74 protein-coding genes (1 of these 74 running past the window's edge) are annotated in these 81,559 nt (G+C 40.2%); 25 read left to right on the top strand and 49 right to left on the bottom strand.

Annotated features, from left to right (window positions below):
* Positions 1-164: 164 nt before the first annotated feature.
* Positions 165-653 carry a DUF6702 family protein gene (locus IE080_RS11180; RefSeq protein WP_189582213.1) on the bottom strand — a complete coding sequence of 163 codons (489 nt, stop codon included), beginning with the start codon at positions 651-653 and terminating at the stop codon, positions 165-167.
* A 78-nt stretch (positions 654-731) separates the two neighbouring features.
* Between IE080_RS11180 and IE080_RS11175 the strand changes: the two genes are divergently transcribed.
* Together IE080_RS11175 and IE080_RS11170 are read left to right on the top strand one after the other, a co-directional pair.
* Positions 732-1,313 (top strand): HupE/UreJ family protein, encoded by a 582-nt coding sequence (locus tag IE080_RS11175; RefSeq protein ID WP_189582210.1) that lies wholly within the window; start codon positions 732-734, stop codon positions 1,311-1,313.
* A 93-nt stretch (positions 1,314-1,406) separates the two neighbouring features.
* Entirely contained in the window at positions 1,407-3,740 is a 2,334-nt protein-coding gene (locus tag IE080_RS11170; RefSeq protein WP_189582207.1) for a M1 family metallopeptidase, read from the top strand.
* Between the two features lie 12 nt (positions 3,741-3,752).
* Here IE080_RS11170 and IE080_RS11165 read toward each other — a convergent pair whose 3' ends face one another.
* From IE080_RS11165 to IE080_RS11150, 4 genes are all read right to left on the bottom strand, one after another.
* Complete coding sequence (locus IE080_RS11165; protein WP_229800594.1) at positions 3,753-4,862, bottom strand: carboxypeptidase-like regulatory domain-containing protein; 1,110 nt, start codon at positions 4,860-4,862, stop codon at positions 3,753-3,755.
* A gap of 29 nt (positions 4,863-4,891) precedes the next feature.
* Positions 4,892-7,078: a TonB-dependent receptor gene (locus tag IE080_RS11160; protein ID WP_189582201.1), complete on the bottom strand. Its 2,187-nt coding sequence runs from the start codon at positions 7,076-7,078 to the stop codon at positions 4,892-4,894.
* Positions 7,079-7,183: 105 nt separating this feature from the next.
* Complete coding sequence (locus tag IE080_RS11155) at positions 7,184-7,501, bottom strand: nucleotidyltransferase domain-containing protein (protein ID WP_189582198.1); 318 nt, start codon at positions 7,499-7,501, stop codon at positions 7,184-7,186.
* A gap of 11 nt (positions 7,502-7,512) precedes the next feature.
* Complete coding sequence (locus IE080_RS11150; protein WP_189582195.1) at positions 7,513-7,689, bottom strand: hypothetical protein; 177 nt, start codon at positions 7,687-7,689, stop codon at positions 7,513-7,515.
* A 103-nt stretch (positions 7,690-7,792) separates the two neighbouring features.
* On the opposite strand from IE080_RS11150, the gene IE080_RS11145 reads away from it, so the two are divergent.
* The gene (locus IE080_RS11145; RefSeq protein WP_189582192.1) at positions 7,793-8,929 is read left to right on the top strand and encodes an amidohydrolase; all 1,137 of its coding nucleotides are present in this window, start codon (positions 7,793-7,795) and stop codon (positions 8,927-8,929) included.
* Positions 8,930-9,152: 223 nt separating this feature from the next.
* Here the strand turns inward: IE080_RS11145 and IE080_RS19640 are convergent, their stop codons facing one another.
* Positions 9,153-9,275: a hypothetical protein gene (locus IE080_RS19640; RefSeq protein WP_262893057.1), complete on the bottom strand. Its 123-nt coding sequence runs from the start codon at positions 9,273-9,275 to the stop codon at positions 9,153-9,155.
* Positions 9,276-9,404: 129 nt separating this feature from the next.
* Between IE080_RS19640 and IE080_RS11140 the strand changes: the two genes are divergently transcribed.
* Positions 9,405-11,579 carry a TonB-dependent receptor gene (locus IE080_RS11140; protein WP_189582190.1) on the top strand — a complete coding sequence of 725 codons (2,175 nt, stop codon included), beginning with the start codon at positions 9,405-9,407 and terminating at the stop codon, positions 11,577-11,579.
* A 54-nt stretch (positions 11,580-11,633) separates the two neighbouring features.
* Here the strand turns inward: IE080_RS11140 and IE080_RS11135 are convergent, their stop codons facing one another.
* Positions 11,634-13,142, bottom strand: coding sequence for a M14 family metallopeptidase (locus IE080_RS11135; protein WP_229800593.1), 1,509 nt, complete (start codon positions 13,140-13,142; stop codon positions 11,634-11,636).
* Positions 13,143-13,185: 43 nt separating this feature from the next.
* On the opposite strand from IE080_RS11135, the gene IE080_RS11130 reads away from it, so the two are divergent.
* Together IE080_RS11130 and IE080_RS11125 are read left to right on the top strand one after the other, a co-directional pair.
* Positions 13,186-14,199, top strand: a complete 1,014-nt coding sequence (locus IE080_RS11130) for a dipeptide epimerase (RefSeq protein ID WP_189582188.1) — start codon at positions 13,186-13,188, stop codon at positions 14,197-14,199.
* A gap of 13 nt (positions 14,200-14,212) precedes the next feature.
* Positions 14,213-14,482: a GxxExxY protein gene (locus IE080_RS11125; protein WP_189582185.1), complete on the top strand. Its 270-nt coding sequence runs from the start codon at positions 14,213-14,215 to the stop codon at positions 14,480-14,482.
* An 11-nt stretch (positions 14,483-14,493) separates the two neighbouring features.
* On the opposite strand, the gene IE080_RS11120 is transcribed toward IE080_RS11125, so the two are convergent.
* The 3 genes from IE080_RS11120 to IE080_RS11110 are packed head-to-tail and all read right to left on the bottom strand — an operon-like array spanning position 14,494 to position 16,798.
* Positions 14,494-14,664, bottom strand: a complete 171-nt coding sequence (locus tag IE080_RS11120) for a hypothetical protein (protein ID WP_189582182.1) — start codon at positions 14,662-14,664, stop codon at positions 14,494-14,496.
* A complete protein-coding gene (locus IE080_RS11115) occupies positions 14,661-15,650 on the bottom strand; it encodes a DUF4221 family protein (RefSeq protein WP_189582179.1) in 990 nt (329 codons plus the stop codon). The genes IE080_RS11120 and IE080_RS11115 overlap by 4 nt, the downstream gene beginning before the upstream one ends.
* 8 nt (positions 15,651-15,658) lie before the next feature.
* Positions 15,659-16,798, bottom strand: coding sequence for a DUF4221 family protein (locus tag IE080_RS11110; protein WP_189582177.1), 1,140 nt, complete (start codon positions 16,796-16,798; stop codon positions 15,659-15,661).
* A 374-nt stretch (positions 16,799-17,172) separates the two neighbouring features.
* On the opposite strand from IE080_RS11110, the gene IE080_RS11105 reads away from it, so the two are divergent.
* The 4 genes from IE080_RS11105 to IE080_RS11090 all read left to right on the top strand — a co-directional run bounded on the left by IE080_RS11105 (position 17,173) and on the right by IE080_RS11090 (position 24,330).
* A complete protein-coding gene (locus IE080_RS11105; RefSeq protein ID WP_189582174.1) occupies positions 17,173-17,883 on the top strand; it encodes a LytR/AlgR family response regulator transcription factor in 711 nt (236 codons plus the stop codon).
* Positions 17,876-20,911 (top strand): sensor histidine kinase, encoded by a 3,036-nt coding sequence (locus IE080_RS11100; protein WP_189582172.1) that lies wholly within the window; start codon positions 17,876-17,878, stop codon positions 20,909-20,911. Before IE080_RS11105 ends, IE080_RS11100 begins: the two co-directional genes overlap by 8 nt.
* A gap of 229 nt (positions 20,912-21,140) precedes the next feature.
* On the top strand, positions 21,141-22,313 hold the full coding sequence (solA, locus tag IE080_RS11095; protein WP_189582169.1) for an N-methyl-L-tryptophan oxidase: 1,173 nt from the start codon (positions 21,141-21,143) through the stop codon (positions 22,311-22,313).
* 193 nt (positions 22,314-22,506) lie between these two features.
* Positions 22,507-24,330, top strand: a complete 1,824-nt coding sequence (locus tag IE080_RS11090) for a phosphoenolpyruvate carboxykinase (GTP) (RefSeq protein ID WP_189582166.1) — start codon at positions 22,507-22,509, stop codon at positions 24,328-24,330.
* A gap of 83 nt (positions 24,331-24,413) precedes the next feature.
* Here IE080_RS11090 and IE080_RS11085 read toward each other — a convergent pair whose 3' ends face one another.
* The 5 genes from IE080_RS11085 to IE080_RS11065 form a co-directional block, all read right to left on the bottom strand.
* The gene (locus IE080_RS11085) at positions 24,414-25,931 is read right to left on the bottom strand and encodes a GH3 auxin-responsive promoter family protein (RefSeq protein WP_189582163.1); all 1,518 of its coding nucleotides are present in this window, start codon (positions 25,929-25,931) and stop codon (positions 24,414-24,416) included.
* A complete protein-coding gene (gene lptB, locus IE080_RS11080; protein ID WP_189582160.1) occupies positions 25,931-26,668 on the bottom strand; it encodes an LPS export ABC transporter ATP-binding protein in 738 nt (245 codons plus the stop codon). Before lptB ends, IE080_RS11085 begins: the two co-directional genes overlap by 1 nt.
* Position 26,669: 1 nt before the next feature.
* Positions 26,670-28,394, bottom strand: a complete 1,725-nt coding sequence (gene recJ, locus IE080_RS11075) for a single-stranded-DNA-specific exonuclease RecJ (RefSeq protein ID WP_189582157.1) — start codon at positions 28,392-28,394, stop codon at positions 26,670-26,672.
* Between the two features lie 136 nt (positions 28,395-28,530).
* Complete coding sequence (locus tag IE080_RS11070; RefSeq protein WP_189582154.1) at positions 28,531-29,121, bottom strand: YceI family protein; 591 nt, start codon at positions 29,119-29,121, stop codon at positions 28,531-28,533.
* 83 nt (positions 29,122-29,204) lie between these two features.
* On the bottom strand, positions 29,205-29,873 hold the full coding sequence (locus tag IE080_RS11065) for a class I SAM-dependent methyltransferase (protein WP_189582151.1): 669 nt from the start codon (positions 29,871-29,873) through the stop codon (positions 29,205-29,207).
* A 171-nt stretch (positions 29,874-30,044) separates the two neighbouring features.
* Between IE080_RS11065 and IE080_RS11060 the strand changes: the two genes are divergently transcribed.
* Positions 30,045-31,430, top strand: coding sequence for an exopolysaccharide biosynthesis polyprenyl glycosylphosphotransferase (locus IE080_RS11060; RefSeq protein ID WP_229800592.1), 1,386 nt, complete (start codon positions 30,045-30,047; stop codon positions 31,428-31,430).
* A gap of 67 nt (positions 31,431-31,497) precedes the next feature.
* On the opposite strand, the gene IE080_RS11055 is transcribed toward IE080_RS11060, so the two are convergent.
* A complete protein-coding gene (locus tag IE080_RS11055; RefSeq protein WP_189582148.1) occupies positions 31,498-32,409 on the bottom strand; it encodes a universal stress protein in 912 nt (303 codons plus the stop codon).
* Between the two features lie 129 nt (positions 32,410-32,538).
* On the opposite strand from IE080_RS11055, the gene IE080_RS11050 reads away from it, so the two are divergent.
* From IE080_RS11050 to IE080_RS11040, 3 genes are read left to right on the top strand one after another with little or no spacing between them, the layout of a single operon-like run.
* Complete coding sequence (locus IE080_RS11050; protein WP_189582145.1) at positions 32,539-33,108, top strand: 2'-5' RNA ligase family protein; 570 nt, start codon at positions 32,539-32,541, stop codon at positions 33,106-33,108.
* The gene (locus IE080_RS11045; RefSeq protein WP_189582142.1) at positions 33,105-34,262 is read left to right on the top strand and encodes a glycosyltransferase family 4 protein; all 1,158 of its coding nucleotides are present in this window, start codon (positions 33,105-33,107) and stop codon (positions 34,260-34,262) included. Before IE080_RS11050 ends, IE080_RS11045 begins: the two co-directional genes overlap by 4 nt.
* Before the next feature lie 5 nt (positions 34,263-34,267).
* The gene (locus IE080_RS11040) at positions 34,268-35,056 is read left to right on the top strand and encodes an FkbM family methyltransferase (protein WP_189582139.1); all 789 of its coding nucleotides are present in this window, start codon (positions 34,268-34,270) and stop codon (positions 35,054-35,056) included.
* Here IE080_RS11040 and IE080_RS11035 read toward each other — a convergent pair.
* The 11 genes from IE080_RS11035 to IE080_RS10985 all read right to left on the bottom strand — a co-directional run bounded on the left by IE080_RS11035 (position 35,053) and on the right by IE080_RS10985 (position 49,175).
* Positions 35,053-36,177, bottom strand: a complete 1,125-nt coding sequence (locus IE080_RS11035; RefSeq protein ID WP_189582136.1) for a DUF1972 domain-containing protein — start codon at positions 36,175-36,177, stop codon at positions 35,053-35,055. The genes IE080_RS11040 and IE080_RS11035 overlap by 4 nt on opposite strands.
* Positions 36,159-37,235 carry a glycosyltransferase family 4 protein gene (locus IE080_RS11030; protein WP_229800591.1) on the bottom strand — a complete coding sequence of 359 codons (1,077 nt, stop codon included), beginning with the start codon at positions 37,233-37,235 and terminating at the stop codon, positions 36,159-36,161. The genes IE080_RS11035 and IE080_RS11030 overlap by 19 nt, the downstream gene beginning before the upstream one ends.
* Positions 37,236-37,305: 70 nt before the next feature.
* Entirely contained in the window at positions 37,306-38,211 is a 906-nt protein-coding gene (locus IE080_RS11025; RefSeq protein ID WP_189582130.1) for a class I SAM-dependent methyltransferase, read from the bottom strand.
* 4 nt (positions 38,212-38,215) lie between these two features.
* Positions 38,216-39,337 carry a glycosyltransferase family 4 protein gene (locus tag IE080_RS11020; protein ID WP_189582127.1) on the bottom strand — a complete coding sequence of 374 codons (1,122 nt, stop codon included), beginning with the start codon at positions 39,335-39,337 and terminating at the stop codon, positions 38,216-38,218.
* Positions 39,334-40,731, bottom strand: a complete 1,398-nt coding sequence (locus tag IE080_RS11015; RefSeq protein WP_189582124.1) for an O-antigen ligase family protein — start codon at positions 40,729-40,731, stop codon at positions 39,334-39,336. Before IE080_RS11015 ends, IE080_RS11020 begins: the two co-directional genes overlap by 4 nt.
* Positions 40,722-41,660 carry a glycosyltransferase family 2 protein gene (locus IE080_RS11010; protein WP_189582121.1) on the bottom strand — a complete coding sequence of 313 codons (939 nt, stop codon included), beginning with the start codon at positions 41,658-41,660 and terminating at the stop codon, positions 40,722-40,724. Before IE080_RS11010 ends, IE080_RS11015 begins: the two co-directional genes overlap by 10 nt.
* Entirely contained in the window at positions 41,617-42,933 is a 1,317-nt protein-coding gene (locus tag IE080_RS11005) for an oligosaccharide flippase family protein (protein ID WP_189582118.1), read from the bottom strand. The genes IE080_RS11010 and IE080_RS11005 overlap by 44 nt, the downstream gene beginning before the upstream one ends.
* Before the next feature lie 18 nt (positions 42,934-42,951).
* The gene (locus IE080_RS11000; protein WP_189582115.1) at positions 42,952-44,019 is read right to left on the bottom strand and encodes a GumC domain-containing protein; all 1,068 of its coding nucleotides are present in this window, start codon (positions 44,017-44,019) and stop codon (positions 42,952-42,954) included.
* Between the two features lies 1 nt (position 44,020).
* The gene (locus IE080_RS10995) at positions 44,021-46,621 is read right to left on the bottom strand and encodes an SLBB domain-containing protein (protein ID WP_308428170.1); all 2,601 of its coding nucleotides are present in this window, start codon (positions 46,619-46,621) and stop codon (positions 44,021-44,023) included.
* A 192-nt stretch (positions 46,622-46,813) separates the two neighbouring features.
* Positions 46,814-47,824: a radical SAM/SPASM domain-containing protein gene (locus tag IE080_RS10990; protein ID WP_189582112.1), complete on the bottom strand. Its 1,011-nt coding sequence runs from the start codon at positions 47,822-47,824 to the stop codon at positions 46,814-46,816.
* 1 nt (position 47,825) lies between these two features.
* Entirely contained in the window at positions 47,826-49,175 is a 1,350-nt protein-coding gene (locus IE080_RS10985) for a fasciclin domain-containing protein (RefSeq protein ID WP_189582109.1), read from the bottom strand.
* 122 nt (positions 49,176-49,297) lie between these two features.
* Here IE080_RS10985 and gldB point away from each other — a divergent pair, with 122 nt between their 5' ends.
* On the top strand, positions 49,298-50,293 hold the full coding sequence (gene gldB, locus IE080_RS10980; protein WP_189582106.1) for a gliding motility lipoprotein GldB: 996 nt from the start codon (positions 49,298-49,300) through the stop codon (positions 50,291-50,293).
* Here the strand turns inward: gldB and IE080_RS10975 are convergent.
* From IE080_RS10975 to nth, 4 genes are read right to left on the bottom strand one after another with little or no spacing between them, the layout of a single operon-like run.
* Complete coding sequence (locus IE080_RS10975; RefSeq protein ID WP_189582103.1) at positions 50,262-51,470, bottom strand: glycosyltransferase family 4 protein; 1,209 nt, start codon at positions 51,468-51,470, stop codon at positions 50,262-50,264. The two genes, gldB and IE080_RS10975, sit on opposite strands and share 32 nt — an antisense overlap.
* Positions 51,471-51,472: 2 nt before the next feature.
* Entirely contained in the window at positions 51,473-52,495 is a 1,023-nt protein-coding gene (locus IE080_RS19480; protein ID WP_229800598.1) for an asparagine synthase-related protein, read from the bottom strand.
* A 44-nt stretch (positions 52,496-52,539) separates the two neighbouring features.
* Entirely contained in the window at positions 52,540-53,253 is a 714-nt protein-coding gene (locus IE080_RS19475) for an asparagine synthetase B family protein (protein ID WP_229800590.1), read from the bottom strand.
* 1 nt (position 53,254) lies between these two features.
* Positions 53,255-53,932 (bottom strand): endonuclease III, encoded by a 678-nt coding sequence (gene nth, locus IE080_RS10965; RefSeq protein WP_189582100.1) that lies wholly within the window; start codon positions 53,930-53,932, stop codon positions 53,255-53,257.
* A 94-nt stretch (positions 53,933-54,026) separates the two neighbouring features.
* On the opposite strand from nth, the gene IE080_RS10960 reads away from it, so the two are divergent.
* Positions 54,027-54,887 (top strand): alpha/beta hydrolase, encoded by an 861-nt coding sequence (locus IE080_RS10960; RefSeq protein WP_189582097.1) that lies wholly within the window; start codon positions 54,027-54,029, stop codon positions 54,885-54,887.
* Positions 54,888-55,206: 319 nt separating this feature from the next.
* On the opposite strand, the gene IE080_RS10955 is transcribed toward IE080_RS10960, so the two are convergent.
* A complete protein-coding gene (locus tag IE080_RS10955) occupies positions 55,207-55,440 on the bottom strand; it encodes a hypothetical protein (RefSeq protein WP_189582094.1) in 234 nt (77 codons plus the stop codon).
* A complete protein-coding gene (locus tag IE080_RS10950) occupies positions 55,415-56,017 on the bottom strand; it encodes an RNA polymerase sigma factor (RefSeq protein WP_189582091.1) in 603 nt (200 codons plus the stop codon). Before IE080_RS10950 ends, IE080_RS10955 begins: the two co-directional genes overlap by 26 nt.
* Before the next feature lie 154 nt (positions 56,018-56,171).
* Between IE080_RS10950 and IE080_RS10945 the strand changes: the two genes are divergently transcribed.
* Positions 56,172-56,528, top strand: coding sequence for a DUF3127 domain-containing protein (locus tag IE080_RS10945; RefSeq protein ID WP_189582088.1), 357 nt, complete (start codon positions 56,172-56,174; stop codon positions 56,526-56,528).
* Between the two features lie 348 nt (positions 56,529-56,876).
* Here IE080_RS10945 and purE read toward each other — a convergent pair whose 3' ends face one another.
* The 4 genes from purE to IE080_RS10925 all read right to left on the bottom strand — a co-directional run bounded on the left by purE (position 56,877) and on the right by IE080_RS10925 (position 60,731).
* Positions 56,877-57,392 carry a 5-(carboxyamino)imidazole ribonucleotide mutase gene (gene purE, locus IE080_RS10940; protein WP_189582085.1) on the bottom strand — a complete coding sequence of 172 codons (516 nt, stop codon included), beginning with the start codon at positions 57,390-57,392 and terminating at the stop codon, positions 56,877-56,879.
* On the bottom strand, positions 57,389-58,540 hold the full coding sequence (locus IE080_RS10935; protein WP_189582081.1) for a 5-(carboxyamino)imidazole ribonucleotide synthase: 1,152 nt from the start codon (positions 58,538-58,540) through the stop codon (positions 57,389-57,391). The genes purE and IE080_RS10935 overlap by 4 nt, the downstream gene beginning before the upstream one ends.
* Positions 58,541-58,600: 60 nt before the next feature.
* Complete coding sequence (locus IE080_RS10930; protein ID WP_189582078.1) at positions 58,601-58,753, bottom strand: lmo0937 family membrane protein; 153 nt, start codon at positions 58,751-58,753, stop codon at positions 58,601-58,603.
* Between the two features lie 148 nt (positions 58,754-58,901).
* Positions 58,902-60,731 (bottom strand): MutS-related protein, encoded by a 1,830-nt coding sequence (locus IE080_RS10925; RefSeq protein WP_229800589.1) that lies wholly within the window; start codon positions 60,729-60,731, stop codon positions 58,902-58,904.
* A 131-nt stretch (positions 60,732-60,862) separates the two neighbouring features.
* On the opposite strand from IE080_RS10925, the gene IE080_RS10920 reads away from it, so the two are divergent.
* Both IE080_RS10920 and IE080_RS10915 read left to right on the top strand, forming a co-directional pair.
* Positions 60,863-61,306 (top strand): hypothetical protein, encoded by a 444-nt coding sequence (locus IE080_RS10920; RefSeq protein ID WP_189582075.1) that lies wholly within the window; start codon positions 60,863-60,865, stop codon positions 61,304-61,306.
* Position 61,307: 1 nt separating this feature from the next.
* Entirely contained in the window at positions 61,308-61,484 is a 177-nt protein-coding gene (locus IE080_RS10915; RefSeq protein ID WP_189582072.1) for a hypothetical protein, read from the top strand.
* A gap of 27 nt (positions 61,485-61,511) precedes the next feature.
* Here the strand turns inward: IE080_RS10915 and IE080_RS10910 are convergent, their stop codons facing one another.
* From IE080_RS10910 to IE080_RS10900, 3 genes are read right to left on the bottom strand one after another with little or no spacing between them, the layout of a single operon-like run.
* Positions 61,512-62,357 (bottom strand): mechanosensitive ion channel family protein, encoded by an 846-nt coding sequence (locus IE080_RS10910; RefSeq protein WP_189582069.1) that lies wholly within the window; start codon positions 62,355-62,357, stop codon positions 61,512-61,514.
* Positions 62,358-62,388: 31 nt separating this feature from the next.
* Positions 62,389-63,102 carry a methyltransferase domain-containing protein gene (locus tag IE080_RS10905; RefSeq protein ID WP_189582066.1) on the bottom strand — a complete coding sequence of 238 codons (714 nt, stop codon included), beginning with the start codon at positions 63,100-63,102 and terminating at the stop codon, positions 62,389-62,391.
* The gene (locus IE080_RS10900; RefSeq protein ID WP_189582063.1) at positions 63,099-64,175 is read right to left on the bottom strand and encodes a type III polyketide synthase; all 1,077 of its coding nucleotides are present in this window, start codon (positions 64,173-64,175) and stop codon (positions 63,099-63,101) included. Before IE080_RS10900 ends, IE080_RS10905 begins: the two co-directional genes overlap by 4 nt.
* Before the next feature lie 82 nt (positions 64,176-64,257).
* Between IE080_RS10900 and IE080_RS10895 the strand changes: the two genes are divergently transcribed.
* Complete coding sequence (locus IE080_RS10895) at positions 64,258-65,151, top strand: UbiA family prenyltransferase (protein ID WP_189582060.1); 894 nt, start codon at positions 64,258-64,260, stop codon at positions 65,149-65,151.
* Here IE080_RS10895 and IE080_RS10890 read toward each other — a convergent pair whose 3' ends face one another.
* Complete coding sequence (locus IE080_RS10890) at positions 65,152-66,309, bottom strand: NAD(P)/FAD-dependent oxidoreductase (protein ID WP_373295128.1); 1,158 nt, start codon at positions 66,307-66,309, stop codon at positions 65,152-65,154.
* 76 nt (positions 66,310-66,385) lie between these two features.
* On the opposite strand from IE080_RS10890, the gene IE080_RS10885 reads away from it, so the two are divergent.
* Positions 66,386-68,917, top strand: a complete 2,532-nt coding sequence (locus tag IE080_RS10885; protein WP_189582054.1) for a zinc-dependent metalloprotease — start codon at positions 66,386-66,388, stop codon at positions 68,915-68,917.
* Positions 68,918-69,007: 90 nt separating this feature from the next.
* The gene (locus IE080_RS10880) at positions 69,008-69,427 is read left to right on the top strand and encodes a Fur family transcriptional regulator (RefSeq protein WP_189582051.1); all 420 of its coding nucleotides are present in this window, start codon (positions 69,008-69,010) and stop codon (positions 69,425-69,427) included.
* Between the two features lie 7 nt (positions 69,428-69,434).
* On the opposite strand, the gene IE080_RS10875 is transcribed toward IE080_RS10880, so the two are convergent.
* Positions 69,435-69,662, bottom strand: coding sequence for a hypothetical protein (locus tag IE080_RS10875; protein WP_189582047.1), 228 nt, complete (start codon positions 69,660-69,662; stop codon positions 69,435-69,437).
* Between the two features lie 154 nt (positions 69,663-69,816).
* Between IE080_RS10875 and IE080_RS10870 the strand changes: the two genes are divergently transcribed.
* Positions 69,817-70,290: a YcxB family protein gene (locus tag IE080_RS10870; RefSeq protein ID WP_189582044.1), complete on the top strand. Its 474-nt coding sequence runs from the start codon at positions 69,817-69,819 to the stop codon at positions 70,288-70,290.
* Positions 70,291-70,583: 293 nt separating this feature from the next.
* On the opposite strand, the gene IE080_RS10865 is transcribed toward IE080_RS10870, so the two are convergent.
* Positions 70,584-71,084: a fasciclin domain-containing protein gene (locus IE080_RS10865; RefSeq protein ID WP_189582041.1), complete on the bottom strand. Its 501-nt coding sequence runs from the start codon at positions 71,082-71,084 to the stop codon at positions 70,584-70,586.
* A gap of 186 nt (positions 71,085-71,270) precedes the next feature.
* On the opposite strand from IE080_RS10865, the gene rlmH reads away from it, so the two are divergent.
* Positions 71,271-71,744, top strand: a complete 474-nt coding sequence (gene rlmH / locus IE080_RS10860) for a 23S rRNA (pseudouridine(1915)-N(3))-methyltransferase RlmH (RefSeq protein WP_189582228.1) — start codon at positions 71,271-71,273, stop codon at positions 71,742-71,744.
* 159 nt (positions 71,745-71,903) lie between these two features.
* On the opposite strand, the gene IE080_RS10855 is transcribed toward rlmH, so the two are convergent.
* The 3 genes from IE080_RS10855 to IE080_RS10845 all read right to left on the bottom strand — a co-directional run bounded on the left by IE080_RS10855 (position 71,904) and on the right by IE080_RS10845 (position 74,834).
* Entirely contained in the window at positions 71,904-74,237 is a 2,334-nt protein-coding gene (locus IE080_RS10855; RefSeq protein WP_189582038.1) for an acyl-CoA dehydrogenase family protein, read from the bottom strand.
* A gap of 67 nt (positions 74,238-74,304) precedes the next feature.
* Positions 74,305-74,622, bottom strand: a complete 318-nt coding sequence (locus IE080_RS10850; RefSeq protein ID WP_189582035.1) for a hypothetical protein — start codon at positions 74,620-74,622, stop codon at positions 74,305-74,307.
* A 44-nt stretch (positions 74,623-74,666) separates the two neighbouring features.
* A complete protein-coding gene (locus IE080_RS10845; RefSeq protein ID WP_189582032.1) occupies positions 74,667-74,834 on the bottom strand; it encodes an ATP-binding domain-containing protein in 168 nt (55 codons plus the stop codon).
* 259 nt (positions 74,835-75,093) lie between these two features.
* On the opposite strand from IE080_RS10845, the gene IE080_RS10840 reads away from it, so the two are divergent.
* Positions 75,094-76,029, top strand: a complete 936-nt coding sequence (locus tag IE080_RS10840; protein ID WP_229800588.1) for an SMP-30/gluconolactonase/LRE family protein — start codon at positions 75,094-75,096, stop codon at positions 76,027-76,029.
* Between the two features lie 222 nt (positions 76,030-76,251).
* On the opposite strand, the gene IE080_RS10835 is transcribed toward IE080_RS10840, so the two are convergent.
* The 3 genes from IE080_RS10835 to IE080_RS10825 form a co-directional block, all read right to left on the bottom strand.
* Positions 76,252-79,908 carry an ABC transporter permease/M1 family aminopeptidase gene (locus tag IE080_RS10835; RefSeq protein ID WP_189582026.1) on the bottom strand — a complete coding sequence of 1,219 codons (3,657 nt, stop codon included), beginning with the start codon at positions 79,906-79,908 and terminating at the stop codon, positions 76,252-76,254.
* 3 nt (positions 79,909-79,911) lie between these two features.
* Positions 79,912-80,799, bottom strand: coding sequence for an ABC transporter ATP-binding protein (locus tag IE080_RS10830; RefSeq protein WP_189582023.1), 888 nt, complete (start codon positions 80,797-80,799; stop codon positions 79,912-79,914).
* Positions 80,800-81,271: 472 nt separating this feature from the next.
* A protein-coding gene (locus IE080_RS10825) for a S9 family peptidase (protein WP_189582020.1) crosses the window boundary here: on the bottom strand, positions 81,272-81,559 show its end. 2,136 nt of this gene lie beyond the right edge of the window; only the last 288 of its 2,424 coding nucleotides appear in the window; its start codon lies off the right edge, out of view; its stop codon occupies positions 81,272-81,274.

Below are 81,559 nucleotides of genomic sequence, written 5' to 3'. Positions count from 1 at the left end.
CGAGCGTTGCGATAAGTCTTGGCGCTCCTTGCGTGAAAAAATCCATCTGTGCTAATCTGAGAAATCTGTGGACCTTTTTAATTTTAGAGGGTAGATTTTAGATTTTATGACGAACAAAAACTTTGCGGTTTTGCGCCTTTGCATGAACCCTCCCAAAGTTGGATTTAAAAACTAAGCGTCCCCCGCTCTTTCCCTTTTTGGAGGATCAAGCTTTTTGGACGGCTTCCGACAAAGAAGTTGATGATATTTTGCTGTCCCGGGAATTGTTCAATGAGGATATCGGATTGGATTACCACCTTTTTTGGTGCAGAGACCCGCTGAGCTTCCATGTAAAACCAAGCCGCATCTTCCTCCACCTCATAACCCAGGTACGCCAATTTCACCTGCTGATTGTTGACGATAATCTGATTATGCTTCAGCAAATAGCCCTCAATCATCTGCTCCAATTGTTCCTGACTTTCAGGTTTTAGAAAATTTACTTTGGTCTGATGTAATTCACCTAAAGCTACTTCTAAGTCATCCCAAAAAATCTTCTGCGCAATCTCCAAGGACTTCTGTCGCTCATTGTAGCGGATTTCCGTTAAGCTGATGTAAAAGGGGTGTGAAAGCAGCTGAAAGGAAAATAACAGAACGAAAATGAAATTTAGTGGCATTGGATTGGCTTTATTTATTTTCTTTGCAAGTTAATTAATATTCGGAAGCCACAGCTTCCTTATTCTACAAAACAGCACATGAATCAGTTTCAGTTATACTTTCAATTAGGTATTCAGCATATTTTGGATTTGGATGGTTTTGACCACATCCTGTTTGTCATTGCCTTATGCGCCATTTATCTGGGCCGGGATTGGAAAAAGATCATCATTTTAGTGACAGCCTTTACCCTAGGCCACTCCATTACCTTGGCCCTTGCCACCTTGAATGTGATCAAAGTAAATGCTGACTTAATTGAATTCTTAATCCCTGTAACGATTGCAATTACCGCAATCAGCAATATCCTTAAACCCAAACCTAGCAATGGTAGAGGAGTACAGATCAATTATTTCTTTGCCTTATTTTTTGGTTTGATCCATGGCTTAGGGTTCAGTAATTATCTGCGATCCTTATTGGGTAAAGAAGCCTCTATTTTTCAGCCATTATTGGCCTTCAACCTAGGCTTGGAAGTGGGACAATTGGTAATTGTTGGGATATTTTTGGTAGCCGCAATGCTTTTGGTGGGAGTCATCGGTATCAACCGCAAGGATTGGACATTGGTGATTTCTTCCGTCGTATTGGGGATGGCCATCATGATGATACTGGATACTAAATTCTGGTAATCAAAAAAATCAGCCTTTTCTGTAAAAAACTACTCGATTCCAACATCTTGTAGTAACTTGCTGTTTCCATCAACGAAGCATTTACTAACCTATATGAAAAAACATGTACTCCTTGGAGCATTGGCAGCAATCATTTTTTCTCTGCCTACACAAGCCCAACGAACAGAACAAAATCATGCAGAGCGGTTTGAACAATTAGGGACAGAATTACGCTCTCCCAATGTATACAGAACTGCATCTGGTGCACCTGGCCACATGTACTGGCAGCAACAAGCCAACCATGAGATTGAAGTAGAGTTGAATGACGATAATCAATCCATCAAAGGCTGGCAAAAAATTACCTATATCAACAATTCCCCTGATGAACTGAAGTACCTCTGGATTCAGTTGGACCAAAATGAGCGGGATAAAGATTCCAATACCCCAAAAATTGCCGAAAGCCGTATCAATCCACGCATGAATTTGCGCCAATTAGAAAGCATCTTATGGCATGACATGGATTTAGGGCTCAAAATCAATAACGTCAAAAATCTTGCTGGCGAAGACATCCCCGTAACAATCGTCAAAACAATGATGCGCGTGGACCTACCACAGCCATTGAGACCAGGAGAAACTACAGAATTCACCATGGATTGGAGTTTTAATATCCATGATCGAATGAGTTTCATCGGTGGACGTCCAGGCTATGAGTTTTTCCCAAAAGATGGAAACTACCTGTACACCATGGCAGAGTGGTTCCCTCGTATGGCTGTTTACTCTGATTTTGAAGGTTGGCAGCATAAGGAATTTGTAGGAAGAGGTGAGTTTGCCTTGGTTTTCGGTGACTATAAAGTGAAAATCACTGTACCTGCTGACCACATGGTAGGTGCTACCGGTGTACTACAAAACCCAGAACAAGTATTGAGCAGTACTGAACTTCAGCGATGGGAGCAAGCGAAAAAGACTTATGACAAACCAATTGTCATCCGTACGCAAGCAGAAGCCGAACGTCTGGAAAAGCAAAAAGCGAGAGATAAGAAAACATGGGTTTTCCATGCTGAAAACGTAAGAGACTTTGCTTGGACTTCTTCCAGAAAGTTTATTTGGGATGCGATGGCAGTAAAGCAAGGCGGCAAAGATGTGATGGCCATGTCTTACTACGGTAAAGAAGGAAATCCACTTTGGGAGCAATATTCCACACGAGTGGTAGCGCACACCCTTCATTCTTATTCTGCACGCACTTTTGATTACCCCTATCCTGTGGCAATTTCTGTGGAAGGTTCCAATGGTATGGAGTACCCGATGATTTGCTTCAATTATGGTAGACCTGATGAAGATGGTACTTACACGGACGCTGTTAAATACGGAATGATTTCCGTAATCATCCACGAAGTAGGCCACAATTACTTCCCTATGATCGTGAATTCGGATGAGAGACAATGGTCTTGGATGGATGAAGGCTTGAACACCTTCTTGCAATATTTAGCAGAGCAGGAGTGGGATAGAAATTATCCTTCCAGAAGAGGTCCTGCGCACAAAATCGCTCCTTACATGGCTTCTGAAAAAAGATTATTAGAGCCTATCATGACCAACTCTGAAAATATCATCCAGTTTGGTCCAAATGCCTATGCCAAGCCAGCTACTGCTCTTAATATCCTCCGTGAAACCATCATGGGAAGAGAGCTGTTTGACTTTGCTTTCAAAGAGTACGCTCAGCGTTGGATGTTTAAGCACCCGACCCCAGAAGATTTCTTCCGCACCATGGAAGATGCCTCCGGAATTGATTTGGATTGGTTTTGGAGAGGCTGGTTTTTTGGAACAGAGCCTGTGGATATCTCTATAGAGCAAGTTCGTTGGTTTAAATTAGACAATCGCACACCGGCTCAAAAGAAGGCAGATGAGCAAAAAGTTGCCGAGCGCGAAGCCTATCATGTGGGTGTGGAGCGTAATGTGAAAGATATTCCTCAAACAGTGGTGGAAAGAGATCCTGCTACACGGGATTTCTACAATAGCTATAATCCATTTACCGTCACTCCTGATGATGAGAAAGCCTACAAAGAATTTATAGACCGTCTAAGTCCTAAAGAAAAAGAGCTACTTAATTCTGGTTTGAATTTCTACGAGATGACCTTTAGAAATGAAGGAGGATTAGTGATGCCATTGATTATTCAATTCAACTATACAGATGGAACTTCAGAAATTGAACGCATTCCTGCACAAATTTGGAGGCTAAATGAAACTGAAGTGACTAAAGTTTTTGCCAAGAAAAAAGAAGTGAGCCATATCGTATTGGATCCTTTGCGTGAGACTGCCGATATTGATGAGAGCAACAATTACTGGCCGAGACAGTTTGTGCCGAGCAGATTTGAAATGTTTAGAGGAGGAGGCGGTGCCCGAGGTGTATCGAGTGGAGATAATCCAATGCGACGCGCTCGAAGTAGGAGATAAGATGCAACAAATTCAAAAGCCCTGAAAATTAATGTTTTCAGGGCTTTTAATTTGTAGAGTAGTTTCACCCATTGGAACATACCCAAACGGCATCAAATCAGCCACACGCTCCCACGCCATATATCCTTCGGTGTAAATGCCTGAGGCAGGAAAGTATCTTCCATCTTGTTCTAATCGAATTCTCTGTACCAATAAGATAAATTTGGTGATTTGAAAAGGAGATCGAGCTTCACTGTATCTCATGCTAAAGGCTGTTTCTTCTGTTTCACGGTTGTATCGGATAAAAATTGGCTTTCTATAATGAAAGTAGGCTTTCCCCTTTTCGTCCCGAAGGAACATGTCTGAAGTAATTACTTTTACATCTGAAACGACTTCTCTGTAAAGCTGATCTTCTCCTCTCACCCTATTGACCAAAAATACTTCAAAGCCTTCTGCTTCTAGTTTATCCTGGTATACCGCTTGCAAAAAATGTGTCATGCTGCCAAAGTATGCCCTATCCCGATTTTTGGATACCCGGCTTACTCTTCGGGCTGGCACCTCCATTTCTTCAAAATAAGGAAATCCAAAATAGCTCCATCGCTCTTCTTTTGGATTACACTCAAAGGATTGTAATACAAAACTAATCTGATACCCAAGATTGGGGTTTTCTATGATGATGGGTTCCTTAGCGGAGACCAATAAATAACCGGGTTTAGTCTGATCATCCATAATCAGGACTTCAGAATTGAGGATTTTACTATTCTTAGAATTGATACTAGAACCTAAAAAATAGTTTTCAAAGATCTTCAGATTAGCATACCAGGATTTATCCCGTTTATCCTCCACTAGATTTTCTTTTAAATCAATTAGCTCAGGTGTCATGATAAGTTCCAACTGCAAAAGCTTTCCTTTCTCAATCAGCACCTGTCGCTGAACGGTCTGATATCCCAAAAAACTCACAACAAGTTCATATTCACCTGTAGGAATATTGGTAAGATTAAAAACTCCTTTCAAATCGGTAACCGAACCAAAAGTAGTGTTGGACAGAAAAACTGTTGCAAAAGGTAGCGGATCCTTTGTCTCTGCATCTATCAACACACCTTTGATATGTCCTTGTGCCTGCGCAATCGGTGAGGCGAGCATGAAAAGAACTAAGCAGCAGCAAAACCGAATCATTCTTCTACTCGGATTGTATGAATTCCAAAAATCGGCTGCCCTGTTTTGCTCATCCCTTCCACGATAATTTTGAGTTCAGACTGTAAATCGTTTAGGACGAATTCAAAATTACCCCTGCCTTCGAAATCTGTTCCCATATAAGGATTCCAATAAACTGTCGCATTCCAATTAGCTTTGAATACATCTTTTTGAAGTTCCCCTTCCTTAATGTTTGGGAACCTGAGAGCTTCCTGATATCCACTAGCAATTACCACATTTTCTTCGGAGAAGTCTGTTGTTTGATTGACTCTTCTTGTCAGGATATTGATCACTCCAGCTCCCTTTGTTTGAATCCCTACAGCAGATTGGCTGGCAACAGAATTTAAAATATCTACCTGCTCTATATCTCTCATCATTATAGGAGCTACCATAAATCTGTTGGCTACAACTCCATCAATTAAAAAAAGTACTCCTGGATTATTAGACTCATTTCTCATGGTAAACTGTGAACCTCTCAAGAAAATCAAGGGAGGGTTCCCAATATCCATTGGATCTCCTACCATGCTCATACCCGGGATTCTTCCCCTGATGTATTGAAAAAAATTAAGGTTTTCAAAGCCTCTTTCGGGAATATCCAGTCGAATATCCGGCTGATTGAAATAAAGAGAGGTCCGGTCGGTAAAACCAAAAGTCCATGCTTGTCTTTCTATGGTCAACGTATCCAAATCAATCACGCGCTCGTCCATTCTTGAATTTCGAAGCAATGTATATCTTCGGATATCATCTAAATTGTTGGATTCTTCGACGCCTATAAACTTTGCAGAAAGTGTAGGGGCAGCTAACGTGATCGGTTCAAAAACAATTTGTGAAGCCAACAACATTTCTGAATTTGATTTTTTGCCAACCATTCCTGTACGGCTAGTTACTACAGCAGCCAATCCCTGAAACATCAGCCCTTCTAAGGAAAACCGTCCATTTTCTCCTACGGAAGCAGAAGCCATTAAGGGACTTCCTTGTCGTGGATAGATCAGAAATTCCAATGTTGTTCCCTTCTCGAGATACTTCCCATCTTTTTCTTTGGCAACTCCGCTTAACCTTATGCCCGGGTTTTCATTCTGAACTCCATCCGTTTGGGCAGAAAATCTGGATATTGCCGTCAAACTTTGACCGGAAGCAATCAGGTCATTCACAGCCTTAGCAGAACGCTCAGAATCCTCTTCAAATAGCTGCTGAGAAAAGAAATAAGGCTCATTCAACACTGACCCAATTTCCATTTCTGTCACTATGGTACTCATATCCTCCGGCCAACTCACTTGCTTGGAATCCACTACAGAAACTGAAAAATCAGCTTCCAGGCCTTCACCGAATTCATCCAAAATATTCAGCAATACCTGCACTCGTTCACGTGGGCGATAGGTTTCTTTGTCCGTGGAAATCTTCAAGGTTGGAATCGCTTGGGGATGGAAATATACCGGTCTTTCGGCAATCACCGCTCCCAATTCATTGACTAGAGCAAAATCTGCTAAGCCCGGTAAAAATGCTTCTGAGTCCAAGTTATACACATTCTTTCCTTCCTGTAGGGATAGGATCTGCTCGTAGATGGGTTTCCCATGCTGCAAACCAATCAGTTGAAACACACTGTCAGCTTGTTCCTTGGCTCTGTCAATGATTAATTGATAGTCCCCATCAGAAGTATTCAGTCCTATCCGTAGCCCGTTTTGATAGGGGATTGGAAAAGATTTCTTATCAGTAGTTGACGTGCGAACTAAGTTTACAGCACCTACCTCAGACACTTTAATGGGACGCTGAAACGTGTAACCTGTTTTCCATGTAATCATAGACTCACTTTGTGCGAGCAATACATAATCCCCCAAGGGAATTTCTCCCAAAACTATCTGTGCAGAGCCCATCCCCTCGTCCAATAATACTGCTGACTGAAATACTGACTCACCGGTCTGTTGATTCTTGAGTGCTAGGTACAATGTTTGACTAGATGAAGGTCTCAACCCTTCGCCAGTAACCGCCGACCAAGCATAGGCCTTAATCCAAATAGTATCTTTTAAAAAGTAGTGGGACCTGTCGGTATGAAGATAAACCTTATCAAAAGCAATCGCTACATCCTTGGATAATTCTTCATCATCTTGACCAAATGTTAACAAGGGAAAAAGAAATGAAGTAATAAAGAAAATTAACAAATGCCTCATAGTCTATGGATTAGTGGTGCAATTATAGTTCACGAAAAAATTGAGTGGGGGGTTTTAGTATGGAGTACTTGGCAAGTTTCTTTGGAAAAAAATTTGTCAGGTTAATCACGTTTCTACCTCCAATTTCTCATAAAATTTTGTCCCAAATCTTTGAATATGGTCAATTAATGCTTCACTGCTTAGTTTGCTGAATAAAGAAAGGTCGATTTTATAAGGTAGCAACAAGTCATCTAACGCAACTTCTATTTTCAACAACAATGAAAAGTCAAGCTTCTCCCCAACCAATGTTAAATCGATATCAGAATTGGGACGGTAATTGCCTTTAGCTCTACTTCCGTACAGAATAGCTTCTTCTACTTCTGGAAACTGTTTCAGAATAGATTTAATTTGCTTGATAGTGTTTGGTGATAAGCCAAAATCCATAATTATCTACTTTAACTTCCACAACCGATACAATCAATAGAACTGTCCATAGGCTTGATGCCTTTGACGACCATCTCCAAGTTGTGAATTTTGTCACGGATATCCATATCTGCAAACATGTCACCTGTAAGACTTGCTTTCAATTGCTCAATTTCTTGTTCTAGGCTGATTTTTTGTTCTTCTGTCATTTTTATTGCTATTTTAAGGTATCAAGGACATTCGAATTTAAAAAGTTCTCACAACTTTCAATACCCTTGAGCTAGAAGATTTTAATTTTATCCCAAGCAAATCATGAACACCCCAACCATACAATCGCTCATTCAACTCCGTAGATACCTGCACCAATATCCAGAAATCTCCGGTGAGGAATCCAAAACAGCTCAAAAAATCCACGAATTGTTTCAAGAGCTCGATGTGGATAAGTTTTATACTGGCTTAGGAAAAACAGGTTTGGCCTATGTATTTGAAGGCTCTGAGCCTGGACCTACCAGTCTTTTTCGTTGCGAATTGGATGGCTTGCCTATTCAAGAAAATAACCCCGACATCTCACACAGCAGTAAAATATCCGGCACTTCCCATGTCTGTGGACATGATGGACATATGGCAATCATAACAGGGCTAGGCACACTTTTATCAGAACAAAAACCCAGTAAAGGGCGAGTAGTACTCTTATTTCAACCGGCCGAAGAAACAGGAGAAGGTGCCGAAGCGGTCATTGCTGATCCGAGATTTACCGAAATTCATCCGGATTATGCGTTTGCTTTACACAATCTCCCGGGATACGAAATGCATCAAATTGTCCTGAAAGAAGGGGCCTTTGCCGCAGCTTCTGTAGGAATCAGCATTCATCTAAAAGGATGGAATTCCCACTCTGCGCATCCAGAAGCGGGGAAATCCCCTGCGAAAGCCATGTCCGCGCTGGTTTTGGGTCTGGAAAAGCTTCCAGAATCCATAGAAGAATTCAGTTTGGTAACGGTCATTCATGCCAAATTGGGAGAAATAGCTTTTGGTACCACACCAGGAGAAGCCGTGGTGATGGCAACCTTGCGTGGATTTACGAATGAGGTAAGGGATTTATTGGTAGAGCGAGCCAGAGGTTTAGCCGAAGCGCTTGCAGCGCAGCATAGTCTCGGCTTAGAGATTACCCTCACAGAAAGTTTTGCTGCCACTCACAATGACCCAGAGGCTACAGCTATTGGAAGAAAAGCTGCAGATGACCTAACCATGAATACCTTCGAAGCCAAGCAACCCTTCCGATGGTCGGAAGATTTCGGGCTTTTCTCTACCCATACCAAAACCTTATTATTCGGGTTAGGGTCAGGACTACAACAGCCTCAACTCCACGAACCAAGCTTTGATTTTCCAGATGAAATCATTGAAACTGGGGTTTCCATGTTCAAAAAAATCATTGATTTGATTCATGAGTAAAATTCAGGTGGACAATTCGTTATTCTTTACGTAACTTTCACTTGTGAAAAATCTAAGTGTATTCTTTCTATGTTACATCCTAACCCTTATGGTTTTCCCTCCACATGGAATGGACCACTGTGAGCACGAGGACACGACTATCGAACTGAGTACCCACGAACACGACGCTCACGATCATCCTGAAGGCAATTGCTGCCCACCTTTTTCTAATTGTAAGCATTGTTCAACCTTTGCTCCCCTTACTATACACCCGACCTGGGCCATTGAAACGAGCATATTCTTGATAGAAAATCACCCGATTATACCCTCGCTTAGAATTATAGACCCAGTTCATAATTTTTGGCATCCACCGAAGTTTGCTTGATTTTTCCTCACACAGACTCATTCTATGACATCACAACTGATTAATTAATCAGCAGAGTGCTGCATGTCTGTGTGTGAGCTCAACTATTTTCCAGCATATATTTTAACAAGCATGAAAAAACTACTATTCAGCTTGTGCCTTGCCATGCTTTGCTCCCTAGTATCGGGTCAAACGGCAAGTCTTAAGCTTCAAATTATTGATGAACACGATGAAACTCCTATACCAGGTGTTATCGTCAAAATTATAGGAACCAATACCGGAGGGGTAACTGATATAGACGGGATGGTTTCATTCGAAAATTTAACTGTAGGCAGCTATCAACTTCAGCTATCCCTGATCGGATATGAACGAAAACGGGTTTCCGTCACGATACCTACTGAAACCCCAGTAACTATTATCCATTTGCATGAAGAGCATGGAAACTTGGAAGAAGTAGTGGTCCAATCTACCCGCTCTTCTCGGACAATTGCTGACACTCCAACCAGAATCGAGTTGATTGCAGGTGAAGAGTTGGAAGAAAAAGCCAATATGAAACCAGGAGACATACGCTTGCTTTTGAGTGAAAGTACTGGCATCATGGTGCAAGTTACTTCACCTACTTCTGCAAATGCATCCATCCGGATACAGGGCTTGGATGGTCGATACACCCAGTTATTAAAAGATGGCTTCCCTTTGTATTCAGGGGCAGCTTCTGGCCTTTCCTTACTACAAATTCCTCCGTTGGATTTACAACAGGTGGAAGTACTGAAAGGCTCTGCTTCTACCCTTTACGGCGGAGGAGCAATTGCGGGCTTGGTTAATTTAATCTCAAAACGCCCTTCAGAAGAAGGTGAAACCTCCTTTTTATTGAATAGCACCAATGCAGGCGGGTTTGATATTTCAGGATTTCATGGAAAAAGAAATGGTAAATGGGGCAGCACCATCTTTGCTGCCTATAATACCAATAGCCCTTTTGACCCAGCGGATATTGGGCTTTCAGCTATTCCAAAATTTCAGCGCTACACCTTTAATCCCCGTCTATTCTACTACCCAAGGAAGGATACTCATGTTGAATTTGGAATCAATATGAACCAAGAGGATAGAAAAGGAGGCAATATGGCCCTTTTGCGCAATCAAGAAGCCCCTGTAAATGCATTCTTTGAGGAGAATAACAGCTTTCGGATCAATTCCCAATTTCAGTTGAATCATGAGCTAGCTGAAAACAAGCGTTTGCAAGTAAAAAATGCCGTGAATTTCTTTGATAGAAGCCTGACCACCAACAATTACCTCTTTCAGGGACAGCAATGGTCAAGCTTTAGTGAAGTAAATTACCAAGTTGATAAAACCAAAAGTGATTGGGTGATGGGTGCCAACGTGTACACCGAACAATTCATCGATCAGGACCAAGTGCTGGATAGAAGCTATCATTTACAAACCTATGGGCTTTTCGCACAAAACACTTGGACCATACAGCCACAGTGGATTTTGGAAAGTGGGTTACGTACGGATTATGTACCGGATTATGGTTGGGCCGTATTGCCTAGAGTAGCCATGCTATGGAAAGCCAATGCTAATTTCAGTAGTCGATTTGGTGGGGGCTTGGGGTACAAAGCACCAACCATTTTCACGGAGGAAACCGAACGGTTGCAGTACCAAAACGTCCTTCCAATTCAACCTGCTAGCAATGTCCTGGAACGCTCCTATGGACTTAATTGGGATGTAAATTACAAAACGGGACTATTGGATGATGCCCTTTTTGTAAGTATCAACCATTTGTTTTTCTACACCTATTTGAACCGTCCTTTGTTTTTGGAACCAGTTGAAAATAATCTTGGCTTATTTCAATTGCAAAATATTGACGGACATGTGGATACCCGAGGTATGGAAACCAATGTGAAATGGGAGTGGAGAGATTTCAAATGGTTGATGGGCTATTCATTTACAGATGCACGTATCATTCGCCAAGGAAATAGCAATACTTATCCATTGACTCCCAAACACAGAATTAACTCTGTACTGTTCTATGAAGTCCACGATGAAATTCGCATAGGCTGGGAGTCTTATTACTTCAGCCCACAACAATTATCCGATGGTTCGGTTGGACAATCCTATTGGATTATGGGTTTTATGGCGGAAAAAATGTGGGAACGTTTTTCGGTGTATATCAACTTTGAAAACTTCCTAGATGCCAGACAGACCCGTTTTGATACCATCTTTACGGGCAGTATCAATAATCCTATATTTCGGGAGATTTATGCTCCTTTGGATGGGTTTGTGGTCAATGGAGGGGTAAAAATCAGATTGTAATCAAGAAATGTATGCAGATGTGGTTAATAAACCTTATCTGCATACTTTTTCACATTAAAGTACCCTCATTTTATACAAACCATCAACAGAAGTTTCTAGATCAATCAAGTATCCATTGACAATTGCGTATCGAAGCTTTCCAGACTGCTCCAGGTAAAAATTGGAATTAGCCCCGGTTTTAAACGCATTGCTAAAACTTCCATTTTTCAACACTTGTATCGGTAATTGGTGCAACTCCCTATCCAATGCATTTTGTACACGTACCGCTAGATAACCTTCTTTTAAAAGTTCAAATGCCTTCTCTTTGGAAATTTCCGAAAGTTCTTTGAAAGGGGTCTCAAAAGTTTTCCCTTCCACAACATGCATACCTGTAGCATCCAATTCATCGTATCCATAAAATATGGACAGGTCTCCTAAATCATCCACCACGGCATTTACAAAATAGTCTCCGTGTGCATCGGCTTCTCTTCTACGAATACCCAAATCCACTGTGTACGATTGCTCATCTAAGGTTAAGGGTAGATTTCGAATCACCAAATCCATGAGGCGAAGTGTATTATCAGGTATGGCATAATAGTCATCCAAGGAGTACGCTTCATAGGTTTTGTCTGCAATTTGCTCCAACGCATGCAGCATAATCATAAAATTGTATTTGCGGATTATTTGTTTTTCAGGATCGTTGGGATAGCCTCCTGACTCGATCAAAATCGTACTCGTGCCCCATTTTTGGATATTATCCCCAAAAGCACGGGGTTCAAATGCATCATCATATTTACCCACATGTCCTGGTTCGATTTGTTCCATTAAAGCATTCATCCCTACAATGACCTGCATGGCTCTTTTGCGGACATCATTCACTTCTGTGGCATAATTATATGCAGGTGCCAATACAGAAATGGTGGCAGGTTTACCTGTCTGTCCTACAGTATAGTAGGTTTGCTGATCGTGCAAATTAAAACCAAACATGGGCTCAAAGCTATCACGTGCATTTTTCAGTATCACTGCCTCTGGAGAGGTCAATGCCAGTGCATCTCTATTCAGATCAATATCGTAGGCATTTCTCCGAATCCACATATCCATCCCATCGGGATTCAACATGGGAATAAATCGCAAGGTCAGCCGAGACTTGAGTTTGGTCCTCAACTCATCAAAATCATCATCAGAACCCTCCAAAAAATTGAATAGATCAAATAGGGCCATGGTTGCCGTTGCTTCATTTCCGTGCATTTGGGACCACAACAGCACTTTGGTAGGCCCATTACCCATGCTCATTTGGTAGATAGACTTGCCCAAAATAGACTTACCTACTTCCTCCACTTCAAATGCGTCGCTTCTTCCTGTTACCAAATGGATCACATCCGCATATTTGAATCGACGGAAGTCTACACTTGGCTCTTGGTATTGATCATAAGCTTGCTCATACGTAGATGCATCTATGGATGGTTGGGTTTTTTGGGGCTCACAGGCAAGAAAAGTCAGGCATGCAACAAGGAAAAGGAGATACGATTGAAGATTGATTTTCATAGCGGCAATAAGATTTTGTACCAAGGTAGAAACTTTCATAAAAAAATAAATTTACTTTTGTCTAAAACCCAAAAAATTCTCCATGAAACTCGAATTCTTTGTACGCGACCTGCCTTTGAAGCATACCTTTACCATTGCCCATCAGAGTAGAGATGTGCAGGACACCATTATCGTGCGCATTACGGATGGAGCTTTTGTCGGCCTTGGGGAGACCACGACCAATCCATTTTATGGAATGACTGCGGAAAATATCTGTGAGCGATTAGAGGCCGCTCGTGCACTTGTGGAAGAAGGGAATTGGAACAGTCCAGAACATCTCTGGGAATTGGGGAAAGATATTTTCAAAGATAATCCATTTGCACAATGCGCCTTGGATATGGCTGCTTGGGATATTTTTACCAAAAAACAGGGAAAGAAATTGTATGAGTATTTGGGCTTAAATCCTGCAAATATTCCATTGACCAACTTTACCATTGGGATAGATACGGTAGAGAAAATGGTCTCTAAAATGAAGGAGGTGGATTGGCCACTTTATAAAATTAAGCTAGGTACCGATCAGGATTTGGAGATCACCCGTGAGTTGCGGAAGCATACTAATGCTGCTTTTCGTATAGATGCTAACTGCGCTTGGACTGCTGATCAAGCCATCCAATATTCGGAGGAGTTGGCGAAGCTAGGTGTAGAATTTATGGAACAACCGCTTGGAAAAGATGACTTGGAGGGAATGGCAGAAGTATTCAAACACTCGAAGTTGCCTGTCATGGCTGATGAAAGTTGCATAGTAGAAGCGGATGTGAAAAAATGCCATGGACTCTTTCACGGGATCAATGTCAAGTTGGTCAAGGCGGGAGGGATAACTCCCGGATTACGGATGATACATGAGGCAAAAAGCCTAGGCATGAAAACCATGGTAGGATGTATGACGGAATCTTCCGTAGGGATAACAGCCATTGCGCACATAGCTCCACTTTTGGATTACGTGGATATGGATGGAGCCATGCTTCTAGCTGAAGATATTGCCAAAGGAGTTCAGATTACACCTACATCCATCGCCTTCCCTGAAGGTGCCGGGATAGGGGCTGAGTTATTAACATAAAGGTCATGCAATCATGATTGAAAACGAACTAGCAAAAAAAATTATTGGAATTTCGATTGAAGTTCATTCAGCATTAGGCCCGGGATTATTGGAAAGTGCTTATCAACAATGCCTATATTACAAAATAGCCAAATCAGGATTTAACGTAGAAAAGGAAAAATCAATGCCTCTTATTTTTGAAGAAGTAAAACTTGATTGCGGTTATAGGATTGATTTGTTAGTGGAGAATAAACTATCCCTCTCTGCGAACTCCGCGAGAAAACTTAACGACCTCTGCGGTTAAAAAAATAGGTACTACAAGCTTACTTTCAACCTCACAAACCCCAACTCATCCTCCATATTTTGGTATATCCAGATTTTGCCGTCTTTGACAAATGCCTTGCTTAATCTTGCTAAGGAGATTGGAACAATGGACTCTCCCAGCAGTTGCAAATCTTTATCAAATACACTCAGGTATAGTTTCATCCCGTAGCTTTATAGAACCCCCATTCCTCCTTTTCTTCCCCGAAGGTTTTCTTATAAGCAAACCGATAGTATCGCTCATGTTGGGCGTCCCAGAGGAAACTCATAAAAGTGAAGTCTTCTTCTACTTTCCTCATCTCGTCATATTGCTGTGGGCTTTCGCCCTCCACACTTTTGGGGCCCATGTAGGTCCGTTGTTTACCCACCAAAGGTCCATCCCATGATTTTTCCGCTAGTGTACGGGAAGCTGGATCATATATATACAGTTCATTGAAAACAGAATTGCTTATGAGCAATTTATCACCATGCACCGAAGAACTCACTCCTGAACCAAAACTTCCTGCCCATTGTCCATCATAAAGGATATCTGTAGAAGCCTCTTTCAATTTTTCGAAGGCTGGTAGCTCAATCACTTCGGATTTGTCCCCATCCAAATCCACCAAAAAGTACCGCCGAGTACTCCATTCTATAAACAAAGCAATTACTCTATCCTCCTGCCCACTCACCTTATACAATCTTGATGGATACACCGAACTATCATCCTTGGGAAGACCAATGGATTGAAGTACAGGAAAATCCTTCAATTTGGTGGCGTCATTCGAAAACTCTGAGGTCAATCCATAACTCCACATCACTAAAGTATTATTCACGGTCGTAGCAAAACCACTTAGAAAATTTCCTATACTATTGGGGCCTTCCTTTTCAAACGTAGTTTTCTCTAGCAATTGAAGCTTTTCCAAATCAATCGTCTCCATAATATTTTCTCGACGGTTGAAATTGAATAACAGCTTTTCATCTACAGAGATATCCGACATAAATAAATTATCATTCAAATATATCAGTTCATCACCCGCATCGACCATGACTGTATCTATGCTGAATTGAACTTCGGTATACATTAGCTCGGATTGTTGCTCACCTTTGTTACAAGCAAAGAATAGTAAAGAAGCCAAAATAAACAAGCAAGATGGTTGATAAATATTCTTCATAGGTCAAATTAATTTACAGAAATTCGAATAAAAGCTAATTCATCGTCTAGGTTGAGGAAAAGATGCAGCTTCCCGTCCTTAACAAATTTTGGAAAAGGGTTTTTATCAAAGGTAAGTTCTGTCAGCTCTTTTTCACCAAGTAGTTCAAAATCAGCATTTAGGACACTTAAAAAGACACGTTTTTTGATAGGTTCATCACCCACCCTGGGAAGGTCCATGTAAGCCATGCGATAGAATACCTGTTTTTGTTCATCCCAAAGTGGCGGGGTAAAAGTGATTTCCTGATATATTTTCGCAGATTCAGCTCTCATTTCCTCTATACTTGAAACTTCATTTTTGTAACTACCGGTTTTACTACTTGCTGTCAATTGATTGGTATAGGTCAATAAACTCAATGAATCTGAAGGAAGGCTGTATTTGTAAATACTGTTCTTTGCATTGGTATAAAATAGGTAGGAGTCTTTCCAAGGTATAAAATCAAAAGATGGGTGCATCATGGACATGCCTCTTCCATCTTCGGAGGTCCACTTAACCTTATACTTGTCCATCAATTCAAACTCCGGCATAGAAATTACATTACTTGTCTCGTTGATTAGATCCAGTACCAATACATCGGGTTTGATGGTATCAAAATTTAAAAAGCCACAGAAAATAGTTTTTCCATCTGAGGAGAATCCTAAAAATGAAAGTGACTCTTTCTCTCCCTTATTTTCCAACATCCACGGTTTATCCAAGCTAAGTCTTTCTAGGACTTTCCCCTCTTGGTTGGTAATGGCAATTTTATCATCCCAACCTACAAATGCAAAGCGCCCACCGGATAGTAGTTCCAATTGATACGCATTTTGTCCCACACCATCCGGCCCTTCTTTTTCGATGGCTATTTTTCGGACAAGTTCCATGTTATCAAGGTCCACAATTTCAAGTTCAGATGCATCAAAAGACCAATTGATAAGCGTCTTCGCATCATCTGAGTACACTTGGGAAAAGGAATTGACTGCTGCCATCAAAATTTCATTGCGAGAGTCCACCATGACAGTGTCTACAGAAATTTCAAAAGAAGAAAAATCATTATTCCCAGCACCTTTGTCAGAGGACTGACAAGCGAGGAACAAAAACAGGGAACCAATCAGTGCAGATAAATTTTTCATAACATCTGGTAATTTTCATAAAACTAAACAATTTTTACTTTTGAACATCAATAAACCTAAACAAAAAGTTGAAGGAATTAGATTTTTACAAATAAATACTTGCTCAAGAGTTTTTTACCTAAATGGCCCGCGCTCGAAAGCAAATGTTCTATACAAATATTCTTTTGGAAAGAATTAAGGTTATCTTGGATAATAAAATTTATATGATTTTTTCAATTCAAATTTTTTCACGACTTAGTTTTGTTATAAAAAACCTCTTTCAATCTAATTAATTAGTCAAAAAACCTTAAAAAATACCCTAAACAGGGTATTTTTTTAACTTTTCGCTTATTGTACTTTTATCGAGTTAAAGTCACCCAACCTTCACCCATACTATGGTCAAAGCCATCATTGTCGATGATGAGTTCCACGCACAAGAGAACTTAGAAATGTTTATCAACAAACATTTCGGAAATATTGTGAAAGTAGTTGCCAAATGCTTCAATGTAGAAGAAGGACTAACTGCTATTCATAAAGAAGAGCCTGATTTGGTTTTTTTAGATGTACAAATGCCTGACCAAACCGGTATGGAATTACTCGATATCGTTGGTGAGCGGAGTTTTGAGGTGATTTTTACAACCGCACATGAAGACTATGCTATAGAGGCTATCAAAAAGGATGCTTTTGATTATTTATTAAAACCTTTGGATGCACTTGAGTTTCAAAAAACTATCTTCAAATTCCTCAACAGACAAAGTTCCGAGAAAAAAATATCCAAACAATCGGAAACGCTTAACGTAAGCGCATTTGCTACTATTTACGGATTAGAATTCATCAAGCATGATGAAATCTCGTACTGTGAGGCAAAGAAAAATTATACCATTGTATATAAGCTTAGCGGAGAATATATCACCTTGACCAAAACACTGGGAGCTGTAGAAGATATCTTGCCAAAAGAACAGTTTGCACGTGTGCATCAGTCTTACTTAGTTAACCTAAAGGAAATCCAGCGATATATTCGAACTGAAAATAAAATTGTGCTACGGTCAGGTAAAGAATTAAATGTATCTATCCGAAAAAAAAGCCTCCTATTTAATTTTGAGTAAAGCATCCTTAAATCCACATCTTTTAAGTAAGGCCTTTATAGGTATTCTGATATGGATTTGCTCCATTTCCTTCGTTCAGGCTCAGCAACAAATCACAAAAAAATATTCGATTGCAGACGGCCTACCTAATAATTCCATCCGCTCTTTATTTGTAGATAGTAGGGAGATGTTATGGATTGGAACAGAGAATGGAGTTTCTGTCAAACGCAACCAAGAGTTCTTAAACTTTTTTATGGAGGACGGACTGGCATTTAACTCCTGTTGGGCTATTACAGAAGACAAAGATCGAAAGATGTGGTTTGGAAGTTACGGAGGGGGTGTCAGCATGTTTGATGGCAAACACTTCCACAAAATCCAAGATGGATTGTACACCCAATTTATCCGAACCTTGCACACGTTTGAAGATTACATTTTAGTTGGCACTACAAATGGACTTAACCTTATAGATTATAAAAATCTTTCGGTGACAAAAGTCCAGGGTAGCCAAGGGAATGAAGACCACAATTTCATCTCAGGTTTCTTCGTGTATCAAGATCGCTTGTTCTACACCACCTACAGAAACGGAGTTTTTGAAGTCTTGCTATCAGATGGAACATTTACTGCTGAAAAAATCAATGATTTTGAATACATCTATGGGCTTCATCAGCAAGAAGAGATGATTGTTTTATCGGGCAAAGAGGAATTACTGCATTTTAATGCCGATAACCTCATTTCTAAGAACCCTAGACCTGAGAGAGTAGAGCCAAGTTCTAATTTTTACAATTTTCAAAAGACTGCTTTTGGACTGCTTGGTACTGCTACCGGCCTTTACAGTCCCAATGGTGGTGTTTTTGAGATTTCTCCCAATCAAGTAACGCCCTTCAATGATCGACTCCAAATAGATAGCAGAAATTTATGGTCAATGGCTTATCATACTGCCTCCTCTACCTTGTATCTCGGTAGTTTGGATAAGGGCCTTTATGAGGTCAACTTATCAAAAAGAATACTGTTATTTGATACAAAAGGGGTAGAAATCTTAGGCTTTGCTGGTGACGATCAGTTGGAAGCTTTACTCAGAAGCGATGGCTTACACTTTCCTTTACTTTCTAAAAAGCTCTCGTTAACTGATTTTAAAACTGTCCAACAACGCTATTTTGCTAACCCAAAAGCTTGGATTCCAAAACTGGAAGATGATTTTTATGAACTCAACCCACGGTTAACCGCTGAAGAAATTATTTTTTATGGAATCAGGAAACACGACAATAGCTTTTGGATAAATAGCAATATTGGAATTTATCAAGTTTCAACTACTGGCAATTTCATCCGTTACCTTCCACTACATAGTCTTGTCATAGGTTTTTCCCCAGATGGCCACCTGATTGAAAGCAATCCTTATGGTGGACTTCGGATTTATACTGATATTTCTAACCCAAAGAACTACCAATATTATAGAGCCGATTTGCCTGAAACACCCGATATGTTATCGCAAATTGTCCAAAAAAACTCTAAGACCTACTTTTCTTCCGTTTTCGCAGGCTTATTTCGATTAGATGAAAATAGATTTTTTTCATTCAAAGAATCAGGAATCTGGGATGTCGAAAAAATCAAAAGCATATATCCCACTAGCGGTAACCAGTTGATTGTGGGTGCAGAGTTTGGAGATGTATTTTTAATAACGGATGAGGAGGACTTTAAGGAAGTCTTGAAAATAGCTAAAAGCACTATTTATGGCAACTCAATCATTGGTGTAAAAGCTTTTCGAGATGCTATTCTCATCATGACAGAACAAGGTATCAACATTTACCAAAATGGAAATATTAAACTCATTGATGCGGAGCAGGGCCTCAGAAAAACAATCATCAAAAGCTATAAAATAATCGGAGAGGACCTATACTTAGGTTATGAAGATGCTTACCTTAAAGTCCATCTTCCTTCTATATTAAGTGACTCTTATCGCTCCTATCAATTGAAAATCACCAAGCTATTGGTAGATTTTAACCCTTTTAGCACAGATAAAATAGAGTGGTTTAGCTATAGCCTGGAAAGAATTATTCTCAAAAACTTCCCCTCATCCCTGCTCATACAATTGCAACCCCATCGGCTTCTGTATCCAGAAAAATTGCAATACAGGTATAGATTGAGCCCCGACCAAGAATGGACCCCTTTTAGTACCAGTAATGAAATCTTTCTGACCTATCTCAATTATGGTGACTATTCTTTAGAAGTTGAGGTCTTTGACTTGCATTCCGGAAAAACTGAATACTTCAACCTCTTGGAGATAAAAGCACTTCCTCCATTCTATTTACAGACATGGTTTATCATCTTAAGTTTATTCTTGGCAATTATCACCATCTTAATCATTTTCAGAATACGGATTAGTCAAATCAAAGAGACCGAAGCGGTGGAGCGCAAAATCGCAGAGACAAAACTGGAAGCACTAAGAAGTCAAATGAATCCTCATTTCATATTCAATGCGATCAACTCTATCCAATATTTCATTTTGAAAAACGATACGGACAGAGCAGTACAGTTTTTATCAAAGTTTTCAAAATTGATTCGCAAAACACTGGATAATTCAAAAAGCAACCGAATAAAACTCTCACAAGAGGCAGATTACTTGCGGGCTTACATGGCCGTAGAAAATGAGCGCATGGCAAACCGCGTTCAGTGGGATGTAAGCTTAGATTCAAATTTAGATCCTGAGTTTATTGAAATTCCCCCGATGTTACTTCAACCCTTTATTGAGAATGCATTTGTACATGCATTCCCTGCATCCATCGAGAAACCAAAAATTACTGTACTATTTGAAGGAATAGATCAAGGAAATATGAGCTGTTTAATTTCCGATAACGGAATTGGTATAAGTGAAAAGACTAATAAATCACATAGAAGCCGTGGGCTAGAACTTGTGTCTGAACGGATTTCACTATTACCCAATGCACTTCCTGATGCGATTTCTATCCAAAGTCAGGAGCGTATAGGGACTACGATCCGAGTGAAAATTCCGGTCATTACTCATGGTCCCATGCAGAAATATGTCCAAAAATAGGGGTGTTGCTCAACGCTTGTTTACAAAAATCGACACTTTTGTGCTAATTTTCTACACTTACTCAATTTGCCATTTTCTTATTTTTTTGTTTTTATCTTTGGAAAGAAATAAGGTTATTCTTTGTTTCCTTTATTTTTTAAAAACCGGCTGGGTTCAGGGTGAAGACGAGGCCGGTTTTTTTTATGCCCAAATCGTAATACTGAAAAGTAATTTTTCTAACTTTTGATCCATGAATCGTACAACCGTAGACATCGCCGTAATCGGCCTCGGTGCAGTAGGTGCTGCTACCTTGTATCACTTAAGTAAGCAAGGAAAGAAGGTACTTGGCATCGACCAGTTTGCTCCCCCTCACGAACTAGGATCAACTCATGGAGAAACCCGTATCAGTAGATTAGCTGTAGGGGAAGGCTTTGACTTTATTCCATTCGTGAAGCGATCACACGAGATTTGGGATGAAATCTACCAAGCTACTGGAGAAAAACTTTTTTACCAAGTCGGGGGCATCTTGATGGACTCTGGAAGTCAGGCCTGGGCAAAGCATGGATCCGAAGGTTTTTTTGAACGTACTGTAAATTTTGCTATCGCGTCTGATGTACCCCATGAAGTTTTTGATGCTAAAGAATTAAAAAAGCGGTTCAAAGAATTCAATCTTGAACCAACCGGTAAAGTTTACTTTGAGCCATCAGCGGGATATGTTCTACCCGAGCTCGCTGTTGCTACCCAATTGGCCTTAGCAGCTAAGCAAGGGGCTGCCATCAAAACACACACAAAAGTATTGGGGTTGAAGCCAATCCAAGGCGGAGGAGTAGTCATCGATACCAATCACGGTATCATTGAAGCAGGGCAGGTAAGTATCAGTGCAGGAGCTTGGGTAAAAGATTTTATCCCCAGATTTTATAAACCTCACTTCAAAGTTTGTAGACAAATCCTTCATTGGCTACCAATTGATTCCGGTTTTTACAACCATGATTCCTGCCCTGTCTACATGTGGGGCTTTGGACCTAATCCGGAAGATTTTATCTATGGTTTCCCTTCCTTGGATGGCTCGTCTGTCAAAATGGCCTCCGAATCCTTTATTGCAAGCCACCATGCGGATACTGTCAACAGGATAATTTCTCAAGAAGAGCAAGATGCTTTTATGAATAACAAACTACAAGGAAAATTCAATGGGTTAAAACTTGAAGTCTTGCGATCCAAAACTTGTCTCTACACGGTAACCCCGGATTCATATTTTGTAGTGGATCGATTGCCAGACTTTTCAGAGGTTTTAGTAGCCTCTGCATGCAGTGGGCACGGTTTTAAGCACTCCACAGCATTAGGAGAAGCAATTGCACTAGAGCTACTTACTCAAGAATCTACCACCTTATTGAAACCATTTAATTGGCCAGCTATAGGTTTTTAACAACCTTTTTGCGAAAATCCTATGAGAATAATCATCTTTTAATCAAATTTATATCATCAAGCCTAAGCCTATTTTATTCTATTAAAGAGTTAATTTTGATATTGATAAGGAGATAAACAAGTGGTTTATCGAGCCTTATCCTTGTTCAAACAAACTACTGAACTAACTTTTGTTTCATTATAAACTGATAGCCATGATAGCTGAAGTAAAAACCGAATTAAAGGCCTGGGTTGATTCAATGGCCGCTCACTTCCAACCAAACGCAGTACACTGGTGTGATGGCACACAAGAAGAGTACGACCGCATGTGTCAAATGCTAGTAGACAAAGGCACATTTATCAAGTTAAATCCTGAAAAAAGACCCAACAGCTTTGCTTGCTTCTCTGACCCATCCGATGTAGCGAGGGTAGAAGATAGAACATACATCTGTAGCAGAAGAAAAGAAGATGCCGGACCTACCAATAATTGGATGGCTCCCGCAGAAATGAAGGAAATCTTGGATGGTTTGACAGCAGGAAGCATGAAAGGACGTACAATGTACGTGATTCCATTCTGTATGGGCCCTGTTGGCTCACCTTTATCCAGATACGGTATAGAAATCACCGATTCAGAATACGTGGTTGTTAATATGAAAATCATGACCCGTATCGGCAATCAGGTACTTCCCTATTTAGACGATAACACTGTTAAGTGTATACATACCTTGGGCGCTCCATTGGAAGAAGGTCAAGAAGATGTCAAATGGCCATGTAATCCAACTGTGAAATATATTTCTCACTTCCCAGAAGACAAACTGATTATTTCTTATGGTTCTGGATATGGTGGTAATGCCTTATTGGGTAAAAAGTGTTTTGCACTTAGAATTGCTTCTTCCATGGCCCGTGAAGAAGGCTGGTTAGCAGAACACATGCTAATCATGGGAGTAGAAAGTCCAGAAGGGGATAAAAATTATGTGGCAGCTGCTTTTCCTAGTGCTTGCGGTAAGACTAACTTTGCCATGATGCTGCCTCCTAAAGAATTGGATGGATGGAAAATTACTACCATCGGCGATGATATTGCCTGGATTCATAAGGGTAAAGATGGAAAATTACATGCCATCAACCCAGAAGCAGGATACTTTGGTGTTGCTCCTGGAACAAACTACCACACAAACCCATCAGCGATGGAAAGTGTGAAAGCAAACACGATCTTCACCAACGTAGCTATCACTCCTGATGGTGATGTTTGGTGGGAAGGCATGAGCAAAGAGGTTCCAGAAGGATTGATTGACTGGCATGGTAAGCCTTATGACAAAAACTCTGGCAAACCTGCTGCGCATCCAAACTCAAGATTTACTGCACCTGCTGAGCAAAACCCGGTTATTGATTCCGAATGGGAAAATCCAGAAGGCGTTCCGATCCTAGCATTCATCTTTGGAGGTAGAAGAAGTACAGCCGTTCCTTTGGTGTATCAAGCCTTCAACTGGAACTTTGGTGTATATATGGCAGCTACCATGGGTTCAGAAATGACCGCAGCCGCATTTGGTGAAGTTGGAAAGGTGAGAAGAGACCCATTTGCTATGCTTCCATTTATGGGCTACCATATGGGTGATTACTTCAATCATTGGTTACAGTTTGGTAGAGACCTTCAAAATGCTCCTAGGATATTCGGTGTCAACTGGTTTAGAAAAGATAAAGACGGTAATTTCATTTGGCCAGGTTTTGGGGACAATATGAGAGTATTGAAATGGATCATAGGCCGTTGTAAAGGAAAAATCTCAGCTGTGGAATGCCCAATCGGTTGGAGACCTCGCTATAAAGATATGGATTGGTCTGGATTGGACTTCCCGAAAGAGGACTTCGACAGCATCATGGTAATTGAACGTGAGCCTTGGAAAAAAGAGCTGCTAGGACACAGTGAGCTATTCGAACAGTCCTATGACAAGATTCCAAAAGAATTCTTATTTATGAGAGAGTTATTGCTTTCTGCGCTGTGGAGGTCTCCCGAGCGCGTTGGCTTAGCACCAGAGGTTGGTTAATCCCCATTTGAGTTAAGTAAAATCAGTCCTTGGAAATACATTCACTCGATAGCAATCAGTGAGATTTTCCAAGGACTTTTTGTTTACATCAGTTGAAGTAGTTCATCCAAATGCTCACGGGTATTGGATAGGCGAGGAACCTTGTTTTGACCGCCGAGCTTGCCTTTAGACTTTAGCCATTTTTCGAAAAGCCCTTCTTCCACAAAATGAATCTTAGGGCTAACCAAAGCTAAATCTTTGTATCGCTTAGCATCGTAATCTGAGTTGATTTCACGTAAGGTTTGGTCCAAAATTTCAGCAAATCGAGCTTTAGAATCTGGCATTTGCTCAAATTCTATGATCCACTCATGAGCTGCCTGATCTTGAGACGCTCCAAAATATACCGGTGCTGCTGAAAAATTCTTGATAATCGCATCTGTCAAATCTGCAGCCTTAGCAATAGCTTGTTCTGCATTTTCTACAATCACCTCTTCCCCAAAAGCATTGATGTAATGCTTTGTTCGCCCAGATATTTTCAAGCGATAAGGCGCAATACTGGTAAATTTAACTGTATCACCGATTTTGTAACGCCACAATCCTGCATTAGTGGTTATGACTACTGCATAGTTTTTCCCGATTTCCACGCCTTCCAAAGGAATCAAGGTAGGGTTCTCCTTTTCCCATTCTTCCACGGGTATAAACTCATAAAAAATCCCATAATCCAACATTAACAGAAGTTCATCGGAGTCTTTTTGATCCTGAATAGCAAAAAAGCCTTCTGAAGCATTGTAAGTTTCCATGTACCGCATCTTGGGAGAAGGAATCAAGGATTCAAAAAGTTTACGATACGGTCCAAAGGCCACGGCTCCGTGAAAGAAAACCTCCAAGTTTGGCCAAACTTCTAAAATATTGGATTTTCCGGAAAGCTCCAGAATCTTTTTGATCAATACAATCGTCCATGTAGGGACGCCGGCGATGCTAGTTACATTTTCCTGCATACACTCCTTTGCCATAGCCTCTATTTTGGCCTCCCATTCAGACATCAATGCCACTTCCAAGCTCGGCGTACGAGCAAATTGCACCCAAAGCGGTAAATTTTCCATAATAACCGCCGAAATATCACCTACCTGAATATCACTTGAAGGGTCAATGGGATTTTTACTAAGACTTCCCCCAATGCTTAAACTCTTTCCAGTAAATAATTTGGTGTCAGGATAATTGTTGATATACAGGGACAGCATGTCCTTTCCAGCCTTGAAATGGCACTCTTCCAATGCTTCTTGCGATACCGGTATGTATTTACTTCTGCTTGATGTGGTACCGGAGGACTTAGAAAACCATTCGATCTCCGTAGGCCATAAAAGTTCCTGCTCCCCTTTCAAAATACGCTCAAAGGTTGGCTGATACTTTTCATAATCCGCCACAGGAACCCGTCGAGCAAAATCCTGATACGATTCAATTTCAGCAAATCCATATTGTTTACCAAAACTGGTTCGTTTGGCTAAATCCAAAAGCTCTTCCAATAAGGCTTGCTGTATAGCAATTGGGTTTTCCTTAAAATTTTCTATCTGACCTATCCTATTCTTGAGTATCCAGGTCATAAAGGAGTTGATAACTTCCATTAGCTAAAAGTTTTTCGTTTGAGTTCAAAATGTTGTCCAAGGTACACTCTTCGAACTTGCTCATCTGCTGCTAATTCCTCCGCTGTCCCAGCTTTCAACAATTTTCCTTCAAACATCAAATAAGCCCGATCGGTAATCGATAATGTTTCATTTACATTGTGGTCGGTAATCAATATGCCAATATTCTTATTTTTCAACTTGGCCACGATAGTCTGTATTTCTTCTACGGCAATAGGGTCTACACCTGCAAAAGGCTCATCGAGCAACACAAACTTAGGATCCACTGCTAAGGCGCGGGCAATCTCTGTCCTTCTTCGCTCTCCTCCTGAAAGCACCATTCCCAAATTTTTGCGCACATGGGTCAAGCTAAACTCTTCCAATAAGCTCTCCACTTTTTCCTTTCGCTCAGCCTTATTTTTATTGGTCATTTCCAATACGGCCATGATATTTTCTTCTACCGATAGCTTTCTGAAAACTGAGGCTTCCTGTGCCAAATAGCCTAAGCCCAATTTGGCCCGCTTATACATGGGAAGTTTGGTAATGTTTTGATCTTCTAGGTAGATTTCACCTTCATTGGGCTGAATCAAGCCAACAATCATATAAAATGATGTAGTCTTTCCTGCCCCATTGGGGCCTAGCAAACCTACAATTTCACCTTGCTCCACCTCCACTGAGATGTCATTGACCACTCGTCTTCCTTTGTATATTTTGACCAAATGTTCGGCGCGTAATTTCATCTTAATCAAATTTGATGTCTTTTACATATAGCTGCAAGCTACTGTTGTTTCTAAAAGTATTTTCTCTGATCTCAAAAGCCAGATCAAATCTCATTTTTCTATTGAGCATTTTGTAAATAATTTCATCAGGATATACTGACTTATCCGCCATCCCAAAAGCTATACATACAGGCTTGGTGACCTGACCGTCCTGGACCACGTTGAACCGCAAATGCTTGTCTTTCAAAATCCGTACTTCTTCGGCATACACTTGAGAGACGGTGAAAATAGGCTCAGGGTTGCCCGGACCAAAAGGCGCCATCTGCTTTAAAATATTGTAAAACTTATAATTGATCTGATCCAACAAGATTTCATCGTCTATTTCCAATACAGGTTTCATGTGAATATCGGTAATCCTACTGGAAACTACCTCTTCAAACTTTGCTTGGAAAGCCATGACTTTATCCACAGACATGGTCAGACCAGCGGCATATTTATGCCCACCAAACTGCTCCAATAAATCACTACATTCAGCAATAGCTTCATAAATATCAAAGTCGTACACCGAGCGTGCTGATCCAGTAGCCTTGTTATTGGACTCTGTCAATATGATGGTAGGGCGGTAGTACTTTTCTATACAGCGGGAAGCAACAATTCCGATCACGCCCTTATGCCAATCCTCTTTGAAAAGGACCGTGGATTTCATTTCTCTCACCATTTCCATTTCTTCAATCATGGAAATAGCCTCTTTGGTGATGTTTTCATCAAAATTCTTCCGAGCTGCATTAACCGTATCCACAAGTTCGGCTCGTTGCATGGCATCATCCAAATTTTTGGAGAGTAGCAACTCTACGGAGGCTTTGGCATGTTCCAAACGACCCGAAGCATTGATTCGAGGACCAATTTTAAATACGATATCACCGATGCCCATCTCTTTTTCGATGTTACTCTTGATCATCAGAGCCTTGATTCCAGGGCGAGGATTATTGTTGAGACGCTCAAGTCCATAATAGGCTAAAATCCTGTTTTCCCCAGTGATTGGTACAATATCGGCAGCTATGCTGATGGCCAACAAATCCAAATAGCTCATAACTTCGGCCATTTCCAGATTATTGACCATACTAAATGCCTGAATCAACTTGAAGCCAACACCACAACCGCTTAGTTCTTTGTATGGATACGCACAATCTTTTCGCTTAGGATCTAGGATGGCAGCAGCAGCAGGGAGTTCATCTCCAGGCGTATGGTGGTCACAGATGATGAAATCTACCCCCAGTTCTTTGCCTAGGGCAACTTTTTGAATGGCTTTGATGCCACAGTCCAAGGAAACAATCAAGGTAAATCCATTCTCAGCTGCGTAGCGGACACCTCGCTCACTGATTCCATAGCCCTCTTTGTATCGATCAGGAATATAAAACTCCAATCTAGAGTAAAAGCGATTTAAGAAACCGTACATCAATGCCACCGAGGTCGTCCCATCTACATCGTAATCTCCATATACCAAAATCTTTTCCCTATTGGTAATAGCTTGCTGAAGCCTCTCTACAGCCCGATCCATGTCTTTCATCAAAAATGGATCATGGAGTTTATCTAGGTCAGGTCTAAAAAATTCTTTCGCCAATTGAAAATTATGCACTCCTCTATTGGCCAACATATTGGCCAAGGTCGGGTTGACATTGATATCTTTACTCAAGGCTTGAACGACCGACTCATCGGCTTTCTCTCGAATCATCCACTTATACTCCATAAGGCTAAATTACTAAACAATGGGGCTTTTTGATGTTTCGTTAACAATATTTTAAAAAAAAGAGTCCCCTTCGTTCCTAGTATAACGAAGGGGACTTACTTAAATGATTGATTTGGTACGAAAAGAATTTGTCCTATTAAGAAGCAGTTGCCACCAATCGTACTTCCAATTCAACATCATCATAAATCAATCGATCCGCCAAGTTTTCAAAATAATTTCCAGAGCGGTATTTAATGTCATACTTGGTACGATCGAAGAGAATGTTTGAGGTAGCAACCATTTTATTGCCTTGCATTTCTGCTTTGGCATTGAATGTAACAGGTTGTGTAATCCCTTTGATAGTCAAGTCAGCAGTCATTTGATAATCTTTACCATTGTTGGTTTTGGCATCTTTGATAACCATACTTGCTTTGTTGAACTTATCCACAGAAAAGAAATCATCTGATTTCAAATGGTCAGTAAGGCGTTTGTTGGAATTGGCATCCTTGATATCTTCTACCGTGATGCTCGTCATATCCATTTCAAATGAACCGCCTGTGATGCGGTTGTTCACAACCTGTAAATCAGCTTTGGAGATAGTTACTTTTCCAAAATGCTCACCAGTTACTTTCCTGCCCTTCCAAGTAACTGTGCTTTCAGATTTGGAAACAGTCATAGTTTCTACAGTTGGTCCTCCTGCAAAAAAAGCAGCCAAAAGCATGAGTACGGATGTCAATAGTGTTTTCATATGTAGGTTAGGTTTATGCTATCTTTAGACCATTAAACATCTCAAAACGTTTAAATTTCGAGTCTATATTTTTAAAATGGCCATCAGAGATTATGGGCGGTAAGGGACTTGTTTAGACCAAAAAATTTCTCCAGATAAATATTACTTCCGGGAAATAAATTCTTCATTTCAGCAAAAGAGAGCAGCCGTATTTCATCCAAGTATTGCTGTGCGTCAATTGAAGACCACCGCATCCCTCTACTTAATTTTGTTTTGGTCAATACCGCAAAGGTCCATGATTTTGGTATGTACTGAACGAATGGCAGCACATAGTGGGCCTCGATTGGAAAATGCTTGTTGGGAGTTTGGATAAAGTAGTACTTTCCCACCCGCATGCATTCCTTAGCCATCTTTAACTGATTTTCCCAAGTGTATAAATGCTCTATGACAGAATTCGAAAAAACTAAGTCAAAACTATCTGTATCAAATTCTGGCATTTGCGTAGCATCACCTGCAACACTCCTCATTCCTTTGGGTAAATTACTTTCTACTGTAATATTTAAAAGAGTGATTTCAATTCTACCGGATTGAAAGATATTTTTGTCTTCCCAAAAATAGGCTGTACCACCGACATCTAGAATGCTAATTTTTTTATTTTTGGCAAAATTTTTGTTCAAGAGATTTTCGAAATCAATAAACCTTTTGTTTCGAAGTTTATAACCCAAGGATTCTGGTTGATCTGAGGAAGCAAATAATGATTTAAAATAGTTCATATTATACAGCTAAGATAGCAATTACCTTAGTTCGTTATCAAATTTATTCCGACAAAATTAATAGAGCATTGGGATTCTTTCTTAATTTTACACACAATTTAAAATTTAGCTGTTTGATCGAAAAAAAGTATGAAAAATTAAATCCAATAATGGCTAATTTTTCGTATTTGCATGAATGATATTTTTATGGAAAAAAAGTTTGAAAAATACTTTCCTTGGTTTTTTGTAGTAGGCGACGTACTAGTAGTTATACTATCATTTTTCTTAACGGGCTATTTGCTTAAAGATTATGGGGCAGTTTCTCACCCAGAATTCTCTACATTTTCAATCTTTATAATGGTTTGGTTAGTAATTACCATTCTACGAAAAGATTATAGATTTGGAAGAACAAGCGAAGCTCAGCGCACGCTTAATAAGTTATTAGGTTCTTTAGTATGGTTTCTAGCAATAGTTGCTATAGTTTGGATGCCTGTATATTCAGATGCATTGCGTTTGGTATATTTCATAACTTTAGCCAGCTCGTTATTTTTACTTATCGGAGTTTACAGAACTGGAATTCATCTCATCTTAAGAAAAACCAGAGCATTTGGATTTAATCATAGAAAAGCTATCATCATAGGAAAGGGCAGTAGCAGTGCCAAACTTGAAAATGTGTTTAACCTTCGTAGGGATTTTGGAATTCAGTTTCTAGGTTATTATGATGACATATCCACTTGTGAACAGACAAAAGGCACAATTGCGGATTTTTTCGAGAATGCAAATAATTTGGATTTAGATGTAATTTACATTAATGAGAGTTTGAAAGAGAGTTTGGTTAGAAAAATCATCAATTTTGCTGATGATCATTACATTAAGGTAAAAATAATACCTGGGGGTAGCTTACAATTAGAAAAAAACCTTTCCTTTTCAAAATATGGTGATTTTTTTGTCATCAATGTCAATGAAATACCATTAGATAGTCTATTGAATCGTTTTTTCAAACGAAGCTTTGATATTGTTTTTTCACTTTTTGTAATGGTTTTCATTCTTAGTTGGTTGATTCCCTTAGTAGGGTTATTGATCAAACTTGAGTCGAAAGGGCCCGTATTTTTTATCCAAGAAAGAAATGGGGTGAACAATAAAGTATTCAAGTGTTTGAAGTTTCGTTCCATGACTCCAAACGATTATGCTGACACGCACCAAGCTACCAAAAATGATCCTAGAGTAACAAAAATAGGTGCTTTCCTTAGAAATACATCTTTAGATGAAATGCCTCAGTTTTTAAATGTTTTAGTAGGGGATATGTCAATTGTTGGACCAAGACCACATACTATCCCTATGAACAATGTTTTTAAGACCCAAATCGAAAAATATAATAGTCGACATAAGATCAAACCTGGAATTACAGGTCTAGCTCAAGTAAAAGGCTTTAGGGGGGAAATTGAAAATCCTTATCAAATCCGTTCACGCGTGAAACTTGATTATTTTTATATTCAAAATTGGTCTATTTGGATGGATTTAAGCATTTGTTTACGAACAATCTATGAACTTCTCCAAAATCGTGAAAATGCCTATTAAAAATTACTGATAACAAAAAGAAGCCCTTCAAATTATACATACTCGAAGGGCTTTTTAATTGAAACTTTTAGATTCTTGATAAAGCCTCTAAAAAGCCCATTGTTTCTCCTTTTTTCTTGACTATCAGCATAGGAACTTGATTGTTTTTTTGAACCAAGGTCTCTGCTACACTACCTAATAATACGGCTGCCGAACCTGTTCTTCCCCTACTTCCCATAATCACCAAATCAACTCCATGTTTTTTGCCCGTCTCGATGATCATTTCTGCTCTTCCCTTATTGGTTTTCAATTCAAATAAACATTCAATTGGTGCATGATTATTTTTCTTCAAAAAGTTTTGAAAATCCGCTTCCGCATGCTTTCTCATCAAGGTTGCGAATTCTTCAAAGGATTTACCGGTCTTGTAATAGCCAATAGGAACCTCATAAATATGCATGCCAACTACTTCTGCTCCCAACTCTTGTGAAACCCGTTCAGCAAATTGAAGTGTTAGAATAGAATGGGAGGAAAAATCCATTGGAATCAAAATCTTCTTAGGAACTGCCACATTGGTATCTTCTGTCAAAAACAGCACCGAGCATGGTGCCTTTTGAGCCATCGTTTTTGCCAAAGAGCCAGAGCCTTCCAAACGCTCTTTTCGACCCATGATTATCAGGTCAACATCCTTATTACTAGCTGTTTTCAAGACATTCATCATTGGTTTGCCTTCCATGATTATAATCTCGTATTCCAACTCAGCAGGGATGGGATACTTCTTTAAAGCCTGCTCAATCTCTTTATTTAAAGTTTCATCGACAGGAACTGCTAGATCTGGATAATTAGCTTTTATTTCATCGGGAATTATAAAATCCTTGGCTATATGAATGAAGTACAACTTCTTCAAGCCAAGCAAATCGGAAAGCGCAAAAACTTTTGGAAGGATAATTTCATCCATCTCTGATAAATCAAGGCCTATCATGGCCCTTTCAAAATTCTTCATATGCGGTTATTTCTGAATTCAGTCTCAAGTTACAAATTAAAAAAACATCCAAAAAAAGGAGATGCCTTTTTGTTTACTCCTCACTAAGAAAAACATTTCATCCTACAAAAACCAATATATTTGTGTCAAATGGCAAAATCATTCGCTAAGTACTTTATCGCATTAGTTCCTGAGGGTGTCATTCAGGAAAAAGCTACTGATTTAAAGGAGTTATTGAAGGAAAATTTTAATATCAAATATGCACTAAAATCTCCCGCACATATTACCATCAAAATGCCATTTCATTGGAATGAATTAAAAGAAGAGAAGCTCACCCGTTTACTTCAGGGCTTTTTTAAAGACAAAAGAGCTTTTCATCTTAAACTTTCTGGCTTCAATAAATTTGGCAGAAGAGTGATTTTCATTGATGTAGTCCCTACACCTGAACTATTGGAAATGCAACGATCGCTTGGGGAGTTTGCAAAAACTGAACTGAAACAACCAATTGAGCTTTCGGATAAATCTTTTCACCCGCACATGACAGTAGCATTTAAAGATATCAAAGTAGCTAAATTTGATGAGTATTGGCAATTCATCAAAAAGCAAGCTTTTGACCATGTATATCCAGTAAATTCCGTTGCTTTGCTCAAACGCATCGAGGGAAGATGGGTACTTATTCAAAGCTTTCCTTTACTGTCATTAGAAAATAATCCCACATGAGTAAATCCAAGATACGCGTAGGTTTTTTGACAGCTTTGGACCCTAATAACAAACGGTCATGGTCAGGCATTTATTTTCGAATGTTTCAAGCCCTACAAGAGGAATTTAACACCGTCATTGCGATTGGTCCGGTAAAGCTTGGGTTTGGACAGAAACTTTATCTAAAATTTAGGTATTTTTTCTTAAAGGTATTTCACAGGTTACGCTATGGAAAAAAGTACAACTTAGCTCATAACCAATTTCTTAGCAAGGTTCATGGAGACTATTTCACCAAAAAACTCCAAAATCTAAAAATAGATGTAGTTTTTGCACCAACTGGGTCCGTAGAAATCGCCTATCTTCAAACACTAGTACCCATTTGTTACTTCTCAGATGCGACTTTTGATTTGATTTGCCACTATTACGATGCTTTCAAAAATCTATCTCAAAAGTCAATAGAGGAGAGTAATGAGATTGAAAGGATAGCAATTCAAAAATCAAAAACTCAAGTTTTTTCTTCCCAATGGGCTATAGGTTCAGCTATCGAAAAATATCAAGCCAAAGATACCTATTTGGTAAAAATGGGGGCAAATATTGACCACAAACCAATCCTTCAGTCGAAAGAAAAAAACAATTCTGATCAATTCTCACTCTTATTTATCGGAATAGATTGGACTAGAAAAGGCGGACCTATCGTGATAGAAAGTTTAGATATCTTAGAAAAACGAGGCATTGAGTTTCAATTAACTGTAATTGGATGTACCCCCGATGTAAAGCGATCTTACATGAAAGTCATATCCTATTTGAACAAGAACAAAATAGAGGATGCCCAAGTACTGGAGAGGCACCTAAGTAAAGCAGATGTTTTATTTATGCCTACACGTGCTGATTGCACCCCAGTCGCATTTTGTGAAGCTAATGCTTATGGAGTCCCTGTAATTAGTACTTTCACAGGAGGGGTAGCGGATGTAATAGAAAATAAGGTTAATGGGATTTTATTGGAATATGATGCGTCTGCCGTAGCTTATGCTGATGAACTTGAACGCTTGATAAAGAACCCAGAAGAACTCAAAAAATTATCGACTTTTTCGAGAAAGAAATATGAAGAAGAGCTCAATTGGACAACATGGGCTAAACAAATGAAAAGAATACTTATCCACACTATAAACCATTAATTATCATGCCTTTTTTATCAGAGATAGTTGACAAATTTGTTTTCACATTTGGCGCACCACAACAGATTTTTTTGCGTAGGGTTAAAACATCAAAATTGATCCATTCATTTCAAAAAGAAGAAGGTGTCTATCTTATTCAAACTACCACCAACCCCCATCCAGTTTTTCTACGAGGTGGAAGTTCAAGCGATATTGAAGTATTTGAACAAATTTTTAATTTTCAGGAATACGCATCTATTTGTGTTCTTTTGAATGAAAACAATATAGCTGGTGCAATCTTGGATTTAGGTGCTAACATCGGACTTTCCTCTATATATTTTTCAAAACATGTGGATAACTCAACTGTTTTGGCTGTAGAACCTGATCCAAAAAACTTTGTGGTTTTAAGTAAAAACATAGCTAGTTATCCACAAATAAATGCACTCAAGTACTCCATTTCCCATAAAGAAAACTTACGATTTGCAATCAGCGATGATTTTCGAGATGGAAAAGATTGGTCAAAAACGGTAAAAGCTAACACACAAGGGGAGATTAAAGGAATCACCATTCCACAACTGATTGAGAAATACCGATTGACTGAGATAGCGTTGCTAAAAATGGACATTGAGGGTTATGAAAAGTATATCTTTGAAGAAGGTGACCTAGGGTTTTTATCTATTGTGAAAGTAATTGCTGTAGAAGTACATGAAGAGTTTATTAGCAAATCTTATATCTATGACAAATTAAAGTCCTTTGGGTTCATTGTTTGGGAATCTGGTGAGTTAGTTATAGGTCTAAAAGCTACTTTGGATTAACACTTATCCTGCTTTAACTCTAAAAAGACCTGTAAATACTGCTCCGTCACATAGTCCCAATTATATCGCTGCGTGAGTCCCAATCTGGCGGTTTCTCTTAGATGCTGCATCTCTTCCACGCTTTGCTCAGCTCTCGCTACAAGTTCCGCCACAGATTCTAGGTTTTTCTCAAAATACCATCCATGCTTTCCTTGCTGAAGCATTTCTTGATTAAATGGGGTATCCAATGCCAAAATTGCACAGCCATAACCCATGGCCTTCAACATCGCGGGGTTAGTCCCTCCATATTCGTGCCCGTGAAAGTATGCAAAGCAGTGATGGTACAAGGACTTCAATTCTTCCGGGTCTGTCACATATCCCGTAAATAACAGACGAGGGTCCTTCAGATTTTTCAAGCCCTCAGCGTAAGCATCTTGGAAAGGAACATCTCCCACAACGACCAATCTCCTTTGGGAGTTGGACTTCAAAAAACCTGAAATAATTAAGTCAGCATTATTGTCAGGCACTAATCTACCCACAATCAAAAAATAAGACTCAGGGGCTAAACTCCACTTTTTTAAAAGAGAGACATCAGCACCTTTGGATGGGTTTGCTCCATAGGCTATCACGGTGGAATCTGTTTGAAATTCTTCCAAGTACACTCTCCTCATTTCATCCGAATCATTGATGATGCGGTCATACCAACGAGTAGCCATGCGAGAGGACCATTTGAAATACTTCGAACCAAAACCTTTCCACTTGGGACGCAGCCATTCCAAGCCATCTACATTGATGGCAGTGGGTTTGCGGAAAAGTCTGGAGATAACTCCAAAAGGTCCATTACCACTATTGACAACAAAAATTACGTCCACATCTGAAAAACAGGCATGAACCATGGAAAGAAAAGAATGTGTCAATTGGGTCAAGCTTTTCTTTTCAATCGCAGGCAAATAAACCAAATGAATGCCATTGACTATGGAAGGCTTTTCTTTGAATAAAGCACTATGGCAGTAAACAGTCACTTGAACCCCTCTTTTTTGTAGGCGCTCACCTAATTCTCGAACCATCGTATCATATCCCCCATAAACATAGGGATAGCCTTTGGCTCCCAAAATGGCTACTTTCAATTGATCTGACTCCATAAAAATGCTTCTATTGATGTGGAAAACTTTTTATAGGAAAATGAGTCTAGCACTCTTTTTTGACCAGCCATGCCCATTTGAACCGCATGATCAGGGTTATCTAGTAATTTACTGAGGTACAAAACACCCTTTTCTTCATCTCCAACTGGAAAAATAAATCCTGTCTGATTGTGGAAAACCATTTCTCTTGCTCCTCCCGAATCTGAAGCTACCACAGGTAATCCTGCCGCCATCGCCTCCAATATTACGGTAGGAAAGGAATCTGGTAGGATAGAAGGAAGGACAAAGATATCCGAGGCTTTCAAAATGGCGGGGATATCTCTTCGAAAACCCAAATCCACCACATGATCAGACAATCCATGTTGCGCTATAAATGCATGTAACTCTTCCTGTATGTATTCATAGCCAGGATAGGGATCTCCTACCATCCAAAAAATCGTATTTGGATAAGTTTTGATCAATTGCTGAGCCATTTGTAGAAAAAATTGCTGCCCCTTACCGGGGTTAATTCTTCCCACCATGGTGATGACACGTTGATGATCCTGGACTCCCAAATGTGTCCTTAACTCCCTATTAGCGGTAGTAAATTCCCGATAATCCATCCCATTGTGGATAACTTTGGGATGTGCTACTTTCAAATGCGGCCTCCAATGTTGAGCCACTGCTTCGGATACAACCAAGGGTTGAGGGGTGCTTTGGTCCAATTGCCTAGCCAAAAACTTGATCAAAAACTCTGGGCCGGGTAAGATTTCATGAATATGCCATATATGTTTGATCCTTTTCTTCCGAGCAAAGATCGCCCCAATAATTACCGCCAAGGTATTGGAATAAATGAGTGCAATTTCTTCTTGCTGATGCAGTTCTTTCAAAAACTGATAGGCTTTCAGCAAGCGTTTTCCTCGGTTGATAATCCCCAATGGGGAGAAATATTTTCTACGAAGAATGCCCAAATTCATGATCCGCACATCCATCCCCAAAGATTCCATTTCTTCTCTCAAGGGCCCATCTCCTGGCAAAATTACCACTGTGGAAAAGCCCATTTTACGGACTATCTCCATTACGAAAATTAATATCTTGGATGCCCCGTAGAGCTCCGAAGAACTATGCAAAAAAACAATTGTACCCTTCTTATCCATGCTCCTTCTTCAAATACATCCTCAAAACTCCACCTTGCTTTGCTCCAACTGCCAATAACTCCCAGATCCATGCAACAGGCAATAATGCGGCTACCATCACCAGCGTGCCAAGCTTTTTCTTTCCTTTCAAATCAACGATAATATTGCCACGATAGCCCAATTTCCCCATAAGTGCACGCAGCATCCCCAAAACCCCCAAGTGCACTGAGTAATATTGGGTCTTTAAGGGAACCAATCCAATCTTTTGAAGTGCATCTGTCAAACTCTTTTCATTCCAATGAGTCAAGTGCTTAGGTATATCCCAATGCATCCAGCAATCTCCTGCAAGTTGGGCCTGCCAACTTGCAGCATTGGGAACTTCGATAACAAGAATTCCATCCTGCGCAAGATTAGAGTTGATCAATTCACTCAATAGCTTTATTGGCTCAGGTAAGTGCTCTAAGACATGCAGCAGTGTGATAACCTGATAGGACCCATCTAAAACCTTCCCTTGCTTGTAATATTCGTTGATAATTGCTAAACCATATTTTTCTGTCGCAAAATTAGCACGTGCTTGAGCGGTTTCAATACCCAAAGTAAGCCAACCATGTGCTTTTGCTTGGGCCAAAAACTGACCTTTTCCACACCCAAAATCCAAGACTGATAACTTGCCGGAAAGTCGCAGCAGCTGTTGAACTGTGTGGATAACTTTGCCGGCTTCTGAAAAAATAATACGTTCAAAGACAGATTTACGGTTATCCACAACTGCATAAACCTCATCTTCGTAAAGCACTTCTGCTTGAATATCATCGGAAAGATAGGTCCATTCAATCCCACAGGTATGGCAATGAACCTTAGCCAAATGCTTTGGGTCGTTAATGGGTTTTGTTGTACAATTGGGGCAATGCTGCTGCCTCATAGCATTAGTTGGTTAGTATCAATCGATAATAAGCATCTGCAAAAGCTTTTCGGCTGAAGACCTCTTTTCGGATCTTTCCTAGCTCAATCAATTGCTTCCGTAGTTCAGGGTTGCAATGCAAAGATTCCATTTTTTCTTTTAAATCCACAGCATTTCCTGTTTGATGTATCAAGGCAGCTCCGCCGGCGATTTCGACAAGTGCTTCCTGTGAAGAAATTAGAACCGGTGTATGTAAGCGCATAGACTCTATCACCGGAATACCAAACCCTTCATTTTGAGAGGGAAACACATAAGCTAAGGCATACTCATAAAGTGTCTTTGCAGCAGCATCGGAAATAAATCCAGGCAAAATCACCTTATTTTCTAACCCCTGTTCACGAATAGTTTCTTGCACAGTTTCCCAATCATCGACGGTTTTTCCCAATCCTCGCTCACCTGCTAATACTAATTTTGTTTCAGAAGAATTATCTCTTAAGAATTGCGCAAATGCATAAATTAGTAGCGGAAGATTTTTACGCTTATCAAAACTGCCTAAATGGAAAAAGTACCCATTTTTCTCCAAACCAAGCTGGGATAGAATATTTTTATCACCCTCGCCTTCATATAAATTAGGACATTGATAGATCACATGTGGTATTTGACCGATCAACGTATGTGTTTGAATAGCATTTTTGGCAACTTCTGAGGTTGTGATAACCACATCTTCTTTTTTCAATCCTGCATAAATCATGTGGATAAAGTACTTCCTCCACCAAGGGCTGTAATTTTGAGGCATTTGCCAAAAAAATGCATCGTGTATAACCGTAAAGTTTTTCTTACCTGTCAAAGCAGGTCCAACAAAATCAAAATTGATGATGCTTTCAGCACCTGAGGTCCAAGCTTTCCAAGGCAATAGGAACTGCTTCCATATAAAGTAGTACAAGTGATAATACAATGTTATCCACTTGGGCTGCTTTCCCCGAAAAAAATCATGTTGAGACTGTTGGTCAGGATCATGCGAAAAAATATACTCAATATCTGGATGTGGATAAGTATTGACAGAGGCTACAAATTCCAGCATATAGGTTTTGATTCCGGTCAATGCCGTATTCAAATAAAATAAATCCACATACACCTTTTTTTTCATGCAGCCACGGCTTTTGGGTAGCGAATTCGTTGAAATGCATTGACAGAATAACCAACCATCCACCAAGACATCCATGCTACATAGCTATACAGCTCGGCATTGGCCGTAAACAAAGGTAGCAAAAGGCCTACTTTCACCGCGGCACCAACAAAGGCAATTCGAGCTGTCATAATATTATCGGACTGTCGAAATACCTGAATGCATGTTTTGATACCATAAGCCAAAATCAAGATGTATAAAAACATCCCAATCCACCCTAATTGAACACCATAAATTAGGTATTGATTTTCTCCACCGACCCGAAACTCCTCATCGACAACCCCCACATTACCACTCATGGCTAAGCCAACGCCCAAAGGATTGGCTACCATGGACTCTAGGGCCAACAACCACTCTACCAAGTGCCCAACCGAAGAAGTGTTTTCGAAGGTAATCGTATCGACGACAAAAAAGTAAAAATCCTCAGTTGCGAAAAAAAGAACAAATCCCACAAAGGCGAAGAACAAAAAAGCACCAACCAAGATCAGGCGGTACAAGCGGAAAATCACGGCTATAAAGAAAATCATCACAAAAAAGGAAGCAAAAGCAGCCCTTGATGCTGAAAACAATAAGCTAGCAAACGACGCTCCCATCACAATCCCATACAATGTCCAATCTTCCCGCTTACTTGTCAAATACCAAATCAATCCTGCCGAAAAGCCCAATAAAACTGAACTTGCCAATTCTAAAGGATCTGCAAAAAATGATGCAAAGCGTCTACCGGTCGATTGGGTTTCAAAAGTCCATGCCAATCCGTAATTTCCAGAAGGTTCCATTTCTCGGACCTCTGAAAAATATAAAGCAAAACCTGTATGGGATTGTAAGTGTGTAGCGGCTAGCTTTTCACCCACATTTACCAAAAAGGCGAGTATTGCTATAGTAAAAATACCTCTGAACAAATCGTTTGTATCGCTTTTGTCAAATTCCGTATTTCTCGCCAAAAAATACACCAAAGCAGGCATGAGCATGTTTTTAAAATACACCGCCTTGCTGACAGGATCGGCTTCACCGAGTGGTAAAAGCATGTACAAGAATCCCATACCAATAAAAGCTAAAAACAGGATATCCACTTTGTGCAGACGAAAAGGATACTGAAAGAGACTTTTTTGATAAAAAACAAAGCTTAGCACTGCTGTAAACAGCACCAATTCCTTCAGATACTGAAAAACATTTACAATCAATACAGATCTCGTAGGCATATACACAAGCCCCAAACCCGTTACATAAAAAGGTAAATAGTATAACACAAAAAATATGGCATATTCATATTTTCCCTCCAATACGATCTTTCGCATCACCCAAGTAGTGAGGATGACGGTTAACACAGCGATCAGAAGAAAAACGATCAAGGACATAACGGCTTATTAATACGATGATCCAATAGCAAGCCATCTCTCATTCCTCGAATCACTGATTTGGCCTTTTGGAATCTACCTCGAAGACAAAAATAAGCTATCCAACCAAAATACTTAGTCACATGATAGACAAAAGCCAAAGGAAGCGCAGGAAAGTTTAAATGTCTTCGAAGCAAAAACAATTGGTTTCTCGCATGTAGGTAAAATACTGTTGGGCTGAGTGTCCCTTCTTTACTTTTTTTCTTGGAAGAGGCATTGCCCTCATGATAAATGATGCTATCCTGCGCTAATAATATTTGAAAACCTGCCTTTCGGACTCTTAAAGACCAATCCACATCTTCAAAATATGCAAAAAATGAAGCTTGCAATGTTCCAACTTCACGAATTACTTGGCTAGGTAGTAAGATGCAGCATCCGGTTGCCCAATCCAAAGGAGCAGATGAAAATGGAAAGGATTCCAAAGGTTTTCTATCCCCTAGCGTATTGGAAACTCCCAGCCATTTTTGAAAGTTACCTCCTGCGCTCCAGATTTTTTTAGGATCTTCCATCAGTAGGATCAAGGGTTGTACCATTCCTATGGGTGCGTCATTGTAGGCTTTAGCTACTAAATGTTGAAGAAAATCAGCTTCCACAAGAGTATCGTTATTCAATAGCATGACATAGTCAAAACCTTTTGCAAGTGCGTAATCAATTCCCACATTATTGCCCCCAGTAAAACCTAGGTTTTGTTCATTTTGGAGGAAAATAACCGAGGGAAACTCCTCTTTTAGACGTACACCAGAATTGTCCTCGGATGCATTATCCACAAGTAAAACCTGGAAATTGGAATAATTGAGCTTTGCCAGGGAATCCAAACAGTTCCGTGAATGCTCATAGCCATTCCAATTAAGAATGATGATCGCGACGGAAGATTCGTTGAGCAAAGGCATGTACTAAAGATTGATTACGAGAATAAATAAGGTAGGAATAAACGATAAAAATAATAATTTCCGAAGATAGTAAGGCGTAACAAAGGCCAATACCACCATACTTTGCAGTTAAAAGAGATGCAACAACTATCATGTATGCACACATTAACCATGATGCTTTGAATAACAACTCCTTTTGATTGGCTACAAAAAGAATAACTCCATTAATTATATTTAATGATGCAAGAAAGGGTATAAATGATAAAATTTTAAGATAATTAATAGACTCTTCCAGACGATTTTTGGCCAATAACTCTACAATGAATCCAGCAGAGAAAAACGTCAGTGTAGAAACCATCAATGCCAAGCCTATACCAATAACATAGGTTTTAGACACAAATTTGATAAATGCTTCCTGATCTGCTTGAAACAGCCTTGAAGCATTGGGATAAACTGCCTGTATTATTAATGTTGGCAATAACCTCAGCACCATAGTAATCTTCTCAGCCAAGCTAAACATCCCTAAGGTGGTCTCATTGCCAAAGAAACTCAGAATAATCAAGCCTCCGTTGACAGAAATATGACCCGCAATATTGGATAAAAATAGGTAGACATTATCTCTAAGAGATTCCCATATCGCTTTTACTCTAGGCCAAAAAAAGTGGATATCCATAGCATAGCGCATGTAAAACAATAGAAACACATTTAGTAGCAGAGCTGAGGAACCTAAGATAAAATTCACCCATTTGGCATGTTCTGGCGCTTGTATAAATACCACAATCCCAAATAAGAAAAGCAGCTTGCTAAAAATATTGGTAACGGATATCAACTTCATTTTCTCCATTCCCTGAAAAAACCATAAAGGCAATATTGCCTCTGAGAATAACAATACCGTAGAAAACATGAGGATTTCTTTGTAGTCCTTAAAAAAATTGAACGCATAAGCAGCAATCCATAAGGAGAGAGCTGTAACAGCAGCTAGGGCCAATCGAGTAAACAGTATCTGAGAGGCTATGCTCGATAATTTTTTTGTTTGGTCCTGAAAAATTGCCACTTCTCGTGGGGCACTGATATTGAATCCAAAGCCCACGATAATATTGGTAAAAATGATGACTGATAAAGCCAAGTTCACCAAACCAAACTGATCTACACCAATCGAACGAAGCAATAAAGGCATAGACATGATGGATATCAACATGTTGGATGCTTGAATCATCACCAGAAAAATAAAATTCTGAATGGATTTATTGCGGATATATGACCCTACGGGAAAAGAAGAGAGTTTCTCCAGCATGCTTATTCGTTATCGGGTTCATCCATGCTGCATATGCAATTCATAGATTTTACGCACATAAAGCAAAATGAAGACCAGAAATACGGCAATCAGGCCCCCAAACACAATTCCCTTACTCATTTTCAACTCCGAACGCGGAATCGGATAGCGGGCTTCATCTACCAATTGGATCAAAGGGGAGTTATTCCGGTGATTAACTTTTGCAATCTCAAGATTCTTCACCACTTCTGCATAGATGGCGGAAGTAGCCTGTATATCAATTTGCCTTTTCCTACCCTCCACAGTTCCAGCCTGCATCAGGGGATTAGCATTGGGAACACGGTCAGAGAAAGAGGCATATTGAACCAAGTTATCATCTAATATTTTGCGAACAGAATCCGCCTGAACTTGGAGGATTTGAAGGTTTTCAGCTGTTTTTTTGGTTTTGGTTTCAAAGTAGAAACTATTAACATTTTCAACCAAGCGCTCATTGAATACCTTAGCAAACTTTTCGTCCTTGGAGGAAACATTCACCTGGATAATAGTAAGTTTCCGGTTGGGTTTTTCTACAGATAACTGCCTGTCGCGAATCATCTTGGAAATCACCTTCACCACAGAATCCTGCTGAATAGAAAAAGACTCTCTTGGAATTCGAAAATCCAACTGGGTAAGGTCAACTTTCTTTTTCCACTTGGGTACCAATTCATTGAAGTCAATAAACCGATCAATGAGTAAGTGCTCCTCATCAAAAGGACTGAGTAGCGTCTTACCAAGCATATTATCCGACTTATATAGCTCCATGATGTTATCTCCCTGAAACAGGCCAGAAGAACCCCCTAAGGAACCAAGATTTACCCCAACTAAGGAAGCAAGACCAGACATCTGCCCAAGGCCTGATACATCAGACTCTTCCAAAACAAAGGAGGTACTCGCATGAAAGACAGGTTTTTTGATCATAGAAGCAACAGCTCCTAAAGAAGCTCCAATAATTCCAGCTAAAATCAACAGTTTCCATTGACTGATAAAATAAGCAATCCAAAACTGGAAGCGTAGGATCAATTCCCGAAAGGTAATTTTATCGTCTACAAAATGATTATTGCTCGCCATATCATGGATTGATTTGAGTGACAACCAAGACTAATGTAGCCAAACCTGTGGCGATACCTACCAATTCACCCGGCCTTACAGGTACGCGTGGTCCTTTGGTCGGCACGATAATTTCGGCTCCTGGACGCACCTGTGGATATGCTCGGATACCCAAGAAATTCTTGGTTCGGGCCACTTCACCATTGGCATATACCACATAGGTTCGTTTTCTATTGGCTCTAATATCAAAGCCTCCAGCTCTGTTAATATAATAACTTGCTCCACGATCACTTTGATATCTGACAGTGGCAGGATATACCACATCCCCTCGCATTCGTACCGTTTGCAATTGCTTCGGAATAGACAAAATATCTCCTTCCTCCAAAATCAAATCCACATCCGAATAGGGATTACGCATAATTGCAGCCAAATCAATTGCCACAGCTTCCGTTTGTCTAATTCGGATAGGCGCAATATCCGCTTTGGTTTCTGTAATCGACGTGATGGATTCACGCTTAGATTCCGCTGCTCTACTGCCCTCTGTCAAGTCCACAGGTCTATTGCCCAAATCTCTAAATAGACGATCTATCAATAATTCCTGCGCCTCAGTATTGTTAGGGTCTGCAAGCAAGCGGTCTTGTAAATCCTGTAGATTACGGTTCCTTCGAATTTGCTCGGACTCTGTTTCAAAAAACTCCGTTCGACGGATCAAAGTAGCTCCCTTAGCATAAGCAAAGGGCGTTAAGCCTCCCGCTCTTCTCACCAAATCTGAGATACGCTCTTCAGCTGACTGTACTGCAAAGTATCCCGGTGAATTTACCTGACCTTCTACTTGTACAACCTTATCCAAATTAAAATTAGGCTTTCTTCTGACAATCACCCGATCAAATGGCTTTAACATTTCACCATCAGGAGCTATCGAAAGATTAGGTGAAACTTGAACCTGTATGAGGTCAGCAAAAGTACCTGAGCCAGTTTGCTCTGATCGACGGGCAATTTCTACCGCATTCAAATTTGCAGCTTCTCGTAGACCACCGGCCATCAATATCAATTCTTCCACACTCATGTGCTTGGAGTAGGGATAAGTTCCGGGGGTTTTTACCTCCCCATTGATCTGCACATAAAACTCATCCTGCAAATCATAAACAGAGGAAATTCTGACTACATCCTCTCTTTTCAATTGGATATCGGGAGCAGTTCCAGCCATGACACCTTGCAGGTCTACAGTCAATACTTCTGTACTCAAGTCATCAAATGTCCGCAAAATACTTGCCCTGCCTATAAAAGCATCACCTCTCAGTCCGTCAGCCAAGCTAATCAGTTGCTTCAAGGTCATACCTTCCTGAAGAGCAAAATTACCTTCTCTAAATACAGCACCTTTGATTTGCACCCGGTTTTGGTACCTTGCCAGTATTCTTCCCACTTCATATTCATCACCACCTTTGGCTATGAACATGCTCAGTTGATTCGAAAATATATCAGATACGGCACGCTCTTTTTCTGAAATTCTGCTGACAGCTATTCTGTCTTTATACGCTTCATCTGTAAACCCACCGGCAAACCTCAACACATCCTCAAAAGTCTCTCCATCCTTGATTTCAAAAATCTTTGGTCGCTTAACCTCACCTTTGACCTGGACTCTAGCTAAAAATGGCTCAACCAAGACCACATCCTGATCTTGTAACTGAAAATCAAGGTTTGCTTTGCCATTCACCAAAAACTCATAAATATCAATCCCAGCAACTAGCTTCCCATTCCGCATCACCTTGATATTTCGGAACGTGCCATTTTCGCTGGGGCCACCCGCAGCATATAAGGCATTGAAAACTGAAGAAAATGCGCTGAGGGTGAATGTACCCGGCAACCGCAACTCCCCAACCAAATGAACCTTGATGGTACGGACATTTCCAAGCGTGATTTGTAGAAAAGTATTGGGGTTACTTCCTCGTAAACCCGTATAAAAATTAGCTACCCTATTTCTGATAATACCCGTAGCTTCTTCAATAGATTTTCCCGAAACACTGATAGGGCCTATATTATCCAACAAAACAAAGCCATCCGGATTTACAGTAGCTTCGTAATACTGCTCTGATTGCCCATAAATATCTACGTAAATCATATCTCCTGGACCCAAAATATAGGATTTTGGTGTAGGTAGATTGATATTCGGCTCAAAAGTCAATTTGCGGTTTCGATTGTAAAACAGATCCATTCCGAAAATAGGCGATGAAACCGACTCCGCTGTCAACCCGTCGATATCTTCTTGAAACCTGAATAGACCTTGCGAGATTTCATTAAAATCCATTTGTCTACGTGGGTCTCTTTTGGATGCTGATGCACCTGTTCTCACAGAACCAGCGCCATCTAACTGCTCTAAGCGCTTACGTAATTTATCCAATTCAGCTACTGGTACACCCCGAAGTCTGGCCATTTGAAGTAATTGAGCTTCTGAAAGGCCTGCCTCAGATGCCCTGCGGATAAGTTCCTGCAACTGATCATCTGATAATTCATCCACTTTGATATTAGCAATGTCATTCATGGACTGAGCTTGCAGTGCTTGAGGGGTCAGCAAACTGAAAGCAATCAAAAATAGCAAGGAGAGTAATAATTTATTCAAATGCATGAAAGTATAAATTCTATCGATCCATCAGATGGTTGCTACTTTTTCAGGACAAACCAAAGAAAAAGCGTTTCAGAATCCAGTTTAAAGCCAAATTCCGAAAAAAACCTCTTAAAACAGCCGTAAATATAAAGATAAGCCTGCATACTTGGTCAAAAATGCCTCTTTATCTTGGAAATGTACATGAACCTTTGATTATTCGGTACAATTGCTACAAATCTCTATCTGTGTCCGGTCTGCCAACAACTGTCCTCTGAAAGCCTGATACGGAGCATTCCTCCAAATGGATGCCAAAGAGTTTTCTTTCACAGATCCAAAAACATGTGAAGCATCTTTATCAAAACAACAGGGGACCACGCGACCATCCCAAGTGATGACCGAGCCTTGCCACATTCTCCAACATTTATTTTCGGGTTGTTTTTTTAATTTCCACTTTCCCTTCCCATCAGGTATATATCTGGAATATTCCAAATTGGTGGGAATAAGGGGAGAGCCATCTTCGTAATTATAAATTTGCGTGGACTTTAGCTGCAGCTCGTCCACCTCCAAGTTTTCACACCATTCCTGTAGCGCAGGAATCTGATGTTCATTGACCCCAGTTACCAAAAATTGAAGAATAACATAGGGATAGCGAAGGTTTCGCTCATTTCTGGTTTGAATCAACCGACGGATTCCTTCCTCAACTTTAGCAAGTTTTCCTCCTACACGGTAGTTTTCGTAAATCTCTTGGGTAATCCCATCCACAGAAACAATCAACTGCCGCAACCCTGATTGAAGTGTTTTAGCCACATTGGCCTGCGTCAGGTAGTGGGCATTTGTAGAGGTTGCTGTATAAACCCCGTAGGTATGGGCAATTTCAATTAATTTGGTAAAATGAGGATGCAAAAAAGGCTCGCCCTGAAAATACAGATGGAGGTAATGCAGATGTTGATGATTTTCTTGAATGATTTTTTCAAACAAGCCAATAGCTATCATTCCTGTGGGACGGGTAAAACTCCTCAAGCCACTTGGACATTCCGGGCAGCGGAGATTACAACTTGTCGTTGGCTCAATGGATAAGGTTGCGGGTCTTCCCCACATGATAGGTCTCTGAAGCAATCGAGAAACTTGAAAAGAAAGATAGAGTTGAATAAGATTCCATATTTTGGAAAAGCTTAAATGCTGCCAATAGCCCAACCATTGAATTCTTTTCTTTGACAATTGCATACTACTCCGGGATAAGCACTTGATCTATTCCATGGATAACTCCATTTTGAGCCAAAATATTGCGCTTGTTGGGAATAAGTAAAGCTCCATTGATCCTGTTCTCTGCTAAGTTAACCAAGACTGATTCCCCTTCCAATAAGGTTAGAATATTGGATGCTTCCCGTAGGTCGGGTGTAAAAATGCGCTCATCTATCACATGATACAACAAAACCGAAGTGAGTGTCTCTAAGGGAATATCTTCCACTGTTGACAGGTTTAGCTCTTCCAATAAGGCCTCAAATGCTTCATCCGTTGGAGCAAAAACAGTCAAATTATCCTCAAATCTTCCCTGGAAAGCTTCCAAAAGTCCTGCATGAAGAATTGCTCTTCGAAGTAAGGTAAACTCGGGATTAGCGGCTGTTGCGCTTGAATCTAAAACTTCCGCAATATTTTGTAAAGGCCTTGTAATCACCTGATCTATTTCATGGATAATTCCATTGTCCGCAGTCAAATTGGTACGGACTATACGACTGGTACCGTTCAAGAAAAAGTTTCCGTTAGGCGCTTGGCTAAAATAGAGAGGTGTATCCGTCAGGGTATTCCGCTGTCCCCGCTGGAAAGCAGAAGATTGCAAAAGACCTGGTATTACATGATATCCTATAATGGATTGCAACTGTGGAGAACTTAGGAACTCTTCAATAGTGATATTATTGGCCGCCAAGTAGGCGTTAATAGCCGTATTGGTAGGCACCATGACGGTAAATGGTCCACCTTGTACGAGCTGATCTTCCAACCCTGCCGCTACCACTGCCGCAATAAATGCCGTGTAGCCATTATCCTGCGCCACATCTAAGAGCGTATTGGTGGGAGGGATCATCATCCGGTCGATCACATGCATCACGCCATTTCTCGCATCAATATTGGTTGAGGTAACTTGGTATTCCCCATTCAAAATCACAGCGGAACCCTCCACACGGATATTCAATGTAAATCCTGGGAGAAGTGTCTCCCTAGAACCCGTATTCAGTTGGGCTCTTAAATTCCTCCCGGGTATCAAATGATACAATAACACTGCTTGCAGAAAATCTACAGGAACCATGTTAATGGATGGTACACCCAATTCCTGCAAAGTCTGCTGCATGGCCGCATTATCAGGAGCAAATAAGGTAATCGGACCAACAGCTCGCAAAGCTGAATCAAGGCCTGCACGAATTACAGCTGTCCGCAACAATGAAAATTCGGGATCAACTTCGATGATTTCCCAAAGTGAGCCTTCCTGACTTGGCGGTAGGTCTTCATTATAGCATGAAAAAAGCATACTAATAACCAAGAAAAGTCCCGTTAAACGAATAATGGCAGCGGAAAAACGCATGAACATGATCTATTACCCAATGGTTGAAGGTAACAAATCTCGTGAGAAAATTGTACACTCCTAAACTTATTGCTGATTTATCATCGTTAAAGTGTAGATTTGAAGGCAAAAACCACAAAAACATGAGAAAAACTTGGATTTGGGCATTGTTTTTTTTCTTACTCTTTTCCTGTAGGCAAGGACAGAAATCCTGTGAACTTGATCCAGAAATTTTGGCTGTCAAGCCTTCTATCACAATAGAGCGCTTGGAAGATGCCTTTTTTCAGGCAACAGATGAAGCCGAAATGCTATACCTTTTGGAAGATCATCCTTTATTTGCCGAAAAATATTTATTAGCCAATACTTACGATTCCAAAGAAGAGTTAGCTGCCGAATTATGGATGATTCATCAGGATTCCTTGATGATGGAATTGTTTGAGGAAGTGCAACAGGAGTTTGGAGACATTCAGGAATTGGAAAGGGAATTGGAAAATGCATTTGCATACATCAGTTACTATTTCCCCGAATTCAAAATACCAAAAGTGTACACCTTTGTAAGTGGTTTTAGCTCGGATTTAGTAGTTACAGATGACCTTTTGGTTATTGGTTTGGATTATTATTTACCTTTTACCCACAGATTCCAACCACCTGATTTGCCCCAATATATCAGTAAACGCTATCAAAAAGAATACATCCTTCCAAACATTGTCACAGCGATTTCTTCCTTTTTCAACGAGACAGATATGAGTCAAAACTCCCTTTTGGCCGAAATGATTTTTTATGGAAAGGCCTACCATTTTACCAAAAGTGTGTTGCCTTGTACATCAGATGATTACATCATTGGCTACACAGCAGAGGAAGTTGCAGCTTGCTGGGCAAATGAGGAGTTTATTTGGGCACATTTTGTAGAGAATGATTTATTCTTTGAAACCAATCCCTTTGAAATCAGGAAATATACAGGAGAGGCCCCTTTCACGGATGAAATCAGCCCCGATGCACCTGGAAGAATCGGACGTTGGCTTGGGTGGAATATCGTAGACGATTACCGCTTCAACAATAAGTTATCCTTACCTGACCTCATGCGTGAATCTGACAAGAACAAGATTTTCAGGCAGTCCGGATATAAGCCTCGTCGTTGATAGCAGCTGGGAACTGTTGCGGGTCCAAGACATGCAGGACCTTCGCCACTGCGACATCCGAATTAAAATAGGACTCAGCCAACTGCCGGGCATTTCTTTGCATATCCTTGAGCAAAGTAGGATTTTGGGCTAATTCTTCCAGTTGTTGGATAGTCTTGTTCACATTGGAGGTATCGTGGTACAAACCTAATTTCTGACTTTTGACCAACTCCCATACCCATCCCTTTTGATTGATCAAGATAGCTTTACCCATGGCCAAGGCGTCAAAAAATTTGTTGGGACTATTGGTTTTGAATACTGGTAATCGCTCAAACGAAATAAATGCCATATCCGCACAGGTCATCAGTTCCTGCACCTGTAGCTTGGAACCAAAGGAGAAGAAACGAACATTTGTCAAGTTATGATTGATAGCTTGTTGTTTGAGAGAATTTAACTCGGAACCTTCACCCATAATCAGAAATTGATACGGCTTACGGGAGGCTAATTCCACTAACTCATGTAAAGCATTTACTTTACCAATGGCCCCTGCATAGATGATGGTCAATCGATCCTGCAATTCAAACTTTTGAAGAATCTCAGGAGCTTTAGGGGCTATCTGAAAAATGGATAAATCTGCAAAATTGGGGATAATCGAAACTTCAGCTGTTGGTACTTTGCTTCGGATAGCATTGGCTATTCCTGGAGACAGCGCTACAATCTTCAGTGCCTGCCTGTAAATTTTTTTCTCCAAGGCCCACAGGTACCTTTTCAAAAGGGCATTTTTGATAACACCCACTTGAATAGGCGCATCCGGCCAAAGATCTCTTACTTCAAAGATGTAGGGGATAGCTAATTTCTGTTTGGCCCATAAACCAATCAAGCCAGTCGTCAGCGGAGTAGAGGTGACATACAAATAGTCCGGACGAGGAAGCTTGGAGATCAACTTTTTGGCTTGACGAACAAACCCTAAAAACGCCCAAACTCGCTTAAAGAAGCCCATTTTTTGAGAATACTCCACTGGGAGGTAATGTACCTTGATCCCATCTATGATTTTAAAATCATAAAAATCTTCCGCGTGAGTGGTGATCATTTCCACATCCAAACCATGCTGCACCATACCTTTGGCAAGATGGTAGGAGCGAGTAGCCCCACCTTGTTTGGGCGTAACAAAATATTGGTGAATGTAGAAAATACGCATAATTAGCTGTGTTTTTCAAGCCATGAAAGGAGCAGAAATAAATTCCAAACCTGCAAAAACTTACTGGACTCTATTCGCTCCGGTGCTTGCACAAACCTACGAATTTGTTCAGGAAAATGTGCTTCCCAAGGTGGTGCCAGTCTTGATATTTCAGAAAAAACCCAATTTCTAAACTCCTTCTCCTGCAACCATTCCTGCAAAGGAAGTCCAAAGCCCAGTTTTTTCCGCCTAGCAATCCCCCCCAGGCCTCGCTTGATCAAGGCTTCTTTTAGCCACTGCTTTCCCAACAGCTTCAAATGCTCTTCTTCAGTCATCCCTTGGCTCATGGCAATCAGTTCTTGGGAAAGATAAGGTGCTCTCCCTTCGATGCCGTGGGCCATGCAGGCATTATCATGAATTTTTAAAATATCATTCACCAGATAAACTGTTCGGTCCCACTCCAAGGCTGCCTTATATGGGCTTTTATTTTGGGGATAAAAGCCCAATAAGCTCTCCTCAAAATCAGCTGTTGGATTTTCCAAAGCTGCCATTCGCAGGAAGGTTTTGGAAGCATTTGAGTCAACAGCTGAAAGAAATTTGTGTACAGAACGAATGCCACCCAAAAGGGGTAGTGCCCATTTTAACGAGCTATACAAAGATGGATTTCTTAGATATTTTGCATACGCAGCATGCCGATTGTAACCACCAAATAATTCATCCGCTCCAGCTCCGGATATAAGCACCTGAACTTCCTCCTTGGCTTCCTTGGCAATCATCCAAGTCAAGAAACTTGCACTATCCCCAATTGGCATATCTAAATCCTTGATATAGTCATCCCAAAATTCCTGAACCTTGGATAATGAAATAGCAACTGGATGATGAAGACTGGGATACAGACCTTGCAACTTATCAACAAATCGGGGGTCGGTATATTTACGTTGGTATCGTACCTCAAAAGTTGCTGTAAATGTTGGCATGGGCTGCATGGTCTCCTCATACCAAAGTGCATAAAGTAAGGTTGAGTCCACTCCACCACTGAAAACCATTCCCACGGCTCGCTCGGTATGAAAATTATGCAGAATGGCATCTTTTAATAGTTCTTCAAAATTTTCCTGAGTTCGCTTACCTTCAAAAGTGGGTAGAGGAATTGTACCGATTGAATGATATTTCCATCAAAATCCAATACCAATCCATGACCAGGCAAGAGCTGAGTAATTCCCTCAAAAAAACCCTGATCTGGAAGGGTATGCCTTATGGTAAAAAATGCCTCCAATTGATCGCGTGCGATTGCAGGTCGATTGGTGAGTGCAGCTAAAACCCCTCTTTGCTCAGAGGAAAAGATCCATTCCTGACCTTCATTCCAATAATACAGTGGCTTTTCACCTGAAATATCCCGTAAGATAATCACATGATTGGAGCGAAAATCAATAAAAGCGAGAGCAAACATCCCTTTACAGGCCTTCAGTCCATCTACTCCTTTATAAGTTAACCAATAGAGTAGCACTTCTGTATCAGAGTTGGTTTTAAATCGATAGCCTGCTTCCAATAACAGATTTCTCAGGTCTTGGTAATTGTACAAAGCCCCATTCCAAACCAACACTTGCTGTCGGTCTTCCGACCAAAAAGGCTGATTGGAAGCATCGCTCATATCCAAAATTTTCAGGCGATTTCCTGCAAAAGCTAGTTGTTGCTCATGCACATGGAATGCTGAATGATCAGGACCACGATGGGCAGTAGCCCACATCATGTGTTGAATGCCTTCTCTTAGATTGTTTTTTCGAATGAGCAAATTAATCCCACACATCTCAACCCTTGTTTTCTGGGTTTTCTAACATTTTGGGCTGTACATTTTTCTCAAAATGCCTACAAAAATGGGTGATCTTGCACTCCTCACATTTTGGTCTTCGGGCTAGACAAACATACCGCCCATGCAAAATCAGCCAATGATGCGCTACATGAATGTGCTGCTTAGGAATAAATTTCACCAACTGTTTTTCTACCTCAAGTGGTGTTTTGGATTTTTGCGGCACCAAGCCCAAACGCTTGGATACACGGAATACATGGGTATCCACAGCCATATTGGGTTGATTCCACACCACGGAGGTTATCACATTGGCTGTCTTTCTACCTACACCAGGTAGCTTGATCAACTCCTCCACGGTAGAAGGAACCTCCGAATTAAAATCCTCCACGAGCATTTTCCCTAATCCAAGTAAATGTTTAGTCTTATTATTCGGATACGAAACGGAACGGATATAAGGAAAGAGCTCATCAAAATTAGACGCTGCCAAATGTTCCGGTGTAGGAAAAGCAGGAAAGAGTTTTCTGGTAACGATATTCACCCGCTTATCAGTACATTGTGCACTCAAGACGACTGCTACCAATAGCTGAAATGGATCATCATACTCCAATTCTGTTTCTGCAACAGGCATATTTTCAGAAAAATAATTGATAAAAGCGGCGTATCGTTCTTTCTTTAGCATGGGCTACTCAGTTAATTTGGAAAGCAAATTATCAATTTAATAACAAGTTTTTCTTAGCAACGTTTGTAAATTGTAGCTTTTAAATTCATTCATCATGAAAAAACTCTTTACTCGATCCCTCTTCGTTGGCTTTTTGATTGCATTTGTCTTCAGTAGTTGTCAACAAGATTCTGAACCAGCACTTGATCCATCCGTAGCGATCGAACTATCAGACCTAGCTTATGGGATGGCTGAACGTCAAAAGATGGATGTGTATTTGCCCGCAAACCGGTCGCAGAAACGAACCAAAGTACTGATTTGGATACATGGTGGGGCGTGGATTGATGGAGACAAAGCAGAGTTTAGAGACTTCAAACCTTTATTTGAATCAGTACAAGAAGATTATGCCTACATTGCCATCAATTACAGACTTTTCAATTTATTGGGAAATGTTAATCGATTTCCGGCCCAGGAAGAAGATGTAAAGGCCGCTATCAATTTTATCAAATCCAAATTGAGGGAATGGAATCTGTCGGATAAAGTAGTCTTGGCAGGTGCCAGTGCCGGGGGTCATTTGGCTTTGCTGCATAGCTACAAAAATGACCAAAATTTTGTAGACGTCTGCGTAGCACTATTTCCACCGACCGATTTGATCATGCTAGCTCAGACCAATGCTTTTGCTGGGATATTATTTAATAGCATGATTGGAGACATTAATACCGAACAGCAATTATACATTAATAGCTCCCCACTTAATTTTATTACCAACAATTCAGTGCCAACTGCTTTTTTCCATGGCACTGCTGATACGGTTGTCCCTGTTTCCCAAAGTCAGGAATTGGAGCGAGTGCTCGGTGAAAATAATGTACCCAAACTTGTACAATACTTTGAGGGAAAAGGTCACGGGTTTAGTGAAGAAACATATCTTGATCTCTTAAATGATGCTGAAGCGTTTATAAGACAATACATACCATGAGTGAAATTTTAATTATTTTCATCGTTTATCTTTCATTGACCATATACTCGATTGGTCATTTATTGATTCGCCTTAGACGTTGTGAATTAAAAAAACAAGAATTTTTTTGGTTTTGGATAATCCTAGCATTTCCAATTCTGGGCTCTTTGGCTTACTTCACACGAACAAACAAACCTCGGTCTAGACAATATAAATACATGAAAGAGAGAAGGCGATTTCTATAATTGGAAAAGCTTTTCACCACAAAAAAAGGCTAGCCTTTGATTTAGGCTAACCTTTGATAAAAGGAGACTTTGCTCCTTACCAATGTTTAAATTTTTTAAACTTTTTCAAGTCCGGTAGATTTGGCTTTCTTAAGAATGCTCTTTACTACACTTTCCGAAGGACTGATCATTGCTTGATCCAGGTGTTGCATTGTGCTCAGCAATTCCAAATACTCTTCCATCAGTAACTCATCCCTGTGTAAGGCCTGCACTAGCAATTCTGTTTCTCCCTCGCTCATTTCCTGATAGATGTATCGTACCAGGTCATTTGGGGTAAAAGGTTTTATCATAGGCAACATTTAATTGTTTCATCATTTTCCTCAAGTTCATCAAGGCATAGCGCATTCTGCCCAATGCAGTATTGATGCTGACGCCTGTTTGCTCGGCAATCTCTTGAAAACTCATGTCCATGTAATGTCTCATGATAAGCACCTCTTTCTGTGTTTCAGGTAACTCATCAATGAGTCTACGGACCAATTGGGTCGTATCCTCTTGGATACGGATTTCCTCAATGGTCCGTTCGGCAAACTCCATGGTGTTGAAAACATTACTGCCATCCTCCATCAAAATGGTAGGGTAGCGTTTACGTTTTCGGAAATGATCAATGGCTAGATTATGTGCAATCCGCATCAACCATGGCTGAAATTTTCCCTCCTCGTTGTAACCATCTGCATTTAAGGTTTGAACAACCTTTACAAATACATCCTGTAGTAAATCTTCTGCAATCGCCTGATCTTTGACAATCAGGTAAATTGTGGTATAAACTCTAGACTTATACTTGTCTACTAATTTCTCAAATGCGTGTTCAGAACCGCTTCTATACTGTCTGATTAGTTCAGAGTCTTTGGGACTAATCCTCTTATTCATATTTAATGACTGTTAAATAACGTAGAGGTTTATGCCATAGTATATTGTTTGTGTGAAAGATGAAAAGATTAAAACCAAATGTATCGAATCCCTTGCCTACGTGCAATAGTTCAGCAATTTTTTTATTAATTTCGTAGATAAATAAAACTATTCAATGGAACTAAGCGGAAAAATCATTCAAATTATGCCCTTACAGAGCGGCAATGGGAAAAATGGAGTTTGGAAAAAACAAGACTACATTCTGGAAACCAATGCACAATACCCTAAAAAAGTGTGTGTAACTGTATGGGGAGATAATATTGATTCGTTTTCTTTACAAAATGGTGAGCAAGTGACTATTGCTATTGATGTAGAAAGTAGAGAGTATAATGGTAAGTGGTACACCGATGTGAAAGCATGGAAAGTACAAAAGGGATCTGCTCAACAACAGGCCGTGGATGCTCCAAAAAGCAGTGGTCCTGACGTGACATCTTTCTCGGATGATAGTGCAGACGACGTGTTACCTTTTTAAATATGTTTAACTACCCTAGCTAACTAAAATTATAGCTTTTTCAAGGTATATTAAAAACTCAGAAAAATCCACTATAATACTGAGGAGAGTTTTTGAGGATTAAGGTTGGAGGCTTTGACCAAACTTAAAACCCAAATATCCACCTCCAATCATAAGGAGTAGGGTAATGCCTCCAAGCAATAATAATACGCTTAGGGGCATTTCCCAATCTTCTGATCCTATTTTGAATTTTATGTTCTTTTTTAAATCCATACGTTCGATTTCACAAAGGTAATAGATTTCATAAAAAAAGCGGACCTCCGAAGAGATCCGCCCCACCAATCAATCTAGTAAACTTTCTTTACAATCTTATCTTCCTAACGAGGCCTTCCAGCCTTTGGTTTCAATTTCTTCAGCCGAATCCTCAACTTTTTTCTTAAGGCCTGCTTTAAACTCATCCATTCTTTTGCCAACTTCCTGATCATAAGCACCTACAATAGAAGCTGCCAAAATTCCTGCATTCTTGGCTCCATTCAATGCTACTGTAGCTACAGGTATTCCTGCAGGCATTTGTAAAATGGACAAAATACTGTCCCAGCCATCGATGGAATTGGAGGACTTGACGGGAACACCTATTACCGGTAGGGAGGTCATCGATGCCACCATGCCCGGTAAATGAGCAGCTCCACCGGCACCAGCTATGATTACTTTCAAACCCCTTTCACGAGCTGTATTGGCATACGTTACCATACGTTCAGGAGTTCTGTGTGCAGATACCACCGTGAATTCAAAGGGAACACCCAATTCTTCTAAAAATGCTGCGGCTTCGGCCATTACCGGCAAGTCTGACTGACTGCCCATGATGATTCCAACTTGAGGGTTCATGCTTCTATAGATTTTATTTTGATAAGATTTTTAATTGCCAATGCACGTGATTTGAGTAGATTCACTTCTTCATCCAAAATGGTCACATGACCCATTTTGCGAAATGGTTTGGTGGTTTTTTTACCATAAAGATGTACATAGACACCTTTTTCGGCCATCGCTTCATCCAGTCCCTCTACCAGCACCTCTCCGAAATAACCCTCTTCCCCCAATAAATTAACCATGGCTGCTGGCGTGCGTAACTCAGGATTACCTAATGGCATATTCATAACCGCACGCATATGCTGTTCAAACTGTGAGGTGTAATTTGCTTCTATCGTATGATGCCCACTGTTATGGGGTCGGGGGGCAATTTCATTCACTAAAACTTCTCCATCTTTTGTGACAAAGAGCTCAACGGCAAGAATACCGACCAAGCCCAAGGCCTCTATCACCTGAATGGCCACTTCTTTGGACTTTTGGGCGATTGTATCTGAAATGGAAGCTGGTGCAAAAAGAAATTCAACCAAATTAGCAGTAGGATGGAAGGCGCATTCCACCGGTGGGTAAGCTACCAATTCACCACGCTCATTTCTCGCTACGATGACTGCCAATTCCTGTTCAAAAGGGATTAATTTTTCTAATAAACTTGGGGCTTCAAAAGCCTTATCCAAGTCTTCTTTGGAACGTAAAATCTTTACTCCTCGACCATCGTAGCCCTCTTTCCCAAGCTTATTGACAGCCGGTAAAAAATCTGCATGTGCAATCACCTGTTCTTTGGAGTCCGTCAGGACAAAATCAGCGGTTGGAATGCCTTTGGATCGGTAAAATGACTTTTGAACACGCTTATCCTGAATCAATCGAATCAAATCTGGTTGAGGGTAGACTTTTTTACCTTCGGCAGCGAGTTTTTCCAAGGCCTCTGTATTGACATGCTCGATTTCAATGGTGATTACATCACAGTCTTTTCCAAATGCATAGACAGTATCAAAGTCTTTTAAATTTCCTTGGACAAACTTCTGGCAAATGCTTTTACAAGGCGCATGTTCATCAGGGTCCAAGATATGTACATCAATATTGTAAGAAATGGCAGATTGGATCACCATGCGTCCCAATTGACCTCCACCAAGGATTCCTAAGGTCTGCTGCTGATAGTTTTGCTGATTCATGGACAGGTTTGAAAGCCCAAAAATACAATAAATTTCCGGTAGAGCAGAGACTTGATTTTATCAAATACGTCTTCCTCGTATCACTTGGACCAAAATAGATATAACGGCAAGTACTAACAATACGTGAATAAGACCACCTAGACTGTAAACAAAAAAACCAAAGATCCAACCTATGATTAAAACAACTGCGAGCAAATACAATAAAGAGTTCATAAGTTAAGTGATTTAGTAAATAATTTGATTTTCAATTAGTTAAGAGCAATCATCATGCCACCTTTCAAACAGAAAAAGTCAAGTTTGGCTAGATTAATGAAAACGATTGGATATATTCCTAGAAAGACAATGAATTACAACTCACCTCTCACGCCTCTTTTGTAGATTGATTTAATTTGATCCCCATCAGCTGCATCAATTTTTGTGCATTGAAGGATGGGCAAGGTCCCGATTTGATTTTGTAATCAAATTGAATCCTGTCTTCCTGAATGTCACTATGAAAACTGTAATTCTTAAGATAAGAAAGTTCATTTTCCAAGCTACTCAATTCAATATCATGTGTTGAGATAATTCCTCTGGCATTCGTTGCGGCAAGTTGCTTGATCAATGCTTCCGATCCCATGATTCTATCGGTAGTATTGGTACCTTTTAGGATTTCATCCATCAAGAAAAACATAGCGATTCCTTCCTCACTTTCTTGAAGAATTTTCTTGATTCGTGCCAATTCCGCATAAAATGAACTCACACTTTCTCCCAAATTATCAGCATTACGCATGCTGGTAAATAACACAAACGGAAAGCTTTCAAAGCGTTCGGCAAACACAGGAAGACCTTGATTGGCCAGGACAATATTGATTCCCAACGTACGCATAAAGGTAGTTTTACCGGACATATTTGAGCCCGTAAGTAAAATAGTCTGGGTGCTAAAGTCCAAAGTAAAATCATTGCTTACCGCAACCTCAGGTTTTAGCAGTGGATGACTGATGCTTGTTGCTTGGAAAGTTGGATGCTCAGACCACTCAGGGTAGCAAGTTAGTTGCTCTTCTTCCGTAAAAGAAGCATAAGAGACCAATACTTGCCACACATCTAGGGTATCTTTCAGTCCTCCCAAACTATCAGCATATACTTTTTTCCAGCTGTAAAGTTGGCGAAGCAGCATAAAGTCCAACCAAAAGAAAGCATTGAGCACAATATACATGAGATTAAATCGGTTTTGGATTAAAAAAGTAAGCTGCTCCAAAGAGCTGAGTCCTTTAGAAACCGAAAACCTCTGAACTCTGAAAGCTTCCGAAATTTTACCTAAATACGGGTCTTGAAAGTCTTGTGCTTGTATGTGCTCTGACCATAAGCGATACATTTTGGTCTGAGAAAATGTTGGTAAGATTCCAGCTACATCCTTCAGATAAGTATGGGAAACTGCCATCATACCCACTCCAACCAGTAGCCATACACCCAACAATGCCGCAGGGAAAATCCCAAAAAGTGCTCCTATTATTAAGGATAGGCCGAGAACAGGACCAATTATCATAGGAACCCAATAACCTACTTTCCACTGTTCTGCTTGCTTAAGCCATGTTTCAAATACCTTAAAATCACGGGAATCCTTTGCATGTGCTTTTCCCAAACCTTCAAAGAGCTGCAAAAAGGAGGTTTGCTTACTCAATTCCTGAATGGCTGTTTGAAACACTAAAGAAACCTCATCTTTTTGAGACATTTTCAAGCGCCTGGCCAATAAGGTTCTTGCAGAAGCCGTAACCGTATGGTTGAGCAACTGAAAAAGCGAATGTTGACCAAATATATCGAGATCATTAGCAAATGGATGCTCCTTATCGACAAACTCCTCTCCTGAATCCAACATCCCTAAATTTCTGGCAGCACGCAGCTGCTTTTCCTCCTGCATGCGAATAAGTGCCTGAATCAAGCGTTGAAAGTCCTGCTCCTGATTAAACAATTTGATGAGGTAGACAAAAGCAGCAATACTTGCCAGTAAGGCCAAAAAAAACAAGGAATGTTCAGCAAATGATAAGACCAAAAAAACACCCAAAAGCAAAAATAAGATTAGCCTTAATATGGCTAAAACAGCTACTTTTTGCTTGCTTTTTTTCTTGAGTTGAAGTAATTCAGAGGTTTCAAAAGAGGAGATCATAGCACAAAGATACAAATCAAAGAATGAAGCAAGTAAAATTTTATGCAACATTGTTGCGTTTAAATTTTGTTAAAGCTATCTTTGAACTATCTCATTCATATAACGTTCTCTTCATCTGAATGATGGTGGTTGACAAGAAGACTCCGTATATTGCGGAGTCTTTATTCATTAAAAAGAAAATGATGAGAAAATTATTAATGGCAGCAATTGCATCTTTCCTTTTGGTGGGAGCAACAATTGCTCAGGATCCTGACATGTGGGCGTTATTTTCAAAAACCCGTTTTGTGGAAAAACTTAATCGGGAGTTTGGCATGTACTTCCTGTATCCACGATTCCCGGATGAGTTAAAAGAAATTGAAGGAAAAACAGTTACAGTATCGGGTTTTTACATTCCATTGGATATGAATAACTCCAATATTGCCATCGTATCTAAATTCCCAATGGCTGAGTGTTTCTTCTGTGGTGGGGCAGGTCCTGAGAGCATTGTAGTCGGTTACTTAAAAAACAAGCCAAACAAGCGTTTCAAGACAGATGAAATTGTCAAAATACGAGGAAAGTTAAAGCTTAACGAAGACGATATCGAGGAACTCAATTTTATCTTGATAGATGCTGAATTTGTAAATTGATATGAAGTCCAAGAAAAAAAAACCTCTGAAAAATGAGGAACAAAAAACCTCTATTGAGGAGGAAAATACCTTTGACTTTGGGGGTTTACCTTCTGACATACCATTGACCAAAAATATTGGATGTGCGTCAAACGCAAGGCCTAAGAAACAAGAGAAAAAATGGAAAGAAGCTGAATAAAAAAAGGGAGCAAATTGCTCCCTTTTTTTATTTTTTCCCTTCTGGGTAATAATGGTTGACATCTCTTTGTGGGAAAGGGATCTCAATACTATGTGCTTCAAAAGCTTCTTTGATAGCTTCCATATTATCCCAAAATACAGGCCACAAATCTGCTGCATCTGCCCAACAACGAATCACCAAATCCAAGGAACTATCGCCAAAATTAGAAAAATAAACGACAGGTGCTGGATCTTCATGAATACGCTCATCCTTCTTCAATACGTTCAAAATCACCTCTCGCGTTTTTTTCAAATCCGTACCATAAGCAACACCAACTTTCATTTCTACCCTTCTTGTTGGCTTTTGTGAAAGGTTGATTATGCTGTTATTAGCAAGTGCACCATTAGGAACTGTAACTACTCGGTTATCAAAATTTCGGATTTTGGTATACAAAATATCAATGCTTTCCACAGCTCCCAAGTGCCCTTGAGCTTCTATGGTATCCCCAACCCTAAAGGGTTTGAATACAAGAATCAAGACTCCACCAGCAAAATTAGAAAGAGAGCCTTGTAAGGCTAAACCAACTGCCAAACCTGCTGCACCAAGAATAGCAACAAATGATGTCATTTGCATACCCAAGGTTGTAGCTACACTTATTAGTAAAACTACCCATAAAACAGCCGATAAAAAGCTTTTGAAAAACGTAGCTAAAGAAGCGTCTATTTCATATTTATCCAAGGCATTGGATAATAGCTTAATAACAAACTTGATAACTTGTCTACCGATAATTAGTAGAATAAGAGCTTTAAATAAAACCGGACCTAAATCAAAGGCCATTTGAATAGCTTTATCTTTCCAGATGTTGATTTCCTGTAAATCTAAAGTTGTTTCCATAAGAGTTTATAAAATTTATTGATTGAATAATTCAGACAGCAGTCGGGATAATCACTCTCCAGCGAAAAGCCCAATGCCAGGTAAGCACATAATTTGATATCCCAGATAATTGCAAAATCCGTTCCCAATCGGGTTTTTTAAAAGATCTTTTTACAGATAACGGTCCGTCATTTTTTACCATGGGTGATTTAGAAAACCACTGGGTAAGTAAAGAAATACTATGAAAAGCAAGTGGATGACGATGCAGATCATTAATGACAATACCAACTTTTGCTTTCTTTTTACAAGCCTTAAAAATAGAAATTAGTTCCTCGTCAGTAAAATGATGGGTAAACAGAGTGCAAGTAATGATATCAACATGATCCTCTGAAAAGTTCTGGTCAAAGACATTCATTACCTGAAAATCAACAGCATGAAGATCTTTGAGGTTTTCTCGAGCAAATGCAATGGTATGGGGATTGGCATCGATTCCTACAAATGAGCAATTCCATTGATTTCGTGCAGACCAATTATGCATCACACGAATCATATCTCCACCTCCGCAACCCAAATCGGCAATAGAATAATGCGGTTTGGATACCTGTTTCATCAATTTTTCCAAGCCAGAAGTACTGACATAGTTGCCTCCCAACAGTCTATTGATTACCCGAAGTTCATGAAGCGTTTGATCCAATACTTCTCCACCAACCTCGAGGTCATCCATGATTTCTTTTTCGGTACTTCTATACTTGAAATCATGTTTCATTTTTCCAGCAATAAGGTTTCTAAGGTCAATCCAGGTCCAAAACCCATAGCTAAAATATCACCTTCGGATTTTTCATCCAGCAACCATTTGTTCAAAACAAACAAAATGGTTGTAGAGGACATATTTCCAAATTCTTTCAAAACTTCATGTGAAAACTGATCCTGTGAAGCATCAATCCCAAAAGCCTCCTCAACTTTTTGCAGAATTTGTTTGCCGCCTGGGTGAATAGCAAAATTTCTGATAGAAGATAGCTTAAAGGTGTTTTCCAAGTAGGCATTGATTTCTTGTAATCCTTTGCTTAATAGTTCTGGAACATATTTGCTTAAACGCATCTCAAACCCAACATCTCCAATTGACCAAGCCATATCAGAGGCCCCCTCTGGGAATAATTTGGAATCAAAACCCTTAATTTTCAAACCTATGTCAGATTTTGCCACCAAGGCTGCCGCTGCACCATCTGCGAAGATCGCATTGGCCAATAGATTATCTTCCGTAAACTCCCGCTGAAAATGGATGGTACACAGTTCCACAGATACAATCAACACTTTGGCATCTGAACAGGCATCACACAAACGGTCAGCTAGTCTCAGAGCATTAAATGCTGCATAACAACCCATAAAATGGATAGCATATCGCTCTACTGATGAATTGAGTCCCAACTCTCGGATAATATCAATTTCCAAACCCGGCGCATACATTCCTGTACAGGAAACTAGGATCAAATGCGTGATTTCGTTTGGATAAGTTTCTCCTTCAATCAGGCATTCTGCGACAGCTTTCTTAGCCAAAGGAAGTGCTTCTTGACGAAAAACCTCCATTCTGGCTTTTGTACTTGGAAATGGAGTCAAAGATTCATTCGAAGGAAAAAAGGTAAATTTCTGTGGATCTGAATAGTTAAAATCCTCCAAAACGCTGTGTCTTTTCTCTATTCCGGATTGCCTGTATACAAATTGAAGTTTACGCGCATCCGGGCCATCCAACCCGTGAGCTATTTTCATAAAATCGGCTATCGTCATTTGAGGGATTCCTGCGCCCGGATTCGCCGTACCTATGCTCACTATGCTATTATTCATTCAAAATCGTTTTTTATCACTATCTTCGACAACTCAGTTAAAACAAGAGCATCGGACAAAAGTTAAGAATAAAAATAGATTTATGTTCACTTTAGCAAGCTGGAAACATCTCCGCATCCCTTTTTCTTTCTACTTAATGCCTGTGTTTTTTTTCGCCTTGGCTCTTACCCCAAACCATAATCCAGAGCGATTACTACTGGTATTCATTGGCTTGCACTTGTTTTTATATCCTGCAAGCAATGGGTATAACTCCTATTTTGACAAAGATGAAAAAAGTATCGGAGGTCTGAGAAATCCTCCAAAAGTTAGCAAAGGACTATACTTTTTATCCATACTCTTTACCGCTCTAGCCATTGGATTTGGGGCGACGATCAATTGGCAGTTTGCTAGTATGCTGTTAGTCTATAGTCTAGTGTCCATGGCATATTCCCATCCTTCTATCCGTTTGAAAAAGTATGCCTACGGAAGCTGGATCATTGCAGGATTCTTTCAAGGCTGTTTTACCTTTTGTATGGCTTATGCTGGTTTAAGTGATTTTGGTTGGGATATTTTTACCAAAAGCCATGTTTTAATTCCGGGATTGTTGACCTCAGTGATGCTTTGGGGCTCCTATCCACTTACCCAAATCTATCAGCATGAAGAGGATGCCAATAGAGGAGACCAAACCCTGAGTTTAAAATTGGGTATTCATGGGACCTTTACTTTTTCTGCCATTTGGTTTTTAATAGCTGGGGCAGCCTTTGGATGGTATTTTTTGGACAGAAATCAAAATCAGGCATTCTTTGTTTTCCTAGGGGCTTTGGCTCCAGTAATGCTTTATTTCTTGGTTTGGTTTATGTTTGCCAGAAAAGCTCCAGAAAAATACGTAAACTACGATTGGGCCATGTGGATGAATAGAGTATCAGGCATTGCTTTAAACGCCTTCTTCATTTGGTACTTTTTGGAAAACACCCAAATCATGCAAGTATTCTATTGATCAAAAAGGTACACCGTGCGTTTGCTTGACAATTTGATTGCCTAAAAACCTGGAGTTCTTTATAAGACCAACCGCAAATGAAGAAACCCATCTAGCGCCAAATAACTTCTGAACAGTTCTACCCACCCATAATCGTTGCTTAAACAGGCCATCCCAAGCATGTGTGTAATATTGCTCAACCTCAGCACGCGTGCCACCTCGGAGTAGTTGCTCAGCTGCCAATTTCCCTGTATGCATAGCGATGGCCATACCATTTCCGCACAAAGGAGTAATGAGTCCTGCCGCATCACCAACCATCAAAACATGGTTTTCCACGGGCAATTTGGGTTCAAAATTGATTTCATTGATAACTTCTGCTTTGTCAAATAAAAATTCGGATTCGTTGAAAATCCGTTTGAGATGTGGGTTTTGATGCAAGACAGCTGCTTCCATCTCAGGAATATTTCCAAACTTCTTGAGCGAATCTCTAGAACCTAGGTAGCAAAGATTGTACACACCATTTTCTACCCTATTGACCCCGCAATATCCTCCTTCGAAATTATGCAAAGCCACCGTATGATGATCGAAATCTGTGCGAATATGGTACTTTACACCAATGTAAGGAGAGCGTTGATTCATAAACTCCCGATTCATCGATTTATCGATTTTGGAGCGCTTCCCAAATGCACCTATCACATGAGTAGCTGTAAATACTTGCCCATGCTGTAAATGAATAGTGAAGCTATTTTCTTTGGTATCAAAAAACACCTCATCTGCCTGAGTTTGTAAGAGAAACTCCACTCCCAAATACCTTGCTTTTTCATATAAGTACAAATCCAAAGCATAGCGACTGATGCCAAATCCACCGAGTTCAAGTTTCAACTCCGCAAGCTTTCCATCAATGGAAGACAATTGGAATGTGTTGATATCAGCTGGTTCCAAATGGGAAGGAAATAAACCTTCCCGTTGAAGAAAATCTTTGACTTCATTGGAAATATACTCTCCACAAACCCGATGAAAAGGATACACTTTTTTTTCAATCACTAAGACCTGTTGTTGTTTTTTAGCCAACAAGCATGCTGCAATCAACCCTGCCAATCCTCCACCAATGATGATAATTTCTCTATGCTGCATCGTTCTGTTAAGCCTTTTATTCGGGTGTGTAACCGTTTGTAAAATAGTGAACAGGAAATTTAAGAAAATAGACCCGAAGTGAGTTATTTCAAGACCTGTAATTTAGTCAACATACATACACATGAAGAAGTTTACAATCGATAATTGCCGAAAAGGGCTTTCTTTACTTCTTGTGCTGACAGCATTCTTCTTTGCAGAGGATGCTTTTGCTCAGCGAAAGAAAAAGGACGCCAAAAATGCTCCGGCAGCGGCACCTGCGGCAGCGCCCGCACCAAGACCTCAGGCAAACAGACCTGGGCCAAAACCTTATGGTGAAGTCATCACTGACAAGGCCAAGACCAAAGAGGGCCTTTTCAAGGTTCATGAAATTGACAGCAAGTATTTCTATGAAATTCCTGATTCTCTATTAGGTAGGGAAATGTTGATCGTAACCACCATAGCCAAAACAGCTGATGGCATTGGCTACGGGGGTGAACGTACCAACACGCTATTGGTAAGATGGGATAAAAACATGAATGATATCCTTCTTAAAGTGGTGTCTTACAGCAATACTGCCGCAGATTCACTACCTATTTTCACAGCTGTAAGAGCATCCAACTTAGAGCCTATTCTTCAAAAATTTGATATCAAAGCTAAAGCTAAAGATGGAAATGGTGTGGTAATCGAAGTAACGGATTTATTTGCCAAAGATGTGCAGGCGATTGGTCTTCCTAGGAATAGAAGAGAGCAGTTCCGTGTCACAAGATTGGACAATGAGCGTTCTTACATCGATAGAATCTCTCCTTATCCGATCAATATCGAGGCTCGCTACGTAATGACCTATGCAGCGACAAACCCTCCATCCAACTCAAGCACTGGCTTAATTACGTTGGAAATGAATTCCTCCATGATTCTCCTTCCAAAAGAGCCAATGATGCAGCGTCTATCAGACAGACGAGTAGGTTGGTTTAGTAGATCTGTAGTGGATTTTGGATTGGATGAGCAAAAGGCGACGAGAAGAACTTTCTTGGACCGTTGGAGATTGGAAGTGAAAGAAGAGGATTACGACAAATTCAGGAGAGGTGAATTAGTAGAGCCTAAAAAACCTATCGTATTTTACATCGATCCAGCAACTCCAGACAGATGGAGACCATATTTGAAGCAAGGAGTAGAAGACTGGCAAAAAGCTTTTGAGGAAGCTGGATTTAAAAATGCCATCATTGCCATGGACCCACCAAGTCCGGAAGAAGACCCAGACTGGAGTCCAGAAGATGCCCGCTATTCTGTCATTCGTTACTTTGCCTCCGATATACAGAATGCATACGGACCACACGTGTCAGATCCACGTTCCGGTGAAATCATCGAGTCTGATATCGGTTGGTATCACAATGTGATGAATTTGTTGAGAAACTGGTTCTTTATTCAAACGGCTGCTGTAAACCCTGAAGCAAGAGGAGTGAAATTCAGAGAAGAGGTAATGGGTAGATTGATCCGATTTGTTTCTGCTCATGAAGTAGGCCATACCTTAGGTTTGCCTCACAACTTTGCTTCCTCTCATGCATATCCAGTAGACTCTTTGCGTTCCGCAACATTTACCCAAGAATTTGGAACAGCTCCATCCATCATGGACTATGCACGCTTCAATTACATCGCTCAACCAGGTGATGAAGGTGTAAGCTTGATGCCTGATGTAGGTCCTTATGACAAATACTCCATTATGTGGGGATATAAGCCAATATTGGATGCAAAAACTCCAGAAGATGAGCAACCTATTTTGAATCAGTGGATTTTAGAAAGGGCTGATGATCCAGTTTACCGATTTGGAAGACAAGGTAATAATTATGACCCAAGTACGCAGAGTGAAGACTTGGGAGATGATGCGATGAAAGCATCTGATTATGGAATTAAAAACTTGAAGATCATCCTTCCTAACTTGATGGAATGGACAGCTGAAGAAGACAAACCATTCAAAGATTATGCAGATTTGAATGAAATGTACGGTCAGGTAATCGGACAATACAATCGCTACATGGGACACGTTCGCACCAATGTAGGTGGTGTTTACGAGTTTTACAAATCTGCCGGTCAAGGAGAAGAAGTATATGTTCATGTAGATAAAGCCAAGCAAAAAAGAGCTGTTCAGTTTATCAACAAAGAGCTTTTTTCCACACCAACTTGGTTGATGGATGAGAAAATCATCTCTAGAACAGGTGATTTTGGAGCCTTGGAAAGAATCCGTGGAGTACAGGTAGGTACATTAAATGGCATCTTGGAGTGGGGTCGCTTAGGTCGTATGATCGAAAACGAAGCTCTCAACGGTAAGGATGCGTATACCATGTTTGAGCTATTTGATGACTTGAGAGCTGGTATTTGGACAGAACTAAGCAGCGGAAGAACCATCGATGTTCATAGAAGAAGCTTGCAGCGTGCGCATATCGAGCGCTTAGAATTGTTGTTAACAGGCAATGAACCAAACCTACCGGCTAACTTCAGAGCTTTTGCTGGACCTCAGATCAATGCTTCCCAATCAGACATCCGTCCTATGGCCCGCGGTGAACTGAAAACCTTGGAAAGACAGATCACTGCTGCTATCGGGAGAACTTCTGATAGAGCGAGTAGATTGCATTTGGAAGATGCCCTTGCAAGGATCAAAAAAATCTTAGATCCTAAATAAGGATTACAGCCGGCTCTAAATTGAGCCGGCTTTTTTGTCTTCCCTGATTTTCTTTCCTATTTTTGAAAGCGCAGTAACCACAATGAACCCATGGGAAAAACTCCACTTCAACTCTTACAGCAGCATCAATTACGTGTCACAAAGTGCAGGAAAGATGTGTTAAAAACTTTTTTGGATAGACAGGTGGCTTTGACACATGCGGACTTGGAAGAAAAATTAAAAGACGATTTTGACAGGGTCACCATTTATCGCACGCTAAAAACTTTTTTGGATTCAGATCTCGTGCACAAAGTATTGGATGACAGTGGTGCTACTAAGTATGCACTCTGCACACATTCCCATGAGGATAAGACACCTCATCATCATGAACACGTACATTTCAAGTGCGAAAAATGTGGGGATACTACCTGTATTGATGAAATTAGCTTACCCTCTATTGAATTACCCAAAGGATTTTCTAAGAAAGAGATTTCTCTACTAGTGCAAGGGGTTTGCGATAAGTGCAATTGATGCTAGACTAAGCGTCAACAGGCTCTTTCATACGCTTGACAGGACCATCGGCAGGCCAAATAACTCCGGGTGGCAAATCAATCTTAGGTGGTGTAAGGTCTTCTACGCCTCCATCTCCATCGTCCCCATTATCCCTGTTGCGGGGGATTCTTGCCTTTGTTAGCGTAGCGATGAAGTATATCAACACCACATAGGCCATTCCGCATAACATCAAGTCTACTACTAAACTACTCATATTCTGAAATTTGCTTTAATTTAACAACAATTGAAAAGCATGTCAATTTTTTTAACATCCTTTATTTTTTTTTGTTGAAATCTGGAGCAAAAAAGCTAGGAATTTGTGAAATAGGACTTATAATCGGATATTTGCGTCCTGAAAAATCAAGCGAATGATAGTTAAAACGAAAAAATACAAATTAGACACTGGTACCTATATCAAAATGGGTCTTGTAAATGTACTCAAAGAGCAGTGGTGGGTAGTCTTGATTGCAGTTGCAATTGCCTGCGGTTATTTTTGGATTCCATCTTGGTGGTGGATCAGCATGGCCATTTTGGCTTATGTGCTATACTTGCTCTTCTGGGTAATCCAATTTGCAGGTGTTTCTCAAATGGAACAAAACAAAGTGATCTTCGAAAAGATGGCCTATGAAATTGATAGCAGACAAGTCTTGATGAAGCTTAACGCCAAACAGGGAATGCCTATCAACTGGGGAATGATCAAAACTGCCGAAATCAAAAAAGACGCATACGTATTGACCATTTCAAAAGCACAGTTTATCTACCTTCCTTTCACGATTTTTTATTCCGACAACGACATCAAATTTGTCGAAACGATTCTAAAGCGAAAAGGGTATATCAAGTAAGGTTTTAAGAAAAGTCTCTTCAGAAATGGAGGGACTTTTTTTTGAAGCGTTAGGTTGGGAATTGAGAATGAAGAATGAATTAGAGAAACTATTAGGGTTAGACAATGAAATAAGCTTTCGCGAAATAAAGTTGATATATGGCTCTGCATATGGTAGACAGATTCGTCGAAATATTCGGAAAGGATTATGATTGAATAAAGCAAAAAACTATCAGTGAAATTCGTGCCATTCGTGGACAAAAAAAGCCCCAGAAAAATTCCGAGGCTTTAGATTCAAAATAGACAGACAACCAATTACATTCCAGGTAGGATTACTGTATCGATCACATGCACAACACCATTCTTCGCTTCGATATCAGCTGCTGTAACTTTAGCTCCATTTACCTTCACTTTTCCATCATACACTTTAAAAGTTACATCAGAACCCTGAGCTGTCTTAGCAGTCATTCCATCTGAAAGGTCTTTAGCATACACTTTACCAGGAACTACATGATAAGTTAATACCGCTTGTAATTGAGCTTTGTTTTCTGGCTTTAATAAATTTTCTACAGTACCTGCAGGCAATTTTGCAAAAGCCTCGTTGGTTGGTGCAAATACAGTGAAAGGACCATCACTTTTCAATACATCTACCAATTCACCAGCCTGCACAGCTGCTACCAATGTCGAAAGAAACTCAGTTTTAACAGCTAAATCTACGATGTCTTCATCTGCATAGATTTCTGAGTTGTTGTTAAGCGTAAATGCGGAAGTCACAAAAAATGTAACTAAAGCCACGAAAGACAATAATTTTTTCATGTTAAATATAGTTTTGGTTAGTGATAGTAAAAGACGAATAACTAGCCTTTTGTTTACAAAAAAGTGATGAGCCTAATCGATGGATATTTCATTGATCATCAAGGGTTGTTGATGTACATTAAACACGGGTTTATAACCATGTCAGGGTTTTGTTTTTATATAATCGGTAAAGTGTACCTTTGTACCATGCAAATCAAGCTTATCGCCATCGGTAAAACAGACAGCAAAGAACTGGAACAATTGATTCAGGAATATGTAAAGCGCTTGGGATTTTATACCAAGTTTGAATTAGATATCATCCCTGACATCAAAAATTCCAAGAACCTTAGCGAAGCTTCTCAAAAAGAAAAAGAAGGAGAGCTGATTTTGAAAAAGGTGCAGCAATCCGATGAGCTCGTATTATTGGATGAACAAGGAAAACACTATAGCTCCCTAGCCTTCTCTGAATACCTACAAAAAAAGATGAATGCTGGATTAAAGAACTTAATTTTTGTCATTGGAGGCCCTTATGGTTTTTCGGATGAGGTTTATAAACGCGCCAATGGCAAGCTTTCCCTATCAGCCATGACCTTCTCACACCAAATGGTCCGGCTATTTTTCGTGGAACAAATCTATCGGGCACATACGATTTTGAGAAATGAGCCCTATCACCATCAATAGGAAGAAGGGATATTGATTGATATTGGGAAATTGGGATATTGGGATATTGGTAAGAAATACGATTCGCTTGAATTGAAATAAAGTAGAAATAAGGTTGATATAAATTGAAATATTGGATGGGGGTTCTACTACCCATTTGCGTCAGCAAAACATCTGTGATTATCTGTGTTCATCTGTGGCTTTAAAAACCTTTCCCTCACTTCCGCGGTTTCTGCGAGCAATAGGAGCGGCGATGCAGCTTTCGGGGATGGCGAAAGCATCCGTGAGCGCTAATGCATTTTTTCGCACTTCCCAGCACAATTGGTTCACTTCTTTACGAATAGCCTTAGTTTTCACACCTTCCATATAGCCTTGTTCTAAATACCAGCCTCTGTTCTTCTCAATAGTGTACAACGCAAATAACTGACATAACTGCGTCAAGGCGGCTTTTATTCCCTCATCAGCTGTTTCCTTCACAGCAGCCTGAAACTCCTCCAAGATTATTCGTTCGATATATGCCTGCCCCACATTGAGCAAATGATGCTGTACTACATTAAATGCATCAAAGGAATCCATCCCTTCGTCAATATGTCGCTTAATCCTGCGAGCTGCACTTGTCAAAATCGCTCGTTCACGATAGCGAAAGGCACTCAAATGGAAATCCATATCCAACAAATGTTCCTTGTCTGTATTTCGGACGATCAGCGGATTCTTCTCCGTTATGCTCGTCTTGGCCTGATGAGTGACATAGTTGAAGATGGTGAACATATTCATATCACTGAACTCCTGCCTAAATTCTGTCAATCGATTTTTTGCCACCAATTGCATCAAAACCACATTATCCCCCTCGAAAGTGGTGTAGACATCTGTGTCATTTTTGAGCGCATCGATTCTATTCTCAGATAGATAACCCTTTCCTCCACAGGCTTCCCTACACTCCTGCAAAGTAGCGGTAGTAAACCAAGTAGTATAGGCCTTCAATCCAGCAGCCAAAGCCTCTATTTCCTGTGCATCTTCCTCAGAGCGTTTCAAAAATCTATCCGTCAAATACCTCAACCCAAAATGAAGCGCATAACTTGTAGCCAAAGGCGGCATTAATCTTCGCTGGTGCATGCGGTAGTTCAAAATTGGAGCTTCCTCTCCACCTTCAGGACCAAACTGCTTCCGCTTTTCTCCGTGACGAATAGCTATGGTCAAACCTGTTTTGGTAGCAGCCAAAGCAGATCGAGGAATACCAATCCTTCCCCCAACCAAGGTGCCAAGCATGGTAAAGAACCTCCTGTTGTCCGAGCTGATGGGACTTTCAAACTCACCTGCTTCATTGACGGAAGAGAATCTGTCCAACATATCTTCTTGTGGTATATCCACCTGATCAAAGTAAATGACCCCGTTATCCACACCGTTCAAACCCATCTTTCGTCCACAATCTTCAATACGAACACCTGAGACCAAATTGCCCTCAGCATCCCTCAAAGGAACAATAAAAGCATTTACTCCAAAATCCTCTCCGTCAATAATTAGCTTCGCAAAAACAGTGGCTTTTTGACCATGCAAAGCAGCATTACCGATGTATTCCTTTCGAGCGTCAGGGTTTGGTGTGTGAATGGTGAACGTCTTTTTCTCATGATTGTAGGTAGCTGTGGTTTCCAAGCCTCTTACATTGGAACCATGGCCTGTCTCGGTCATGGCAAAACAGCCGGGAAGTTTAAGGCTACCTACATCCTTCAAATACTTTCGATGATGCTTTTCAGTGCCTAAGAAGAAAATACTCATTCCCCACAATCCAAACTGCACCCCAAATTTGATCACCATACTCAGGTCATGGTAAGAGAGCGTTTCCATTATGGCAAAATAGCCCTCCATATCATCCTTTCCATCCGCAAACTTTGGAAAAGCCCAAGCCCCAAATCCCTGCTTGGCCAATTCCTGACACCACAAAAGCGTTTGTTCTCGTTGATCCTGTAAACTTTCAAACTCCCGAAAAGCAAAAGCATGATCAGATATAACAGTTTTAACTCTGTGGATAAGCTCAGCGTGGGAACCATCCAAAAGAGCCGTCAACGCAGAAACATTGAAGTTTTGCTCGGCATGTTGGACATTGGTAATGGTTTCATGACCGGATTTAAAGCTATAGCTTGCCTCTTTCCCCAACAACCCTAAAGCCTGCTCCGTAAACTCAAAATCTGCCATGACATCCTGTGGATAACTCACATCAGACTGATACTTTTGGGCCAAAGCAACCCCAATAGCGGTCAAACTTTCCTGCTCAATTGGTATGGACTTGATTTCTTTTCGCAGGTTTTTCAACAACTTTGGTTTGGGAGGATTGCTAGGATTAAATTGTTCAAAAAGCCATTCCTTTTCCTCGGCACTGAGCCAATATTGCCTGTGGATAAGTGCCTCTACCTCCTTTGATTCAGTAGTTGTCATGACACTATCAGCCCAAAGGGTGTAATAGATGGGTAAAAAAATGGATAGTTTGGGATTATCTTGGAAAATGTCTGAATGTATCATACGGTTAAAGTGGGTTGTTTCTCTATATACTGAAAAAATCCGTTGGAGGTTGGCTAAAGTTTTAAGGCTATTTACCCAAAATCACTTCCAGCAAAACAACCAACACCTCTTTTTCAGTTTCGGGATTTTTCCAATAAACCAACCAATTCACCCGAACATCTTGGATGACATAGCCTTTTTGTTCGAATCCAAGTAGATTTTGCTGAAATGCCTGAGAAAAACGGAGAACAGCTATTCCCTGACTATTCAAACAGTCTGAATCCACCACTTGAAGCATTTCTCCAGTTCTGAGCGCATGAATTGCTTTTTGTCTGTATGTGGAAAACCCAAGGTTGACATCCCTCAAACCCAAATGAAGAATCAAAAGCCTTTGATCTTCCGGCATGGAGTCTACTGTAAGTTTTTCTAAAGCTGGAGCTGTTATAGAATCTAAATAATTTCCCGATAATGAGTAGAAAGCCTAGATTTCGCACGGGTCATCCCCACATACAGCAGTCTTCGCTCAGAGTTATCCACACAGGTAGCATTACTTAACATTAAAAACACCTCATCAAACTCCTTTCCTTTGGCCTTATGGATAGTGGAAACTAGAACCATCAGCTTTTATTGCCCCAAAGTCCAGCAATTTGCCACTTTGAGGATCAACTTCAATATCTAAAAAACAAACTTGCAATGGCTGGGAGCTCATATGGAAACTAATAATTGTATATTCCTCTCAAGGAATTCACAGTTATTACAAGTATATTTAATTTCTTTGAAATCTCCACTAAAGCTATATCCGAAGATGAACCGTCTATTGATTTTCATAAGCTTCTTATTTATTCTTTCCACGAGTTGTCATTCGCAGGATTCAAGGATGAAAGCAGACGCTTTCATTGAGATTCTTGACGAGCGAGCTTTAAAACTGATTGATCCGGAGCAAGGTTTTGAGATTCTCGCCCAAGGCTTCTCTTGGACCGAAGGACCACTATGGCTGGAAAGTGAGCAGGCATTGATTTTTTCAGACATTCCACAAAATTCCATTTTCAAAATAGATCATACTGGCAAACTGTCTCTCTACCTCAAACCATCCGGATATACAGGATCAACTCAAAGAGGTGGAGAAACAGGCTCCAATGCGCTGATACTTGATCAGGAAGGACATTTGGTGCTTTGTCAACATGGAGATAGAAGGATGGCACGTATGAGTGCTTCGCTGGACGATCCCAAACCCAACTTTGAAACACTTGTGGATAACTTTGAGGGAAAGCGGTTGAATAGCCCAAATGATGCTGTATATAACCGTCATGGAAACCTATACTTCACGGATCCTCCTTATGGTCTTGAATTTGGAATGGATGATCTAAGTAAGGAATTGAGCTTTCAGGGAGTGTTTCAAATGAACACTGATGGAACGCTCTTACTATTGGACAGCTTAAGCAGACCAAATGGGATTGCCTGGAGTCCAGACGAAAAATACCTTTATGTAGCCAATTCATATCCCCGAGAAGCTGTTTGGTATCGCTACGAACAAAGGGAAGATGGACTTATCCACAATCGAACGGTATTCTTTGATGCCACTGAATTTGTAGGCAAAGCAGGCTTTCAAGGACTTCCTGATGGATTAAAGGTTCACAGTTCCGGTGTGATTTTTGCTACAGGCCCGGGAGGCGTATGGGTTTTTGACGCTGATGGAACGGTATTAGCTCGGCTACAAACAGGGGAGGCAACTTCCAATTGTGCTTTATCCACTGATGAAAAAGCGCTGTACCTAACAGCCAATAGCTATATCTTAAAGTTTAACTTGAGGTGACAAATTACCACATAGGAATATAGAAGAGCTTTAATATCAAGCCGAATCACATTGCCTTTTAGGCCTGTGGATAACCTGCTTTTTTGCAAATTATCCACAGAACTCATACTAGACCTTAAAGTATCACTTAAAGTAATACATGTGTCTATAAACCCAGAAGAAATTTTGATCCATTAAAAACCCTTTATACCTGTGCGTCCCATGTAGTAGGTTAATCTCTCGCTATTTTATATTGACAGAGCTTACATTATCTTCAGGAATACGATCGATGAGTTTATTGTACGGATCGATACCTGCCCTTGCTGGAATGCCCCCTGTCACACGGATTTCCAATTGATGACTGCCTGGCTTAAGTTTGTGTTTTTGGATATACAGGGGATTGGTGCGATTTTTACCGTTTTCATCCGTATCATCTTTAGCAAATATTCCGATATCGATATAATCCCCATCATAAATTGCCGGAGTTTCTCTACCCAAACTATCGGCATACACTTTTTGGGTATTGAAACTCAACGTAACCAAATACTCATCCTCTCCTGTTTTTTTTGCAGAAGCTTCTGTGGCTTTGTTTTCATACAGGGTAATCTTATGCCATGTATCCTCCAAATAATAGTGCAAAGAATCCGGTGTTTGCTCAGTCAAGTAGCGTAGCAAATCCGAACTACCCGGAAATGGAGGGGTTTCTTTCAATCCAAACTCCCCAAGAAAACCCTGCAAAGCAACATCCATGGCATCATCACCAATAAAATCCCGTAATCCATACAATACCAAAGCACCTTTTTGATAACATATATAGCCTCGGTCAGCATTGATAAAGACATTTTCCTTTTTGCTTTCATTGGCTCTTCCTGACAGATAACGATCAAGCTCATCTTTCAAGAAGCGCTTCATATTATCCTTGCCATAGGTTCGCTCTGTCAGAATTAAGGCTGAATATTCTGCTAAAGCTTCCGAAATTAAATTAGATCCTCTGGTATAATTTGGGGGAATTTGATGCCCCCACCATTGATGGGCCAACTCGTGGGCTGTTACAAAATACACATAATCGAAACTGTTGGGGTCGCTAAAATCAGCTACCCAACCAAAGCTTTCTGAATAGGGGACTGTATTTGGAAAAGACTGCGCAAATCCAGCATATCGAGGAAATTCCAGTATGCGCATTTGTCTAAATTGGAAAGGGCTGTAACGCTCAGAGAAATACACGAGACCATCCTTATATGCAGCTAAGAATCTGTCCAAATTGTACTTATGCTGTGGATGATGATAGATTTCTATGGTTACATGTTCACCATTAGGAAGCGTAACTTCATCCAACAACACATCATACTTGGCGGATACTACCGAAAAGAAATACTGTATTGGTGTATCCTGTACGTAGTGAAAGTACTTTCGACCATTTTCTTCCCATTCTTTTTGCAGATATCCTGGTACAACAGCTATTTGTTCGGGATGTGTACCGACTATTGCCTCAAACCTTACGAAGTCTGCGTCTTGGGAAAACAATAGGTTAGCCAAACCAAATGGGTCATCATGAGGAGGAAGGTCTGTATTCTTCTTTTCCAGCCCATGCTTTTTCCTGATTTCATCCGAACTTAGCTCAAAAGACTCATTATACCCAAAACTCGGCAAAAAGGCAGAGGTAAAGGTACCATTATAGACCAAATCGCGGTTATAACCCGAATTAGGAAACCCTTTGTTCAAAAGACTTGCCGTGACTTCCAATTGCAAGGTATCACCCGGATACATAGTAGAAGGAAGTGCCAAAATCTTGTACCATTCCTTTGACTCGTACTTATTAAGAATATCAAACTTTCGCTTGTCATACTTCAATGGAAAACGATAAGGAAGTGCCTTCCCATCTAATTTGACATCAAACGCTGTCAAGGAATTGGCATGCATGTGCAAAGAATCAATGGGGCTATCTGTCTTATTCACAACCGTGAGCAAAAGATTGAAATATGCATTTCGCTCTTCAGGGACCAAATCTGCTTTCAAAAAAACATCTACTACCTTGGGTTGAGGAAGGCGTTCGTATTGCTTCAATTGTTTTTCATAATCAGCACGCTCTTTTTGTCCTTCCTTTACGGTTTGATAATCATTGTCATACACTACTGTGTGGAAAATGTATCCTCCCGAAAGCAAGCCAATAGATAGGAAAATCAATGAAACACCTACAACAGGAGTATTCAAGCGCCTTTTGGCAATACCTAACCTACTTTTAAAATTGACTTCTGTCCCTCTGATGAAGAAAATGCTAAAGAAAAGCAGCAAAAATAACCCGATAGAAGTCCAATAAATATTGAACCAGAAAAGGGAAGTTCCCAAATGGCCCAATCCATTCATATCTGACCAAATGAAACCCGGCTTAAACGAATATTGGAAAAGTTTAAAGTTAATTTCTGCCAAATCCAATACTAAGCCTAACACAATCCAAATGGCTATACTCGCTGCATGGCCCGCAAACTTATTATTGAAGACCATATGGACAGCAAACACCAACATCACCATTTGCAGGTAATCGGGATAAGAAATCAGTAAGCTATCTACCAAATAAATCGATAATTCATAATTGAAATAACCTTTCAAGGTCTGAACCAAAATCCCAACAGGTATAGGGATGATGGCCAAAATAAATGTCACCGCTACCATTCCAAAAAACTTGGAAGATAGTAGTATTCCATCCTTTACAGGAAAAGTATCACTGATGACCGCATATCCGGAGGATTGATTGCGGTGAATAGACTCCCCGGTGAAAAATACTATGATGATGAAGACAAAGAGGTTGTAATCAAAATTTTTAAACTCCATCAAAAAGGAGGTGACAGGGTAATTCGAAACCGAATAAATAGTCGAGCCTATCCAAAAATCAATGACCAAAAATACCAAGCCGCCAAGTAAAATGGATTTGAAATACACATCTTTGACAATGTTGCTTACCTCTATTTTTGATAAGGCTATCAGACTTTTCCATTGAAATGCATTAGAGAAATTGGTCGTAACCCTATCCAAAGAAATAGTGGCCGGTGCCTCTTCAATTGTTTCTTTTTTTGCTTTCTTCATGCGTTCCTGAAAAAAGTAAGAAAATGAAAACCGCCAATACGCAGCAATAAATACCAATAGGCCAAGAGAAACCCACAAAATTCTATTGAAGAGCAAATATCCTTGAAGGGGAAGGATAAAAGAATTTTGCTCAAAAGGCGTGAGATACCTTGTTTCTAAATTGAAAGAATTGAGTGCAAATGGATCTAGAAGCTGTACAAGCTCCTTATTTTCTATGTCTTGCGCCAAAAAATTGGAAAGCAAATACGCAATGAACAGTACAATCCCTCCAGAGTAAATCGATTTAATATTTCTCGTAAATATGATCAGGGCAAAAAACAACGTTCCCGCAATCCACATATTTGGCAGAACTAAGGTAAGCCAAGGCTGAATGTAAAACCAAAATACATGGGGTCCATAACGATCTGCATCAGTCCATCCAGTAGCTGCCCCAACGATACAGCCGACATAAATCCCCAACAGTACTCCAAGGGTAATCCCCAATAGGACTACAAAAGAACCCCAAAACCTCCCCATGAAATAGGCAAATTTGCTTAAAGGGTAACTAAACATAAAATTACCCGTCTTATGCTCTAAATCTCTGTAGATAGGTACCCCCATGATGGCCGATGCCAACAGGATTCCAAAAAGAGAAATATTTACCTGCAAAGAGGCAATGACTAAAGGTGAGTTATGATAAACTGTATCTGAAGCAGGTGTATACCCTCCTCCAAAAAGCAGTACAGCGATTCCAAAAACCATTCCGAAATAAGCATAGGTAGCAGGTCTTGCTAGCCTATATCGGATCTCAAAGGTGAAAACATTCCAAAATCCTTTCATGGCTTACAAAGTAATAGGGTCCATTTTTTGAGCAATATGGCTGAAATATACATCCTCCAAATTGGTAGGAGCCTTGGCAAATCCATTTTCAGGATCTTGTTCACTGACAATCCGCAAACTTAATTTGCCTTCTTTCAGCTGCGTTGAAATCAGGTTATAGGTACCTTTGTAACTATGCAACTTCGACTTATCCACACTCTTTTGGTACACCATTCCTTCTAAGGCTTTAACTCCATCCGATGGTTTTCCTTGCATGAGCACTTCACCTTGGCAGATGATCGCCATGTTGGCACAAAGCGTACTCACATCCTCTACGATATGGGTGGATAAAATCACAATGGTATTTTCCCCCAATTCACTTAGAAGGTTATAAAAACGATTTCGTTCCGATGGATCCAAGCCTGCTGTGGGTTCATCTACAATTATCAAGGATGGATTACCCGCCAAAGCCTGTGCAATCCCAAACCGCTGACGCATCCCTCCAGAAAAAGTACCTAAGGCTTTTTTACGATCCTTGTAAAGGTTTACCTTTTGTAAAAGAGAAGATACCAAGTCTTTGCGCTCTGACTTGTGGATCACTCCTTTCATTTGCGCAATATGATCCAACATGACCTCTGCACTGATGCGGGGATATAATCCAAAATCCTGCGGAAGATATCCAAGCTTTTCTCTCAAGGATTGTTTATCATTCAACACATCCAATTCGTCTAAAAAAATACTGCCACTATCGGCATCTTGAAGAGTAGCAATTGTTCGCATCAGGGTAGATTTGCCTGCCCCGTTGGGGCCTAAAAGTCCAAACATTCCCTGAGGAATGGTCAAAGAAATGTCATTGAGTGCCCTGACTCCATTGGAGTACGTCTTTGAGAGATTTTTGATGGTGAGTTCCATAGAATACTGGTTGTGGTGAAAGATTCGTTCTAATGAATTGGAAAATAAGGGATTAATTTCAAAAATTTTTGATATCTATGGATTTTTTTCATGTTTACCATAATAAATTCTGTAAATCGTCACATAAACGGACAGTCTACTCATTTGACCAAAATCTATCCAATCGGTCAACTACGCTAAAAAATGATGCAAATACCTATACAAACAAAAAGACCTCCAGCTATGCTAAGCATAAATGGAGGCCTTTTGAGCTTGGACCCTCACGATTATTTCAATCAATCGAAATTCGAATTTCTATACCGTCTTCCAAGTTCCCTGTTCATTTCTCACCACGAGCGCAACGACAAATCGCAACGCTCGCAACGAAAAACATTCAAAGACTACATCATTTCAACAGTTAGTCTTTCATCCTTCATCCCTCCTTCTTCATCCTTGGACTTTGAGTCTTGGCTCTTGATTCTAAAATCTAATCTCACTGCCTATTCTTCACATATTTCTCCAACCACTCATGCTGTTCCCAAAGGGTATGTAAAATGGATTCCTTCGCAGCATAGCCATGACTTTCATGCGGTAAAAACACCAAACGAGTAGTTGCGCCATGCCCTTTCAAAGCATTGTAATAACGCTCAGATTGGATTGGGAAGGTTCCTGAGTTATTATCAGCCTCTCCGTGGATCAATAAGATTGGGGTTTTCACTTTGTTGGCATGCATAAATGGAGACATGTTACTATATACCTCAGGTGCTTCCCAAATGGTGCG

Source organism: Mongoliitalea lutea, assembly GCF_014652135.1.
In the GTDB taxonomy this organism is placed as follows: domain Bacteria; phylum Bacteroidota; class Bacteroidia; order Cytophagales; family Cyclobacteriaceae; genus Mongoliitalea; species Mongoliitalea lutea.
Note: the sequence above shows the minus strand (reverse complement) of the source record. Positions and strands in the feature narration are given on the sequence as shown.

Bases quoted from the DNA above. Each gene is read 5' to 3' on its own strand.
- IE080_RS11140 (WP_189582190.1), top strand. From the start codon at position 9,405: ATGAAAAAACTACTATTCAGCTTGTGCCTTGCCATGCTTTGCTCCCTA.
- IE080_RS11085 (WP_189582163.1), bottom strand. From the start codon at position 25,931: ATGGAAGTTATCAACTCCTTTATGACCTGGATACTCAAGAATAGGATA.
- IE080_RS11020 (WP_189582127.1), bottom strand. From the start codon at position 39,337: ATGAAAAAAAAGGTGTATGTGGATTTATTTTATTTGAATACGGCATTG.
- IE080_RS10865 (WP_189582041.1), bottom strand. From the start codon at position 71,084: ATGAAAAAATTATTGTCTTTCGTGGCTTTAGTTACATTTTTTGTGACT.
- IE080_RS10845 (WP_189582032.1), bottom strand. From the start codon at position 74,834: ATGGTTCTAGTTTCCACTATCCATAAGGCCAAAGGAAAGGAGTTTGAT.
- recJ (WP_189582157.1), bottom strand. From the start codon at position 28,394: ATGGAGTATAAGTGGATGATTCGAGAGAAAGCCGATGAGTCGGTCGTT.
- IE080_RS10900 (WP_189582063.1), bottom strand. From the start codon at position 64,175: ATGAATAATAGCATAGTGAGCATAGGTACGGCGAATCCGGGCGCAGGA.
- IE080_RS10875 (WP_189582047.1), bottom strand. From the start codon at position 69,662: ATGAGTAGTTTAGTAGTAGACTTGATGTTATGCGGAATGGCCTATGTG.
- IE080_RS11040 (WP_189582139.1), top strand. From the start codon at position 34,268: ATGCCTTTTTTATCAGAGATAGTTGACAAATTTGTTTTCACATTTGGC.
- IE080_RS10955 (WP_189582094.1), bottom strand. From the start codon at position 55,440: ATGATAAAACCTTTTACCCCAAATGACCTGGTACGATACATCTATCAG.
- IE080_RS10920 (WP_189582075.1), top strand. From the start codon at position 60,863: ATGAGAAAATTATTAATGGCAGCAATTGCATCTTTCCTTTTGGTGGGA.
- IE080_RS11170 (WP_189582207.1), top strand. From the start codon at position 1,407: ATGAAAAAACATGTACTCCTTGGAGCATTGGCAGCAATCATTTTTTCT.
- IE080_RS19480 (WP_229800598.1), bottom strand. From the start codon at position 52,495: ATGGTTTTCAGTGGTGGAGTGGACTCAACCTTACTTTATGCACTTTGG.
- IE080_RS10895 (WP_189582060.1), top strand. From the start codon at position 64,258: ATGTTCACTTTAGCAAGCTGGAAACATCTCCGCATCCCTTTTTCTTTC.
- IE080_RS10840 (WP_229800588.1), top strand. From the start codon at position 75,094: ATGAAAGCAGACGCTTTCATTGAGATTCTTGACGAGCGAGCTTTAAAA.
- IE080_RS10850 (WP_189582035.1), bottom strand. From the start codon at position 74,622: ATGCCGGAAGATCAAAGGCTTTTGATTCTTCATTTGGGTTTGAGGGAT.
- IE080_RS11055 (WP_189582148.1), bottom strand. From the start codon at position 32,409: ATGAAGAATTTTGAAAGGGCCATGATAGGCCTTGATTTATCAGAGATG.
- IE080_RS10870 (WP_189582044.1), top strand. From the start codon at position 69,817: ATGATAGTTAAAACGAAAAAATACAAATTAGACACTGGTACCTATATC.
- IE080_RS10985 (WP_189582109.1), bottom strand. From the start codon at position 49,175: ATGCGTTTTTCCGCTGCCATTATTCGTTTAACGGGACTTTTCTTGGTT.
- IE080_RS11180 (WP_189582213.1), bottom strand. From the start codon at position 653: ATGCCACTAAATTTCATTTTCGTTCTGTTATTTTCCTTTCAGCTGCTT.
- IE080_RS10885 (WP_189582054.1), top strand. From the start codon at position 66,386: ATGAAGAAGTTTACAATCGATAATTGCCGAAAAGGGCTTTCTTTACTT.
- IE080_RS10915 (WP_189582072.1), top strand. From the start codon at position 61,308: ATGAAGTCCAAGAAAAAAAAACCTCTGAAAAATGAGGAACAAAAAACC.
- IE080_RS10925 (WP_229800589.1), bottom strand. From the start codon at position 60,731: ATGTTGCATAAAATTTTACTTGCTTCATTCTTTGATTTGTATCTTTGT.
- IE080_RS11105 (WP_189582174.1), top strand. From the start codon at position 17,173: ATGGTCAAAGCCATCATTGTCGATGATGAGTTCCACGCACAAGAGAAC.
- IE080_RS11130 (WP_189582188.1), top strand. From the start codon at position 13,186: ATGAAACTCGAATTCTTTGTACGCGACCTGCCTTTGAAGCATACCTTT.
- IE080_RS11010 (WP_189582121.1), bottom strand. From the start codon at position 41,660: ATGCCTTTGCTCAACGAATCTTCCGTCGCGATCATCATTCTTAATTGG.
- IE080_RS10910 (WP_189582069.1), bottom strand. From the start codon at position 62,357: ATGGAAACAACTTTAGATTTACAGGAAATCAACATCTGGAAAGATAAA.
- IE080_RS11025 (WP_189582130.1), bottom strand. From the start codon at position 38,211: ATGAGGCAGCAGCATTGCCCCAATTGTACAACAAAACCCATTAACGAC.
- IE080_RS10990 (WP_189582112.1), bottom strand. From the start codon at position 47,824: ATGCAATTGTCAAAGAAAAGAATTCAATGGTTGGGCTATTGGCAGCAT.
- rlmH (WP_189582228.1), top strand. From the start codon at position 71,271: ATGCAAATCAAGCTTATCGCCATCGGTAAAACAGACAGCAAAGAACTG.
- IE080_RS10835 (WP_189582026.1), bottom strand. From the start codon at position 79,908: ATGAAAGGATTTTGGAATGTTTTCACCTTTGAGATCCGATATAGGCTA.
- IE080_RS11160 (WP_189582201.1), bottom strand. From the start codon at position 7,078: ATGAGGCATTTGTTAATTTTCTTTATTACTTCATTTCTTTTTCCCTTG.
- IE080_RS11060 (WP_229800592.1), top strand. From the start codon at position 30,045: ATGAATGATATTTTTATGGAAAAAAAGTTTGAAAAATACTTTCCTTGG.
- IE080_RS10905 (WP_189582066.1), bottom strand. From the start codon at position 63,102: ATGAAACATGATTTCAAGTATAGAAGTACCGAAAAAGAAATCATGGAT.
- IE080_RS11015 (WP_189582124.1), bottom strand. From the start codon at position 40,731: ATGTCCTTGATCGTTTTTCTTCTGATCGCTGTGTTAACCGTCATCCTC.
- purE (WP_189582085.1), bottom strand. From the start codon at position 57,392: ATGAACCCTCAAGTTGGAATCATCATGGGCAGTCAGTCAGACTTGCCG.
- IE080_RS11155 (WP_189582198.1), bottom strand. From the start codon at position 7,501: ATGGATTTTGGCTTATCACCAAACACTATCAAGCAAATTAAATCTATT.
- solA (WP_189582169.1), top strand. From the start codon at position 21,141: ATGAATCGTACAACCGTAGACATCGCCGTAATCGGCCTCGGTGCAGTA.
- IE080_RS11115 (WP_189582179.1), bottom strand. From the start codon at position 15,650: ATGAAGAATATTTATCAACCATCTTGCTTGTTTATTTTGGCTTCTTTA.
- IE080_RS10855 (WP_189582038.1), bottom strand. From the start codon at position 74,237: ATGATACATTCAGACATTTTCCAAGATAATCCCAAACTATCCATTTTT.
- IE080_RS11070 (WP_189582154.1), bottom strand. From the start codon at position 29,121: ATGAAAACACTATTGACATCCGTACTCATGCTTTTGGCTGCTTTTTTT.
- gldB (WP_189582106.1), top strand. From the start codon at position 49,298: ATGAGAAAAACTTGGATTTGGGCATTGTTTTTTTTCTTACTCTTTTCC.
- IE080_RS11050 (WP_189582145.1), top strand. From the start codon at position 32,539: ATGGCAAAATCATTCGCTAAGTACTTTATCGCATTAGTTCCTGAGGGT.
- IE080_RS11145 (WP_189582192.1), top strand. From the start codon at position 7,793: ATGAACACCCCAACCATACAATCGCTCATTCAACTCCGTAGATACCTG.
- IE080_RS11030 (WP_229800591.1), bottom strand. From the start codon at position 37,235: ATGGAGATAGTCCGTAAAATGGGCTTTTCCACAGTGGTAATTTTGCCA.
- IE080_RS10830 (WP_189582023.1), bottom strand. From the start codon at position 80,799: ATGGAACTCACCATCAAAAATCTCTCAAAGACGTACTCCAATGGAGTC.
- IE080_RS10995 (WP_308428170.1), bottom strand. From the start codon at position 46,621: ATGCATTTGAATAAATTATTACTCTCCTTGCTATTTTTGATTGCTTTC.
- IE080_RS10945 (WP_189582088.1), top strand. From the start codon at position 56,172: ATGGAACTAAGCGGAAAAATCATTCAAATTATGCCCTTACAGAGCGGC.
- nth (WP_189582100.1), bottom strand. From the start codon at position 53,932: ATGCTAAAGAAAGAACGATACGCCGCTTTTATCAATTATTTTTCTGAA.
- IE080_RS11150 (WP_189582195.1), bottom strand. From the start codon at position 7,689: ATGACAGAAGAACAAAAAATCAGCCTAGAACAAGAAATTGAGCAATTG.
- IE080_RS19640 (WP_262893057.1), bottom strand. From the start codon at position 9,275: ATGCCAAAAATTATGAACTGGGTCTATAATTCTAAGCGAGGGTATAAT.
- IE080_RS11035 (WP_189582136.1), bottom strand. From the start codon at position 36,177: ATGGAGTCAGATCAATTGAAAGTAGCCATTTTGGGAGCCAAAGGCTAT.
- IE080_RS11045 (WP_189582142.1), top strand. From the start codon at position 33,105: ATGAGTAAATCCAAGATACGCGTAGGTTTTTTGACAGCTTTGGACCCT.
- IE080_RS11000 (WP_189582115.1), bottom strand. From the start codon at position 44,019: ATGGCGAGCAATAATCATTTTGTAGACGATAAAATTACCTTTCGGGAA.
- IE080_RS11125 (WP_189582185.1), top strand. From the start codon at position 14,213: ATGATTGAAAACGAACTAGCAAAAAAAATTATTGGAATTTCGATTGAA.
- IE080_RS11120 (WP_189582182.1), bottom strand. From the start codon at position 14,664: ATGAAACTATACCTGAGTGTATTTGATAAAGATTTGCAACTGCTGGGA.
- IE080_RS11090 (WP_189582166.1), top strand. From the start codon at position 22,507: ATGATAGCTGAAGTAAAAACCGAATTAAAGGCCTGGGTTGATTCAATG.
- IE080_RS10960 (WP_189582097.1), top strand. From the start codon at position 54,027: ATGAAAAAACTCTTTACTCGATCCCTCTTCGTTGGCTTTTTGATTGCA.
- lptB (WP_189582160.1), bottom strand. From the start codon at position 26,668: ATGAAATTACGCGCCGAACATTTGGTCAAAATATACAAAGGAAGACGA.
- IE080_RS19475 (WP_229800590.1), bottom strand. From the start codon at position 53,253: ATGTGTGGGATTAATTTGCTCATTCGAAAAAACAATCTAAGAGAAGGC.
- IE080_RS11135 (WP_229800593.1), bottom strand. From the start codon at position 13,142: ATGAAAGTTTCTACCTTGGTACAAAATCTTATTGCCGCTATGAAAATC.
- IE080_RS10880 (WP_189582051.1), top strand. From the start codon at position 69,008: ATGGGAAAAACTCCACTTCAACTCTTACAGCAGCATCAATTACGTGTC.
- IE080_RS11110 (WP_189582177.1), bottom strand. From the start codon at position 16,798: ATGAAAAATTTATCTGCACTGATTGGTTCCCTGTTTTTGTTCCTCGCT.
- IE080_RS11065 (WP_189582151.1), bottom strand. From the start codon at position 29,873: ATGAACTATTTTAAATCATTATTTGCTTCCTCAGATCAACCAGAATCC.
- IE080_RS11005 (WP_189582118.1), bottom strand. From the start codon at position 42,933: ATGCTGGAGAAACTCTCTTCTTTTCCCGTAGGGTCATATATCCGCAAT.
- IE080_RS11165 (WP_229800594.1), bottom strand. From the start codon at position 4,862: ATGCTCGCCTCACCGATTGCGCAGGCACAAGGACATATCAAAGGTGTG.
- IE080_RS10975 (WP_189582103.1), bottom strand. From the start codon at position 51,470: ATGCGTATTTTCTACATTCACCAATATTTTGTTACGCCCAAACAAGGT.
- IE080_RS10930 (WP_189582078.1), bottom strand. From the start codon at position 58,753: ATGAACTCTTTATTGTATTTGCTCGCAGTTGTTTTAATCATAGGTTGG.
- IE080_RS10950 (WP_189582091.1), bottom strand. From the start codon at position 56,017: ATGAATAAGAGGATTAGTCCCAAAGACTCTGAACTAATCAGACAGTAT.
- IE080_RS10935 (WP_189582081.1), bottom strand. From the start codon at position 58,540: ATGAATCAGCAAAACTATCAGCAGCAGACCTTAGGAATCCTTGGTGGA.
- IE080_RS11175 (WP_189582210.1), top strand. From the start codon at position 732: ATGAATCAGTTTCAGTTATACTTTCAATTAGGTATTCAGCATATTTTG.